The organism is Vibrio sp. Isolate32 (genome assembly GCF_022397955.1).
Taxonomy (GTDB): Bacteria; Pseudomonadota; Gammaproteobacteria; order Enterobacterales; family Vibrionaceae; genus Vibrio.
Genome location: NZ_JAKEUQ010000003.1, coordinates 230,686 through 345,730, shown reverse-complemented (window position 1 = coordinate 345,730; position 115,045 = coordinate 230,686). Strand labels below are relative to the sequence as shown.

Annotated in this window: 114 protein-coding genes and 14 pseudogenes (1 of these 128 cut by a window edge); 93 read left to right on the top strand and 35 right to left on the bottom strand. The window is 43.6% G+C overall.

Translation table 11 applies throughout. The features are described from left to right. The first annotated feature begins 265 nt into the window (after positions 1-265). From L1D11_RS04290 to gnd, 5 genes are all read left to right on the top strand, one after another. The gene (locus L1D11_RS04290; protein WP_239833558.1) at positions 266-1,873 is read left to right on the top strand and encodes a sensor histidine kinase; all 1,608 of its coding nucleotides are present in this window, start codon (positions 266-268) and stop codon (positions 1,871-1,873) included. A 69-nt stretch (positions 1,874-1,942) separates the two neighbouring features. Beyond that, positions 1,943-2,638 carry a response regulator gene (locus L1D11_RS04285; protein ID WP_239833552.1) on the top strand — a complete coding sequence of 232 codons (696 nt, stop codon included), beginning with the start codon at positions 1,943-1,945 and terminating at the stop codon, positions 2,636-2,638. Positions 2,639-3,045: 407 nt separating this feature from the next. Next, positions 3,046-4,548 (top strand): glucose-6-phosphate dehydrogenase, encoded by a 1,503-nt coding sequence (gene zwf, locus L1D11_RS04280; RefSeq protein WP_239833551.1) that lies wholly within the window; start codon positions 3,046-3,048, stop codon positions 4,546-4,548. Further along, entirely contained in the window at positions 4,545-5,261 is a 717-nt protein-coding gene (gene pgl, locus L1D11_RS04275; protein ID WP_102423690.1) for a 6-phosphogluconolactonase, read from the top strand. Before zwf ends, pgl begins: the two co-directional genes overlap by 4 nt. 29 nt (positions 5,262-5,290) lie before the next feature. Next, a complete protein-coding gene (gene gnd / locus L1D11_RS04270) occupies positions 5,291-6,739 on the top strand; it encodes a decarboxylating NADP(+)-dependent phosphogluconate dehydrogenase (RefSeq protein WP_239833550.1) in 1,449 nt (482 codons plus the stop codon). Positions 6,740-6,883: 144 nt separating this feature from the next. On the opposite strand, the gene L1D11_RS04265 is transcribed toward gnd, so the two are convergent. Beyond that, positions 6,884-8,032: an HD domain-containing phosphohydrolase gene (locus tag L1D11_RS04265; protein ID WP_239833548.1), complete on the bottom strand. Its 1,149-nt coding sequence runs from the start codon at positions 8,030-8,032 to the stop codon at positions 6,884-6,886. A gap of 401 nt (positions 8,033-8,433) precedes the next feature. On the opposite strand from L1D11_RS04265, the gene L1D11_RS04260 reads away from it, so the two are divergent. Next, a complete protein-coding gene (locus L1D11_RS04260) occupies positions 8,434-8,847 on the top strand; it encodes a VF530 family DNA-binding protein (RefSeq protein WP_239833547.1) in 414 nt (137 codons plus the stop codon). Between the two features lie 632 nt (positions 8,848-9,479). Here the strand turns inward: L1D11_RS04260 and L1D11_RS04250 are convergent. The 6 genes and pseudogenes from L1D11_RS04250 to L1D11_RS04225 all read right to left on the bottom strand — a co-directional run bounded on the left by L1D11_RS04250 (position 9,480) and on the right by L1D11_RS04225 (position 15,725). Further along, positions 9,480-10,238: a sulfite exporter TauE/SafE family protein gene (locus L1D11_RS04250; protein WP_239833546.1), complete on the bottom strand. Its 759-nt coding sequence runs from the start codon at positions 10,236-10,238 to the stop codon at positions 9,480-9,482. Between the two features lie 191 nt (positions 10,239-10,429). After that, positions 10,430-11,950, bottom strand: a complete 1,521-nt coding sequence (locus L1D11_RS04245; RefSeq protein ID WP_239833545.1) for a tripartite tricarboxylate transporter permease — start codon at positions 11,948-11,950, stop codon at positions 10,430-10,432. A 10-nt stretch (positions 11,951-11,960) separates the two neighbouring features. Next, complete coding sequence (locus L1D11_RS04240) at positions 11,961-12,461, bottom strand: tripartite tricarboxylate transporter TctB family protein (protein ID WP_239833544.1); 501 nt, start codon at positions 12,459-12,461, stop codon at positions 11,961-11,963. Between the two features lie 241 nt (positions 12,462-12,702). Beyond that, the gene (locus L1D11_RS04235) at positions 12,703-13,674 is read right to left on the bottom strand and encodes a tripartite tricarboxylate transporter substrate binding protein (protein WP_239833543.1); all 972 of its coding nucleotides are present in this window, start codon (positions 13,672-13,674) and stop codon (positions 12,703-12,705) included. Positions 13,675-13,979: 305 nt separating this feature from the next. After that, positions 13,980-14,258 (bottom strand): annotated as a pseudogene (locus tag L1D11_RS04230) (ATP-binding protein); the annotation flags it as partial. Between the two features lie 207 nt (positions 14,259-14,465). After that, a complete protein-coding gene (locus tag L1D11_RS04225) occupies positions 14,466-15,725 on the bottom strand; it encodes an adenylosuccinate synthase (RefSeq protein WP_239833542.1) in 1,260 nt (419 codons plus the stop codon). A 119-nt stretch (positions 15,726-15,844) separates the two neighbouring features. On the opposite strand from L1D11_RS04225, the gene L1D11_RS04220 reads away from it, so the two are divergent. From L1D11_RS04220 to L1D11_RS04205, 4 genes and pseudogenes are all read left to right on the top strand, one after another. Then, a complete protein-coding gene (locus tag L1D11_RS04220) occupies positions 15,845-16,774 on the top strand; it encodes a LysR family transcriptional regulator (RefSeq protein WP_239834738.1) in 930 nt (309 codons plus the stop codon). Between the two features lie 507 nt (positions 16,775-17,281). After that, complete coding sequence (locus L1D11_RS04215; RefSeq protein ID WP_239834737.1) at positions 17,282-19,012, top strand: methyl-accepting chemotaxis protein; 1,731 nt, start codon at positions 17,282-17,284, stop codon at positions 19,010-19,012. Between the two features lie 261 nt (positions 19,013-19,273). Further along, positions 19,274-20,269, top strand: a complete 996-nt coding sequence (locus L1D11_RS04210) for a DHH family phosphoesterase (RefSeq protein WP_239834736.1) — start codon at positions 19,274-19,276, stop codon at positions 20,267-20,269. Between the two features lie 413 nt (positions 20,270-20,682). Continuing rightward, positions 20,683-21,153, top strand: a pseudogene (locus tag L1D11_RS04205) (TonB-dependent receptor); the annotation flags it as partial. Positions 21,154-21,276: 123 nt separating this feature from the next. Here L1D11_RS04205 and L1D11_RS04200 read toward each other — a convergent pair. From L1D11_RS04200 to L1D11_RS04190, 3 genes are all read right to left on the bottom strand, one after another. Further along, complete coding sequence (locus L1D11_RS04200; protein ID WP_239862045.1) at positions 21,277-22,020, bottom strand: class I SAM-dependent methyltransferase; 744 nt, start codon at positions 22,018-22,020, stop codon at positions 21,277-21,279. A 151-nt stretch (positions 22,021-22,171) separates the two neighbouring features. After that, on the bottom strand, positions 22,172-22,753 hold the full coding sequence (locus L1D11_RS04195; RefSeq protein ID WP_239862042.1) for a GGDEF domain-containing protein: 582 nt from the start codon (positions 22,751-22,753) through the stop codon (positions 22,172-22,174). Next, positions 22,717-23,472, bottom strand: coding sequence for a PAS domain-containing protein (locus L1D11_RS04190; RefSeq protein WP_239862040.1), 756 nt, complete (start codon positions 23,470-23,472; stop codon positions 22,717-22,719). Before L1D11_RS04190 ends, L1D11_RS04195 begins: the two co-directional genes overlap by 37 nt. Before the next feature lie 187 nt (positions 23,473-23,659). On the opposite strand from L1D11_RS04190, the gene L1D11_RS04185 reads away from it, so the two are divergent. After that, entirely contained in the window at positions 23,660-24,118 is a 459-nt protein-coding gene (locus L1D11_RS04185) for a GNAT family N-acetyltransferase (RefSeq protein ID WP_239862038.1), read from the top strand. Positions 24,119-24,328: 210 nt separating this feature from the next. On the opposite strand, the gene L1D11_RS04180 is transcribed toward L1D11_RS04185, so the two are convergent. Beyond that, positions 24,329-26,047 (bottom strand): S8 family peptidase, encoded by a 1,719-nt coding sequence (locus tag L1D11_RS04180; protein ID WP_239862036.1) that lies wholly within the window; start codon positions 26,045-26,047, stop codon positions 24,329-24,331. Positions 26,048-26,477: 430 nt separating this feature from the next. Between L1D11_RS04180 and L1D11_RS04175 the strand changes: the two genes are divergently transcribed. The 5 genes and pseudogenes from L1D11_RS04175 to L1D11_RS04155 form a co-directional block, all read left to right on the top strand. Continuing rightward, positions 26,478-27,074, top strand: a complete 597-nt coding sequence (locus L1D11_RS04175) for a LysE/ArgO family amino acid transporter (protein WP_239834618.1) — start codon at positions 26,478-26,480, stop codon at positions 27,072-27,074. Positions 27,075-27,184: 110 nt separating this feature from the next. Next, positions 27,185-27,782 (top strand): annotated as a pseudogene (locus L1D11_RS04170) (glutathione S-transferase family protein). Between the two features lie 287 nt (positions 27,783-28,069). Further along, positions 28,070-29,323, top strand: coding sequence for an exonuclease subunit SbcD (sbcD, locus tag L1D11_RS04165; protein ID WP_239862035.1), 1,254 nt, complete (start codon positions 28,070-28,072; stop codon positions 29,321-29,323). Between the two features lie 5 nt (positions 29,324-29,328). After that, positions 29,329-33,045 (top strand): AAA family ATPase, encoded by a 3,717-nt coding sequence (locus tag L1D11_RS04160; protein WP_239862033.1) that lies wholly within the window; start codon positions 29,329-29,331, stop codon positions 33,043-33,045. Positions 33,046-33,064: 19 nt separating this feature from the next. Continuing rightward, positions 33,065-33,915 (top strand): annotated as a pseudogene (locus L1D11_RS04155) (IS3 family transposase); the annotation flags it as partial. A 120-nt stretch (positions 33,916-34,035) separates the two neighbouring features. On the opposite strand, the pseudogene L1D11_RS04150 reads toward L1D11_RS04155, so the two are convergent. Further along, positions 34,036-34,266: pseudogene (locus L1D11_RS04150) on the bottom strand (IS110 family transposase); the annotation flags it as partial. Between the two features lie 143 nt (positions 34,267-34,409). Between L1D11_RS04150 and L1D11_RS04145 the strand changes: the two are divergent. The 6 genes and pseudogenes from L1D11_RS04145 (at position 34,410) to L1D11_RS04120 (ending at position 40,173) form a co-directional block, all read left to right on the top strand. Further along, a complete protein-coding gene (locus L1D11_RS04145; protein WP_239862030.1) occupies positions 34,410-35,648 on the top strand; it encodes an ISAs1 family transposase in 1,239 nt (412 codons plus the stop codon). Further along, complete coding sequence (locus tag L1D11_RS04140) at positions 35,638-36,363, top strand: IS630 family transposase (RefSeq protein ID WP_345772746.1); 726 nt, start codon at positions 35,638-35,640, stop codon at positions 36,361-36,363. Before L1D11_RS04145 ends, L1D11_RS04140 begins: the two co-directional genes overlap by 11 nt. A gap of 406 nt (positions 36,364-36,769) precedes the next feature. Next, a complete protein-coding gene (locus L1D11_RS04135; protein ID WP_239834310.1) occupies positions 36,770-37,183 on the top strand; it encodes a nuclear transport factor 2 family protein in 414 nt (137 codons plus the stop codon). Positions 37,184-37,397: 214 nt separating this feature from the next. Then, positions 37,398-37,998 (top strand): annotated as a pseudogene (locus L1D11_RS04130) (IS5 family transposase); the annotation flags it as partial. Then, positions 37,991-38,818: pseudogene (locus L1D11_RS04125) on the top strand (IS5 family transposase); the annotation flags it as partial. The pseudogenes L1D11_RS04130 and L1D11_RS04125, both read left to right, overlap by 8 nt. A 326-nt stretch (positions 38,819-39,144) precedes the next feature. Further along, positions 39,145-40,173, top strand: a pseudogene (locus L1D11_RS04120) (IS630 family transposase). A gap of 160 nt (positions 40,174-40,333) precedes the next feature. Here L1D11_RS04120 and L1D11_RS04115 read toward each other — a convergent pair. The 4 genes from L1D11_RS04115 to L1D11_RS04100 form a co-directional block, all read right to left on the bottom strand. Next, positions 40,334-41,074 (bottom strand): SDR family oxidoreductase, encoded by a 741-nt coding sequence (locus L1D11_RS04115; RefSeq protein ID WP_239834309.1) that lies wholly within the window; start codon positions 41,072-41,074, stop codon positions 40,334-40,336. After that, on the bottom strand, positions 41,074-42,633 hold the full coding sequence (locus L1D11_RS04110; RefSeq protein ID WP_239834308.1) for a cryptochrome/photolyase family protein: 1,560 nt from the start codon (positions 42,631-42,633) through the stop codon (positions 41,074-41,076). Before L1D11_RS04110 ends, L1D11_RS04115 begins: the two co-directional genes overlap by 1 nt. Continuing rightward, positions 42,630-43,988: a DASH family cryptochrome gene (locus L1D11_RS04105; protein WP_239834307.1), complete on the bottom strand. Its 1,359-nt coding sequence runs from the start codon at positions 43,986-43,988 to the stop codon at positions 42,630-42,632. The genes L1D11_RS04110 and L1D11_RS04105 overlap by 4 nt, the downstream gene beginning before the upstream one ends. Before the next feature lie 204 nt (positions 43,989-44,192). Continuing rightward, positions 44,193-44,615 (bottom strand): universal stress protein, encoded by a 423-nt coding sequence (locus L1D11_RS04100; RefSeq protein ID WP_105025005.1) that lies wholly within the window; start codon positions 44,613-44,615, stop codon positions 44,193-44,195. Between the two features lie 235 nt (positions 44,616-44,850). On the opposite strand from L1D11_RS04100, the gene L1D11_RS04095 reads away from it, so the two are divergent. From L1D11_RS04095 to L1D11_RS04035, 13 genes are all read left to right on the top strand, one after another. Beyond that, positions 44,851-45,993, top strand: coding sequence for a PcfJ domain-containing protein (locus L1D11_RS04095; protein ID WP_239834306.1), 1,143 nt, complete (start codon positions 44,851-44,853; stop codon positions 45,991-45,993). A 26-nt stretch (positions 45,994-46,019) separates the two neighbouring features. Further along, on the top strand, positions 46,020-46,157 hold the full coding sequence (locus L1D11_RS04090) for a hypothetical protein (RefSeq protein WP_239834305.1): 138 nt from the start codon (positions 46,020-46,022) through the stop codon (positions 46,155-46,157). A gap of 76 nt (positions 46,158-46,233) precedes the next feature. Beyond that, entirely contained in the window at positions 46,234-46,701 is a 468-nt protein-coding gene (locus tag L1D11_RS04085) for a GNAT family N-acetyltransferase (protein ID WP_239834304.1), read from the top strand. 192 nt (positions 46,702-46,893) lie between these two features. Then, the gene (locus L1D11_RS04080; protein WP_239834303.1) at positions 46,894-47,148 is read left to right on the top strand and encodes a DUF3297 family protein; all 255 of its coding nucleotides are present in this window, start codon (positions 46,894-46,896) and stop codon (positions 47,146-47,148) included. 440 nt (positions 47,149-47,588) lie between these two features. Then, positions 47,589-48,962: a glycerol-3-phosphate transporter gene (glpT, locus tag L1D11_RS04075; RefSeq protein WP_239832479.1), complete on the top strand. Its 1,374-nt coding sequence runs from the start codon at positions 47,589-47,591 to the stop codon at positions 48,960-48,962. Positions 48,963-49,040: 78 nt separating this feature from the next. After that, complete coding sequence (glpQ, locus tag L1D11_RS04070) at positions 49,041-50,096, top strand: glycerophosphodiester phosphodiesterase (RefSeq protein WP_239832480.1); 1,056 nt, start codon at positions 49,041-49,043, stop codon at positions 50,094-50,096. A gap of 225 nt (positions 50,097-50,321) precedes the next feature. Next, positions 50,322-50,786 (top strand): ASCH domain-containing protein, encoded by a 465-nt coding sequence (locus L1D11_RS04065; RefSeq protein ID WP_239832481.1) that lies wholly within the window; start codon positions 50,322-50,324, stop codon positions 50,784-50,786. Between the two features lie 97 nt (positions 50,787-50,883). Beyond that, positions 50,884-51,828, top strand: a complete 945-nt coding sequence (locus L1D11_RS04060; protein WP_239832482.1) for a D-2-hydroxyacid dehydrogenase family protein — start codon at positions 50,884-50,886, stop codon at positions 51,826-51,828. A 39-nt stretch (positions 51,829-51,867) separates the two neighbouring features. Beyond that, complete coding sequence (locus tag L1D11_RS04055; RefSeq protein ID WP_239832483.1) at positions 51,868-52,368, top strand: GNAT family N-acetyltransferase; 501 nt, start codon at positions 51,868-51,870, stop codon at positions 52,366-52,368. 42 nt (positions 52,369-52,410) lie between these two features. Continuing rightward, positions 52,411-52,932: an HAD family hydrolase gene (locus tag L1D11_RS04050; protein WP_239832484.1), complete on the top strand. Its 522-nt coding sequence runs from the start codon at positions 52,411-52,413 to the stop codon at positions 52,930-52,932. Beyond that, positions 52,925-53,527, top strand: a complete 603-nt coding sequence (locus L1D11_RS04045) for a class I SAM-dependent methyltransferase (RefSeq protein ID WP_239832485.1) — start codon at positions 52,925-52,927, stop codon at positions 53,525-53,527. Before L1D11_RS04050 ends, L1D11_RS04045 begins: the two co-directional genes overlap by 8 nt. Before the next feature lie 108 nt (positions 53,528-53,635). Beyond that, positions 53,636-54,016 carry an STAS/SEC14 domain-containing protein gene (locus L1D11_RS04040; RefSeq protein ID WP_239832486.1) on the top strand — a complete coding sequence of 127 codons (381 nt, stop codon included), beginning with the start codon at positions 53,636-53,638 and terminating at the stop codon, positions 54,014-54,016. A 202-nt stretch (positions 54,017-54,218) separates the two neighbouring features. Next, positions 54,219-54,620, top strand: coding sequence for an NUDIX domain-containing protein (locus tag L1D11_RS04035; protein WP_239832487.1), 402 nt, complete (start codon positions 54,219-54,221; stop codon positions 54,618-54,620). 30 nt (positions 54,621-54,650) lie between these two features. Here L1D11_RS04035 and L1D11_RS04030 read toward each other — a convergent pair whose 3' ends face one another. Then, positions 54,651-55,052 (bottom strand): YkgJ family cysteine cluster protein, encoded by a 402-nt coding sequence (locus L1D11_RS04030; RefSeq protein ID WP_239832488.1) that lies wholly within the window; start codon positions 55,050-55,052, stop codon positions 54,651-54,653. A 182-nt stretch (positions 55,053-55,234) separates the two neighbouring features. On the opposite strand from L1D11_RS04030, the gene L1D11_RS04025 reads away from it, so the two are divergent. From L1D11_RS04025 to L1D11_RS03975, 11 genes are all read left to right on the top strand, one after another. After that, positions 55,235-55,396: a hypothetical protein gene (locus L1D11_RS04025; protein ID WP_008224207.1), complete on the top strand. Its 162-nt coding sequence runs from the start codon at positions 55,235-55,237 to the stop codon at positions 55,394-55,396. Further along, positions 55,378-56,085 carry a pseudouridine synthase gene (locus L1D11_RS04020; protein ID WP_239832489.1) on the top strand — a complete coding sequence of 236 codons (708 nt, stop codon included), beginning with the start codon at positions 55,378-55,380 and terminating at the stop codon, positions 56,083-56,085. Before L1D11_RS04025 ends, L1D11_RS04020 begins: the two co-directional genes overlap by 19 nt. A 75-nt stretch (positions 56,086-56,160) precedes the next feature. Further along, positions 56,161-56,541 carry a VOC family protein gene (locus tag L1D11_RS04015; protein WP_239832490.1) on the top strand — a complete coding sequence of 127 codons (381 nt, stop codon included), beginning with the start codon at positions 56,161-56,163 and terminating at the stop codon, positions 56,539-56,541. An 88-nt stretch (positions 56,542-56,629) separates the two neighbouring features. After that, on the top strand, positions 56,630-57,238 hold the full coding sequence (locus L1D11_RS04010) for a sugar O-acetyltransferase (protein ID WP_239832491.1): 609 nt from the start codon (positions 56,630-56,632) through the stop codon (positions 57,236-57,238). A 220-nt stretch (positions 57,239-57,458) separates the two neighbouring features. Continuing rightward, complete coding sequence (locus tag L1D11_RS04005; RefSeq protein WP_239832533.1) at positions 57,459-57,887, top strand: GNAT family N-acetyltransferase; 429 nt, start codon at positions 57,459-57,461, stop codon at positions 57,885-57,887. 130 nt (positions 57,888-58,017) lie between these two features. Next, entirely contained in the window at positions 58,018-58,896 is an 879-nt protein-coding gene (locus L1D11_RS04000; RefSeq protein ID WP_239832492.1) for a transglutaminase-like domain-containing protein, read from the top strand. Between the two features lie 459 nt (positions 58,897-59,355). Next, positions 59,356-60,123, top strand: coding sequence for an alpha/beta fold hydrolase (locus L1D11_RS03995; protein ID WP_239832493.1), 768 nt, complete (start codon positions 59,356-59,358; stop codon positions 60,121-60,123). Positions 60,124-60,290: 167 nt separating this feature from the next. Then, positions 60,291-60,848, top strand: a complete 558-nt coding sequence (locus tag L1D11_RS03990; protein ID WP_239832494.1) for a DUF6817 domain-containing protein — start codon at positions 60,291-60,293, stop codon at positions 60,846-60,848. Continuing rightward, on the top strand, positions 60,845-61,309 hold the full coding sequence (locus tag L1D11_RS03985; protein ID WP_008217680.1) for a cupin domain-containing protein: 465 nt from the start codon (positions 60,845-60,847) through the stop codon (positions 61,307-61,309). Before L1D11_RS03990 ends, L1D11_RS03985 begins: the two co-directional genes overlap by 4 nt. A gap of 29 nt (positions 61,310-61,338) precedes the next feature. Further along, positions 61,339-61,848: a GNAT family N-acetyltransferase gene (locus tag L1D11_RS03980; protein ID WP_239832495.1), complete on the top strand. Its 510-nt coding sequence runs from the start codon at positions 61,339-61,341 to the stop codon at positions 61,846-61,848. Positions 61,849-61,851: 3 nt separating this feature from the next. Beyond that, positions 61,852-62,241 (top strand): GFA family protein, encoded by a 390-nt coding sequence (locus L1D11_RS03975; RefSeq protein WP_275665909.1) that lies wholly within the window; start codon positions 61,852-61,854, stop codon positions 62,239-62,241. 316 nt (positions 62,242-62,557) lie between these two features. Here the strand turns inward: L1D11_RS03975 and L1D11_RS03970 are convergent. Both L1D11_RS03970 and L1D11_RS03965 read right to left on the bottom strand, forming a co-directional pair. Beyond that, positions 62,558-63,039: pseudogene (locus tag L1D11_RS03970) on the bottom strand (transposase); the annotation flags it as partial. Between the two features lie 213 nt (positions 63,040-63,252). Beyond that, a pseudogene (locus tag L1D11_RS03965) lies at positions 63,253-63,516 on the bottom strand (site-specific integrase); the annotation flags it as partial. Positions 63,517-63,834: 318 nt separating this feature from the next. Between L1D11_RS03965 and L1D11_RS22595 the strand changes: the two are divergent. From L1D11_RS22595 to L1D11_RS03840, 25 genes and pseudogenes are all read left to right on the top strand, one after another. Next, a complete protein-coding gene (locus L1D11_RS22595; protein ID WP_275665906.1) occupies positions 63,835-63,969 on the top strand; it encodes a hypothetical protein in 135 nt (44 codons plus the stop codon). 78 nt (positions 63,970-64,047) lie between these two features. Next, on the top strand, positions 64,048-64,461 hold the full coding sequence (locus L1D11_RS03955) for a GFA family protein (protein WP_239832497.1): 414 nt from the start codon (positions 64,048-64,050) through the stop codon (positions 64,459-64,461). A gap of 2 nt (positions 64,462-64,463) precedes the next feature. After that, entirely contained in the window at positions 64,464-65,081 is a 618-nt protein-coding gene (locus tag L1D11_RS03950; protein ID WP_239832498.1) for an RraA family protein, read from the top strand. 80 nt (positions 65,082-65,161) lie between these two features. Continuing rightward, positions 65,162-65,650 (top strand): GNAT family N-acetyltransferase, encoded by a 489-nt coding sequence (locus L1D11_RS03945; protein WP_239832499.1) that lies wholly within the window; start codon positions 65,162-65,164, stop codon positions 65,648-65,650. A gap of 142 nt (positions 65,651-65,792) precedes the next feature. Next, entirely contained in the window at positions 65,793-66,620 is an 828-nt protein-coding gene (locus L1D11_RS03940) for an NAD-dependent epimerase/dehydratase family protein (protein ID WP_239832500.1), read from the top strand. A 117-nt stretch (positions 66,621-66,737) separates the two neighbouring features. Further along, positions 66,738-67,036, top strand: a pseudogene (locus L1D11_RS03935) (NUDIX domain-containing protein); the annotation flags it as partial. 55 nt (positions 67,037-67,091) lie between these two features. Then, complete coding sequence (locus L1D11_RS03930; protein ID WP_239862028.1) at positions 67,092-67,544, top strand: NUDIX pyrophosphatase; 453 nt, start codon at positions 67,092-67,094, stop codon at positions 67,542-67,544. A 73-nt stretch (positions 67,545-67,617) separates the two neighbouring features. Next, positions 67,618-68,025, top strand: a pseudogene (locus tag L1D11_RS03925) (VOC family protein). A 32-nt stretch (positions 68,026-68,057) separates the two neighbouring features. Then, positions 68,058-68,474, top strand: a complete 417-nt coding sequence (locus L1D11_RS03920; RefSeq protein ID WP_239832502.1) for a GNAT family N-acetyltransferase — start codon at positions 68,058-68,060, stop codon at positions 68,472-68,474. A gap of 45 nt (positions 68,475-68,519) precedes the next feature. Further along, positions 68,520-68,954, top strand: a complete 435-nt coding sequence (locus tag L1D11_RS03915; protein ID WP_239832503.1) for a GNAT family N-acetyltransferase — start codon at positions 68,520-68,522, stop codon at positions 68,952-68,954. Between the two features lie 63 nt (positions 68,955-69,017). Beyond that, positions 69,018-69,353 carry a 5-carboxymethyl-2-hydroxymuconate isomerase gene (locus L1D11_RS03910; RefSeq protein WP_239832504.1) on the top strand — a complete coding sequence of 112 codons (336 nt, stop codon included), beginning with the start codon at positions 69,018-69,020 and terminating at the stop codon, positions 69,351-69,353. Positions 69,354-69,424: 71 nt separating this feature from the next. Further along, positions 69,425-69,781, top strand: a complete 357-nt coding sequence (locus tag L1D11_RS03905; protein WP_239832505.1) for a hypothetical protein — start codon at positions 69,425-69,427, stop codon at positions 69,779-69,781. Positions 69,782-69,902: 121 nt separating this feature from the next. Then, positions 69,903-70,442: a GNAT family N-acetyltransferase gene (locus tag L1D11_RS03900; protein ID WP_239832506.1), complete on the top strand. Its 540-nt coding sequence runs from the start codon at positions 69,903-69,905 to the stop codon at positions 70,440-70,442. Positions 70,443-70,469: 27 nt separating this feature from the next. Then, a complete protein-coding gene (locus tag L1D11_RS03895; protein WP_239832507.1) occupies positions 70,470-70,862 on the top strand; it encodes a glyoxalase/bleomycin resistance/dioxygenase family protein in 393 nt (130 codons plus the stop codon). A 10-nt stretch (positions 70,863-70,872) separates the two neighbouring features. Further along, entirely contained in the window at positions 70,873-71,343 is a 471-nt protein-coding gene (locus tag L1D11_RS03890) for a GNAT family N-acetyltransferase (RefSeq protein WP_239832508.1), read from the top strand. 47 nt (positions 71,344-71,390) lie between these two features. Further along, on the top strand, positions 71,391-71,807 hold the full coding sequence (locus tag L1D11_RS03885) for a VOC family protein (protein WP_239832509.1): 417 nt from the start codon (positions 71,391-71,393) through the stop codon (positions 71,805-71,807). Positions 71,808-71,849: 42 nt separating this feature from the next. After that, positions 71,850-72,272, top strand: coding sequence for a GNAT family N-acetyltransferase (locus L1D11_RS03880; protein ID WP_102426055.1), 423 nt, complete (start codon positions 71,850-71,852; stop codon positions 72,270-72,272). Between the two features lie 54 nt (positions 72,273-72,326). Continuing rightward, positions 72,327-72,908 carry an HD domain-containing protein gene (locus L1D11_RS03875; protein ID WP_239832511.1) on the top strand — a complete coding sequence of 194 codons (582 nt, stop codon included), beginning with the start codon at positions 72,327-72,329 and terminating at the stop codon, positions 72,906-72,908. A gap of 168 nt (positions 72,909-73,076) precedes the next feature. Continuing rightward, on the top strand, positions 73,077-73,490 hold the full coding sequence (locus L1D11_RS03870) for a GNAT family N-acetyltransferase (protein WP_239832512.1): 414 nt from the start codon (positions 73,077-73,079) through the stop codon (positions 73,488-73,490). Positions 73,491-73,557: 67 nt separating this feature from the next. Continuing rightward, positions 73,558-73,950, top strand: coding sequence for a hypothetical protein (locus L1D11_RS03865; RefSeq protein ID WP_239832513.1), 393 nt, complete (start codon positions 73,558-73,560; stop codon positions 73,948-73,950). 162 nt (positions 73,951-74,112) lie between these two features. Further along, positions 74,113-74,370 carry a hypothetical protein gene (locus tag L1D11_RS03860; RefSeq protein ID WP_239832514.1) on the top strand — a complete coding sequence of 86 codons (258 nt, stop codon included), beginning with the start codon at positions 74,113-74,115 and terminating at the stop codon, positions 74,368-74,370. Positions 74,371-74,474: 104 nt separating this feature from the next. After that, positions 74,475-75,479: a S66 peptidase family protein gene (locus L1D11_RS03855; RefSeq protein WP_239832515.1), complete on the top strand. Its 1,005-nt coding sequence runs from the start codon at positions 74,475-74,477 to the stop codon at positions 75,477-75,479. A gap of 41 nt (positions 75,480-75,520) precedes the next feature. After that, on the top strand, positions 75,521-76,042 hold the full coding sequence (locus L1D11_RS03850; protein ID WP_105057113.1) for a GNAT family N-acetyltransferase: 522 nt from the start codon (positions 75,521-75,523) through the stop codon (positions 76,040-76,042). Between the two features lie 61 nt (positions 76,043-76,103). After that, positions 76,104-76,460 (top strand): annotated as a pseudogene (locus L1D11_RS03845) (adenylate kinase); the annotation flags it as partial. A gap of 127 nt (positions 76,461-76,587) precedes the next feature. After that, positions 76,588-76,812 carry a hypothetical protein gene (locus tag L1D11_RS03840; protein ID WP_239832516.1) on the top strand — a complete coding sequence of 75 codons (225 nt, stop codon included), beginning with the start codon at positions 76,588-76,590 and terminating at the stop codon, positions 76,810-76,812. Between the two features lie 88 nt (positions 76,813-76,900). Here the strand turns inward: L1D11_RS03840 and L1D11_RS03835 are convergent, their stop codons facing one another. Then, positions 76,901-77,233: a PBPRA1643 family SWIM/SEC-C metal-binding motif protein gene (locus L1D11_RS03835; protein ID WP_239832519.1), complete on the bottom strand. Its 333-nt coding sequence runs from the start codon at positions 77,231-77,233 to the stop codon at positions 76,901-76,903. A gap of 336 nt (positions 77,234-77,569) precedes the next feature. Here L1D11_RS03835 and L1D11_RS03830 point away from each other — a divergent pair, with 336 nt between their 5' ends. The 5 genes from L1D11_RS03830 (at position 77,570) to L1D11_RS03810 (ending at position 80,717) form a co-directional block, all read left to right on the top strand. Then, the gene (locus L1D11_RS03830; protein ID WP_239832522.1) at positions 77,570-77,965 is read left to right on the top strand and encodes a nuclear transport factor 2 family protein; all 396 of its coding nucleotides are present in this window, start codon (positions 77,570-77,572) and stop codon (positions 77,963-77,965) included. An 86-nt stretch (positions 77,966-78,051) separates the two neighbouring features. After that, on the top strand, positions 78,052-78,783 hold the full coding sequence (locus L1D11_RS03825) for an SDR family oxidoreductase (protein WP_239832524.1): 732 nt from the start codon (positions 78,052-78,054) through the stop codon (positions 78,781-78,783). 94 nt (positions 78,784-78,877) lie between these two features. Beyond that, positions 78,878-79,504, top strand: a complete 627-nt coding sequence (catB, locus tag L1D11_RS03820; protein ID WP_239832526.1) for a type B chloramphenicol O-acetyltransferase — start codon at positions 78,878-78,880, stop codon at positions 79,502-79,504. Between the two features lie 469 nt (positions 79,505-79,973). Continuing rightward, positions 79,974-80,207, top strand: a complete 234-nt coding sequence (locus L1D11_RS03815) for a hypothetical protein (protein ID WP_239832527.1) — start codon at positions 79,974-79,976, stop codon at positions 80,205-80,207. A gap of 60 nt (positions 80,208-80,267) precedes the next feature. Beyond that, positions 80,268-80,717, top strand: coding sequence for a GyrI-like domain-containing protein (locus tag L1D11_RS03810; RefSeq protein ID WP_048664986.1), 450 nt, complete (start codon positions 80,268-80,270; stop codon positions 80,715-80,717). Positions 80,718-80,886: 169 nt separating this feature from the next. On the opposite strand, the gene L1D11_RS03805 is transcribed toward L1D11_RS03810, so the two are convergent. Further along, positions 80,887-81,549 (bottom strand): glutathione S-transferase, encoded by a 663-nt coding sequence (locus L1D11_RS03805; RefSeq protein ID WP_239832528.1) that lies wholly within the window; start codon positions 81,547-81,549, stop codon positions 80,887-80,889. 104 nt (positions 81,550-81,653) lie between these two features. Between L1D11_RS03805 and L1D11_RS03800 the strand changes: the two genes are divergently transcribed. Beyond that, complete coding sequence (locus L1D11_RS03800) at positions 81,654-83,909, top strand: peptidase U32 family protein (RefSeq protein WP_239832529.1); 2,256 nt, start codon at positions 81,654-81,656, stop codon at positions 83,907-83,909. A 163-nt stretch (positions 83,910-84,072) separates the two neighbouring features. Here the strand turns inward: L1D11_RS03800 and L1D11_RS03795 are convergent, their stop codons facing one another. Further along, on the bottom strand, positions 84,073-84,537 hold the full coding sequence (locus L1D11_RS03795; protein WP_239832530.1) for an acyl-CoA thioesterase: 465 nt from the start codon (positions 84,535-84,537) through the stop codon (positions 84,073-84,075). 126 nt (positions 84,538-84,663) lie between these two features. Continuing rightward, positions 84,664-86,502, bottom strand: coding sequence for an ABC transporter ATP-binding protein/permease (locus tag L1D11_RS03790; RefSeq protein WP_239832531.1), 1,839 nt, complete (start codon positions 86,500-86,502; stop codon positions 84,664-84,666). Between the two features lie 517 nt (positions 86,503-87,019). On the opposite strand from L1D11_RS03790, the gene artP reads away from it, so the two are divergent. The 5 genes from artP to L1D11_RS03765 all read left to right on the top strand — a co-directional run bounded on the left by artP (position 87,020) and on the right by L1D11_RS03765 (position 90,807). Further along, positions 87,020-87,748, top strand: a complete 729-nt coding sequence (gene artP / locus L1D11_RS03785) for an arginine ABC transporter ATP-binding protein ArtP (protein WP_345772747.1) — start codon at positions 87,020-87,022, stop codon at positions 87,746-87,748. A gap of 120 nt (positions 87,749-87,868) precedes the next feature. Further along, on the top strand, positions 87,869-88,600 hold the full coding sequence (locus tag L1D11_RS03780; RefSeq protein ID WP_239833281.1) for a lysine/arginine/ornithine ABC transporter substrate-binding protein: 732 nt from the start codon (positions 87,869-87,871) through the stop codon (positions 88,598-88,600). 3 nt (positions 88,601-88,603) lie between these two features. Continuing rightward, positions 88,604-89,290, top strand: a complete 687-nt coding sequence (artQ, locus tag L1D11_RS03775; RefSeq protein WP_239833282.1) for an arginine ABC transporter permease ArtQ — start codon at positions 88,604-88,606, stop codon at positions 89,288-89,290. Next, a complete protein-coding gene (artM, locus tag L1D11_RS03770; RefSeq protein WP_239833283.1) occupies positions 89,287-89,955 on the top strand; it encodes an arginine ABC transporter permease ArtM in 669 nt (222 codons plus the stop codon). Before artQ ends, artM begins: the two co-directional genes overlap by 4 nt. A 321-nt stretch (positions 89,956-90,276) precedes the next feature. Beyond that, on the top strand, positions 90,277-90,807 hold the full coding sequence (locus L1D11_RS03765; RefSeq protein ID WP_239833303.1) for a GNAT family N-acetyltransferase: 531 nt from the start codon (positions 90,277-90,279) through the stop codon (positions 90,805-90,807). A gap of 440 nt (positions 90,808-91,247) precedes the next feature. Here L1D11_RS03765 and L1D11_RS03760 read toward each other — a convergent pair. Further along, positions 91,248-91,529 (bottom strand): annotated as a pseudogene (locus L1D11_RS03760) (transposase); the annotation flags it as partial. Between the two features lie 673 nt (positions 91,530-92,202). Between L1D11_RS03760 and L1D11_RS03755 the strand changes: the two are divergent. The 7 genes from L1D11_RS03755 to L1D11_RS03725 all read left to right on the top strand — a co-directional run bounded on the left by L1D11_RS03755 (position 92,203) and on the right by L1D11_RS03725 (position 101,441). Further along, positions 92,203-92,922, top strand: coding sequence for a GntR family transcriptional regulator (locus L1D11_RS03755; protein WP_239833285.1), 720 nt, complete (start codon positions 92,203-92,205; stop codon positions 92,920-92,922). A 37-nt stretch (positions 92,923-92,959) separates the two neighbouring features. Continuing rightward, entirely contained in the window at positions 92,960-93,856 is an 897-nt protein-coding gene (gene prpB, locus L1D11_RS03750; RefSeq protein WP_239833286.1) for a methylisocitrate lyase, read from the top strand. 159 nt (positions 93,857-94,015) lie between these two features. Then, positions 94,016-95,218, top strand: a complete 1,203-nt coding sequence (gene prpC, locus L1D11_RS03745) for a 2-methylcitrate synthase (RefSeq protein WP_239833287.1) — start codon at positions 94,016-94,018, stop codon at positions 95,216-95,218. A 78-nt stretch (positions 95,219-95,296) separates the two neighbouring features. After that, entirely contained in the window at positions 95,297-97,951 is a 2,655-nt protein-coding gene (gene acnD / locus L1D11_RS03740) for a Fe/S-dependent 2-methylisocitrate dehydratase AcnD (RefSeq protein ID WP_239833288.1), read from the top strand. Positions 97,952-97,960: 9 nt separating this feature from the next. Further along, positions 97,961-99,133 carry a 2-methylaconitate cis-trans isomerase PrpF gene (gene prpF / locus L1D11_RS03735; RefSeq protein WP_239833289.1) on the top strand — a complete coding sequence of 391 codons (1,173 nt, stop codon included), beginning with the start codon at positions 97,961-97,963 and terminating at the stop codon, positions 99,131-99,133. A 332-nt stretch (positions 99,134-99,465) separates the two neighbouring features. After that, positions 99,466-99,945: a GNAT family N-acetyltransferase gene (locus L1D11_RS03730; RefSeq protein ID WP_239833290.1), complete on the top strand. Its 480-nt coding sequence runs from the start codon at positions 99,466-99,468 to the stop codon at positions 99,943-99,945. Positions 99,946-100,028: 83 nt separating this feature from the next. Next, entirely contained in the window at positions 100,029-101,441 is a 1,413-nt protein-coding gene (locus L1D11_RS03725; RefSeq protein ID WP_239833291.1) for a phosphatase PAP2 family protein, read from the top strand. A 72-nt stretch (positions 101,442-101,513) separates the two neighbouring features. On the opposite strand, the gene L1D11_RS03720 is transcribed toward L1D11_RS03725, so the two are convergent. Then, entirely contained in the window at positions 101,514-102,323 is an 810-nt protein-coding gene (locus tag L1D11_RS03720) for a Cof-type HAD-IIB family hydrolase (protein WP_239833292.1), read from the bottom strand. A gap of 184 nt (positions 102,324-102,507) precedes the next feature. Between L1D11_RS03720 and queE the strand changes: the two genes are divergently transcribed. Together queE and queC are read left to right on the top strand one after the other, a co-directional pair. After that, complete coding sequence (gene queE, locus L1D11_RS03715) at positions 102,508-103,176, top strand: 7-carboxy-7-deazaguanine synthase QueE (RefSeq protein WP_345772748.1); 669 nt, start codon at positions 102,508-102,510, stop codon at positions 103,174-103,176. A 63-nt stretch (positions 103,177-103,239) separates the two neighbouring features. Beyond that, complete coding sequence (gene queC / locus L1D11_RS03710) at positions 103,240-103,935, top strand: 7-cyano-7-deazaguanine synthase QueC (RefSeq protein ID WP_239833294.1); 696 nt, start codon at positions 103,240-103,242, stop codon at positions 103,933-103,935. A 329-nt stretch (positions 103,936-104,264) separates the two neighbouring features. On the opposite strand, the gene L1D11_RS03705 is transcribed toward queC, so the two are convergent. Beyond that, a complete protein-coding gene (locus L1D11_RS03705) occupies positions 104,265-104,615 on the bottom strand; it encodes a DUF2750 domain-containing protein (protein WP_239833295.1) in 351 nt (116 codons plus the stop codon). 563 nt (positions 104,616-105,178) lie between these two features. Here L1D11_RS03705 and L1D11_RS03700 point away from each other — a divergent pair. Continuing rightward, entirely contained in the window at positions 105,179-105,457 is a 279-nt protein-coding gene (locus L1D11_RS03700; RefSeq protein ID WP_239833296.1) for a hypothetical protein, read from the top strand. 101 nt (positions 105,458-105,558) lie between these two features. On the opposite strand, the gene L1D11_RS03695 is transcribed toward L1D11_RS03700, so the two are convergent. From L1D11_RS03695 to L1D11_RS03665, 7 genes are all read right to left on the bottom strand, one after another. Then, the gene (locus L1D11_RS03695) at positions 105,559-106,752 is read right to left on the bottom strand and encodes a class I SAM-dependent methyltransferase (protein ID WP_239862026.1); all 1,194 of its coding nucleotides are present in this window, start codon (positions 106,750-106,752) and stop codon (positions 105,559-105,561) included. Positions 106,753-106,918: 166 nt separating this feature from the next. Further along, positions 106,919-107,248, bottom strand: coding sequence for a TusE/DsrC/DsvC family sulfur relay protein (locus L1D11_RS03690; protein WP_008223499.1), 330 nt, complete (start codon positions 107,246-107,248; stop codon positions 106,919-106,921). Between the two features lie 160 nt (positions 107,249-107,408). Then, positions 107,409-108,074: a Bax inhibitor-1/YccA family protein gene (locus tag L1D11_RS03685; protein WP_137027020.1), complete on the bottom strand. Its 666-nt coding sequence runs from the start codon at positions 108,072-108,074 to the stop codon at positions 107,409-107,411. 279 nt (positions 108,075-108,353) lie between these two features. Further along, positions 108,354-109,118, bottom strand: a complete 765-nt coding sequence (locus tag L1D11_RS03680) for an amino acid ABC transporter ATP-binding protein (RefSeq protein WP_004742336.1) — start codon at positions 109,116-109,118, stop codon at positions 108,354-108,356. Positions 109,119-109,140: 22 nt separating this feature from the next. After that, a complete protein-coding gene (locus L1D11_RS03675) occupies positions 109,141-110,238 on the bottom strand; it encodes an amino acid ABC transporter permease (protein ID WP_239833298.1) in 1,098 nt (365 codons plus the stop codon). A gap of 1 nt (position 110,239) precedes the next feature. After that, complete coding sequence (locus L1D11_RS03670) at positions 110,240-111,445, bottom strand: amino acid ABC transporter permease (protein ID WP_239833299.1); 1,206 nt, start codon at positions 111,443-111,445, stop codon at positions 110,240-110,242. 148 nt (positions 111,446-111,593) lie between these two features. Next, complete coding sequence (locus tag L1D11_RS03665; protein WP_239833300.1) at positions 111,594-112,622, bottom strand: amino acid ABC transporter substrate-binding protein; 1,029 nt, start codon at positions 112,620-112,622, stop codon at positions 111,594-111,596. A gap of 480 nt (positions 112,623-113,102) precedes the next feature. Here L1D11_RS03665 and L1D11_RS03660 point away from each other — a divergent pair, with 480 nt between their 5' ends. After that, positions 113,103-114,044 (top strand): bifunctional precorrin-2 dehydrogenase/sirohydrochlorin ferrochelatase, encoded by a 942-nt coding sequence (locus L1D11_RS03660; protein WP_239833301.1) that lies wholly within the window; start codon positions 113,103-113,105, stop codon positions 114,042-114,044. Between the two features lie 149 nt (positions 114,045-114,193). On the opposite strand, the gene L1D11_RS03655 is transcribed toward L1D11_RS03660, so the two are convergent. Next, complete coding sequence (locus L1D11_RS03655) at positions 114,194-114,676, bottom strand: YajQ family cyclic di-GMP-binding protein (protein WP_004733632.1); 483 nt, start codon at positions 114,674-114,676, stop codon at positions 114,194-114,196. 12 nt (positions 114,677-114,688) lie between these two features. Beyond that, positions 114,689-115,045, bottom strand: the 3' end of a protein-coding gene (locus L1D11_RS03650; RefSeq protein ID WP_239833302.1) for a 3-deoxy-7-phosphoheptulonate synthase. 702 nt of this gene lie beyond the right edge of the window; the window shows 357 of its 1,059 coding nt (coding positions 703-1,059); its start codon lies beyond the right edge, outside the window — the gene reads right to left on this strand; the stop codon is at positions 114,689-114,691.

Genomic DNA, 115,045 nt, shown 5'->3' with positions numbered 1-115,045 from the left:
AGCTTAGTGATCTAGCTCAATATTTATTCGAATATTTGGGTCTTTTAGATGCTCCATTATAAAAGCGAGGGATTCGAATGGGTGAAGAACATAAAGGAATATCAATTAATAATCCGCTCAACTATTTAGTTGAGTAACAGTCACAAATTCGCATAAGTAGAAAGGTCATCTGATTAACTTGGTGTTAACATTGTTGGTCTAACACTAGGGGCGGTGGTATATGAAATGGAGCAGTATCAGCTTCCGTAAAAGGTTACTGATTATCATGACGGTCACTGGCCTCGTTCAGCTTTTGATACTTGCAGCGGCTGGTTTTTATTACATCAAACAATCTCAAGAACAAGAAATGGGTTTGAAAGCGTTAGGTATTGCTGAATTTCTATCTGAATCGCCACTTGTAGCCAGCCTTATTCAAGAAAAAAGAACGGTGGACCCTAATGGCGATCCATACGTTTTGTCTGAAGAAACCCAAGTTAAATTTCGTAACCTTACCCAGCTCATTGGCGCGGCGTTTATTGTTGTGGGAGATGATAAAGGTATCCGCCTGATTCACCCTTATGACGATAGGCTCGGTAAACCAATGCGTGGTGGTGATAACCAAAAAGCATTGGTATTGGGGGAGTCTTATGTTTCGACAGCCAAAGGATCGCTTGGTTTGTCAGTTCGTGGTAAATCAGCGGTTAAAGACCAGCAAGGTACAGTGGTTGGAGTGGTCTCGGTTGGTTACTTATTGGATTCTTTGCAAGATCGAATCGAACCTTACTTAGCCTTTTTGATTGTGATGGCGTTGCTGGTGGTTGCGGTCAATGCGTTGATTTCGAGTTATGTATCTCGTCGTTTTCAGCGCTCTATCTTGGGCTTTGAGCCCGAAGAGATAGGCCGACTTTATGTCGAGTTAGACGTGACCATGAGTACCGTGAAAGAGGGTATTCTTAGTATCGATAAGAATGGCATTTTGCGTTCAATTAATAAGAGTGCCTGCGATATTTTATCGATAGACAGGGATAAAGCACTCAACCAACAGCGCCTTTCTGATGTATTGGCAGGAAGTGATTTAGAACAGCTGTTATCAACGGGTGACACCGACCATGACGTCGAGTTGTATTTAAACAATAAGCGAATTATAGCCAACCGAAGCCCAATTATAGTGGCGGGCAAAGTGGTTGGGGCCGTATCCAGTTTCCGACTGCGAGATGAAATCAACGATTTAACAGACCAGCTCTCGCAAACCAAAGAGTATGCAGATCTACTGCGCTCACAAACTCACGAGCATCAAAACAAGCTCAATACCATCAGTGGCTTGATTCATATGGGGGAGTTGGATTCAGTACAGCAACTGATTGGCCAAGAAACGGCACACTATCAAAGCTTGATCAAATTCTTACGTGAAACCGTTAAAGACCCGCTCATCGCAGGCATGCTCCTTGGGAAAACGGAGCGCGCACGAGAAATTGGTTTAGAACTTAAAGTCGAAGAAGATTCGAGGCTTGAGGCACTGCCTAGCTGGCTAAACGCGGATGATGTTGTCACAATTCTTGGCAACCTAATTGATAACGCATTTGATGCCACTATGACGGCTATTAAGCAAGAGGGTCAAATCGCCCCAGCGCGTCGGGTTATTGAAGTTTCAATCAGTGATTTTGGTAATGAAATTATCGTAGAAGTAGAAGACAAAGGATGTGGTTTGCCGAAATACTTGGCGACGAAAGTACTTACTGAAAAGGGCGTATCGAGCAAAGCGAAGCAGAATCGCGGTGTTGGTTTGTATCTGATAAAGCAATTGGTAGACCGATATCAAGGGCAGCTTGAAATGTTCGATAACCACGATTTTGGCACGCGAATGACCGTTTATCTGCCAAAAGAAGAACAATAATAATTAAGCACGAAGCGATCTTGTGAAGATCATCGTGACGGAAAAATTATGGTTAAAGGAAGAGCATAAATGAATGCAATCACCAGAGTCATGGTCATTGAAGATGATATTGCGATTGCAGAGCTTCACTATCGCTACTTGGAGCTGATGGGAGGTTTTGATGTTGTGGGAATAGCGACCACACAATCTGAAGCGTTAATGCAACTCGATATATTGAAACCTGACTTAATGCTACTGGATGTTTACCTGCCAGATGGCAGTGGGCTTGATATTCTTAATCACGTAAGAGGCAGTAATCAAGAGTGCGATGTAATCTTAATTACTGCAGCTCGAGACGTTGATACTTTGCAGGTGGCAATGCGCGGCGGCGTTGTCGACTACTTACTGAAGCCAGTGATGTTTCCTCGCTTGGAAGCGGCGCTGAAAAAGTATCAATCACAACAACAAGAGTTCGAAAGCGTGTCTGATCTAAACCAAGGCTTGGTGGATAAGATGCTACAAGCCAATGCTAAAACAGACTCAGCGAAAGTTTCAATATTACCGAAAGGCATTGATGGCGTAACGTTGGATAAGATCAGAGCCATTTTTCAACAAGCTAATGCCGTTAATATTACCGCTGATGAAGCCGGTGAACGAATTGGTGCTAGCCGAACCACCGCTAGACGCTATTTAGAATTTTTGATTACCACTGGCGAGTTAGTCGCGGACTTAAATTACGGTACCGTAGGTCGCCCAGAGCGCTGCTACAACAAATCGCAAAGATAAACGCGATGCTATCAATCAATATAAAGCCAGTTGAATAAACTGGTTTTACCTTTCTCCCGATTTCCTCTTACTCATTTCACCGACCTGATACTATTCTTTTTAACTAAAATGTTTGAGAATGCTGATTTGCTTCTATAACGGGCTTTATGAGCAGAATGGTTGGCTAGAATTTGTTCGAAATGAGTCAATATTTAATCGATTGCTTTCACAGTGGTTGATGTAAACCAAATAGTCATAGACAATACCGTCCCGAATAGAGGTGACAGCTTTCATCCTCGTTTACCAAACGCATTCTCAAATTTAATAGGCGCTTACTATTGATGTAATAGTTAAGACCTATTATCTATTTTCGTATCTCGCTGATACCTTTGGCGAATACTAAAAACCTTGTTTTTATAGGAAAGATGATGGTAATACCTGAAAACAGCAGCATCGTTATTTTTGGTGCGTCGGGAGATCTAACTTACCGTAAGTTAATTCCTGCTTTGTACCACCTGTATGCTAGCAATCAACTACCAGAATCCTTTGCGATTCTTGGAGTGAGCCGTACTGAGTACAGCGATGAGTCTTACCGCGAGAAGCTGAAGAAGTCTCTTCAGGAAATGGAACAAACTGAACCAGAGACGCTGAATGCATTTATTGAACATTTGCATTACCAAGCGATCAACACTTCAGATGTAGACGATTACGCTCGTTTAGCACAACGTCTAGACAAACTTGAGCAAGACTGCCAATTCGAAAACCACAACACTTTGTTCTACTTGGCAACGCCGCCAAGCTTGTACGGTGTTATCCCAGCAAACCTTGCTGCGCATGGCCTTAACGATGAAACGAATGGCTGGCGCCGTCTGATCATCGAGAAGCCATTTGGTTACGATTTAGCTTCTGCTCAAGCGTTAGATGAAGAGATCCATCATCACTTCCAAGAACACCAGATCTACCGTATCGACCACTACTTAGGTAAAGAGACGGTACAAAACCTTCTAGTGCTTCGTTTCTCAAACGCGATGTTTGAACCACTGTGGAACCGTAACTTTATTGATTACGTTGAAATCACAGGTGCAGAATTCCTTGGCGTTGAAGAACGTGGCGGCTACTACGATGGTTCTGGCGCAGTTCGTGACATGTTCCAGAACCACCTGCTACAAGTATTAGCAATGGTTGGTATGGAACCACCAGCTCAAATTAACGCTGACTCTATTCGTGACGAAGTGGTTAAAGTACTTCAGTGCCTGAAACCTCTTGAAGAAGAAGACCTACGTAAAGACTTGGTTCTTGGTCAATACACAGCGTCTGACGTTCGCGGTCAGCATTTACTTGGTTACCGTGAAGAGCCGGGCGTAGCGGATGACTCTCGTACTGAAACTTACATTGGTCTGAAAGCTCATATCAATAACTGGCGTTGGAATGGGGTTCCATTCTACGTGCGTACTGGTAAACGCTTACCAACACGCGTAACGGAAATCGTGATTCACTTTAAGAACACGCCGCACCCAGTATTTGGTCAAGATGCACCAGAAAATAAACTGATCATCCGTATCCAACCGGACGAAGGTATTCAGATGAGCTTTGGTTTGAAAGAGCCGGGCGCAGGCTTCAAAGCAAAAGAAGTGAAAATGAACTTCTCTTACTCTGATTTGCCAGAAACTCAAATGCTAACGGCTTACGAGCGTCTTCTTCTTGATGCACTAAACGGTGATGCGACTCTGTTTGCACGTACCGATGCGGTAGAAGCATGTTGGAAGTACGTTCAACCAATCTTAGACTTTAAACAAGATCCTCAAGCACTGTTTGGCTATGCTTGTGGTACTTGGGGCCCACAGGAAGCGGATGAACTTCTGCAACGTGATGGCCGCGCATGGCGTTTCCCATGCAAAAACTTAACAGACACGGATTACTGCGAACTATGATCAACCACAAGATCTTTGAAACGCCAGAGCTAGTTGTTGAGAACCTAGCAAACGAAATGAAAGCGTACAGCGAGCAGGGTAAACCTGTTCACATTTCACTGTCTGGTGGTAGTACACCTAAAATGCTTTTCAAACTATTGGCTCAAGCGCCATACGCAGAAGGCATTCAATGGAATAACCTTCACTTCTGGTGGGGTGATGAGCGCTGTGTTGCACCGGATGATGCAGAAAGCAACTACGGTGAAGCAAACGCACTTTTATTCTCTCAAGTAAATCTTCCTGCTGAGAACATCCACCGCATCCGTGGTGAAGATGAGCCGAAAGCAGAAGCAGAACGTTTTGCTAAAGAGATGGCTGATGTGATTCCTTGTGAAAACGGCACACCTGTTTTCGATTGGATTCTGCTAGGTGTTGGCGCAGATGGCCACACGGCTTCACTATTCCCGGGCGCAACAAACTACCAAGATGAGAACCTGTCTGTACTGGCTTCTCACCCTGAGTCTGGTCAAATCCGTGTTTCTAAAACTGCGAAAGTTTTAGAAGCAGCAAAACGAATCAGCTACCTAGTACTGGGTGCAGGTAAAGTTGAGATCGTTAAAGAAATTCATACTACTCCTGCTTCAGAGTTGCCTTACCCGGCAGCGAAAATCCAGTCTAAAACTGGCGAAACAGAGTGGTTCCTAGATTCAAATGCAGCAAGTGCTATCGCATAAGTGCGACTAGCCGCAAGGAGATATAAATAATGAAAGGTGATATCGGTGTAATTGGCCTAGCAGTAATGGGTCAGAACCTTATCCTAAACATGAACGACCACGGCTTCAAAGTTGTGGCTCACAACCGTACTGCTGCGAAAGTAGACGAGTTTCTAGAAGGTCCAGCTAAAGGTACTAACATTGTCGGTGCTTACTCTCTAGAAGAGCTAGTTGAGAAACTAGAAACGCCACGTAAAGTGATGCTTATGGTTCGTGCTGGTGACGTTGTAGACACGTTCATCGACAACCTAATCCCACTTCTAGACGAAGGCGACATCATCATTGATGGTGGTAACACTAACTACCCAGACACTAACCGTCGCGTAGCGCACTGTCGTGAAAAAGGCATCCACTTCATCGGTACTGGTGTATCTGGTGGTGAAGAAGGTGCTCGTTTCGGTCCTTCAATCATGCCAGGCGGCGCAGCTGAAGCTTGGGAAGCGGTTAAGCCAATCTTCCAAGGTATCTCTGCAAAAACTGACGCTGGTGAGCCTTGTTGTGACTGGGTTGGTAACGATGGTGCTGGTCACTTCGTTAAGATGGTACACAACGGTATCGAATACGGTGACATGCAGCTTATCACTGAAGCATACCAGTTCATGAAAGATGGCCTAGGTATGTCTGCTGACGAGATGCAAGCTGTATTTGCTGATTGGAACAAGACTGAGCTAGACAGCTACCTAGTTGAAATCACTGCTGACATCCTTGGTTACAAAGATGAAGACGGTGAAGCGCTAGTTGAGAAGATCCTAGACACTGCAGGTCAAAAAGGTACTGGTAAGTGGACAGGTATTAACGCACTAGACCTAGGTATTCCTCTAACGCTTATCTCTGAGTCTGTATTCTCTCGTTGCCTATCTGCACTGAAAGATCAACGTGTTGAAGCTGAAACTCTATTCGGCAAGACAATTACTCCAGTTGAAGGTGACAAGCAAGAGTGGGTTGATGCACTACGTCAAGCTCTACTAGCTTCTAAGATCATCTCTTACGCTCAAGGCTTCATGCTAATGCGCGAAGCATCTAACGAGAACGGTTGGGACCTAAACTACGGTAACGTAGCACTAATGTGGCGTGGTGGTTGTATCATCCGTTCTGCATTCCTAAGTAATATCCGCGATGCGTACGAAGCAAACCCAGACATCGCGTTCCTAGGTTCTGATGAGTACTTCAAAAACATCCTACAAAGCAGCCTAGCGGCATGGCGTAAAGTAGCAGCGAAATCTCTAGAGTCTGGTATCCCAATGCCATGTACGATTTCTGCGCTATCTTTCCTAGACGGTTACACAACTGCACGTCTACCAGCTAACCTGCTTCAAGCTCAACGTGACTACTTCGGTGCTCACACTTACGAGCGTACTGACCGTCCACGTGGTGAGTTCTTCCACACAAACTGGACTGGTACAGGCGGCGATACTGCTTCTACAACTTACGACGTATAATCGTAGTGAGAAGCTGTTAAGAGCTCCGAGGCTTTTAAACGTAAAAGCTAGAAATCAAAAGGATGCCTATTGGCATCCTTTTTTGTTGGCTGTGGTTTCGTTAAAGCTTGATATTAGATTGGGATCTTGCAGCAGAAGTTCGAACTAAGCTGTCATGGCTTGCGGTTGAATATCGTCGTTATATTGCTTTCTAATTGACAGGAAGTAGTCGAGGTTCTGTTTCAGCGCTTTGACACACTGTGGGTCAAATATCGAGCCGTTGTGTATCTCTATGTATTCCATCACTTCATTTAATGTCCATGCCCGTTTATAGGCTCTTTTACTCATCAGCGCATCAAAAACATCTGCTAAGGTCACTATTCTGGCTTCCAACGGTATGGCTTGGCCTCTTAATGCATCGGGTAGGCCTGAACCGTCAAACCTTTCATGGTGATGACGAACGATATTCTTGATGAACTGGATTTCTTTCGAACACATTGAGCTGTGGTGAGATAGCGCAACCACATCATTAATCATGTCTTCCCCATATAACGTATGGTTGTTCATTATCGCTCTCTCCTCATCGGAGAAACGCTCGGTACTGAACAATACATTATCCGGAATTCGGTATTTCCCTATATCGTGAAAGGGCGCATATAAGCGAATACGATGGATGAACTGGTGGGTAATTTCTTTGTTTGTATTTGATAGGGTTCGAGCTAATTGTTCACTGTATTTGCCCATCCGAATCAGATGCTCTTTGGTTTCCGGATCGCGAGCGTGCCCCATATTCAGTGTAATTACTAAGGAAGATTGAAAGTGACGTTGCCGCTCAAACAGTTGAATGAACAAGCTTGAGATGACTTGAGTGAGATAAGCCACATCGCATTGTATTGACGGCTCAGAAAAGAACCCAATCGATGAGGCGTTAACGAATACAAACCCAAGATTATGTTCTTGATAGTGAATAGGGGTTGTGTAACTGCTCTGATGGCCGAGCTTTAATAAATGGCAAGTTTGCACTGTTGGTGGAGTCAAACTGAGATCATGAATGATGCGCGTATCGAGAGATTCTGCTAATCGCGACAACGCTGATTCTGGTTTTATTTCTAGATCAATATAACGATGCTCTGCTTCTTTACTTAGGGCATCTGACACAAAATAATTCGATGCTCTATTGTCACTGCATAATATGACCGAGAGCCGCGATAATGAGGTGTAATGTTCACGAGCTAGCCGGAAAAGGTCATCAACGATGGCGATAATGTCCTTATCCTGCGCGGCTACTCTATTGATTTGGGAGTGGTCAAACATGTTGCAAGCCAACCTTTATTTATACTTATATCATTGTTTAGTAGGGGGTATTTTTATTTTTCGACGTTCCTCTAACCATAGCACCGCGTGCGGATAAAAGACAATAACAATAAAGAAATAAAGGTTATTTCAGTTTGTTCTCATCAGTTTTGTTAACTAGCACTTTTGTTTGTATAGGTCCAAACAGGAGCTAGCCCAAATGTTGAATGTCACAGCGTTTAATGAACGTTTTAAAATTAAATGAAAAGATAAATAGGATAACCAACACGCTTTATGCCATCATAACGAAATAAATAAGGGCAATGGACATAATGCCTAAGTGATTAAGCAAGAAGCGGTCAGTGATGATGGCGTTCTAGCATATATTCAAGGCGTTGATCTGCCTTGAAAAAGGTAATGTTATGACTGAAGAAGAAAGAATCGAACTGCAACGAAACAACCCACTGCATGGCTTGAAGCTTGAAACCATGGTCACTGAATTGGTGGACCATTATGGTTGGGAAATTTTAGATGCGGCAATGCGTATGAACTGCTTTAACACTAAGCCAACTATCGCAAGCGCTGTTAAATACCTTAAGAAGACTGAGTGGGCTCGTGAAAAGGTCGAAAACTTCTACCTTTACCGTTTCAAGCGCATGCCTAAAGCGTCGGACATTGAATACCAAATGCCTCCGCGTTCACGTACATTTCGCCACGGGTTAGAGCCTCGTGAGCCTATGGAGCTAACAGTCGAGTCGATTCAAGCTTCACAAGCGAAAGCGGCTTCTGCATTTAAAGCTCGTCGCGGCGGCAACGGTCGTAACTTTCGTCGATAAAAATAGGCTCGATAAAATTGAGCGCCGATAAACTAGGGCGTCGATAGAGCTGGGTATCTTTAAATAAAGACGCGGTTTTAGATAAGGTGTTACCACTAAAAGGCGCCTCTAAAAACGATCCTTACGGCAAATAAAACGATGAACAAAAAATACAAAAGGAGCCTAAGCGCTCCTTTTTTCGTGTACTTAGCTTATTGCTGTTAAGTCTTAAGCTTCGCGATTTCTCTTTTGGTTCTTCCAAAGATCGGCGACATAAACGATAGCGCTGACCAGTAAGAAGAGCGCTGACACAGAAAACAAAGCGGGCATTTTTAGGATCCACGCGAATGTGGCAGCAAGAAAAGCGACAAAGCAAATGAGTCGACTTGATGACATGACCGAGTTTAATGTTCATAACACCTCCTAATAAAGTCTCATTTTCGACAGGAGAATTATCCCATTTAGTGTGAATAAAAGGCTAAAAAACAGTCTAAATTGTTATCAAATTTACTAATTGAACGACTGCTTTCTCATATTTCGGGGTGGTTGTTTTATAATCAATAAAATAGCCGAGTGGTGGGTTAGAGGTGAAATTTTATCGGTGGTACTGATTGTTATTAGCCTCAATGATGTTGTGCTTAAGTGGCACCAATTTAACTATCATAAAAGAAGTAGGCAGTGATTAAAAAACTCGCAATGATCACTGTGTTTCGAACGTACTGTTTTGGAATGCGGCGAGAGATCTTCGCTGAGTAATAGCCTCCAACCAATGTCCCCATTAAAACCGCCATGCCAGATGGCCAATCAATCGACCCATTGACGATAAAAAACACAATTGCCGCAAGCGAGGCACAAGCTGAAACCAGCAGTTTGATCCCATTCATTACATTGATATTGGTGTAACCAGCAAGAGCCAAATAGCTTAATGTCACTATGCCTAATCCTGCGTTGAAATAGCCGCCGTAGATACACACAACGAGTAGTAATAGTGCTGAAAAAAAAGCCCCAGCGCTGGTGGCGTGTTTGTGTTTTTCTGTGGCGCGCTTAAGCCATTTGTTTAGTGTTCCGCCAAAAGTGAAAAGCAACGCTGCAAAAAGCAGTAACCAAGGTACGGACTGAGTAAATAAAGCTTCGGGCGTGTGTAATAACAAGAAAGCACCAATACCACCACCTAGTACGCACAAAGTAATGGTCAGTTTTAGTTTCTTGGTACCCGATTGAATCTCATGACGCAGTGCATAAGCGCCACTGATGTAGCCTGCACATGATGCAAAGGTATTGGTCGCGTTTGCGGCTATTGGTGGGACACCAGCAAATAATAAGGCAGGGAAGGTGATAAAGCTTCCGCCTCCTGCAATAGAGTTAAGCACACCGCCAATCACGCCTGAGAGAAATAGAACCAACCAATCCATAGTTTTGAGTCCAATGCGTTAAATGACTGGTTACCTTACTTTATTTTGTTAAGAATATCAGAGCTGAGCGTGTTGAAGGTGTTAGTTTGTGAGTTTGCTACCATCTTTTACTGCTGGTTCGTATTGAAAGTCCAAATGAAAAAAGGAGCCAATGGCTCCTTTCGTTGAGATTTAATTGATTTGGTAGAACTTTAAACTTCCACTGGTTTTACTCTAAAGCTCTTGAATAGTTTCACTAGAATCGGGCTAGATAGAACCAATACCGCAAGGATAGTGAATGTCATCGTGATTGGGCGCTCCCACAAGAAGCTGAGTTCACCATCGCTGATCATCAGCGCACGTCTTAGATTCTCTTCCATCAAACCACCTAAGATAAAGCCAAGCAGTAGCGGCGCGAGAGGAAAGTTAGCCAACCTCAACGCAATGGCAGCCATCGCAATAATCAACATTACAAATACATCCATGGTGTTGAAAGAGACTAAGTAAACACCTGTGATTGAGAAGAACAAAATCATTGGTAGTAATACAGTTCTCGGTACAGCCAGCAGTTTAGAGATGTACGGGATAAGCGGTAGGTTCAAGATAACCAGTACGATGTTACCAAAGTACATAGAGATGATTACCGACCAGAATACATCTGGATGCTCGACAAACAGACGAGGACCAGGCTGAATACCGTAAGCAATTAATGCGCCAAGCATGATAGCGGTGGTGCCAGAGCCCGGGATACCCAGCGTTAGAAGTGGAACGAATGAACCACTTGATGCTGCGTTGTTTGCCGATTCTGGAGCAACAAGACCACGAATACTGCCTTTACCAAACTGTTTCTGTTTATCTTTCGGCGCAAGGCTACGCTCCATGCCGTAACTCAAGAAGGCCGCGATGGTCGCGCCAGCACCCGGAAGTACGCCAGTAAAGAAGCCAAGAATCGAAGAACGAATCGAAACCGGAGCCACTTCTTTGATCTCTTCTTTGGTCACTTTCATGCTGCCGATATCAGACATCTTTTGGCTTTCTTCAGCGCTGGTGTCTTTTTCTGGCTTAAGAATACCCATTAAGGTTTCGCCCAGTGCGAAGGTTGCCATCGCTAACAATAAGAAGCTGAAGCCATCCATTAAGTCCGTTAGGCCGAATGTGAAACGTTCAACACCAACACCTTTGTCGATACCGACAGTTGACAGCATCAAGCCTAAAATAGTCATCATCCACGCTTTGATAACCTGACCAGGGCCTGCAAACGCTGCTACAGCAGATAGACCTAATAGCATCAGTGCAAAGTAGTCTGAAGACTGGAAGCTCAGTGACACGCTTGCTAGCGCCGGAGCCGCGATCAATAACATGATTGCTGAAAGTGTACCGCCAGTGAAAGAAGAGTAAGCGGCGAGAGCAAGTGCTTTACCTGCTTGGCCTTTTTGTGCCATCGGGTAGCCGTCGAATGCGGTTACTACCGTTGAAGAACAACCCGGAGCATTGATTAAGATTGATGACGTTGAGCCACCAAAAACCGCGCCGTAGTAGACACCAGCCATTAAGATTAGGCCAGATGAAGGATCTAGGCCGTATGTAATAGGGATCATCAATGCGATTGCTGAAATTGGACCTAACCCCGGTAACATACCGATGAAGGTACCAACGAAGCAGCCCACAATTACCATCATGATGTTCATTGGCATCACCGCGGTCGAAAGTCCTTGTAAAATTCCGTCTAACATAATGTTATCCCTACCAAAGAGTGAAGATTAGACCAGGCTCTAGGTAGATATCTAAGCCTTGAGTTAATAAAAGAAAGAACGCGATAACGAAAGGAAACGACGCACCAAATAAGACTGCTTTGCGGCGCTCTCCCAGTAGGTAAAAGCCAGCAAGCAAGAAGAAACTTGTTGCTAAAACGAAGCCTAGGTATGTCAGTCCAACGCCGTAAAACGCCATTAGCACTAAGAAACCAATCAGTAGTTTCCAGTTCAAAGGCGCGGTTTCACACTTAAGCTTTTTGTCTGGTTGGCCAGTAACAAGCAAAATCAGTGAAAGGCCGATGCCAATGAAAGTCAGTAGGGCAGGCAATGTTCTCGCGGTAAAGGGTTCGTACTCATCACCGGGAAATAGCGGAATTAGGGTAGTTTGGTAGCCGTAGCACAAGCACGCTAGCATGAAGATCATTGCGCCGAGACGATCACTCGACAGCAGAGATTCTTTACTAAAAAATTTGGTTGGTAAGTCCGACATATCCAACTCCATTTGGGGGGTATAGAAAGTAAAAAAGCCGTATATGAGTGAGTTAATGAGTAATGTCTGGGATCACTAACCGAAGGTAAGCGAATTACAGTGCTGCTTTAGCCACTTGCGTGTACAACGAATTGGCAAGCTTTGGTAATACGTTACGAATAAACAAAGGAGTTTTAGTAAACTCATGTACGGCGAAACAAGGAAAGAGTAAGAGGATACAAAGACCCTCTCTGATCGTTGGTTACTTCAAGAAACCAAGCTCACGCATTAGGTCGCCCATTTGTTTTTCTTGGTCTTCTAGAAAGGTGTAAAAATCTTTGTCAGCTTTGTAGTTGTCAATCCAACCGTTACGGTCACGAACCACTTGCCACTCATCGGTCTTGTACATTTTTCCAAGCGCTACATTCCACTGGTCGACTTTCGCTTGGCTTGTGCCCGGAGCCGCGAAGAAACCACGCCAGTTAGCAAATACTGTCTCGTTGCCGTACTCAGTCAGTGTTGGGATGTTAGGCGCTGCGTCTAAACGTTTTGGAGCCGTTACAGCAAGCACTTTCACTTGGCCAGATTTGGACATCTCTAGTACTTCACCAAGACCAGTTGAAAGCAGTTGTGTTTCGCCAGAAAGCAATGCCGCCATCGCTTTACCGCCCGCATCGTAGGCAATATAACGCACTTTTTTCGCATCAAAGCCTTCGCCTTTGAACGCTGCTGCGACAACAAGGTGATCCATGCTGCCTCGTGCAGAGCCGCCAGCAACTTTTACTTTACGTGGGTTGCTCTCGAACTCTTTTACTACGTCCTCCCATGTGTTGTACTTAGAATCAGCAGACGTAACGATCGCACCATAGTCAGCAATGGTTGCAGCAACTGGTGTTAGGTCGCGGAAAGATTGAGGGAAGATACCCGTTAGTGAGCGAACAACGATAGGCGTTGAATTCACCATTAGTGTGTCTTCTTGGCGTTGAGCTGTTTCGATTAAGTGAGCAATCGCTTTACCGCCACCGCCACCAGATAGGTTTTGGAAAGAGACATTTTCTACGATGTCTGATTTCACCAATACATCACCCGTACCACGAGCTGTCATATCCCAACCGCCACCAGCGCCGCCAGGGATTAGGAAGTGGATTTTCTCTACGTCAGCAGCAAAAGTGTTGAAAGAAAAGGTTGCTGCGATAATAGAAGCTGCAAGAGTAGGTTTCAGTGCCTTGAACATGGTTCACGTTCCTTATGTAGGGGATCTCTTCAATGGAGAGAAACTTATGTTTTATTTCCAGCTACTAAACAGATGAGTAGAACATCGCTTAGTAGATGAAGTTAAAGTTAACGGTATGTTAATGAGGTGTCTGTAATGCGGCGATATTGAGAATAAAGAACATTGGATTAATATTGTTCATAAAGTTCAAAGCTACGTGTTGTATACAGGAAAAAATAGAGCCACTGGAGCTGAGCTACAATATTATAGAGTGGTTGAGCCATAAGCTTGAGCAAACTGATTGACAGCTTAGTGGTTTGCTTTTACGTCATACCGATACCGATACCGATACCGATACCGATACCGATACCGATACCGCTGTAAGTGATGACAAAGTTCAATTTGATATCATCGCTTTGTCTTTCTGCTACTGAGAACGAGATCTTTACTTCACCTTTTTCGGTGAATTTGGCGGCATTGTTACTCAGGTTAATCAATATTTGCCCAAGCCTTAAAGGGTCGCCAATAAGGTTGGTTAGCACATCTCTATCCAGTTGAATGAGCGGCTCTTTGCTTCGTTCTGAATCTCGTAGCCCAACTAGGTTAACCTGAGCTCGGGATAAAAATTGAAGTGAACTAAAAGCTGGTTCGGCGATCAGATCTTTCGACAAAGAGAGAACAACCGAAAAGGAACGAGTTATGCATATTACGTTGTTCTCCTATCAGCTGAGAAAGCTAGATTCCGGTTATTGTTTCAGGCAACAAGAAGCCCACTGGATGTGGGCTTTGATGTAGTGTTGTCGTCTTTTAAACTAGCCTCGAATGATCATTTGTTCGCGCTCAGGACCTACCGATACCATGACAATTGGCACGCCCATCAACTCTTCGATACGAGTTACGTAATCTTGTGCTGCTTGAGGAAGGCTTTCAAACGTGCGGCAACCCGTGATGTCTTCATCCCAACCTGCCATATCTTCATATACAGGCTTTAGCTCGGCCGTTTGTGGCCAAATCGGGTTCTCAGTGTGTTCACCGGAATAAGCCGTACAAATCTTAAGTTCAGATAAGCCAGACAGGCAATCAATCTTAGTCAGTGCGATTTCAGTCGCGGCTTGCAGGTCAACGCCATTACGAGTTGCCACTGCATCAAAGTAACCCATATCACGTGGGCGACCCGTAGTTGCGCCGTACTCGTTAGAACTTTCGCGGAAGCTGTCTTGCTCTTCCATTGCTGTAACGAGCGTGCCAGTACCCACAGATGAGCTGAAAGATTTAGCAACAGCAATTACACGCTCAGGGCGAAGGGCAGGTAAGCCACTACCGATACCCGCGTAGGCTGCGGTTACATTCGAAGACGTTGTCCAAGGGTACTCACCGTAGACAAGGTCACGGCCTGCACCAAGTTGAGCTTCAAATAGTAGGTTCGCGTCTTGTGATTGCAGTGCTTTAAGCGGCTCAGTGACGTTGCAAATGAACGGGCGCCAAGCTTTTGTCACTTCAAGTAGCCATTCTGTCATTTCAGAAGCAGTCTGAGAGAAGTCACATTGAGGGTAGAGCGCTTTAAGCTGAGGCATCTTCCAGTCAAGTAGGAATTGAATACGCTGCTCTAAAATCTCAGGTTGATTCAGCCAACCCACAAGAATACCTTTTTTCATTACTCGATCGCCGTACGCTGGTGCAATACCTTGGCGTGTTGAACCGTAAGCGCCATCGCCCAAACGCTCTTCTTCAAGCGTATCTTCAAGAGCGTGTAAAGGGAGGCAAAGTGTCGCACGATCTGAGATCGCCATTTTCACTTTGATGCCAGCGGCTTGTACTTCTGCAATCTCTTCAGTTAGCGCAGCAGGGCTTATTACCATGCCAGGGCCAAGAACCGCCGTACAATCAGAATTAAAAATACCACTAGGTAATTGGTGCAGTTTGAATGTACCGAAGTCATTAACCACAGTATGACCTGCATTGTTTCCGCCTTGAAAACGAATGCTAGCAGAGGCTTGGTCTGCTAAAAAATCGACGATGCGGCCTTTGCCTTCATCACCCCAGTTTGCGCCCACAACAACGATAGATGGCATAATTTTTCTCCTAACTGATTGAGAAATCATGTTAGGCCCTTAAGATGGATAAGAGAAATTAATTACCTTTATTACCTTGATAAGAATTTCATATATTATATAGAAAACATGGGAGGGATATGATGCTCGATATTAATTTGTTGAAGACGTTTGTGACGCTTGCGGAGTACAAACATTTTGGGAAAGCGGCCAATGCGCTTCATATGACACAGCCCAATGTGAGTTTGCACCTGAAACAATTAGAACAACAAACACGCATAAAGTTGATAGAGAGAAGCCCTTTTCAATTGACTCAAGCAGGTGAACGGCTATTGGAAACAAGCCATAGAACGCTGCTCGAACTGCAGATTTGTCAGGCCGATCTCAACGCCATTAATGACCTAAAAATGGGGACGTTAACCATTGCCGTTAGTGACATCATTTCTCGATTCTTGCTAATTCGCCCATTCCAGAAGTTCAAAGCGCAGTATCCTGGTATTGACCTTACTTTGTTGAATACCACATCATATCAGGCATCGAGTTTAGTCAAGAACGCTCAGGCGGATCTTGGTTTTGTGATTGCGAAAGAGCAACACAACGAGTCACTCTATTTTACTAAGCTTCAAGAGCTTTCATGGTGTGCGTTAGGCGATGGGTTTGATTCTCAAGGATTAGATAGAAAGATAAAAAATGAGGTTAAAGGCGCAGAAGATGATTCTGAACTCACCTTAATTTTACTTGGCCACGATACAAGAACGCGTGACTTCATTGATGAAGGTTTGCCGAGCCTTAATCTACCTAGTTATAGGGTGATGGAAGTAGGGAGTGTCGATGCTCAAATCGATTGGGCAGAAGCTGGTTTTGGTATGGCTATCGTTCCTGAATTTGCGGTATCAACCAAGCATCATCTAAATTCAAAAGTGACACCATTAACGAATTTTTCTAGTACTAGCCTTGGCTATGTTGTTCGGCAGAACCAAGTCTTGTCGAAAGCGAGCAAGCAGTTATTAGGTTGGGTAAATGACGAGATTACTTTGTTGCAACGCAAAGATGATAAGACCGCTGAGTGAAGAGGGTGTAAAGATAACCTCACCACAGAATGTGGTTAAAAACCAAGGCAAAATATCCAATATTGCTCTTCGCTCTTGCTCGTTTGATGAGCCAAAAAGTGTCATTTATGACCCTACGGTCAATTATAATCCAAAGTTTTTTAATTTAAAGTCTTACATAGCTATGCGTTACTGGGTTTCACACCCTGTCAAATAGCCGCCTCTCACTTTTATCAATCAACTGATGTACATATATTCAATTTGTGTTATTGATTCTTTTATCTCTAGTGAAAAGAGTCATTCTCTGGTTGAATACCATTGAGCATGTCATTACTGGTGGGCTAAACAGTCCCTAGGTTTAGTGCTCATTACTGATACAAAACCATAACAATAACCAGATCGCACGAGTTGTATATCCATGAATCGATGGGATCAATTAGATACTCATAGTTAATTTAGTAAAGACGAGCCACGTATATGAATATAAAGCAAAAGCTCTATTCCCTGGGGATATTCTCCATCTTCGGCATGATTTCACTGCTGTTTACCACATCACAATTTGCAGAAACCACAGCTCAAATGGGTGAAGCCAAACAAGTTACCAAAGAGCTTCAAGTACGCTTGCTCAGCCTGCGCCGTAACGAGAAAGATTTCTTACTGCGTAGCGATATGAAATATCTCGACAAGTTCGACGTAGACTACAACAAATTCTTAGCGGCTGAATCAGAATTAGAAGCAGTGTTAAGTGACTTAGATTTAGCCAACAGCAACAGCACACGCTTACGTGAAGACATTGAAACCTACCACACAAGCTTTGTTAACTTAGTAAAAGCGAGTGAAGTCTATGGGTTAGCGCGAGACAAAGGCTTGCTAGGCGAGTTTCATGTTTTGCTCGATAACATCAGCGCGACAGCCAGTGCTGAACAAAAAATCGAGCTTTACCTGTTCAATGACTTAATTGAGAAGGGAGAGTTTGACCCCAGTGTTCTTTCTATAACTTCGAATATGAGTAGCTCAGCTGCTTTGATAGATGTTGCTCGTCAAGTGGTTGAACAGAAGCAAACGATAGGTTTAAAGTATAATGAAGGTCTGCTAGGTGAGGCGCGTTCAGGCTCACACATTATCGAGGCTCAGTTTAAAGAGTTTTCGGCCGCTCTAGCCCGAAAAACACAGCAAGAGATGGACAAACTGTCGCTGATCAACAACATCCTTTGTGTCACAATACTAGTGTCGATCATTCTGTTTAGCTGGTTAATCGTCCGTTCTATTATTGGTAAAATTGAGTCACTACTTTCGGTTATCCGCAATATCGTTAATTCAAACGATGTGTCAATACGTTCACACCTGGAAGGTAAAGACGAACTGAGCACGCTAGGCCAATACTTCAACCAATTGCTTGATCAGCTTGAAGGCTTGATTTCTGCCTCTCAATCTAAGTCTCTACAACTGACTCAAAGTACTTCTAACATGCATGATGGGCTTGAATCGGTGATCAAACAGTTTGAAGTTCAAGCTAATCATACTTCAACCATGACAACATCAGTACAAGAGATGGTGCTCACAATTGGCGAGATCTCAGAAAGCACATCCGTTGCGGCTGAAGGGGTTCATCAAGCTAAAATGAACGCCGATAAAGGCCGTGAAGTGGTGGTCGACACTATCAACAACATTACTCAGTTGTCTGAACGTTTATCAAGTAGCCAAGATTCAATCAGTTCACTGAACCATCATGTGGATCAAATTGGTGATGCGGTAAACATCATCCAAGGTATTGCAGAACAAACCAACTTATTAGCACTGAATGCAGCCATTGAGGCAGCTCGTGCCGGTGAACAAGGTCGTGGCTTTGCGGTTGTTGCCGATGAAGTCCGTGCATTAGCGAGTCGCACACACCAATCAACGACTGAAATAACCAGTGTTGTAACGGCAATTCAGAGCCAAATGAATTCCTCGATGATAGAAATTGGTGAGTGTAACCAACAAGGTCAACTGACACTAAAAGATTCGGAAGATCTCGATGCTAGCCTAAAGCTCATTTTAAACGATATGGAAGGTATTCAACGCAACTCTGAACGTATCGCTTCCGCTATTGAAGAGCAGGGTGCGGTAATGGCACAAGTGAGTGATTCAATCACAGAGCTTAATACCATTTCTAACGATAACAACGTGTCAGCACAGCACTGTATGGTTGAAGTCAATAAAGTCGCAGAGCAAGCAAGTGACATGGACAAAGCAGTCGCACAGTTTAAGACATCTTAGAAGCAACCTAGTTGCATTAAAAGAAGTGCAGCCAAATAACTCAAGCGAAAGGCGCGGATTATCTGCGCCTTTTTGTATGTTAGAGGTCTGGACAAATACGAAGATAGAGGATTAAGAATAAGGCATTCCAAATTGGACTTAAGTATCTATGAAATAGGGTTAAAATAATCATCGTCTATTAAGCTTAGTTATACTTTCACGATACAATCTGTACGCATTGCTTTATCGTGAATGGTTGAATCTCACGGGAAGAGGAACAAAATGCATTACGACGTATTCAACGGAGATGCAGATGGCATCATCGCATTGCTTCAACTGCGCCTACATGAGCCTAAAGAGAGCACTTTAATCACGGGGGTGAAACGTGATATCAAGTTGGTCTCGCAGGTTGCTGTCCAGCTAGCGGAACAGAATCCCCAAAGTGATGTTACGTCAGTGACTGTTTTAGACGTGTCGATGGAGAAAAACCTACCCGCATTACAATCACTGCTTGCAGATGAGGTTAATGTCTTTTACTGCGATCATCATCGTACAGGGGACATCCCCAAGTCTGAGTTCCTGAAGATTCTCATTAATACAGCGCCGGAATGTTGCACAAGTCTTTTGATCAACCAAAAACTCAAGGGAGCATATGTAGCGTGGGCAATAGCAGCTGCGTTTGGTGATAATTTAAAAGCGGTGGCAGCTCGACTAGCGCTAACAAATGGATTTGGCCAACCTCAAATTGACTTTTTGGAAGAACTAGGCACGCTAATCAACTATAACGGCTATGGCGCGTCACTGAGTGATCTGCACTTTTCACCGACTGAGCTTTACCAAGCGCTCTATCAATACCCTAACCCATTCGATCTCTTGGATGATAAAGATTCCGTGTTTTATCAACTTCGCGCCGCTTATAAAACCGACAACCAACAATTATCAAACCTGATTCCGATCTATGAGAGTGACGTCGCGCGTGTGTTTGAATTGCCTGCAGAGACTTGGGCAAGACGAATCAGTGGTGTGTTTAGTAATGAGATCGTGAATCAAGATCCAGCTCGAGCACAAGCGGTGTTAACGAAAAACGCTAATGGTCAGTCTTACACTGTGAGCCTAAGAGCGCCTTTATCGAACAGAGTTGGGGCAGATGAAATTTGTTCGAGTTTTGATACTGGGGGTGGAAGGAAAGCCGCTGCCGGAATCAATTCGCTTAAAGAAGTAGATAAGCTTCGTCTTATTGAACGAATAGAGAGCTATTATTCAGGCCATTCGAAATAATAGCGATGTTATATTTTTGTGATTTATTAGTGTGGAAGTTTATATGTAGCGTTTAATTGGGCTCGTACGTCCAATTAAGCCATTTGCAGGTTTTGGTGAGATCACTCGAAAAATAAAAAAGTATTAAATATCATAGCCTTTATAATTTTTTATTCAGTTCAATTAACGATATTACTTCCGTATATACTTCTTAATTTTACTCGTGAATTAACGGTGTTTAATATATTTATGTGCTCAATGAAAACTGCTGGAAATGGGCTTATTTCGCATTTTAATTTGAATGAAAAGTCAAAATCATATTGATTCTAATATTCAATCTGTGACTTAAAATCACAAGTTAAATCAAAGGTTGTTGTTTCCTATAAATTCCATTACTTCTCTATAAATATTCATGATTAAAATGAATTGGTTTATGTGAAAACCCTGACGGTACACCAACGGGAGATTTAGGCGCGAAAACGTACCAAAACGTGTCTGAAGCTATCATTCAAGGTGTTGAGCTTGGCGGTATGTACCAAATCTCCGACGAATGGGCAGTTTCTGGTAGCTACACTTACCTAGATACAGAAGACAAGTCGACAGGTGAAGAGCTGCTAGAGCGTTACAAGCATTCAGGCTTTGTGAAGCTTAACTGAAACCCAACTTACGATCTAAGTACCTTCTTGAGTGCGCGTTACCGTGGTGAGCGTCAGATTGACGGCGACCTAACGCAAGACGCTAACACAACATTGAACATCGGTACAGTTTACAATGTGAATGATTCAGTGCGACGACGAGCAGGTATCTCAAATCTAACAGATGAGTCAGTATCGGAAGAGTTAGAGTACATTGGTTATGTTGAAGAACCACGTACTTACTACGTAGGTATGACGACTGATTTCTAACCAATCTGATTTGATTTGATAAGTAAATCCCTTTAAAGCAAAGAACCCACATGACGTAGCGTTGTGTGGGTTCTTTTGATTTAGGTGTTATTTCGTGAAAGCGAACACCGTAAGAGAAGTGAACTAGCTTTTCACACACGCAATGAGAGCATTACCTGAGTGCATATCCCAAGGTAAAAGCTTGTCATAGTCATGTTCAAAGATATGAACCTCAAAGTAGGGTTTCAATATCTCAATCAACTCTTTAAATGAGAACGCCACCATAGGGTGTTCATCATTCCACACCTGAGTCTGACCAGCCGTAGTCTTCTCGATACTGAGCTTCAATGCCTGCTTGTGGCCTTCACCCGAGTAATACCAGCCTGAGCGGAAGGTAAAATCGTCCTGTTTTTGATTAGTAGTATGACGAACAAACAGATCATTGCTGATCTTATCTTTGTCGACCACGTTAAAGCAGAAGACGCCGCCTTGATTTAGGGCTTTGTGAACGCTTGCGATGCACTCTTTTAATTTCTCGATACCATCGTTGTAGTGGATCGAATACAAAAAACAAGTAATGAGGTCGAACGGTTGTGACACTTCGAAATTACTCATGTTCTGTACAGAAAAGTTAGCTTCAGGACAGCGAACTTGAGCAATGTCTAGCATGGGTTGGTTCAGGTCAAGTCCGTTACTTTGATAGCCATAATCGATAAAGTGACGAACATGCGGACCAGTACCACATCCAAGGTCTAGGTGAGTTTTTCCTTCATTTCCAAAAATCTGATGTAGCCTACGAACGCAGTGACTTTGCGCTTGGTAGTCAATATCAACACACATTAAATCATAGTAACCAGATAGGTCGGTATAGAGCGCGTTGGCGGACATGTTTGCCTGCAGCATTTGCTGAAAAAATTGGGGTGGCGCATAGTAAACTAGAACTTGAAAATAACAAGAAAATCTTAATTAAATTTGTCTATTTTTACTGTCTAGATTCTTCGGGTAATAGTGGAAGTCTGAAGTGGGGCGTTCTAGATGATTAGCTAGGCTCTACACAAGCGCCTTCAGGGTTGTTAGCTTTTGCTTGATAAAGCGCTTCATCCGTGACTCTGATGAGTGTGTTGAGGGAGCGAGTGGTACGAACGACACAGCTGTCGGTAATACCAATACTGACGCTTGTTTTGAATTTTTTCCGGTTAAAACCGATAAACTGATGGTTTCGAAATTCTTCACAGATACGTTCACCTACAACTCTTGCCTGAGAATCAGCAGTAGACAGTGCGGTTGCGTGATATGTAACAGATTTTGGAAAGAACACGATAAATTCTCCACCACCCCAACGGCCAACAACACCATTTAGAGCTTTGCCGTGTTTCTTGATGATCGTTGCGAGTGTCCGAATGACAGTGTCACCGACGCTATGTCCAAATTGGTCGTTCACGTTTTTGAAGTCATCAATATCGAGAAGCAAGCAAGACATATTAGCTTGATTGTTAGTCGGTTTTTTTAGCCAGTCATAAACCGCCTGACGAGTTAATACCTGCGTAAGGTCATCGTGAAGTGCGCGATGAATGAGCTCTTTTTCTAGTGCGACTTTACTAGTGACATCTTCGACCACCACTTGAATTGCTTTTTCACCTTCCCAATAGATGATGTTGTCGTAAATATTGAAGTATTTTTTGCTTCCATCAAGGCAACGGTTTTCGACCACTGAACTAAAACTCGGCGTGTGACCGGCCTAATGCTCTGGCTACGTTTTAGCGCGCTGACTTGATTGTCGGGCGGGATGATTGAGATAACAGAGTCCATAGCCAGCACTTGATCTATCGATTCAGCTCCCTGCATTTCGACCCAAGCCTGGTTAACCATTAGTGGTTTGAAGTTCTGATGAATGAGCACACCTTGTTTCGAACTCTTCAGTAGAGTGCGATACATGTGGTCTTTCTCCTGATGTTTACGTTCTGATGCAACTACAGATGTGATATCGATGATCATGACTCGAAGAGCAGGGCGGTCATTGAGCTTAATAACGTGCGCTAGGCTAAATAGGGATAGAGTACGCCCATTGATAGGTACGTCCTTATACAGTTTGCCTTTCTGAAGCTGGCCTTTAATGGCTGTGAGGTAACGTTCACGAAGAGCGCCATGGTAACTCTCTGGTACCATGGAATAAACGAAATCGACATTCTTTAATAGCGACTCTCGGTCATCGTAACCAAATAGGGTCGCGATATTATCGTCGACATCAATGACCTGATGATCCTGGAGGGTAATGTAGCCTTGGGCAGAATCGAAGTTCTGGCAAGGTAAGGCTGTCGTTAAGTCTAGTTGGATACTCATATCGGTCTGATCAATTAATCTCTACCGTAAAATGGTGCTTTGCATTAATTTGGGTATATCGCTGATAGACACGGTAAATGCAGCGAGACTCTACATGCAAAGTATGATATTCATCATTTAACTACACTAGCGTAATTTTACTGAATGGAAAACGGATTAAAATTTTATTAAGGATAATTAAAGCGTTATGAAAATAAAAATTGATGATTTGTCAGGCGGAGAGGTAATTCGGCTATTAGAAGAGCACTTAGCTGACATGTATGCAACGTCGCCACCAGAAAGCGTGCATGCACTCGATCTTGATGCTTTGAAATCACCAGAGATTACGTTTTTCAGTGCATGGAAAGACAGTCAATTATTGGGTTGCGTGGCTATTAAAGAGTTGGATTCCCAACATGCTGAGCTTAAGTCGATGCGAACTTCTCAGTTTGCTCGCAATACTGGAGTGGCGAGTCAACTCTTGCAGCATGTTCTAGATACAGCTTCTAACCGGCAATATCAAAGAATCAGCTTGGAAACAGGTTCTGAGGAGTACTTCAAGCCCGCGCGTAATTTGTACGAGAAGTTTGGCTTTGGATACTGTGAACCTTTTGCGGATTACGAATTAGATCCTTACAGCCAGTTCATGAGTATCGAATTGCGCTAGACGCAGTCTAGTTGAAACACAAGATAAAAGAGATTCCCTATCACGTTCGTTCCTCACTGTAGGGAATGACAAATACAACACCCTTACTATTTCTTGTCGTCATTCCAGAATCGAGGGACGAGGTATCTGGAATCTCCTTTGCTGCAATAAAAAACAAAAAGGTTGCTCTGAGCAACCTTTTTTCTAAATGAATCAATAGATAGGATAGCTTTAGCGTGTTTCTAACTCTGTGAATATCGCTTCAGCGTCAACCACGCTTCCGGAAATCGATAGGGTGTTGAAAGGCACTAAATCTGTCGGGCTAGAAGGCTTTTTAACAAGCAATTCTGGATAGACTTTTGATTCGTTCATTAATAGCGATTTAAGCTCTTTCACTGATAGGTCTGGGTAACGAGACCATACTAATGCCGCTATACCCGAAACCACAGGTGCTGCCATGCTAGTGCCACTTTTCGAACCGTAAGTGTTGCCTGGTGTGGTTGATAAGATGCGATATCCAGGAGCAAATACATCGACTGATTCTTGACCAAAGTTACTGAAGCTTGCGACTAAGCTTTGGTCTGCGTATTTTGCAGAGGCACCTACATCTAACCATGTTGAGATAGGTTTTGAACGGTAGTGCTTAGCATAGCGGTTTGGAAAGCTTGGTTTGATGTCGTTGTCGTTGCGGCTGTTGCCCGCAGAGTGAACAATCAGCACACCTTTACGAGCGGCATATCGGAATGCATGGTCAACGATGTACTTACGAGGTGAGTAGCTTTTACCAAAACTCATGTTAATGATCTTTGCGCCATTATCGACAGCGTAACGAACCGCGTTGGCAATGTCTTTGTCTCGCTCATCCCCATTTGGCACCATGCGTACCGCCATAATCTGAGCATGGTCTGCAACACCATCAATACCAATAAAGTTGCCGCGCTCTGCTGCGATGATACCTGCTACGTGAGTGCCGTGAGAGCCAACAGGCCCCTTAACATCGTTGTTACCGTAACCTTTTTCCCAAGGGTTATTGATGTCATCTAGGACAATGTCGCGACGAGTATCGAGCTCAAGATTTAAATGAAAGTCTAAAGAGTCTTGATAGCGGCTACGACGAGACTCCAGGTATTCAAATGAATACCAAGATTCAAATAGGTTAAGAAGACCTTGCGCAGCTGCAACAACGCTAGCGTTTTCGTTATCTAATAGCGTTTTTAAACCATTAGTCGAAAAGTCTTTCTGATCAACGTATTGAAGAATCTCTGCTTTGTATTCGTTGGCTTGGTCAATCGCGGTAGTGACACGATTTAACGCATCTTGGTCGTCTTTTAACGAGGAGAGATAGTCGGATTCTACGCTCTCATAGTACTTACGCTTTTTGCGCGGAATCCAATGCCCATTTTCCTTAAGTTTCAGGTACTTCTTGTATTCTCGTGTGACCTCTAATGTATCTTGATCAACGTTGATCCCTAAAGAGTTTCCGAGAAAGTTCCATCCGTGAATATCATCGATGTAGCCATTGCCGTCATCATCAATACCGTTGTTAGGGATCTCGCCTTTGTTCGTCCAAAGTTTGTTTTTAAGGTCTTCATGTTCCACATCAACACCCGAATCAAGCACAGCCACGATCACTGGCTCTGGCTTTAGCGGTGGCAAAAGGTAGTCATATACCACGTCAGAACCTACGCCTTGAAGCCTTGTGTAGCTCGCAGATAGATTGAACCAATCGCCGCGCTGTGAATCAGCAGAGCTCATCATTCTCATTGAGAACAAGGATGGTTGAATGGTTTGCTTAGAGTAATCTTCAACAATCGTACCTTTTACGTCTTGTATGAAAGGCGAATTGACGATCTGAGGTGAAACACCATCGTCTTTAATTGTTGAAGCGGTGGCGTGTGCAGAAGCGATGATAGCTAAAGTAAGAGTTGTAAGTCTGTATCCGTATTTCATCTGTGTTGCGTCCTTATAGTTATGTGACTAACTGGCTTGTCCAAAAGCACATAAAGCCAGTAGATAGAGCGGGAAAAGCTCGTTCAAAAAACGGTCAAAAGGTAATATGCAATTAGATTTCTATCATTCGCTTGGTCAATGAAATGGTATTGAGATCTCACTGTGATCGATTTTTAAGGTTCAAAGTTTGAGCTAAATTCTATTAATAAAAGCAATATTTATAAAATGAGATGAATGGCTAAATTGCTTAAAAATCAATTGATTATTTTGTTATTTAGTAAGCTAAATCCTAGATGATTAAGTCAGAAAGGCGGCGATTATGACTCAATGCGTTACCTCTCGGCTATTGGGCTACTTGTTAACAAGATTCATAAATTGGATAATATTTACACGAACGACTTTAGCCATTATCTAGAAATAACCACTTATCATGACGACTTATTTTGCTGGTTTCTCCCTCGGACTTTCGCTGATCCTTGCGATAGGTTCTCAAAATGCTTTTGTACTCAAGCAAGGCCTAAAGAACCAACATGTTTTGGTCATTTGTACGGTGTGTGCTGTCTCTGATGCGTTGCTGATTAGTTTTGGCGTCACAGGCTTTGGAGCTATTGTTAAGCAGTTTCCTCAAATCGAACAGATTGCTCGTTATGGTGGGGCAATGTTTTTGGGCGTGTATTCATTTTTAAGTCTCCGCTCGGCATTCACTGTAAATCATGCGCTAGAAGCGAATGCGCAAGCCAATGATTCACTAATCAAAGCCGTAGCCATGTGCTTAGCTTTTACTTGGTTAAACCCACACGTCTATCTGGACACCGTGGTGTTATTAGGCTCCATTTCTACTCAATATCAACCTAATCAGATGTCATTTGGAGCCGGAGCGGTATCGGCTTCTTTTGTGTTCTTCTTTTCTCTTGGCTTTGGCGCGCGTTTTTTAGCTCCAATGTTTAAGAACCCACGAGCTTGGAAGGTATTGGAATTTTTCGTGGGTGTGATAATGGCATCTATAGCAATATCTTTAATCGTTTAAGTGGCTATATTTCATAACTTCCAAAATAATGGAATTAGCTTTCGTCTTTTGTTGATGAGGCTCGTCTTAGGGATGTAAATACAAATTAATGACCTGATACGGAGTCGACAATGATTAAACTGATTAGCTTTAAAAACTGCCCATTTTGTTCAACGTGTAATGGGGGCTCTAGTCATGAAAAAAGTGCCGTTTGAAATCGAATACATTTAGCTTAACAACAAGCCACAATGGTTTTTGGATATCTCCCCAAATGGACAAGTGCCTGTGCTAGTGACTGAAGATGACATCGTATTATTTGAATCTGATGCGATTGTTGAATACCTTGACGACAAATACGCACCTATTGAAGAGTTAACAGCTGAGCAAAAAGCGTTGGACCACACTTGGTCTTATCAAGCGAGCAAATATTACATGCCACAATGCGGAACGATGGGAAGTAAAGACAAAGATACCTATGATACGCGTTTGGCAAATCTTCAAAAAGCGTTTCTTAAAGCTGAAAATAAATTAGGCGATACTCAATTCTTTAAAGGTAATTACATTTCAAATGTCGATATTGCTTGGCTACCACTATTACACCGCGCATCGGTGATCAAAGAACGTTCAGGTTTTGATATGTTAGAAGGTTTTCCTAAAGTGCAAGCGTGGCAGATCGCTCTGATTAAGTCGGGCTTAACGGAGAAAACGGTACCTCAAGACTTTGTGTAGAAGTTTAGTGGTTTCTATTTAACGAATACCTATTTGGCAAGCCTTGCTGAAGCTCATTAATATTGAATTCATTATTTTAATTATATTTTAATGGTGTTTCGTTCTGAATAATTTGAAAGGATAAAAATGTTGATACGAAAGCCGCTCTGATTATGAGCGGCTTTTTGGTAGCTAAAACTTGTGACACGTTCAAGCGTAAAATTAGTTGCTTTTCACAAGCTTATAAAAGGGAATTGTATGAGCGATTTTGGTAGATTATAGATATTACCGACTTCCAGTGAGCAGCAATGAAGATTCTTCACACGTCCGATTGGCACCTTGGCCAAAACTTCTACAATAAAAGCCGTAAGAATGAACATGAACGTTTCTTACAATGGTTACTTGAGCAAGTTACTGAACATGACATCGATGCGATCATCGTTGCTGGTGACATTTTCGATACCAGTACGCCACCAAGTTACGCTCGTGAGATGTATAACAAGTTTGTCGTCGATTCGAACAAGCTCGGCTGCCAATTGGTACTGCTAGGCGGAAACCACGATTCCGTTTCGGTTCTGAAAGAGACCCAACAGCTGCTCAAATACATGGGTGCAGACGTCATCCCAAATACCAACGAAGATCATGCGACTCAGGTTGTTGAACTCAAGGGTAAAACGGGCGATGTAGAAGCGCTTGTGTGTGCCATTCCATTTATTCGTCCTCGCGATGTGTTGACCAGTCAAGCTGGTGTATCTGGCGTAGAGCGTCAAAAACAGCTTGGCGATGCAATCAAGCAGCACTACCAAAGTATTTATGAGGCGGCAGTTGCTAAGCGTGCTACCTATGAAAACCATGAGCACATGCCAATCATCGCTACGGGACACCTTACTGCAATGGGCGTGCAACAGTCAGATTCTGTACGTGATATTTACGTTGGTAACCTAGATGGCTTTGCTGCGGATGGTTTCCCAGATGCTGACTACATTGCTCTTGGTCATATTCACCGCCCACAAGTGGTGGCTAAGCGTGAATACATTCGTTATTCCGGTTCTCCAATCCCACTGAGCTTTGATGAGCTTAAATCCCAGAAGCAGGTGTGCGTGGTTGAGTTTTCTGAAGGCGAACGAACCATTTCTCAATTAGCCGTTCCAACTTTCCAGCCGTTAGCCGAAATTAAAGGCGACTTGAGCGAGATAGAGTCTCAACTGAATCAATATATTGGTTTGGATGGCGAACAAAGCGTGTGGTTGTCGATAGAGGTTCAGGCTCAAGATTACCTATCTGATCTACAAGAACGTATGCGTGCATTGACTGAAGGCTTGAATGTGGAAGTACTTCAACTGCGCCGTGCAAGAGAGCGTCGCAACCAAGCGTTGGAGCAAGAATCAGCAGAAACTCTGTCTGAGCTGAGCCCAATGGACGTGTTTACCAAGCGTATTGCCTTAGAAGAGTTCGAAACTGAATCTGAAAAAGCCCGCTTAGAGCGAATGACGGTGAAGTTTAAGCAAGTCATGGTCGAAGTGTCTGAAAGCGCTCAAGCAACAAACAAAGTAGAAGAGTAACGAGTATGAAGATTTTAAGCCTAGAATTTGAAAACCTGAACTCTTTGAAAGGGCGTTGGAAGCTCGATTTCACCCAATCACCGTTTGCAGAAAATGGTCTGTTTGCAATCACGGGCCCAACAGGTGCGGGTAAAACGACTATTCTGGATGCAATTTGTTTAGCGCTATTCCACCGCACGCCTCGTTTGAAAAGCATAGCGAAGGGCAATAACGAGTTGATGACTCGCGGTACCGGTGAGTGTTTCGCTGAGCTTGAATTTGAAGTGCAGGGTAAAACTTACCGTTCCAACTTTCACCAGAAGCGAGCTCGCGGCAAGCACGATGGCGCACTGCAGACGCCAACATGTGAATTTGCAGATGCAGACACTGATAAAGTCTTAGAAACCATGCTAACCAAGAAGACCAAGTTGGTTGAGCAGGTGACAGGTCTCGACTTCTCTCGCTTTACTAAGTCGATCATGCTTTCTCAAGGCGAATTTGCTGCCTTCTTAAATGCCAACGCGAATGATCGTGCCGAATTGTTGGAAGAACTTACTGGTACTGAAGTTTATAGCCTGATTTCAGAGCGTATTTACGATCACTTCAAATCGAGTGAAGAGTCGCTTAATCACCTGAAGGCAAAAGCTGAAGGTGTGAGTTTACTGTCCGATGAGCAGATTCAAGGGCTGACAACAGAGCGTGACACATTAGAAACTGAACAGAAACGTTTAGCAGAACAGCTAAAAGAGTGGCAAGCTCACCTCAGCTGGTGGAAAGACGTGACCAAAGCGCAGCATACTGTTGCGACCAGTGAACAAGACCTAAAAACAGCGCAAAGCGATTTAGAGCAAAACCAACCATCCTTGACGCGTTTGGCAAATAGCGAGCCGGCTGAGAAATTGCGACCGCTGCACAAAGACCTAAAACGCTGTGAACATGAGCTCAATCTTACGCAAGTTAACCTAGATAACAGTACTAAGTTGCTCACAGTGCGCGAGGCCGAGAAGTTAGACGCCCACACTAAGCTGACTCAAAGTAGCGAAGCGGTTGAAAAAGTGAAAGTCGAGCAACAGGATCAAGAAAAGATCATTGAGCAAGTCCGCCCATTGGACAACCAAATATCGGTACTTAAAGACAAGAAAGCCTCTGCGGTTAACGCCGTGAATACGTTGAATGAACAACACGCACAGCAACGTAATCAACAGCTTATGTTGGTGCAACAGATTGACGAGTTGAAACAGCAAGAAAAGCTGAGCGCTGACTATCTAGAGGCGCATCAGTCGGACCAACACCTCGAAAAGCACCTAGGTCAGTGGCAAGCCAAAGTTGAGCAAGTGCGTACGTTAGAATCTCAGCATTCACAACAACTTAACTTAGCGAAGCAAATCTATACGGCGCTAGAAGCTCAACAATCTGTGATTAAAAACGCACAGCAAACCAAAGCATCGCAAGATCAAGCTCTAGCTGAATTGGTGCTGGCCGAAAACTCTACCAAGCAGCAATGGGAAGCTCTACACGCTAAAACCAGTGAAACAGCATTACTTTCCCAAAAAGAGTTGTTGGAGCTTTGGAATCGCAACACCCACTCGTTGTTTGAAATCAATCGTGGCTTTTTAAACGCACAGCAACAGCTCGCTGTTAAGACACAAGCCAATCAAACTAACGTTCAGAAGGCTGACAAACTATCGAAAGAGCGTGAAGTACTGGTTGAACGATATAAAGAGAAAGAGACATCACTTGAGCGCTTAACCTTGTTAATCGCGCAAGAGGGAGAGCTAGCTAAGTACCGTGCGAAGTTAGAGTCTGGTTCTGAATGTCCGCTGTGTGGTTCTACTGAACATACGGTTGAGCAGTCGCAAGATATTGCGAACTTGATTGCTCAGCAAGAGCGAGAAAAACATGAGTTAGCGGTCATTAAGAAAGATGGTCAAGAGCATCGTCAACAGTTGGATTCTCTTGCTCCTATGATCACAGCACTAAGTGATGATATTCAACGTGCACAAGCGGATATCCAGCAAGCTCAACTTAATTGGCAATCTGTAATAGGTAAGCTTCAACAGAGTTTGTCTGACTTTCCAGCTGTGACCCTGGAGTTAACATCGCTTTCTGTGGCTGACTTGGGGAGTGAACTTGCAGTGACGACTTTTGTTGAGCAATGCGAGCTTCATTTAAATCAAACCCAGAACCAGCTGAAAGTCTTAGTGGATGCAAAAAACAGCTATGCCGAGGCCGAGAAACAACGTTTATCAGCTAGCGTTATGGCTAATAAAGCGCAAGCTAATCTTGTGTTAGCGGAGGAGCGTCTCAACGACCTCAATAAGCAAAACCAAGCTGCGAATGAACAAGCAGGTCAAACCGCGCAAGCCAAAGAGCAACAATGGCACTCACTCAAAGAGAGTATTGTTGAAACCTCTGTCGAAGCTCCTGAGCTTGAGCACATTGATGCTTGGTTTGCTGAAAAACTGCAAGCCTCAAACACATGGCTGCAAACCAAACAGCAACAGGCTGAGCTAGAAAAGCGTTTGATTACCCAATGTGCTGAGCAAAAAACACTGGATGACAAACTAAACAGTGTGCAAAAAGAGCTGGATGCGCTAAGCAAAGAAAGCGAATTGCTAACAGCCGAGTTAGCTCGTATTAGCGGTGAAAGAGCACAGTTGTTTGGTGAGCAAGACATTCAAGTCGCAAGCCAAAGCATCAAGCAAAAGGTAACAGATGCAGTTGCAGCGTTTGACGCGGCTCAGTTGGTACTTAATCGCTGTGAATTGGAACATCGAACCGAACAAACGAAACATACCGGTTTTTCTGATGAATTAACCACGAAGCAAACAAGCCACACGCAAGCGACCAATGCTTGGGTTGAAGCTTTGAAAGCGAGCCCATTTCAAGAGGAAGTTGATTTTGAAGCGGCACTGCTCGATGAGGAGGTGTGCACTCAATTACAAAACCTTAAGAAGTCTCTGGATGAAGCAGTTGTCAGTGCACAAGCAAGGTTGAATACGGCAAAAGCAGCGCAAGTGGAGCTACAAAACCACGAAAATGCGCAAACATGGCAAGAACAAGATCAACAGCAAGTGGAGCAGGCGACAGCTGATTGCCAAGAAGCTCAGCAAAGCCATGCGAGCAAAATTGGCGCAATTTCTGCCAACCTTGAAACTGATCGTCAGAACCGAAGTAACCAGCAGGATTTGTTTAAGCAGATCTCTGAACAACAAGTTGAGTTCGATGATATCTCTAGCTTAAACTCGCTGATTGGCTCTAAGAATGGCGATAAGTTCCGTAAGTTTGCACAAGGCCTAACACTGGAAAACTTGGTGTACCTGGCAAACAAGCAATTACAGCGTTTGCATGGTCGCTATGAATTAAAACGCAAAGCCGACGATGGCTTAGAGCTACAGGTACTCGACACCTGGCAGGGCGACGTAATGCGCGATACCAAAACTCTATCTGGTGGCGAAAGCTTCCTGGTGAGTTTGGCGTTGGCATTGGCGTTGTCTGATCTTGTGAGTTACAAAACAAGTATTGATTCTCTTTTCTTGGATGAAGGCTTTGGCACGCTTGATAGTGACACGCTAGACATGGCATTGAACGCACTCGATAACTTGAATGCATCAGGCAAAATGATTGGTGTCATTAGCCACGTTGAAGCTTTGAAAGAGCGTGTGCCTATGCAATTGAAAGTGACGAAACACGCAGGCCTTGGCATCAGTGAGATGGAAAAACAGTACAAAGTGGTTGCTTAACCTCTTCGAGATTGGTCGGTTGCTCGAACACCTTCTTTGCTTCAGTGTTGTCCGCATGGTTAAGGTGTTCAAGGTTTCTCGAAGTGGGTTTTATTATTGGATTAAGCATCGCCAAAAGGCTATTCAACGCGAAGCAACTTGCCAAGAGTTTGATGCAAAGGTCAAAGATGCTTTTGATAACAGTAAGGGGCGAGATGGTTCAAGGCGCATCCAGAAAGAGCTGGCTGAGAGCGGTGATATCCATAATGTTAAAACCATTGCAGCCAGAATGAAGCGTCAGGATTTAACGCCAAAAGCGGCACGCAAGTTTAAGTGCACAACGGACAGCAAGCATAAGATGCCTGTAGATCCGAACTTGCTAGCTCAGGACTTCAGTGCAACGGCCCCGAATCAGAAATGGGCGGGAGATATCACGTATCTTGCCATAAGCGAAGGCAGGCTGTATTTGGCTGTCATCATTGATCTTTACTCACGACAAGTAATCGGTTGGTCGATGGATACGAGGGTGACGGCAACACCGGCCTGCGATGCATTATCATGGGTCTGTTCCGTCGAGGCTTCCCAGAGGAAGTGATTGTTCATAGTGACCGTGGTAGCCAGTATTGCTCGAAAGATTATCGAGACCTCATAACTGCTTATAATCTAAAACAAAGTATGAGCAGGAAAGGAAACTGCTGGGACACTGCTTGTGTTGAGAGCTTCTTCCATTCGATGAAAGTGGAAGCGATTCAATGCGAACCGATAATGACCAGAGATGAGATGCGCCAAACGGTCTTCGAGTACATAGAGGTTGATTATAATTGGACGAGAAGGCACAGTGCTCTTGGGTATCTAAGCCCAGTTAACTTTGAACAGCAAAATGTCGCTTAATGAAGTGTCCAGTCTGGCTGGACACTTCATTAAGCATACTCGTTGCTGTTTTGGGCATAAGGTCTTCAATCTGGTGGTCTAACCGTTTTGTCATCTTTCATTTTCATATGCAAACTTGATTTATACTCTGATTTCAAACACTTTGTGGGTCGTCATAACCGACCAAGCTATCCTTGCAAGTTTGTTTGCCAAGGCGACTACAGCGACATTAAAGGGTTTGCGTCGTTTTAAATCTATTAACCATGCACCAAAGTATTTCTCTGCACTGGTATCTCGCCATAATATTGCTCTAGCAGCGTGAACAAACAGCTCGCGAAGCTCTTTGTTTCCTCGCTTAGATATCCCAAGCACCGCATCATTTTCGACGACCTATATAACAACTGGTGATTTTGGTGACTCAGTCCAAGCTGGGGTGATGGGCAGGGCGGGATCGCACTTTGTTAACAAATATGATCTAATAACGCCAAATCCATAATTACACAGCCCCTTTCGCTTTGAACTTAATCGAACACCTATCAGTCATCCGAGATACTCGATCAGATATTAATCAGAAGCATGACCTTATAGACGTTATGTTCCTTGTGATTAGCGCCATCGCATCTGGGTACGAAGGGTGGCAAGATATTGAATTGTTTGGGAAAGATAAACTAGATTGGTTGAGGAAATACAGACCATTCGAACATGGCATTCCACGTGGACATACAATAGCCCGTATTTTGCGTTCAGTTGTTGCAGAATCTTTGCTAGAGGCATTAGCCCTCTGGATTAACGAACAACGCACGAGTCAAAACAAGCCGATTATCGCATTCGATGGAAAAGTGCTTCGTGGCTCATACCGAAATGACAAAAAAACAGCGTTACAATTGGTCACTGCCTACGGTACTGAACGTGGTCTTGTACTGAGTCAAAATCTGACTGAGAACAAGAATGGCGAGATCAACGTTGTACGGCAAATGCTTGATGTTATAAATGTAAAGGGTAGTGTTGTTACAGTTGATGCACTGTATTGTCAGCGTGAAACACTAGAAAAAATCAAAGAAAAACAAGCGCATGTTGTTGTTCAGGTTAAGAATAATCAGCCTAAACTTAGAGCGGCTGTTGTGGCGCAGTTCAAAGCAGTTTTTGATGCTGGTAAAGAGAAAATAGTCACCGAGGTCAAAGAGAAACAACATGGTCGTAGTGAAGAGCGATACGTGTTTCAGCTAAAGGCTAAATTACCCGACGAATTAGCGAAGAAATGGGCGACGATAAGAAGCATCAAAGCAGTAGAACGCCATCGAGTGATCAACGGAAAAGGCACTGTAGATACCTCTTACTACATTAGTTCTTTGTCGCCGAACCACAAGCTTTTGGGCCATTATATTCGCCAGCATTGGCGGATTGAGAGCAGTCAACATTATGTTTTAGATGTTGTTTTCAAAGAAGATAGCTCTCGAATTACTTTAGATGGTGCCGTTGAAAACATTGCATTGTTTAGACGTTTTGTGATGAATATGCTCAAGCAATGCGAATGGCGGATTGAGAGCAGTCAACATTATGTTTTAGATGTTGTTTTCAAAGAAGATAGCTCTCGAATTACTTTAGATGGTGCCGTTGAAAACATTGCATTGTTTAGACGTTTTGTGATGAATATGCTCAAGCAATGCGAATGTGGTGCGCCGAGTCAAAAAGTGAAGCTGAAGAAAGCGGGTTGGAACGATGATTATAGGGCAAGAGTTTTCTTTGGGTTATAAATCCATCAAAGTATGCTCCCGCCCTGACCTTCACTCTGAGAAGTTAAAGCCCCAAAATGGTGGTAGCCAAAGTCGACTATCTGCGACTCAGACGACGGAACTCGTCGAACACTTGAATAAGAAAACCTATTTTCACACGCGGCAAATCGTTATTTATGTCGAGGCAGCGTTTAATGTTCGCTACACCGTTGCAGGCATGAATAAGTGGTTACATCACCAGGGTTTCTCATACAAGAAACCCAAAGGAGTGCCGCACAAGTTAAAGCCAGAAGAGCAGTTGGCCTTTATAGGGTATTACAACAATATATTAAAGCCTAAAGATGCACCAGTGCTTTTCATAGATGCCGTTCATCCGACTCAATCAACAAAAATTAGTTATGGTTGGATCCGTAGAGGTCAGGATAAACTCATCGAAACAACGGGAAGTCGTTCGCGCTTGAATCTTATCGGGGCTTTATCTCTTGATGATATCATCGCCACGGTCATTGACACGTATGACACCATAGATAGCGAGAGCATCATTCGCTTCTTCTGGAAGCTCAAGAAAGCACATGATCCGCTAGAACAAACTGTTCATATCGTCCTCGATGGTGCTGCTTATCATCGGTCAGAAATGGTAAGAAATGCTGCAAAAGTTCTGAATATCGAGCTTCATTACTCCCCCATACAGCCCAAACTTAAATCCAATAGAGCGGCTTTGGAAAGTGATGAATGAGCATGTGAGGAATAACACTTACTTCCCCTCAAAAGTGGCATTCACATCTGCGATTAAAGAGTTTTTCAATGTGACTTTACCAAAGGTTGCAGGCTCACTCACATCCAGAATTACGGATAATTTTCAGTTACTGGAACCCTGCACCTTCAAGTTGAACGGATATAGCAAACTTGTGTATTTACCATAATAGGAATAATGAAAACTTATTTTTAAGTTTTTATACTTTAAACTTTTAATCAGTTATTGAAAAATGAGCTCGTATTTTATTTTGGGGGTTTAAATGAAAAAAATAACCTTGAGCTTTAACTTAACCTGTTCATTACGGGAATAGAGCGCATAAACGGTTTTTTCCGTGTTTAAGATATACTTTTGGTCTGTACATATATTCACTATAGGAGTGCTGGTCATGAATAAAAAAGCAGTAACCCAACAGCAAAAAATCCAACTTTTCAACGACGCCATGCAGTATGTTTTGGCAAAACACGACGTTTCCAGAGTGGCTGATTATTTTACAGACGATGCGGTCATAATAATTAATGACAGGCGCCTTGCGGGCCACCAACAAATTTGCGAACGATTACAATGGATTAAAGAGCATACCAGTCATGTTGAGGTTTCCATACAGCGTGTTTTTTTTGATGGTGACCGAGGCTTCGACCACCATACATCCAGAGTAACGTCCCATGACGGTAATTCAGCCCTCTTTAAAATATTTGGGTATATAGAAATGCGCGATAATAAAATTTCACTGTATGAAGATGTGACCATCCAGGTTGAAGGTGAAAATGCGTTGCACTTAGCGACATCAGTTAAGCAATAACTCATATCCAGGGGTTCTGCGCCGGAACCCCAGAAAATTCCGTAACGAAAGCTCAATGCCATTAGATTTGCATTACGTTGAATAAATAACGGATTATGTGACAGGTTTTAGAAGCTTTGATGCGTAATTCAATGGAACTAAATCCAGAACCTACGATCTGATCAGCTACGTTCACTCCTTATCGTAGTTCTATGCCTAAACCTCGTTACAAAATTCTATGCCGCTGAGAGCGCTGCAAGGATTTATCGACTCGATATTTAGGTTAGCCCATGTACCGTTAAGTTGTCCGCATTACACTTGTATCAGCCGTAGAGCCAAGCAAGTTGAGGTCTCATAAGACTAAAACGAGAGGAGTGATACAGCACTTAGCCATTGATGCGACAAGCCTTAAAGTTTATGGCGAAGGAGAATGGAAAGTCAAAAAACACGGGACAGATGGCAAGCGTAGAGTCTGGCGAAAGCTGCATATTGCCATCGATACAAGCACTCATGAAATTATTGCAGCCGAGCTAAGTTTATCGACGGTTACGGATGGGGAAGTTCTCCCTAACTTACTGAAACAAACACGTCGAAGTATCCTTGAGGTATCTGGTGATGGGGCTTATGACACGAGAGCGTGTCACGCTGCTATTAAGATTAAGGGAACCATTGCGCTTATTCCTCCAAGAGAAGGGGCAGCCTTCTGGGACCGGGGTCACCCTAGAAACCTCGCCGTGGGTTGTCAGAAGTTATACGGCTCAAATAAGTATTGGAAAAAGCGGTATGGATACCACAAACGTTCACTCTCAGAAACCGCGATGTATCGAGTTAAACAGTTCAGCCGTAGATGCATGGCGATGCAAAACCCATCATGGTAAGCGTGGGAGAGGCTTTCAGTACTCTGATACAGCGATTGAAACCGCCTTGATGATTAAGGGCATCTTCTCTCTCCCTTTACGTGCTCTTGAAGGCTTTATCGACTCTATCTTTGAGCTATTAGATGTTCCACTAACGTCCCCTGACTACACCTGTATCAGTAAACGCTCGAAGACAGTTCAGGTCAAATATCGCAATAAATCGAGAGGGGCTATTCGCCATATAGCCATTGATTCTACTGGCCTCAAAGTCTTTGGTGAGGGTGAGTGGAAAGTGAAAAAGCATGGTGCAGAAAAACGTAGGACATGGCGTAAACTGCACTTAGCTGTAGATGTGGATACTCACGAAGCGATTAGTGCGGAAGTCAGTCTTGTAAATGTAGGCGATAGTGAAGTGTTACCGACGTTACTCAACCCACTACGTAGAAAGGTCGCTGCCGTATCCGCCGATGGAGCATATGACACAAAAAATTGCTACGAGACTCTGAAAAATAAAGGCTGTACTCCGTTAATACCGCCTCGAAAGAATGCAGCTCTTTGGGAAGACGGTCATCCCAGAAACAAAGCGGTAGTGGCTCTGAGAGATGGAACAATATCGGAATGGAAAACAGAGTCTGGTTATAACTATCGTTCAATATCTGAGACTGCTATGTCCCGATATAAAGGACTAACAAGCGGTAAATTGAGCTTGAGATGTTACAACGCTCAAGTGGGCGAAATCATGGCGAATGTCAAAGCGATTAACAAAGTCATAGGACTAGGTATGCCCGTTAGAAGCTAACGGCTAGCTACATATGGTGTCGTTGATCTTCAAGCTGATTTGATCAACAACGCCCTCAAGCATTGTAGCTAAATGCTTGAGCTATAATTTTTAAGCTGTAAAACTGATAGGTGAAATGAAGTTTCGTATCGAGCTATGGTTAGAACACCGTAAACGAAAAGATCTTTCTCTGGAGGTATTGCGGTGACAGACTCAAGTACAAAAAAATGAAATACACCTCTTTCACAAGCGTAAGAACACGACGATATTCTTGAAACAAGGGTATATATACCCGTGATCATTGAAGATGCTTGATTTTACAGAAAATCAGGATCATGCTACACACCATGAAAATAATATTGACTCCTCAACAGAAACAACAACTCGAAGAGAAACACGATTCAACTCGTGATGGTCGAGTGCGCGACTGCATCAAAGCGGTTTTACTTGCGTCTGAAGGTTGGAGTCAGGTGATGATTTCTCAAGCTCTTCGTATTCACGAATCGACCGTTTCTCGTCATCTCAGTGATTATGTTCTTTCTGAAAAACTTAAGCCTGAAAATGGTGGCAGCCAAAGCCGACTTTCTGCTGGGCAAACCATGCAACTTATCGAGCATCTGGCAGAGAAAACGTATTTTTACACCCACCAAATTGTCGCTTATGTACAAGCTGAGTTTGGTATCCGTTATACCGTGGCAGGAATGAACAAGTGGCTACATCATCATGGCTTTTCCTATAACAAGCCGAAAGGTGTGCCGCATAAGTTTGATCCAGAGATGCAGCAAGCCTTTATCGAACATTACAACGAGACGCTAAGAAACAGCGAAGACCCTGTGTTATTCATGGATGCCGTTCATCCTACGCAGTCAACAAAACTTAGTTATGGCTAGATACGAAAAGGCCAAGACAAAGTGATTTAGACAACAGGCAGTCGAACTGGTCTTAATATTATCGGTGCGTTACCACTTCAAAATATTGGCGCAACCGTGACAGACTCGTATGACACGATAAACCGCGAGAGCATCGTTCGCTTCTTCTGGAAGCTCAAGAAGGAGCATTACCCGTTGGAGCAAAAAGTACACCTAATACTTGATGGTACCGACTATCATCAGTCAGAAATGGTAAGAAATGCGGCAAAAGTACTCAATATCGAGCTTCATTACTTACTGACTTACAGTCCAAATTTAAATCCAATAGAGCGGTTATGGAAAGTGATGAATGAGTATACGAGGAACAATATCTACTTCTCCTCGAAGGTTGAATTTACAACATCTATTAATGAATTTTTCAATGTGACGCTGCCAAACGTTGCAGGCTCACTGGTATCCAGAATTACGGATAAATTTCAAATTTTGAAACCTGCATCTTCAAGCTGAGCGGGTATACACATATAAAAAAGAATAAGCAAGTTAACCTATTGATATAGTTAACTTACTTACTCGTTAACTCACTTCTTATATGGTTTTAACTAGAAAGAGCTACAGCTCTGTTGGGTTTTCTTTTTTAGCATTAATGAAAGACGGTCACTTGTATTAACTACCAAGGTAACTGTTCCCCGTTGTATGCGTAGAAATGACCGCTTTGCTCTGGTGTGGCGGTGCGAATAATGTCGACGAGTTGATGTGCCACGTAAGCCGAATCAAATAGCTTGCCTTCCGGTACATTTGCTTGAAAGGGTTTCGACAACGCAGTATCAGTCGTCCCTGGGTGCAGCGCTAATATGGTGCCTTTCTTAATGGTGCGACCCCATTCAATCGACATGGTTTTAATGAACATATTGAGTGCCGCTTTTGATGATCGATAGCTATACCAACCGCCTAAGCGATTGTCTGAAATACTGCCAACCTTGGCAGACACCACCGCAAACTTAGGATTATCGCTTGCTTTTAGAAGTGGGGTGAAATGCTTAGCGAACAACAAGCTCGGAAGGGTATTCACAGACATGTTTTTGAGGAAAAACTCTGGGTCAATGGACGACAGGTTCTTTTCAGGCCCCAGTTCTGGCGTATGTAACATCCCAACGCAGTTAATCAGCCAATCGAGTTGATCAAATTGAGCTCGTAATTCGACGATATCGGACTCTTGAGTCACGTCAACCTGGTGCCAAGTCAGGCGTTTGTCATCAACCTCAGGCTTTTGGGAATGGTAAGTTGCAGCGACATGAATATCGAGAAAATCAAAGCGAGACAGCTCAGAGAGTAGGTGTTTAACCACGGCGAGGCCAATACCGCCACTACCTCCAATAACCAATATGTGTAATCTGAGTTGCTCCACCATTATAAGTTCTCCAAATTCATCAGTCGTTGTTCTGCGGTATACAGTATCGCTTGTTGTTCTTGTTCATCCATGTTGTCCCAAGAACGATAAAGCATACCCATGCGAGGGTTTTGGTTTAAGGCGTCGCGGTGTTTGTTCATAAAGCGCCAATACAAACTGTTAAACGGACATGAGGATTCACCACTTCGCTCTTTAATGTGATAATGACAGCCTTTGCAGTAGTCACTCATGCGATTTATGTATGAACCGCTGGCAGAGTATGGTTTGGTTCCTACGATCCCGCCATCCGCAAACAGTGCCATACCTCGTGTATTTGGCATTTCAACCCATTCAATCGCATCAACGTAAATGCCGAGGTACCAGCTGTCGACTTGGTCTGGCGCAATACCTGTGATTAAGCAAAAGTTGCCCGTTACCATGAGCCTTTGAATATGGTGGGCATAAGCATACTCTAACGATTGATCAATCGCGTGTTTCATGCAATTCATCTTAGTTTGGCCATCCCAAAAGTAATGCGGTAATGCTCGGTCTGCTGAGTAGTGGTTCTTGGTAGCGTAAGCTGGCATGTTCGCCCAATAGACCGCGCGTATGTACTCACGCCAGCCCAATATTTGACGGATGAACCCTTCAACCTGTGCAATATCTATAGTGGGTGCACCTTGCTTAGAAGAAGCGTGATAAGCCGAAAGAGCTGCATCAATAACTTCGCTAGGGCTAAGAAGCTTAGTGTTTAACGAGAAAGAGAGTCGGCTGTGATACAAGCTCCATTTTGAGTTGTGTTCCACTGTCATTGCATCTTGAAAGTGGCCAAACAGTGGCAAACAAACTTGGCAGAAGTGAGCGAGTAAAGACAAACTTTGTGCACGATTCACCGGCCAAAGTAGTTGGTCACCAACTTGTCCTATGGTCGCAACTTGATGTCGCTCAATACGCTCGAGGATGGATGAGATGTTGTTGGCGAACATCAAGGGTTGTGGCAGGTTTTCGATGTCCTGTTTCTTGAGTTTTTTACGGTTGTTGGCATCATAGTTCCATTTACCGCCAACTGGTTTTCCATCGTCTAAGAGAATATCGAAACGCTTTCTCATTCGGCGATAGAAATGCTCCATCATGATATGTTTGTCTTTCGGAAACTGTTCTTCGATTTCGGCAAAAGGAAACATGAAGTGCTCGGAGTCAAAGCACCCTTTAACAGTATTAGGTAATTTGAGCTTGTTGAGCTGTTCTAATAGACGGTATTCGTCTGGTCTTTGGTATTCAAATTTCTCGGCGTCAAACTCGTTTGTGTAGTGCTGAAGTAAGGCGTCGAGATCTTTAAACTGTGCCGTATCATCCAAGGTTAAATGCAATACTTGGTGCCCACGTTGTGTTAGCTCTTCAGCGAAATAACCCAAAGCAGAGAAGAACGCCGCCACTTTTTGGATGTGCGAGGCAACATAATCGGTTTCCTGCTTTAGTTCGGCGATGATGTAGATCACCTCATCACTGGTATGATCAAACCAAGAGTGCTCAATGTTGAGCTGGTCGCCTAAAATTAGGCGTACAGTTTTGTATTTCATATTACGTCCTGATATCGAGTTGACGCTGAAGCCTCGTCTTCCCGGTGCCATTTGTTGATAAATGTGTGTTCCGGGTCATACATCTCTGTCTGCTTAACGAGATCGAAATGGCGGGATTTAGATTGTGATTGATGGGCTGCACTTTGTTTGTTGGCGTTCTGGGGTGCCTGTGGATTCAACGCTCCGGCGATATAAGCCCAATTCCCCCAATTCGATGCCACATCGTAATCGATGAGTTGGCTTTCGAAATAAGCAGCACCGTGGCGCCAATCAATATCTAGCTCATGAATCAAGCAGCTCGCGACCAGCTGTCTGCCTCTGTTAGACATATAACCCGTTGCATTAAGCTGGCGCATGCAGGCGTCAACAATGGGGTAGTTGGTGTTGCCGCTTTTCCATTTAGCGAAGCTTGATCCCGCAGTGGTACCGAGCAATTGTTCATCGGAGAGATCATTAGATCCCGGACCAAACAGCGACGTCCCCAGCGTTAAACACTTCCAGTAGAAATATTCACGCCACAACAACTCAAAGTAAATCCAGTAGGTAGAGTCGTTCACGTCACGATGCGCTTCGAATTGCTTTAAGTGGCGATAAATGGTTTTTGGCGAAACACACCCTAATGCTAGCCATGGCGAAAACTTTGTTGAGTGCTCTATGCCATCCAATGCGTTTCGCGTCTGTTTGTAGGTGACGGCGTAGTCATGTGAAAAGTAGTTTTCTAAGTGGGTTAACCCTGCGGCTACGCCGCCTACATAGTCGCCTTTTTCTGAGTCATCTAACTCAAGTATCGGCTTTCTATAACAGTCAGTAGCGGTTTGTGGCGCTGGTGGCAGGTACGTTATTACACTCTCTTCTGTCTCAATCTCTAAACGTTCAACTTGAAGACGGAACTTGGTGAACGAACGAGGCAGCTTGGTAAGTTCGAAGGGGAATAAATCACTCTCAAATAGCGTGGTGTTATGCTGCTGAGAGATGAGCAAATCAGGGCACTGCGTTAGCGTATCCTTTATCCACTGTCGTTCGTCATGGGCACAATGCGAATTGGCAAAAAAGTGTGTCACTTGCTGAGATTTGACAAGTTGAACTAAGTTCTCACTTGTATTTTGGTCCAGCACAAAAAGGCGTTGTCCAAGTCGTGACAAGCTCGAGGCTAAATCATCAATAGACTGCTTAATGAAAAGGTGACGATGCGCCCCGTTTTCCTGTTCTTGTGAAAGTCGGACTGAATAGGTAGAAAGCTTTGGTTCAGTTGCAACACACAGTAGCTCATCGACGATCTGCGACGCCTGATAAAGTAGTGTGTTGTCGTTGATTCTTAAGTCATTTGTAAAAAGATAGAGACCAATCTTTTTCATGCTTACACTCGTGAATTGTTAATTATTAGACGCTTACGAGTTGATACGCTAACAAGATCACAAATGATCTAGGGAAATAGGTAGTGCTTAGCCTGAGGAAAAGGGGCGATCACAAGAGGGTATTCAGCCAACTGGATTATGCCAACCAATAATACCGATAGAGGTTGGCAATGCTGAACGTTTTAACCGTTTAACAGAAAGCTGCTACTCCATCGGAACCACCAAGATATCAATCGGAGAGGTATCGATTATCTGTTTAGAGTGGGAAATAAGCTTATGCCAAAAATCATGGTGATGGCCGCACATCAATAGGTCAACGTTGTTTTCTGAGATAGTATTCTTGAGCTTATCGTTCAGATCGCCCGTACCAACAAAAATATGCTTAATAGGGTGCTTTGCGTAAGCCTCGAACTCTTTCAAGTGGTTAACGGCATCTTGGTTGATGGGCAAATCCCCGTCGTTTGCTTGAATATCAACCAGCTCAGGGTAGATTTCTCCATGCGTACCATCGATGTAGACAAACGAAATACCCGCATCGAGTTTATCTGCGAAGAAAGTCGCTCTATCAATCAGTACTTTGGTGTCGTCAGACAGTTCAACCGCGACTAGAATATGTCGATATTCCATAATTTAAGCCTTTTGTTGTGGGTTATGTAACAAGCATAGTTTTTGTTGGCGCAAATGATATCGAAGAGGTCTCATATTAGGGAGAATCGTCATTCAAAGAGCTTATAAAGGCTATCTTGTATATAGCGCGTTGATTGATAAGAAATTTACAAAAGGTTGATATAGTGGATGAAGCGTTAGCTTATGCTGTTAGATAGGCTTGAAAGTTCAATGCGCCACCAATGAAGAGGCATCAATGACAGCATTACTCACCATTCCCACCCGAACACTTGGCTTTGATTACGATATCGAGATTCGTGATTGGTCACAAAAATTGGTTGGCTTCCATGTGTTTGAAGACGGACGACGTCCACTCGATGGTGGTATTGGGTTAAGCCTTAATCTCATAGAGCAATTTGATGTTAAAGGGCGGTGGTTAGAAACTCTGCCAGCACGCTACCGTGAAATCACAGATAACTTTCCAGAGTATCAGTACCAAATGCTATGGTTGGCGGCTAACACCTATGAAGCGGCGCAACTGTTGGAATTACGGCCAGTGATCTTGGCACTGATTTGCATGAAATACAGTGTTGATAACCAGAAGGCTTTGAAACTGAGCCGTTTAGGGCAAAAGAAGATCCTGGCTAAGCTTGGTTTAGACAGTAGTAAAGCGACGCTAAAATTTATTGATAAGCTTGAGTTGCACTACAACGTTGGTGATGAACTCGACCATATCGTGCGAATTCTAGAGCCGCTGCAAAGACGAGTTCTTAAGTTTAAGCACTACTCGAAGGTTGGCTACACGGCACTGCGTTTGGATCAGGTACACCCATTTTTAACCGGCAGTCGATTGGGTATTGCAATGGTTGAAGAGGGGCGGCTCAATTCTCCGTCGAAGATGGCCATGTTCCAAGATGCAATATTGTTGGGACAGGATTTAGAAATTGATGATCCTTTACGCTCAATAACCAGTCAGAACTCGTTCGCAATGTTCGAACAACTCCACGACCGTTGGACTGAGCAGCGTCAATTGCGACGTTTAGAAGGCAGTCGCCCTATGGACATGGATATCCCGTATCCGGTCCCTTTGCTTGGGAATGAAAACATTCACCCAATTACGGATTACTTTGATCTTGAGAAAGAGGGCATCGAACAAAAGCACTGCATTGGCGTGTATCATAATCGCATTATGAGTGACCGCTATGTGGTGTTTCGAATGATGAAGCCTCAGCGCCTAACCATAGGTTTACGTCGCGTTCCAAGTAAAGCGTTTCCGTTCGAGGTTGACCAAATCTGCGGTAAAAGAAACGCGCCACCGACAGAGGCAGCTCGCCAAGTGATTCACGATTGGTTGGAAGAGAGCAACCAAACGTACTCCAACCAACATTGGTTAAAGTAGATTGGGTAAAGTAGAAGGGAATCTATATGTATCAACAAGGCGATTTGTGCCCACACTGTGGTTTGATTATTGCGATGCCAACGGACTTACAAGCCGAGTGCTTAGGTTGTGGAGAAGAGATTAATCAAGACGTAGACTATTATCATTACGAGGAAGAAGAGTAGCGTAACACCGTTTTTATAGAGTAGTTCAATTCATTGGCTCTCATTTCTATCGTTTGTATTTAAAAAGGAAGTTTAAATGCAAAAATTCGTTTTTAGACAATGTGTCCAGCACTCTCCACATTGGCAAGAGCTCGAACGCCTTTTTCAAAGTGAATGGGCGGACTTTGAGTTTAAATCGGCCTATCCAGAACACTCAGCCCCAACCAATGCTCATCTGCCGCCAGCTATCGTGGTTATTCGTGAAAATGTTGTCATCGGTGGTTTAGCATATTCCCATTTTCAAGAACCTCATCAAGTAAGGGATGTTGTTTGGATTAATGCTGTTTATGTTGATGAAAAATGGCGAGGCCAAGGCATCGCGAGTGAATTGATTAAGCGAGCGGTTGAACAAATGCCTGGCTTCTACCGGTCGAAAGCCAAGGAAGACTCTGCGTCTAACCTTTATGCCTATACCAATATACCGTCTTTGTACCTTTCTCTCGGTTGGTCGAGCGTCGATATCGAGAGCGACCCAGACCATCATGTGATGTGCGTTTCTTTTTGAGTGAAAGTATCGCTTACGATGTTAAAAGTGTTTAGCTTTATGTAAGAAGTGGGGCAATTATCGCCAATAAATCAAACAACTAGACGCTGATTAAAGCTATCAATACGATTTATTACGGCAGTTGTTGAGCACAAAGTCTGTATTGACTAGAATGACGCACTTTTTTTATTTACGTACATACAGGTAATGAACATGAGCGATACTAATTCAAGACCAGCTTTACCAGATCATCTTGCAGGTAACCCACGCAGCCCACACCACATGGCTGAGTGTTTCGAATACCCAATTGGCATTCGCCTAAATGGTAAAGAGCGTACTGATGTTGAAGAATACTGCATCAGCGAAGGTTGGGTTAAGATCCCTTCTCCAAAAGCACTAGATCGTTTTGGTCAGCCAATGCTTATTACTCTTAAAGGCACTGTAGAAGCTTACTACATCGAAGAGTAATAGATAGCCGTAGATGCTACATACGGAATATTGTTTATAGAAGGGTTTAGATAAGTCTAGGCCCTTTATTTTATCTTAAAACTTGAAACACATACCTTTTTCCAGAAAAAACTCCCCATTACACGCAAAACAGTCATGAACAATATGCAGCAAGAACAACAATGCGATGTATTGTGTTTGTTTTATGTTCGATTGCTCATTTTTGTATAATACTTGTTCGGCTATACGTTGATTAAATAATATTCTGATGGTCAAAAATATGAAACATCGCCTAATTAAATGAAACTAATTTGCTGCATTTAAAAAAAATCATTGTTAATAGATATATCCATCACAGAAATTATTCCTGAAGCACATACAATCCCTCCTGTTTTCGAATGAGCGTAAATTTTTTCGTTCGAGCATTTTATTCTTCCTTCGCCCAATAATATGAGGTTCCTATGTTTGGAATATTCAAACCTATGGCGCATATCGATCGCTTGTCATCAGATAAGATCGATAGCACTTACACACGATTACGATGGCAACTGTTCATCGGTATTTTTGTTGGCTATGCGGGTTACTACCTAGTCCGTAAAAACTTCAGTTTGGCAATGCCTTACTTGATTGAACAGGGTTTCAGCCGTGGTGAGCTAGGGGTGGCATTAGCAGCCGTATCTATTGCCTATGGTTTATCTAAATTCTTAATGGGTAGCGTTTCTGACCGTTCTAACCCTCGTTATTTCCTCAGTGGTGGCTTGTTAATGTCGGCACTGGTTATGTTCTGCTTTGGTTTCATGCCTTGGGCAACCGGCAGCATCACAGCAATGTTTATTCTTCTATTCTTGAACGGTTGGTTCCAAGGTATGGGCTGGCCAGCGTGTGGACGAACCATGGTGCACTGGTGGTCACGTAAAGAGCGTGGCGAAATCGTGTCTGTATGGAACGTTGCTCACAACGTGGGTGGTGGCTTGATTGGTCCAATGTTCCTATTGGGTCTGTGGGCTTTCAACGATGATTGGCGAACCGCTTTTTATGTTCCTGCATTTTTTGCCACTCTCGTTGCTATTTTTATTTGGTTCACAGTAAGAGATACGCCTCAATCTTGTGGTCTACCGCCAATTGAAGAGCACAAAAACGATTACCCAGATGATTACGACAAATCTCACGAAACTGAGATGACAGCGAAAGAGATCTTCTTTAAGTACGTATTCAATAACAAACTGCTGTGGTCTATCGCGATTGCAAACGCGTTCGTTTACCTAATTCGTTATGGCGTACTGGACTGGGCTCCTGTTTACCTAAAAGAAGCGAAAGACTTCTCTGTAGATAAATCTTCTTGGGCTTACTTCTTGTATGAGTGGGCTGGTATTCCTGGCACGCTATTGTGTGGTTGGATCTCAGATAAGCTATTTAAAGGTCGCCGTGCTCCAGCAGGTATCTTGTTCATGGTACTGGTTACTATCGCCGTTCTAGTTTACTGGTTTAACCCGGCAGGCAACCCGACCATTGATATGCTGGCACTGATTGCGATTGGTTTCCTAATCTACGGTCCGGTAATGCTAATTGGTCTATACGCACTTGAACTTGCACCTAAGAAAGCAGCGGGGACTGCGGCTGGCCTAACAGGTCTATTCGGTTACTTAGGCGGTGCGGTTGCAGCAAACGCCGTACTTGGCTTCATGGTTGACCATTACGGATGGGATGGTGGTTTCACTATCTTGGTGGGGGCTTGTGTTGCTTCAATCATCTGTCTTCTATACGCGTTTGTCGGTGAGCGTAAGCACCATAAACAAAAAGATCTCGAACGAGAGAAAGAAGCGCTAGCTCAGTAGTATATTTACTGAATCACATCTACTAATGACAACAGAGGCAGGTATATTCTGCTTCTGTTTTATCAAGGGGAAACAATAATGAAAATAACGTCGCTGTCTCTGACCTTCTTAGCTCTAAGCTTGTCTGCAAATGCATTCGCCGATCCTTTAGTGATTGCTCATCGCGGCGCTTCTGGTTATTTACCCGAACACACATTACCCGCCAAAGCACTCGCTTACGCAATGAAACCCAACTACATCGAACAAGATGTCGTGATGACCAAAGACGACCAATTGGTGGTTTTGCATGATCATTATCTAGATCGAGTTACCGATGTCGCGGATCGCTTTCCAACACGCGCGCGTGCAGATGGGCGCTACTACGCGATTGATTTTACGCTTGCTGAGATCAAATCATTAAAAGTGACTGAAGGTTTCAATCTTGATGAGCAAGGTAACAAAGTCGCAGGTTACCCAACACGCTTCCCAATGTGGCAGTCTGATTTCCGAGTACCAACGTTTGCAGAAGAAATCGAAATGATCCAAGGTTTGAATAAGACCCTTGGTTATGACGTTGGTATCTACCCAGAAATCAAAGCACCTTGGTTCCACCTTCATGAAGGAAAAGACATTTCTAAAGCAGTACTGTCTACCTTGCATCAATATGGTTACTTATCTAAAGATGATAAGGTTTACCTACAGTGTTTCGATGCGAACGAACTAAAACGTATAAACGACGAACTTATGCCTGCGATGGAAATGGACCTCAAGCTGGTTCAGCTGATGGCTTACACGGACTGGAATGAAACCATGACTTACAAAGGCGACGTAGCGACGCCTTATAGTTATGATTGGATGTTCGAGAAAGGCGGTATGGAAAAAGTGGCGACTTATGCTGACGGTATTGGTCCTTGGAAACCTATGCTGGTGGACGATGCATCAACCAAAGGCAACATCATCATTAAGCCATTGATGAAGTCAGCGAAAGACGCAGGCTTAGATGTTCACCCATATACATTCCGCGCTGATCCAGGCCGAATTCCAGGTTATGTCGATAACTTCGATGGGATGTTGGATGTGTTTTATAACCAAGTGAAAGTCGACGGTGTGTTTACCGACTTCCCAGATAAAGCGGTAGCCTTCTTAAACCGCTAATTGGTTAATCCACAATAAATTACAAAGAGTTAAAAGCACTGCCTGAAGGTGTTTTTAGCTCTTTTTTTGATCTAACAATCCTGCATTAAATCTACTCTGTTAGCACACACTTTAATCGTTACTTGGTTTACACCATTTACACTCCTTGATAGGTTACTCGCAATACAGTCAGTTCCTCAATATCTAGCGTTTCTGGCTGAAATAAATATTGAAAATGGACACATTATGGAAGAAAGAAGCAAAGCTTATCTGGACAGCTATCTCAATACACTGTCGGCTGAAGTTGCCAAACAATACACCTCATTCAGTGCAGACTATTTCTGTGCGGATGAATACAACGCTAATCTATGCGCGCAGCTCATACTGAAAGGTGAAAAACAAGCCTCGTGCAGCATGGAATACTGGTACAGCCATGAAGGCGAAACCATGCCCGTTGTTGGACATTTACAGGTGGTCACTGATTGGAACGGTGATCCTGTCTGTATTGTTGAACTTACATCGGTTTCATTGTGCCCATATAACCAGGTGACGGCTGAGTTTGCTGCCGCTGAAGGCGAGGGGGATAAAACGTTGGCATGGTGGCGAGAAGCGCACTGGAACTTTTTCTCTCGTGAATGTGAAGAGTTAAAGATCACACCAAGCGAAGGCATGATGCTGGTGCTTGAGCGTTTCAAAGTCGTCCATCAATAATTGGTTTAAATTATACAAAGTGTCACAAGTTGAATGAATCTTAACCCTTGGCACTTAACGCTCAAAAATAGCAAAGCAATAGAACAAGGAGTGTGCAGTGAAAATTGCGATATTGGATGATTATCAAAATGCAGTAAAAAGCCTCGAGTGTTACCGAAAGTTGGAAGAGCATGACGTAACCGTATTCACCGAGACCTATCCAGAAAATGAACTAGTGTTGAAGCTGTACGACTTTGAGGCGCTTGTGCTCATCCGCGAGCGTACCGAAATCACTGAGTCGCTGCTATCTAAACTGCCAAACCTAAGAGTGATTAGCCAAACCGGAAAAGTCAGTAATCACATCGATCCACAACTGTGTGAGCGTTTCGGTGTAAAAGTGTTAGAAGGACGAGGTTCACCTGTCGCGCCCTCTGAGCTCTGTTGGGGATTGATTATGGCGGCATCTCGTCACATTCCTACTTACGCTTCAAACCTTAAACGTAACCAATGGCAAAGTTCAGGCGTACTCGGTTTAGGCAGAACGCTAAGGGGGCTAAAGCTTGGTATTTGGGGTTATGGAAAAATCGGGCGCTTCATCGCGCAATACGCCAAAGCGTTCGGAATGGAAGTTATGGTGTGGGGTAGCCAGAACTCGCGAGACCAAGCACAAGCCGATGGATTCGAGGTGGCAGCAACTAAACAGGAATTTTTCGAGCGTGTTGACGTACTCTCATTACACCTCCGTTTAAACAGTGTCACTAAAGGCTGTGTTACTGCAGATGATCTTGGCTTAATGAAACCTGACTCGCTATTCGTGAATATCAGCCGTGCGGAGTTAGTCGAGCCTAATGCGTTATTTAATGAACTCACCAAGGTACCAAGCAAACGAGCAGCAATTGATGTGTTTGATATTGAACCTGCGACGCCGAATAACGAACCTCTGTTATCTCTACCAAACGTGACTGCAACGCCGCATTTGGGCTACGTTGAACAAAATAGTTACGAACTCTACTTTGATATCGCTTTTGATAACATTCTGGCCTATCAAAAAGTTGGCATATAGAGCTAGAATCTGCCCAAACAAAAAAAAGGTAGAGAAAGTATGAACTTAACAGTCAGACAAGTCGTAGTAAGCGATGCTCAAGGCATAATTGAGGTATTGAATCCAATTATCACTGAAGCGCGTTACACTATCTTGGATAAGACGTTTACGGTCGAAGAAGAAAAGGCATTTATTGACTCGTTTCCAGAGCGAGGTGTATTCAGTGTTGCTGTCAATGAAACGACTGGTGACCTGCTTGGTTTTCAAAACGTAGAGCCGTTTGCCTCATATACGAAAGCCTTTGACCACTTGGGTATTATTGGGACTTATGTTGACGCAAACAGCCGTGGGCAAGGCGTTGCAAAACAGTTATTTGAACATACATTCGAAGTCGCAAAAGTCAAAGGCTATGAAAAGCTTTTTGCTTATGTTAGAGCGGACAATGAACGAGCATTGGCGGCTTACCTCAAACAAGGCTTTGAAACTGTCGGGATTGCAAAGAAACACGCCAAGATAGGTGAGCAGTACTTTGACGAGATTCTTATCGAGAAATTCTTATAAGTACTGTAAAACATTTGGAACATCATCGATGCGGGAGGCATGATGAACAAAGGTACAAAATCAACGGCTGCAACCAAGCTGACCAAAACAGTCTTATTTGATTGGGGCAACACCTTAATGATCGACTTCCCAGACGCGCAAGGGAAAATGTGTGACTGGGAAACCGTAAAAGGAGTGAGTGGAGCACAAGCTTTACTCGCTGAGATGTCCAAGCATCACAACATCTACATCGCTACTAATGCGGCCGACTCAAGCAAAACTGACATCATCCGCGCGTTTGAGCGAGTTGGCCTGTCGAAATACATTGATGGTTACTTCTGTAAGGCGAGTATTGGCTTATCTAAATACGAACCGGGCTTCTATCCTGCGATCATCTCGCAACTCGGGATAAAGCCACAAGAGATCACCATGATTGGCGATACCCTAGAAAAAGATATCTACCCAGCGCTAGAAGCTGGCTTACAGGCTGTTTGGCTCAACACAGAAGGCGATATTGCAGATACAATCTTACCTATTGTTGAGGTTCAAAACCTAATCGGACTACTGGAGTTATGCAATGGATGATCATTCAGAGATTTGGCGTCAGTATTATCAAAAAGCCTTAGATAAACCTCATTCAAAAAGAACCGAATTCGCTATGAAGCTGAACGAGTCAGGCTTAAATGTCGCGATTGACTGCGGATGTGGTACAGGAAGTGACATTGCGTTTTTAGAGCAGCAAGGCCACCAAGTTTATGGCTTCGACGTTAATCCTGACGCAATATCGATATGTCGAGACAGGTTTGCTCAAAAGGCGTTGGTCGAGGTGTCTCAAAGCACATTTGAAGATTATGACTACCCAAGAGCCGGACTTGTCATTGCCAATTCAAGCCTATTTTTTGCAGATCCGAATCAGTTCGATCAGACGTGGCAGCGAATCACCGATAGCATTGAAATCGGTGGTGTATTCGCGGGCGATTTCATGGGGGTAGACGACAGTTGGGCTTATGGTTACCGAACGTCCACAACGCCTCTCACAAAAGCAAAAGTGCTGAGTTTATTCGATGCGTTTGAAGTTACCCGTTTTCACGAGCGAGACGAACAAGCGCTTACGTCATTAGGCAAGATGAAGCATTGGCATACTTACTCTGTTGTGGCGATTAAGCGACGTTCAACCTAGTAACGTTAAACTAAAATTTTCTGTGCGTTCATTTTGAAAGCAACCTCTCATTTGTTGTCTAATTAATACTCTAGGCTAAGCCTATATTTCTAACAGAAGGGCTAGGTTATGAGTATCGAACGTCATGGAATATCGGTTGGAATTGAGCGTGTTAGAGGCGAAACCATCATCGTGTCCAAAGCGAAAGGCAAATTAACGCACGACGACTATCAAGCAATGATACCGATCTTAAAAACCACCATAAAAGAGATCGATTCATCAGCATTAAAGATGATGGTCGATATCTCAACGCTGACGGGGTGGGAATTGCGTGCCGCATGGGATGATTTCAAACTCGGTTTAGAGCTCAACTCCAAGATAGACAAGATCGCTATTTGTGGTGATAAAAGTTGGCAAGAACTGGCATCAAAAGTGGGAAGCTGGTTTGTGTCTGGGGACATCAAATCATTCGAAGATCACGGCTCTGCCATTGAGTGGCTTGTTGATTAGTTTCATCACATCTTATTTCAAATGACAGCCAGCGGTAAGCGTTCACCTTTAACGAACCGCGTTGAAGGCTGTCATTCATCGACTTCCAATATCATTTATTAAGTAATTCAATAGAATATCCTGAGTGCCGCAGGTAACATACCGCCCATGCGATATCGTCGCTTTAATTAGAATAATAAGCACAATAACAAGGTCTATTAACATGAATAAGGTAATTGATAAGCTCGCTTGGATATTTATTCAAGATGGCAAGCTGCTGATGGTAAGATCAAAAGGCAAAGAACTGTTTTACTTACCGGGCGGAAAACGCGAAGCGGTTGAAAGTGATGAGCAAGCATTGCTTCGTGAAATCAAAGAAGAGATTTCAGTCGATTTAGTAGCGGATTCAATCAAATACGTTGAGACGTTTACTGGCCAAGCTGATGGCAAAGCGGAAGGCGTCTCTGTGCAACTAACTTGTTACGCTGCTGACTACACGGGCGAACTATCACCAGACGCTGAGATCGAAGAACTTAAGTTTGTCGATGGCAATGACAGAGAAGTATGTTCATTGGCGGCACTGGTCGCGCTAGATTGGTTAGAAGAGAATCAGTACTTGTCGTAACGACGAGTTCAGCTCCCCCACAGATCACAATTATGAAAAGCTTGAAGGGCGACTTCCTTTCATTAAAAGGTCGAGTTTTCTTTGAGCCTTTTTCGTATCTTCCAGATCCACCACCTCAATCATCTCACACTCATCCCTGACCATCTCATTGATTAGGCTAGGGTAATGTCGGCAATCCTCTGGGCGGTCTAAGTAAATACTGCAGGTGTATTTGGCTTGAGCGTTCGTGTTTTTGTTCGGGACAAGTTCGAGAAACGGGCAACGAGCTAAACGTTCACCGGATTGAGGATCGAACCAAATCTCACCACCGCGAACATATTCAAAGATGTCCGGGTTGAACAGTTCCCACAAATCAATCTCTTTTTGAGTGGCGGCGAGGTCGCCATCTCCATATTTGATGCAGCATTTTCCGCATTGATTACAATCTTTCATTCTTGGCTTCTTCGTTGGCTGACACTTTTAATGTTACCACTGATACGCGTGGCACGTTGATTTTGTTGTCCAGAGCTTAGAAATAGCGCGAGGCGCAAACAACCATTGGCAAAGTGAACCGACGCACCACCATAAACAGTGATACAATTTGGCTTCATAAGTGATTAATACAAAGGCTCCAAATGAGAACGATCTACACCACTGAAGGCGACATTAACGCAAAGAAACAGAAAGACGCTTATCCAAAACTGGCGTTATGTGAAAACTGTGTGCGCGACTATGTGGTGATTGAACAAGGAGAGCGCACTTACAAGCCTTGTGCTAAATGTGGTGCCGACGATTAATGCGCCTTGATAAATACCTTTGTAAAAGCAAAGACCTCACTAAGTCACAAGCCATTGAAAGCATTCATCATGGTGAGGTTAGTGTAAACAGTGAAGTCGTGCTCGATGAATCTACTCAAGTACACGAAAGTAACACCATCTTGCTGAATGGTGACGCATTAACGCTACGCGCGTTTCGTTATATCTTGATGCACAAGCCAGCAGGCACCATCTGTTCCAATATCGACGAAGTGTATCCATCTCTTTTCAATTATTTAGAGTTAGATAAAGCGTCTGAACTGCACATCGCAGGGCGTTTAGATGCTGATACCACAGGATTAGTGTTAATCACCGATGATGGTCGTTGGTCTTTCAACATCACATTGCCCACGAAGTCGTGTAAAAAGGTGTATCGCGTGACATTGTCACGCGATGTTAAAGACGATGTCGCTGATAAGTTCAAAGCAGGGGTTCCGCTGCAAGGTGAGAAGAACCTTACTCGCCCGGCAGAACTAGAAGTAATTAGCCCAAAAGAAGTGCTCTTAACCATCACCGAGGGTAAGTTTCATCAAGTTAAGCGAATGTTTGCTGCTGTTGGTAACCGAGTGGTTGGGCTACATAGAGAACAAATAGGCAATGTCCGTTTAGATGTTGAAGAAGGCCACTGGCGTTACCTCACTGAAGATGAAGTTAACTCCTTCGGCCAGTAACCTAAAACAAACTTAAGCATAATGCACAAAGCTCAGCGATACTTCTGGGCTTCAAAACAGAAGGAATTGTTTGTCATGGGAAACCTCAAAGTCACTGAAATAAAATCGTTTGTGCCCGCAAAAGATTTCGACCTATCTAAGCGATTTTATCAAGCTCTGGGGGTTGAGCTCATGTCTGAGTTCCATGATATCGCTTATTTTCGTCACGGTGATTATGCATTCCTTTTACAAGATTTTTATGAATCTGCGCACTGTCACAATTACATGATGCACTTGCTCGTAGAGGACGTAAAAAGTTGGTATCAGCACGTACAAAACTCTAATGTAATGGCGGAATTTGAAGTAACCGTTACCGAGGTTGTTGAGCAACCTTGGGGAATGCTTGAGTTTTGTATCACTGACCCAAGTGGCGTGTTATGGCGCGTTGCCGAGAACATAAGGCCGCGTAACTCTTAACTTGTTTTGAGACCAATGAAACGCTTCAAATTATCCATATGTCGCTTTATTTATGCCGTTCTTCGGTAATTATCAAATAGGTTCAAACATGGATATAAAGGCAAAAATGCACAGCCAAGACGTTTATTACTGTAATGACGTTGCTCTGGTCGCAGAGCAAACGCAATGTTTAGAAGTGCTGTACGATTTCAACCACACTCGCCCGAGTGAAGGTAAAAAACGCCAACAAATCATGAAGCAACTGTTCGCAGAAGTCGGCGAGGGTTGTTACATAGAGCCGCCATTGCATGCTAACTGGGGGCGTCACACTCACTTAGGTAACAATGTATACGTAAACTTCAACCTAACGCTTGTTGACGACACTGACGTATTCATTGGTGATAACGTAATGATTGCACCTAACGTAACCATCGCGACAGGCACACATCCCATCAGCCCAGAACTCAGGCTCAAAGCCGCCCAGTTCAATGTTCCTGTACGTATCTGCAACAACGTATGGCTTGGCGCACACACGGTTGTGTTACCGGGCGTTACCATAGGTGAAAACTCGGTAATTGGCGCTGGCAGCATAGTCACGAAAGACATCCCAGCCAATGTGGTTGCTGTTGGTAACCCTTGCAAAGTAGTGAGAGAAATCAACGAGCGCGACCGAGAGTACTACCATAAAGACTGCCGTATTCCAGAAGAGCTGAAGTAAGCTATCTTGACCAGATTCTTTATGTTGGGCGTTTGGTCATACTAGACAGAAAGATTCCGTACTTTCTATAACGCCAACTCTAGCTGTGATATAAGTCACTGTTATATTTTGGCTAGATTGCATATGAAGTGTGAACGGTAGAAACTAGACAGAAGAATTCTGCATTTGAATACAGAATTCTTCTGTTTAATAGAGCTGTTGCCTCAAGGAGGAAAAAATGGTGCAGGGATACAAAATCAGCACAGATAAATCGTATCTCGACTTGGAGGTGATATACGGTTTTATATCAGAGAGTTACTGGGCGTGTGGGATACCAAAGCATATCCTAGAAAAAGCAATTTCAAATTCCTTTTGTTTTGGTGTTTATGACAATCATGATTCTCAAGTAGGCTTCGCTCGCTTGATAACAGATAAAGCTACGTTTGCTTACCTTGCTGATGTATTCGTATTGGAGAATCACCGAGGAAGAGGTTTGAGTAAGTGGCTACTAGAAAACATAGTGTCTCACCGGGATCTTCAAGGTTTAAGGCGTATGGTATTAGCAACAAGAGATGCTCACGGTTTGTACGCACAATACGGTTTCCAACCAATTGAAAATCCAGAGATACTAATGCAGATTTGGCACCCAGATGTTTACCGTGAGTCATAGGCTTGGCAATTTTAGTTTGGATCGGGTTACGTGTTTACCATGTTCAATTTGGGTGTTGTTGTTGCGTGCCTCACATCATAACTAGGCGCCATATGTATTAGCGCGTATTTCTAAAAAGGCTTAAAAACAGATGGTTATCAACGACTATATAGAAAATACGGAGTTTACAGAGCTCCCTAATGGCCTGTTAGATATCAGTAAAATATCTGATGATATAGAGGGTATATGTAAGTTTGTTCAAGGGAATCTTATTCACTCGTATTGGTTAGAGCACTACGGTGTTGAGGCTGAACCGTTAAACAAGCTGACAGAAATGCAGACTCGGTATGCTAAAGATCTAGTCTCTTTAGCAATGTCGAAATCAGGCGAACCTTCTCACGTGTTCAAGAAACCTGGGCATAGAGTTATCAGTATTTGTAGAGACTTCTCACTACTGGTTTGCTCTATTTTGAGGTCAAAAGGAGTACCAGCTCGGCTAAGGAGTGGGTTTGCGACTTATTTAGCTCAAAACCATTTTGAAGATCACTGGGTGTGCGAGTTTTGGGACAAAGAGAAAGGATGGTTAGCCGTGGATGCTCAGTTAGACGACGTTCACCGCCAAGTCTTGCAGTTTGAATTTGATCCGTGTGATGTACCATCATCAAACTTTATCGTAGCAGGTAAGGCTTGGAAGTTATGTCGCGAAAACGTGGAGTCGGCTGACAATTTTGGTTTTCGAGATTTTAAAGGCTTAGCGTTTATCAAAGGGAGCCTAATTCGTGACTTATATGCATTATCAAAATTTGAAATGCATACGTGGGATACAGGGTGGGGGATACTGCCTAAATTCATAAGCCCTATTTCTGGAGAGCATGAATTAACTCTGCTCGATGAACTTGCCGATGTTAGTTGTTCTTCGGATAGCGCCAAAGCTCTTAAGTTAGTTGAGTTGTGCAATGAAATAAAGCTTCCAAGTGATTGGGATTGCTCTAAGTTTCCGACTTTAACGGAGCTCTATGCTTCACTTTAGCAATTGGATGCGTAAAACAAGAAAGTAGAAGTGGAGAGGTGGTAAGCACGGTTGTTTTCTATGCTGGTCCTGGCGGTGAAGACATCAAGCTTTTGGAATTGCTGAGTTCATAATCAAATGTCTAAGTCGACATTTACTTTTTGATTGCGTTATTAGGGCATGTTGATCTTTTGAGCTGATTTTTGCAGCAAACACTGCTCGAAGGGTTCGAGCTGGGCGCCCCCGCAAAAAGCGTTTTACTCTTTGTTGAGGGAGGTTTGCTTAGAATGACTAGGCTACTTCTCCCTCGCCGCGATTAAAACGCTTTTGACTAGGTGTCCCCATCCGAACGAAATTTAACCACGAAAGGTCAACGCACCCTAGACTCGAGCACAGTTTACTGGTGGTTAGTCAAGCTCGTATTAAAAACCTGACGGTTCATGATATTCGTATACGAAGATGTAAAATACAAGGGGAATTATGGAAGGTGTTTTAGTCGAAAAAGTTGATTTAGGTGAGATTGTACACTTGCTTTATTCCAATAAAGAGTGGGTGAAAAGCCCTTTAGTCATCATCTGTCATGGTTGGAACAATGATAAATATGAAGGTTCTAATCTCGTGTTAAATTTGGCTCTTCAGGGGTATTCAGTCATCTGTTTTGATTCAGATAGCCACGGTGAGAGGAATGATGGCAATGCTCAGAGCATGGATAGCCACTCGCGTTTTATTAAAAGGGTGACACAGGTTATCAAGCAGAACGCAAACGACATTGATACACTCATTAAACATTATCAAGAAGATATTCGGATTGACCCATCAAGAATAGCCCTTGTCGGCATTTCAATGGGGGCAATGTCTACATTCTATTCGCTGACTCAAAATAACCAGATTAAAGCTGCGGTGCCTATTCTTGGTTCTCCTGATTTCGTCGGTTTGGAGATGTTCGCCTTAGAAGCGGGTTCGGCGAGTAAGGTTCTTAGTGATGATGAGAAGCGAGCTATTCAGTACATGGCCGAGATCGATCCATATCTTCATCTTGTAAACAATGAAAGTAGGGCCATGTTGCTCATCAATGGTAGGAAAGATGACTGGGTTCCTTCCAATTTCGCTGAAAAATTTTATAAAAGCGTGAGGAGTAAATACGGTAACGCGAATACTGAAATTGAGTTCTATTTAGCTGATGAATCTCATTATTTTCCAAATGATATGCGTGACCATACGATAAGATGGTTAAATAAACATCTGTAATCTACCACGTATATCTGTAACGAAAAGATAGCTATGACGACAAGATAGCTAACAACTAACGCCATTCTGATTCATAAGGCTTGGTGCTTCTGTTTGGGGTGAAGGGTTCAGTTGAATGTTACAGAGGCGTATTTTATCCCTTGTGACCTAAAAGGAAATTGAAGTTTATGGATAAGTTTGGAATGCTTCAGGAACTTGGTGCAGGAGACTTTCAGCACCTAAACGGTTCGTTGGAAGCACACCTAAAAGGAACTGAAAAAGTTCTGATGGACTGGGGCAGTAGCGAATTACTGCAAATCGCAGGTCTATTCCATGCAGCTTATGGAACCGCAGGGTTCGATGAACATATGGTGTCATTAAGCCAGAGACAGGAAATAGCTCGAATTATTGGCAGTGATGAAGAAGCTTTAGTTTATCTGTATTGCTCGTGTGACCGAGACTATGTGTTTCCACAATTCGGCAAAGTACTAGAAATCCAATTTAAAGACCGATTTACCGATTCAATATTCAAACTTGAGGGGGCCAGGTTAAAGGCATTTTGTGAGTTGACTGTTGCGAATGAGCTTGAGCTTGTTTATAGCAACCAAAAATTCAAGCACACTTACGGCACCGAGTTATTCGAACTGTTTAATCGCATGGATAGTTTCCTAAGCCTCGAGGCTAGAAAAGCTTATCAATCTGCGTTGTCGAGCTTTGCATCACATCCCACTCTAGGAAAAATATGACGAAAGTAAAAGATACTGCAAGCTTAATAGGTGACACTTTTAACCCGTTTCCAGAGCCATACAAATCAATTCTGGGGGACTCTGAATGCAAGGGGCTGGGAGACCTATTTGGCTTAACCCAGTTTGGAGTGAACCTAGAGATACTTGAACCCAATGCGCAATCAGCTTTAAGGCATTGGCACACAAAATCCGACGAGTTCCTATATTTGCTTGAAGGTGAGCTGTGCTTAATCATGGACGGCGGTGAGCAAGTTATGAAGCGAGGAATGTGCGTTGGTTTTCCCGGTGGTGTCGAGAATGGGCATCATTTAGTAAACCGAAGTGACAAACAGGCAAAGTTTATTGTTATAGGTAGCCGCGTAGCAGGTGATAAAGCTCATTACCCGGACGACGATTTTAAGTGGGTAGAAGCAAGTTCTGGTAATTGGGTGGCATGCAGAAAGGACGGCACGCGCTATTAGCCTTTTTCATATTAGATAGGAAGGGAGTTTTGACATTCACAAGACAATTCGAATGCTTAGACCTTACATTTAGGCCAGTGGTCGTTGATGACGCTGTTTACTTGCTCAAATCTGTAGGTTCAGATTTGTTCCCTAAGTCGCTTCCTTTAGCAGACATCAAAACGCTCAAACAAGCACGAGAGTGGTGTTTAGAGCGTACTTTAGATTGGGAAGAGGGTAAGTGCTATGTTTGGAGTTGTCGTCATTTAAACGACTCCCAAGTTATTGGTCAGGTCACGCTACTACCTCTGGAAAATTGTCTTGCGTTAGCTTATTGGGTTAGCCCCAAATGTTGGGGTAAAGGCATTGCTACGCAAATGTGCAAAGCACTATTATCACAGGTACAGAGTTCCGGTTATCAAGGTGAAATTTGGGCTGGTGTTCACTCTTGGAATCACAAAAGCGCTTCGGTGTTGAAGAAGTTGGGCTTTCAAGAGATAACCTCTAGTAACGCAAATACTGTGGAGTACCGTTTAGCAATGGCTGAATATCAAGTTTAAGAGCTGTCAGGCGTATTATCACTTATTTATCAATGTTGCTGTTCATTGTGTCGCCAAGTGTCGGGTTCTTCATCAAACTCAGCTTTGATTATAAAAGAGTCACACTTTAAATGGTGTACGGGTGAGCATCAAATTAGTTCCTTCACTACTCATTCGGGCTTTAAATCGGAGTTTTGTTCTCAGTGCGGTAGCCCTGCACCCAACATTAGCTCTAGCGGTGACTCTTATTGGGTTCCAGCTGGTTTGTTGTGTGAGGCGGTACATACAAAAGTTGCCGCCCATGTTTATATTGGTTCTCACGCTAATTGGGACGTAGGTTTTATTAACGATGGAATTCCCCAATTTGAAACAATGCCAAGTGAACAAGATTGGTTAGCGCTAAGCAGGAAATAACTTCATAAAGGGATTTAATGACTGTTAAACAGTTTCATTAGAAGTGGATTCATCAAGCGGACTCTCTTCTTTTGTTCTACAAAGTCGTCCGAACTTAACCACCATGGTACCTACATCATCACCCATCTTATGAGTGTTCTTACCCAATAATGTGCATCACTACTCAGTTCAATATCCAGCTGCATGAGTCGTGCTTTGTATCTGCCCTATGAACCCACGGGGCGAGCTGTCAGTGTTTGAAGTTCCAAGGTAGCAGTGCATCAATATTTGGCTCTGCTTTCGCCAGTTCCTGCATGCGCTTGACTATGTAGTCTTACAAGGTAATATTTTTCACGTTAGTCAGCGCGGCTCCTGGTGAGTCCGCGCCCGAGCAGTACAGTCACATGTAACACTGCTTATTTTCTTTGAGGACATTGAGTGGCGTTTCATCCGCCTGAACCACCACTTGTTGAAGTAGGTGCTCTTTCAAGGCTGCATACAGCGGGGCGAACTTCTTACTGACTTGGATAATCCATCTCGCCATGGTGGTTCGTGAGAGTTCGATACCCGACTGGGTAAACAATGACTCTGGCGGTAAAGTGGCATCGCGTATTGATATTTGCCTAGGATGATGTTGGCCAACAAGCTTTCTGTGGCAAAGCTTTTAGGGATGATGCTTTGTGGCGCTGGCTTTTGAACGATGCGGCTGTTGTCTTCTGTTTTCTCGCAACGGCCGCAAGCATATTTAGGACGAACATATTCCAACACTTTAAGTACCAATGGCCAGAACTCCAGCTTTTCACTGCGGTCTTCACGTATGTGAGCGCGTATCGTTTGGCTTTCGATGTCGTGAACCGTGAGGTTGAGTTCTTCACCAAGACGCAACCCCATGCTGTGCAGAGTAAGAAAAAACACCTGATAACGTGCCTGTCGAGTGTAAGTAATCAGAGAGCTGACTTGCTGTGGTGTCAGTATGTCGGGCAGTCGTTTCACTTGTGGCGGCTTGACGATATTGAGCCATTCCCACTGTTTATCGAGCGTATAGCGACAGAAGAACTGTAAGCCGTTACGGTCGAGTTTAATGGTGCTCCACGAGTGAGTTTGAATAAGAGACGCGAAGAACTGTTTGAGGTCGGCCGTGGTTAATGTCTCAGGGACCCGATCGAAATGAGCGGTGATCCGACGAACTGCACGAGAATAGGCATCAATGGTCGCAGGTCGTTTACCTTGCAGCTTAAGGTTGGTAAGGTGTTGTTCATAAAGTCTGTTGTAGCATTCTAACTCGTTGGAATTCATAAGTTACTTCTGTCAACGACCATTAGGGTGATGGTGTTACAAGAGTATGGCTTTTGCTGTCTTTACTCTGCCGCGCAGAGGCTTCGTTCAACAAAGTATTTAAGAGTGATTCGCAACGCGTGGCATTTTTACTATGCGTTGCGTGTTTTAGGTGGCCTCGGTATTGCGTTGCTCACCAGTTAAACGATGTTATGTCTCTGCAATTGTTCTAGAGTTAAATTAACTATCCATATCTAGTCTGAATAGTTTGTTTAGGTTCACGGTGCCTTTCTTAACTATTTGGTAGAGTGACATTTCAATGAGCATGGAGGTTTTATAATGGGAACTGTAATCGGTTTGGTGATTCTAGTTGCGATAGATTGCTATCTTGTCCGTAAAACAGGGCTTCATATTCATAAATGGATCTCTAAACAGTATGCAGCGTATCTGTCGGAGAAGGGAAACAAAAAATAGCCTTTTCTTATTAAGTCATCGGTAGAAAAGGCGTTATCTGCTATTCATTTTACACACATTGCAACGATTGGAGGATTTATGAATGGTAAAGGAAAGTGCCTATGTGGTTCGGTTGAGTTGGAAGTGGAGTACGCCAGCAATGAATTGGGCGCTTGTCATTGTAGCATGTGTAGAAATTGGTCTGGCGGTCCGATGTTAGTCATTGATTGCGCTGATTCAGTTAAAATCTCAGGTGAATCAAATGTAGTGAGATATCAGTCGTCCGATTGGGCTGAGAGGGGGTTCTGCGGTAAATGTGGTACTCACTTGTTTTACTTTTTGGTGCCAAATAATCAGTACCACCTTCCTGTCGGTTTATTGATGTCTGGGGATGACTACAAGTTAACTCATCAGATATTCATCGATGAAAAGCCCGAATACTATGAATTTAAGAATGAAACACAAAATATGACTGGTGCAGAAGTATTTTCTCACTTTGAAAGTGGAGAGTAAATATGAAGCCAGATTTTTCTAAACTAGCGACAACCGAGTACGGAAACATACTAAGTAACGATCACTTTATTAACTTTAGTATTGGTCCTCTTTGGCAGGGAATGCCGCGAATTTGTGGAGAAGCGTTTACTGTCCAGTTAACGTCTGGTGATAATTTAATGCTTCATTCAGCCATATACGAAGCACCAGAAGGTTCCATCATTGTAGTGGATGGAGTTGATAGCGAATATGCAGTAGCTGGTGGTAATGTCTGCGCAGTCGCTAAGAGTCGAGGTATCAAAGGTTTTATTATTGATGGTGTCATTCGAGATTTGAGTGAAATTTCAGATATGAAGTTTCCAGTTTTTGCGAAAGGTGTTCATCCAGTACCGGGAAAGAAAGAGGTTTATTCTGAATTGGGCGCTCCAATCACTTGCGGGGGAGCAAAGGTCTCTACGGGAGATATCATTGTTGCTGATGTAGAAGGTATTGTCGTTATTCCTAAATCAAAGAAAGACGAAGTGTTTTTAATGGCTTCAAAGAAAGCAAGTAAAGAGGTGTCATTAACGCTCGCTGAGTGGAAAGCAAATCACAGGGCTAAAATAGCCCAAGCAATAACGTCCGCGAAACAAAAAACTTAATTGGTGCAGAAATCCGATTTGTAACGCGTGGCATTTTTCATCAATTAACAGGCGTTAGGCGACAACGAATAAATTCATCCATGGAGAAGAGAGTGATCGTACGGACTGCGACGAAAGAAGACTCAAGTGTATTGTTAGAGTTTATTGCACAAAAAGCTGACTTTGACCAAAGTATGAAAGGGTTTAGCGGTGAAATCTCGACAACTATAGAGAAAATCGAACGTACACTATTTGGTGATTACGCATTTGCCCATGCTTTAATATTGGAACGGAATAGTGAGCCTTTTGGCTTCGCATTGTATCACTATCGATATTCATCCTTCAGTGGAGAGCCATCAATCTGGCTTGACGACCTATTGGTTACAGGGAATCAAAGATCAAAAGGGTATGGCCGTGAACTTATGTTGGCTTTAAAGTCACAAGCGGAGTCATCACTCGCCTCTCACATCTCATGGACGGCAAGTCCGAACAATAAGAAAGCGCATGATTTCTACAAAAGGTTGGGTGCAGAGGTTGAGCGAATGGATGGCCAAAGACCTTATTTCCGTTGGGTAATGGGCGTTTCGTGAAAAAATCAAAAGAGAACTATGAAAATAACGACGCTTGGTTGATAACTCTCGACTGGATAACAGGAAAGACTTAGCCGTTGAGTGTGATGTTCTGGCTTAGAAGTAAATCTAGAGCTTCATGTATGCAAGGTTCAGGGAAAGAATGAAAGTATTAATTGCAGGGGCTAGTGGATACATTGGTCGTCACGTTACATCGCTATTCGCAAAAAGTGGATTTGAAGTTTTTACATACGGTAGAGACAAAATCATCACTCCTCTTAGAGTAGGGTTGATAGAAGACAGAGCTGATTTTGAAGGCTTCTTTGAGGTGGTTGTGAATTGTGCGCGTCCACATTGGTCACAATTCTCAGCACATGAAATTGCCGATGTGGAGCAGAAGTTGCTCTCTGAGTTAGACCGACTTGCCGCTAAAGGCGCAACAAAGATACATACATCAGGTGTTTGGCTCTTTGGCAATGCCTCTAGCGCTGATTTGAAACAGTTTAGACTGAAACCCTTGGATGCCGTTAGATTAGACGTAGAAGCGATACATAGCGCTATTAGAAACAGGTGGCACATCGTTTACTGTCCTAGTTTGGTTTATGGCGGTGAGAATTGTCAGCTAAAACGAATTGTAGAATCTTTCGCTAGCCAAACGATTCAAGTAGCTATGCCGTCTATAGGCTTTAACCAATATATTCATGTCTACGACATTGCGAAGTTCTATTTATTATTGTCGGAAGGTCGAACGCTAGAAAAGCAGCATTTTATCGCAGAGACTCAAGGCTATAGCCCTGTAGAGTTTGCTCAACTCTTACTGGCTGCAAAAGCTGTAACAAAAGTGAGAAAGATCAGTTGGGAAGAGTTTGAATCAGAAAATGGTTCTATGGCCGTTGGTATTGAACAACTGAATCTAAAACTACCAATTAGTTCTTCGTTTGAGCCTATCGAGTTGGTTGAAGACTACATAAAACGAAGTATCCAAACGTGATTCTCAACATTTGGTATTTAACTCGGCTTGGCGTCAGTGGTAAGTTTGAACGCAATCTCAGCATTGTTAGTCACTTAGCTGTGCGTTTGTCACTTTGTAAGAATTAAGGAGTTTTAAGTGAGCCAGGAAGTAAGAGTAGGTGTCGCTGTGGTTATTCTACGTGAAGGGCGAGTGCTACTTGGAGAACGAATTGGTTCTCACAGGGCTCATACGTGGGCAACGCCGGGCGGACACCTTGAATGGGGGAAAGCATTGAAGAGTGTGCCAAGCGTGAAACTCTTAAAGAGACTGGCTTAGTTGTTGGTGCATTTGAGAAGCTGTCTTTCACCAATGATATTTTTGAGAAAGACAACAAGCATTACATAACGCTGTTTGTTGTTGCTTCTGACGTTAGCGGTGAACCAGAGGTGACTGAGCCGGCCATCCTTGGCAAGTTAGCGCAGTAAAACGTGAACGATTGGAGAGAAAGTCATGAGAGCACCTTTTCAAGTTTTAATTTTTCCCTATCAAATAGTTGACATGAAACCTCGATTTTTAATCGCACGCAGAAGTGACAATGGTGTTTGGCAGGCAATCTCGGGTGGTGGCGAAGATGATGAATCATTACTTGAGGCAGCAAAACGAGAGCTATTTGAGGAGACTCAACTAGTCGGTTGTAGCTGGCAGTTGCTCGATTCAATGTGCATGCTTCCGAAAGTCTTTTATGCTGGGAATCACAATTGGACTGAGCATCCATTCGTCATTCCTGAGCATTCCTTCTCAGTTAAAGTCACAGAAGATCCTGAACTATCAAGTGAACACACAGATTACCGTTGGTGTAATTACCGAGAAGCCAGTGAACTTCTAACATATGATTCAAACAGAAACGCGCTTTGGGAGATCAGCGAAAGGCTTTACAAAGCAAGCTTAAAGTACACAGATTAGTTAACTCGATATTAGAGTAGAAATCCTGATTGGATTCTTACTAATCTCTCGCTATTTAGAGAATAGGTAATTCATGACATTACGAGTAGTTCCAGAGCTTTATTGTTTCGATATTAATGTGAGCAAATCCTTTTTTGTGTATGTGTTAGGGTTTGATGTGAAATACGAGCGCCCAGATGAGGAGTTTGCTTATCTAACGCTTGATGGTGTTGATGTGATGCTTGAAGGGATTGCGGGCAAAAGTTGAAAATGGCTTTCGGGCGATCTGGAATATCCTTTAGGGCGTGGGGTTAACTTTCAATGGGAAGTTATCGATATCGAACCTCTATATCAGAGAGTTAACGAAAGCGCTGCTGATTCTATTTACTTAGCGTCAGAGTCAAAGTCTTATCAATGTGGTGATTCCATCGCGACTCAGAAGCAGTTCATCGTTCAAACTCCAGACGGTTACCTTTTTAGGTTTTGCCAAGATATTAGTTAACACATAAGCCGTTAATCAAGGAGAGGAAGTCAATGGAATACCAATTATATATCGATCCTTCCAATGACGATATTAAAGAAATTCGCTCCGGCCTAATCAAATACAATACGCCATTTCTTGAGGGCATACCTAAATTACAAGTGGGTTATTACGCCATGGAAGGGGATGTTAAGGTTGGTGGTGTTATTGCGGATCTTTGGGGAAACTGGCTATTGATCAAATTTCTTTGGGTCGATGACTCAATGAGAGGCAAGCAGGTCGGCAGCCAGTTGCTGCAACGATTAGAAGAGTACGCACAGTCCCAAGGCTGTACGTCATCATTGGTCGACACGTTAAGCTTTCAAGCGAAACCTTTTTATGAGAAGCATGGCTACCAATGCCAAATGGTGCTTGAGAATTACCCTTTAGACTCATCATTAGCGTTTCTCACCAAGTCGCTAACAGAGTAATCATATAAGCCAAGGACGAACACAAACAGGCATAAGGAAAGTGAAGTGATTAAAATTCGAGAGATGTGCATCGCCGATTATGATTCTGTGATAGAGCTATGGTGCCAAACCGAAGGCATGAGTATTCGCGATGCAGATTCAAAACAGAGCATTGCAATCTATCTAGAGCGCAACCCTGGCTTGAGCTTCGTTGCAGAGTCTAAACAAGGAGTTGTTGGTGCGGTTTTAGTTGGGACGGATGGCCGTCGCGGCTATTTGCAGCATCTAGCGGTAAGTACTGGATTTAGAGGACAAAATCTAGGTTGCCAACTAGTAACTGAAGCGGTTAACGCATTGGCTGGAGTAGGTGTCCCCAAGACACATTTATTCGTGTATAACGATAATATTAACGCTCAAAAATTCTATGAAAAGTTAGGCTGGTTTCCACGTGATGAAGTGCGGATGTACTCGTTTAATAGCTCGGGTAACAGTAATGCCTAACGGTTCTATTTTGTCAGCAAAAGTAGCACATAGCTAAAACTAGGTTAACCTAAGGAGCAAGATTTGCCTCATTGTATTATTGAACACTCGTCGACGATTAACGCCGAGCAACTGAACAGTAAAGTGTTTCTAGGAGCGCTTAACTCAGAGTTATTCGAAGCAGACGGGCGAGACATCAAAGTTCGAAGTATTGCTTATGAGAACTACCAAACGGGTGCTGAAAAAGAAGACTTTATCCATGTGACTGTGCGTATATTGTCTGGCCGAAGTGACACAGACAAAGCCATGCTTTCTGAGACAGTGATGACGCAATTGCTGTCTTTGTCCCTCAGCAGAGCATCGATCACCGTTGAGGTGGTAGATATGGACAGAAATAGTTATGCAAAGGTCATTGTCTAACAGGCCGGAAGTCGCATTTTATACGCTGATTTTTGTATCTTCATTCCAACTCGCTACAGGAATATTGGGAAATGTTGTTTATCCATAAATCTCAACCTTTGGTTCATGGCCCAGAACTATGCTCTGAGCTGGCCGACTTTTTAACTGACAATAAGAGTAAATTTGAGGACAAACTGGTTCCAGACCTGTCGTACATCGATGATATGGCACATGTGGTCAACGGAATCAAAATCAAAAGCGTGCAACATGTGAATCATAACCAGTATCGTCTTGAATATGCGTTCGACTGGGAGCTCTTCCTTGGGTGTTCAGATAGAAATGAAACGGGCGTTGAAAATGGGCGTGTTCTGTTTATCTTGGAAGACGATAATAATCTGAATTTTGAATTTCCAGATATGAGCTCTCGCGATACCTGTGACGAGTTTTAACTGACACGTGGGCATTGCTTTGAATTGATGTTGATTCTTTAGGCTTGGCATTAACGATGCTCGATGAGTAACGCGATAAAACATTTCTGCCATTTGAGGCGAAGTTGGAATAGGAGTAGTAATGAAAATAGTAGAAGCACAACACTCTGATTTAGAGAGTTTGTTCGTATATCTGGATACACAGTTGTCAGAAATCGCATTAGAAGAGACACCGCTATTCCAACCAGTCTCAAAGTCAGAGTGTAAAATGTCGGAAGCACATAAAGCTCGCTTTTCTGATGGGTTTAAGTTTGAGTTTGGAGAGAATGGCTGGCGAAAAATTTGGTTAGCTAAAGATTCGAATGGTGCTATCCGCGGCCATATCGATTTGCGCCATCATAATGGTAATTACTGTTCTCACCGGGTATTGCTTGGCATGGGGGTCGACAGCAGTGTGAGGAAGCAAGGCTTAGGCTCCAAGCTAATGGATGTGGTGACTCAATATTGCCGAGAAAACGAAGCGATTGATTGGCTAGACCTTAATGTGTTGTCAAACAACGTTCCGGCTAAAAATCTTTATTTGAGAACAGGGTTTACGATTGTTGGCGAAATGGAAGACTACTATCGAATTGATGGTCAGTCGGTGTCTGAACTAACAATGACCTTGGAAACTCAAGGGTGACAGGCCCACGTCAATCAGGAGGCTAACTTGAGTAGACCGATAGCAATTCTCATTCATGTTCCAAACATCAAGCAGGGACTGAGTTGGTATCAAGCCGCCTTTCCAGAGTCTGTCGCCAACTATCATCCGTCTTCTGACTTTACGACTCTAGATATCGATGGTTTTTCTATTGAGATTGTGCAAGCGGATGAGAAAGTTGGCTCTGGCAAAAAGGGGACAGTCCTTTATTGGTCTACAGAGGATTTTGACAAGTCACTTTTGCATTTTCAGTTAATTGGAGCTCAGTTATACAGAGGTCCAATGGAGATCGAGGGCGGATTAACGATGTGCCAAGTCGAGGACCCTTTTGGAAATCTGATTGGTTTACGCGGCATTCGTAAAAATATCGCTTGTAATGAGACACGACTAGATAGCGAATAGAGGAATAACAATGATCACTATCCAAAGGCTTAATGATGCTCATATTGAGCAAGTTAACGAAATTCAGCTCGCAGATGAGCAGGTTAAATTCGCAGGAACAGCCGCGGACTTTCTATTAGACGGCAGCGAGACCACGCATCTACATATTATCAAAGATGGCAGTGAGGTGGTGGGCTTCTTTAAGCTTGATGTTGCTTACCCGGCTGGCTACAAATTTTGCCCTGAAGGTAGTATTGGCTTAAGGGCGTTTGCGCTTGACAAAAACCAACAAGGCAAGGGGCTAGGGACGGGCGCGGTGAAAGCTTTATTTCCTTATCTAGCAGCTAATTATGAAGGGTATGATTGGATTTACTTAACGGTTAATTGTAAAAACCCCGCAGCTTATAACTGCTATGTTAAAGGTGGTTTTGAAGATACCAATGAACAGTACCTAGGCGGCGCTGCTGGCCCACAGTTCATTATGCGTAGGCGAATTGCTTAGTTAAATGAAACGAGTTTATATTGAGCTAAAACCCAACAAGGTATGTTATGGAACAGGACATTGTCCATATTGCACTTGTCGTAAAAGACTACGATGAAGCCCTAGACTTCTACGTGAACAAACTCAAGTTTGAGCTTATCGAAGATACCTACTTACCAGAAGAAGATAAGCGTTGGGTTGTTATTGCTCCACCTAATTCACACGGTGTGAGCTTATTATTAGCGAGAGCCTCCAAGCCCGAGCAATTGGATTTTATCGGCAACCAAGCTGGTGGCCGTGTGTTCCTCTTCTTAAATACCGATGATTTTTGGCGTGACTATGAACGCATGGTGTCTCTGGGAATCAAATTCGTTCGAGAGCCGAAAGAGCAAGCCTACGGAACAGTGGCGGTATTCGAAGACCTTTATGGAAACCTATGGGATCTTCTGCAATTAAACCCAGACCACCCAATGGCAAATCGATAAACCTGAATCTTACAAGCCAACACCAAATAGCACCGGAGCAACATGGACATAACCAAAATTTCAGCGGATAACGTGCTGCCCATTCGTCACCAAGTACTCTGGCCAAACAAACCAATGTCGTTTTGTGCGGTAGAAGGCGATGAGCATGCCTCGCATTATGGTGCTTATATTGATAACCAATTAGTTTGTGTTGCGTCTGTTTACGTTCAAGGGAAGCAAGCCAGGCTACGTAAGTTCGCTACATTGCCAGAATACCAAGGGCAGGGTGTTGGCTCTAAGGTGATCGCGCACATCATCAAAGATCTACAAGCGGATAAAGTGAGTTATTTTTGGTGTGATGCTCGCACAACCGCTTTGGGTTTCTATCAAAGGTTTGAGATGCAGGTTGAAGGCGTTGAATTCCAAAAATCAGGAGTCTCTTACTACAAGATGTCGGTTCGGTGGGGGGAAAGACGTTCACTGTAACCCTGTGCATCAGTCGTATATCTAAAACATCAATTCAAGTTAAGGAAGCGTATCGTGGAAGAAATCAAAGGCATTTTGCAATTCATGGCTGAAGTGGAAAAGTTGAAGGATGTTCATAGACAAACGAAGCCAGTTGGCCTGGATCGCTATGAAAACTCCGCTGAGCATAGCTGGCATGTCTGTTTGAGTGCTCTGATGTTGAAAGACTACGCGAATGAAGAGATCGATATAACCCGAGTGATGAAGATGCTGCTTATACACGATCTCGGTGAAATCGATGCGGGTGACACGATCATCTACGCCAGTGAAACGGAAGAAAACAAACTTAAAGAGAGAAATTGTGTTGAGCGTTTGCTTGAGTCATTGCCGAGCCATCTAAGATCCGAATATTTGGAGTTATGGCTAGAATTTGAAGCGGGTGAGTCACCGGAAGCGAGATTCGGTAAAGCGATTGATAGAGTGCCCCCTTTACTTCATAACATCCATGGCGGCGGTCATAGCTGGAAGAAGCACAATATATCTAAAGATAAGGTACTGACATTTAACGGTGAACGCATTTCTAAAGGCAGCAAGGCACTGTGGAGTGAACTCGAAGTTCAACTTGAAGCGGCCGCCGAACAAGGGTTATTGAAGTAAATTTAAATCCAGATTGCCAAGGGTGATGGAAAAGGAATGACATCATCCACACCTTTTAGGCGCTGATATGCCCTTTAGATTGTGACATTCTCATCAAAATATCGAGGTACTGTTTATTTATACAGTTGCCGTGTGTATTCTCACAGCTCATTAAAAGGAGTAGTAAGAATGGCGTTCAATTACGAAGAAAAAGTCCCAAATCCAGCCGAGTTTTGTGAGATGCGAGTGAAAGCAAAATTATCACCGAAGTCACTGAAGGCAGCCACAATCGCTTTACCAAATAGTTTATACGGCATTTCTATTCGAGATGGTGACCAACTCATTGCGATGGGGCGTGTTGTCGGTGATGGTGCATGTAATTTTGAAGTGGTTGATGTCGCTGTCGATCCAATCTATCAAGGGCAGGGCTTGGGCAGAAAAGTGATGGAATACATCGATAATTACCTATCTTCTGTTGCACTGGAAGGGTCGTATGTTTCCATGATTGCTGATGAACCGGTGTTTTATGAGAAACTCGGTTATAAGCTTGTATCTCCTTCTAGCCAAGGCATGACAAAGAAGTTTCCACCCAAGCGTATGTAATAAAAGCTTGTGGCTCTAGCATGATGTTATGCAAAGAGCCTCAAGTTTAAAAGGAACACATCAATTAATGAAAAATAGAATCTTGGCGCTATCGCTGCTTGGCCTATCAAGCAGTGTATTCGCTGACAGTGAATTACCAAGCAGTAGTTATGAAATGACCGTTACAGTGGTAGAGCAATCCCTAAAGCGCGACTTTCCATCGGTTAAGTTTGATTACTTTGGCCAGACGCTTACCACGAGCGTTGATGAGTGTTCGTATACTGGAACGCTCTCTGAAGGTGATGAAAACACGATTCTTCTATCGGCCACGATGTCATGCACTTATGAAAGTGGATCAAGCTACAGTGAGATGCCAGACTTCGTGCTCAAGTATGAGGGCGGTGAAGCGAGTATGAGCTTTGGTGATGGCGAGAGTGACGTGTGGACATATTCCGTCAAAGTTAAGAAGCTCGATTTATAGTTAACCTTCTTTAGCAAGTTGACACATTAGCCATGGCACTACCTTCGCCCTGTGCTGCGTAAGTACATGCTATGAGACGTCGATCAATATAATAAGTTAGATAATCCAACGTTAGCTTGTTACTATGCAATCAACTTTATAAATGCACATTGGTTTATATAAATGATTGATAGTAAATACATTAAGCACCCATATTACTGTGAAAACTGTAACTCAATGACTCCACACCTTGCTATGAGCAGCTCTGTTGAGGAGCAAAAGGAGCAAGCGGAATCAGAAGCAAGACAGTGGAAAATAGGGATGTTAGTGGAGTATATCGTAAACCTGTTCTTTAAAGACGACAAAGACACGCCTGGCTTTTTCATAGACCAAAAATATCAATATCAGTGTGAGAAGTGCGGCACCAAGTCATGGCATTGATATTATTGGATTTGGTTTCATTCGATACCTAACTTTTAGTATCTAAAACCTCATCTAAAAAGGCTCATGATGCCGTTTCCTTTTTGTTATGGAGGACAAAGGAAGTGATTTACCCAAAGGCTTTAAACATCGGTGACAAAATTGGTTTTTTCTCACCGTCTTCCCCTGCGACAGTGTTCGCTCCCAATCGGTTTGCTCGCGCTAAAAATTACTTGGAATCGAAAGGTTTCACCTTAGTTGAAGGTTCATTGACGGGAAAGTCTGATGGCTACCGTTCTGGCTCTATTCAAGCAAGAGCCGAAGAGCTAAACCAACTAATTCGAGATCCTGAAGTACGCTGCATTATGTCTACCATTGGCGGCAACAATAGCAACTCGTTATTACCGTATATCGACTATGAGTCACTCAAAAAGGATCCCAAGATCATTATCGGTTATTCAGACGTAACCGCATTGCTACTGGCGATTTATACCCAAACTGGGTTAGTAACGTTTTACGGCCCGGCACTTGTTGCCTCATTTGGTGAGTTTCCGCCGCTGGTTGATCAAACGTTCCAATCATTTAGTGAGTTGTTGTGCGAGAGTACAAGTCAACATCAATACACCATGCCCCAGGTATGGACGGATATCAAACATGATTGGGAAACTCAGAACTGCGCGAAACCAGCCTACAACAATGAATGGAAGTTTAGCGGCAAAGGAAAAGTCAGTGACCGAGTGATTGGTGGTAACTTGAGTACGATGGCTGGGATATGGGGTAGCCAATATATGCCCGAAATTCTTGATGGCGATATTCTCCTTATCGAGGACTCATTGAAGGGGATTGAGACCGTAGAGCGCTCTTTTGCACATCTATTGGCTTGCGGGGTATTTGATAAGGTGGGTGCTATCATCTTAGGTAAGCATGAGTTGTTCGATGATAAGGGAACCGGACGAACACCACTCGATGTGCTTCTTGAAGTGTTAAACGGTAAAAACGTCCCGATACTGTATGGATTTGATAGCTGCCACACTCATCCAATGTTAGTCACGCCACTTGGCGTTCAAGGGAGTATCGACTTTGATAATCAGACCTTTGAACTGCGGGGACCTTGGGTTACTAACTTCTAGTCTCATCGTGTCTCGGGAATCCATTTGGAGCAAGGAAGTGCATGGAAATCATATCTGAAATTGAAGTAAGTAAAGAGCAGCATCAAGCGATTACGACACTCAGGAACAGTGCATTCCCAGAGCATCAGGTTCAACGCTCATACTACAAACAACTCCCTCATATGCGCGCTCTGAAACACCATGAAGGACAGTTGGTTGGTTATCTTGGCCTTGATTATCGAATGATCAACGTTGGCGGTCATGCTTTTAAAGTTCTAGGTGTTATTGATTTTTGTATCGCCGAGGACGTTCGAGGTAAAGGTCTTGGTTCAACAATGCTTTCTGAACTCGATGCTTATGCAAAGGAGAGGGATGTTGATTTCATTATCTTAATCTCCGAGTTACACAGCTTTTATTCATCGCACGGTTACAACCGAGTCGTTGCCGACCATTCTTGGCTAAGGCTCAATGAGCATCTAAGTTATGGCATCGCGGTCGAGGAAGTTGACGACCTGTATGTCAAATCGATCAGCGGTGTCAGTTGGCCATCTGGGAACGTCGATTGGTTAGGGTACATGTATTAGGACGCGGTCATAGCACGCGCAAGAAAGATGCTTCTCTCTGCAAACTCAGTTTATAAACCTGTCTATACTGAGTTCCGACAGCTGGAGCATCGATGGCTTTGGCCCGCTAGACTCGTTTAACAAGCGTTTAGACGCGGCAGATACATTGGTTTATATCGACCTTCCTTATCCGCTGAGCTATTGGTTCGAGACCAAACGTTTGCTGAAAGGTTTATTTGTTAAACCAGAAGGTTGGCATGATGGAAGCTCAGTGATCAAAGGAACGATACAAAGCTACAAGATGCTCAAGCTCAGCCCGACATTTTGGAATGACGACTTTAGGACGCGCATAGAACTACGTTCGGAAGAGCAAGAGGTTCACATCATCAGAAGCGTGAGCGAATTAAACAGCTTTGTGCGTAAGCTAATAACTGATTGACCGACTTTTTGATGGTCGCGATATTTGTTATATGTATCTTTGATTCTATAAAATAACTTGAGATTAATTGAAGCTATGTCATATTCATATCTCTTAAGTCTCTGTTATCAATAGGATTGTATATATAATGTACGGAAGTGAACAAACGCGAGCATTTTGTTGTAACTGTAAAGCGCTAACATTGCACAAATACACTTTGTTCAGTAGCCAAGTACAAAAAGCACCGCAAGATGAGAAGAAACCAGGCTTGCTGACGCAAATCTTGTCTGGTTTTATTTCTAATGGTGCTACGGGAGATTACAAATGCTCTCGATGCGGCACCTACCTAGAGACGCCGGACCATCTAGATTGATGAAGGGTTTGGACAAATAAAAACGGGAAGATCTCAGCGATCTTCCCGTTGTATTTGGGTTTGTTATTGGCAATTCAATCCAGAAGCTTTAAGCGCAGCACTTCTTATATTTCTTACCGCTACCGCAAGAGCATGGGTCGTTGCGGTTAGGTGTCTTTTCAAACGTCATCGTTTTTGGCTTGTTTAGGAATGTATCAAGCTCGATGGTGTTTTCTTCTTGTTGCGCGTCTACTGTGATTTCTACAACGAACTCTTGCTCTGCAGCCAGTGAATCGATCTCGGTTTTGCGAGTTTCGTTTTGAACCGTTACTTTGATTGGTGCTTCTTCAGTACCCGCTTTTACATCGCGGTTTACGTTGTAGCCTGCAAGGACGTGGTTTTGTCTTGTTTCGATACGGCCTTTGAAAAATAGTTTCGACATGGGGTACTCATTAAGAAATAGGGTTGTGGCGCTCATGTTCATGTTGATAGCGCATGGAGCGGGGGATTATACGCATATATTCCAATTGATAAAGCGGAGAACCAGACATAGACACTAATCTCTTTTATCCCTAGTGCGCAAAGAGGTAAAGACGTAAAGGTGCGTTAATGTGAACGGCTCGCGATCAAAAATATAGGCACTTAGATTCGAGGCATGGTCAAAAGTATGCGGCCTGACAAGATTTGAATATTATCTTTAACTAGATGTTTGCTGTTACCGCGCTCTACCGTTAACGTCCTTTAAATCATAACGATAGACTAAATAAAGGACTAGGTAATGACCCCAAAAGAGGTAGTACTAGGTTTTTGGGATGCCATGCGTACCAATGATTTTGCAAAAGCGAGCGAATGGTTGGCGGAGGATTTCCAAGGTTATTGGCCACAGTCATCGGAGCTAACCGTTGGGCGAGATAACTTCACAGCGATCAACTCTGAATACCCAGCAAATGATGTGTGGAAATTCACGCTCAACTCAATTGTATGTGAGGGTGATACTGTTGTTACCGATGTATCGGTGACTGACAGTGTTCTTAATGACCGCGTGATTACCTTTCATACTGTGGTTGACGGCTTGATTCAAAAGCAAACCGAGTTTTGGCCAGATGGCTTTGCTCCGCAAGAATGGCGTTCACAATGGGTTCAGTTAGTAAGCCCTGAATCACTGAATTACTAACATCAAATGCCACAACACGAGCTAACAGTAGCGTACGTGCTAAGCAACAACCAGATAAACAAAAAGTCAGTAATTAAGGAGAGTCCATGAACAAGATCGTAATTGTTACCGGCGGGAGCCGAGGTATTGGTGCTGCAACATCTAAGCTATTAGCAAAACAAGGCTATGCGGTTTGTGTCAATTTCATCCAAAATGAAACGAGAGCCGAAGCGCTAGTTAACGAAATTAGAGAACAAGGCGGCACAGCTATCAGTGTACGTGCGGATGTATCGGTTGAATCAGACGTTAAATCCTTGTTTGAAATTGCACGTAACAAACTCGGGCCAGTGACTCACTTGGTTAACAATGCAGGCATCTTGTTTACTCAATCTGCATTAGAAGATATTGAACTGGATCGCTTTGAAAACGTGATGAAGTCAAATGTGTCGAGCTGCTTCCTTTGCAGCAAAGCTTTTATCAAGCAAGCGGATGGTGCTGGCTCTATTGTGAATGTATCGTCTGCAGCTTCACGTACCGGAGCGCCATTTGAATATGTAGATTATGCGGCTTCGAAAGGTGCAATGGACTCCCTTACTAAAGGCTTATCTCTTGAACTGGCGTCAAGAAACATCCGTGTCAATGGTGTAAGACCTGGCTGTATCTATACTGAAATGCATGCCGATGGCGGCGAGCCGGGTAGAGTAGATAGGTTAGCTTCACAATTACCTTTGCAACGAGGCGGTACGCCAGAAGAAGTCGCAAACTCTATCGCTTGGTTGCTGTCAGATGAAGCTTCTTATGTGACAGGGTCATTTATTGATATTGCTGGTGGCCGTTAAGATACGTAAGGCTTTTACGCAAAAATAGAAATTAGTTAGAATCATAACGCAATAAATAGTACCCAACTAAAAGAATGAAACTAAGAGTACAAATATGAATAACTATTTTGAAAGCCCATTCGTGGGTAAATCACTTAAAGAACACGTAACCAACCCAAATATCATCGTGGGTGAGCACAGTTACTATTCCGGCTACTATCACAACCATAGTTTTGATGATTGTGCGCGCTACCTGCTTCCTGACAGAACTGACATCGACAAGTTGATCATCGGTAGCTACTGCTCGATTGGTTCTGGTGCCGTGTTTATGATGGCAGGCAATCAAGGTCACCAAAACCAGTGGGTGAGTACATTCCCATTTTTCTACCAAGATGATGAAAAATTTGAAGGAGCGATCGACGGCTTCGAACGTTCTGGAGATACCGTGATTGGTAATGATGTCTGGGTTGGCACAGAGGCGATGATCATGAGTGGCGTAAAGGTTGGCGACGGTGCCATTATCGCCAGCCGCGCAGTTGTAACCAAAGACGTTGAGCCATACTCAATTGTCGGTTCTAATCCCGCTCGTCATATCCGCTATCGTTTTAGCGAAACTGAAATTACACAGTTGCTAGAAATGAAATGGTGGGAATGGAATGAAGAGCAGATCAAAGGTGCAATGTCCTTGATGTGCTCTTCTGATATCGATGGCTTGTACCAGTATTGGAAGACCTTTGCTTAATATCTTCTGCCTGGTAAATTGAATCGTGATTTAGCTAGATACCGGCTCCAACTTGAAAGTAGAGTGCGGTATCTTCTTCGCTAAACAAGGAGACCATCTTTAATATTAGCCCCACATGATGCCTTGTGCGTAGATAACAAGCTTCTAGATCGATCAAAGTACAAACCAAATAAGATTACTGTGACTTACATAAGTGAATGATCATAAGTTACTTGCGTCACACAACATCTCGCATTAGCGTAATGAATGAGTGGGAGGTGTTATGATTATTTGCGGTGATTGCGTTTATATTAAGATTGTGCATATGCACGGGTCCCAGTTACACCCACGTTGCACTCTGGTTAATAGCTCGAAGATACTCAACGTAACCAAGAACGACTCGTTGTGTTGGCCAGAATTATCGAATTACAAGTGTGTTTGAAAGCCCTCATTTTAAGCAAATATCTTTCAAAACGTCATAGGGTGACATATGAGTAATTCAATAGAGCAAGGCTACTGCACATCTTGTCGTGAACGTACGCAACATGTTGTTGTTTTGGTGAGAAAGGAAAGTGCATTTGCAGGCAAGCCAAACCAAAAGCGACATGAATTTATCGCAGGCGTAATTAAAGGGTGGCTTTTGGGGCCTTTTATCGCCTCTATGGATGAGTTTTCTCGTCATGTTGTGTGTGAAAAGTGCGGACACAAAGAGATTCAAGATTAGAATTCGATTCAACGCGTACTGAACCTTCTGGTTTAAGAAAATGGCTTAGGAAATAGAAGAATGAAAGAACAAATATTAGAAGCGGTAAAAGCATATGGTTTCTCGGTAAGAACCAACAATACCGATGAGGTTGATCCGGCTAAGGCGCAAATTGGGCAATTGTGGCAAGGCTTTTTCGAACAAGCTTTTCCTAAGCTGACCCCAGACTCAAAGGTCTACGGCGTTTACACCAACTACGAGTCAGATTTTACGGGCGAGTTTGATGTTATCGCGTGTACCAATGCGCTTACCGATAATAGTTTAGATAATCTAGTTGAAACCAATATCGAAGCAGGCAAGTACTTAACGTTTTCTGCTGAGGGTGAATTACCGCAAGCTGTGATCGACCTATGGGGTGAAGTGTGGGCGTATTTCAACGCAGCAGACTGCCCACATGTTCGAGCTTACACAACAGATTTCGAATTCTACAAAGGTGAAACTGAAGTCGAAATTTCGATTGCGATTAAGTGATTGGTTTAAAATGAACAAAAGGCTTAGCTTAGACTGTGGTCGCTAGTTAAGAGACAGTAGTTACCGGTAAAGAGACAACGGAAACCCAGTTAAGCCTTTGAATATCTGCTCATTTACAGTGTCACGTACTTACCTTGATTACTACGCTTTCTCTATCCTTGAATTACCATTATCCACCAAAAAGACAATCGTGCTTGGTTTCATTCCACAAAGGGTATTGCTTCATTACTTGGGTGTAGAGCTTACTTTCGAGATGCGCTCTTAACCAACGTCCTACGTTTTGATATTCCGATTTCACAAACCACTTCTTTTCGACTCGCACAAACTGGCTGACAAAAGGCATCACCGCAAAATCGGCCAAGCTTGGGGTTTCTCCAAAAAAGTAGGGCTGATCGGTGAGTCGCGCTTCCAGCTGACTAATGAAGGTTTCGCAGGCTTGTCGGCGTTGTTCAACATCGATGTTTCGGTAACGAACCGATGCACGATACTTTTCTAAATAGCTAATAAATTCTTCATCGTTGGTTTTAATGAGTTGTTGCACTTGTTCGCTAAGTATTGGCTCACTTGAACGAAGAAGATCTTGAGGATCGTTCTGTTGAAGCGCCCACATCATCACATCTAAGCTCTGCTCAATAACTTTTCCATCGGATAACACTAATACTGGAACCGTACCTTTTGGCGAACTGGCCAATAGTTCACTAGGCTTGTCTTTGGTGACGATTTCTCTGAGTAGTACTTGTTGTTTAGATAAGGCGATGCCCATTCTCCCACGCATTGCGTAAGGACAGCGACGCAGAGAGTACAGGACGGGTAAAGCTGAAGGATTAGGCATTGTTGAGGTCATTGAGTTTGAAAAGTGTTGTACGGTGGTAAACAGATCGTGATGTGGGTAGAATACGCGGCTTAAAAATTATAAGTAAGTGAGCGACTTCAAAAATGAGCAGAAAAATTGAGTTATTAGCCCCTGGTGGCGATGTAGAAGCGATCAAAGCAGCCATCGTAGCCGGAGCCAATGCAGTTTATTGCGGTTTAGACACTTTCAACGCTCGTAATAGAGCTTCTAACCTATCGTTAGATGAGTTGAACGGGGTAATCCGCCTTGCTCATGAATACGGTTGTGAGATCTTTCTAACGCTTAACGTTGTGCTGCTAGAGCATGAAACGAAGAGCATCACTAAGCTATTAAACCAGCTGGTGAACACCAAGGTAGACGGCATCATTGTCCAAGATTTGGGCTTGTTTAACCTAGTGAAGAAGCACTTCCCATCGTTAGATGTTCACGCTTCAACTCAGCTAACGACACACAACGAAGGTCAGATTAAGTTCCTGTCTAAGATTGGCGCATCGCGCGTTAACTTGTCTCGTGAGTTGAACCTGCCTGAAATTAAAATGCTGACTGAAGTCGCGCACGACCATGATGTACTGACAGAAGTATTCGTACATGGCGCACTGTGTATCGCGTTTTCGGGCCAATGTTACTCAAGCTCAGTAAGTGTCGGTAACTCAGGCAACCGTGGCCGTTGTAGCCAAGCATGTCGTGATGAATATGAAATCACCAATGCGGGCAACCGTTTCCCACTGAACCTAAAAGATAACTCTGCGTATTACGATTTGCCTGAATTGGTAGACGCAAAGGTAGACTCGCTCAAAGTCGAAGGCCGTATTAAAGGCGCACACTACGTTTACACCGTGATAGATACGTGGCGTAAGCAGATCGATAGCTTTGTACAAGAGGGTTTGTTGCTTGAAGACGATTCTAACCTACACAAAGTATTCAACCGTGAATTCACCAACTCTTTCCTTAAGGGCAACCTAACGAAAGACATGTTCATCGATAACCCTCGTGATAACAGCATCAACTATGCGGTTGAACAGGCGAAAGAGAAGAACAACGAAATCTCAGTGGTTCAGATTCAAGAAGCGACAGTACAGCTGCATGAAGCGAAAGATGTACTTGGCGACGAGATGCGTGACAAGATTAAGTTCCTTGATATCCGCAAGACGCCAGTTGCTATGTCTTTCAGCGCAAAAGTAGGTCAGCCATTTACGGTGACAGTGAAGACAGAAAAAGAGAACTTCACCCTGCAATCTAAGTCGCTGCTTACTGCTACAGATGAGAAAGCGATTACTCAAGAGCTACTTGAGAAGCGATTCAAAAACGTGAAGAGTGCGGTTCACACCCTAGATAGCCAAGATTTCAGCGAAGTGGACTCTGGACTAGTGATTCCGTTGAAAGAAATTTCTGACATTAAAGACGAAATCGACTTCATTCTAAACGGTTCTGTTGAAGTGATTAAGCACGTTGAAGTGCCAGCACTGCCACAGCACCCTAAAGTGAACGAAAAGCCGACGATGTCGATGCTTATCGCTGACGTTGCAGACTTGCACCTATGTGATGTGACGGACGCGGACGTTTACTTCAAGCTCCCAGAAAGCTTTAAGAAGCGTTGTAACAAGTACATTGATATCTTAGCGGCAAACCCACGTTTGATTCCGTGGTTCCCAGCAGTATTGATCGGTAAGGACTACGACGAAGCCGTTCGTATTCTTGAAGTCGTTAAGCCAGCTCGCATCGTGACTAACAACACGGGTATCGCATACAAGGGTTACGAGATGGGAATCGAGTGGGTTGCTGGTCCATTCATGAACACGACAAACTCTCACGCACTAGTGACGCTTAAAGAAGAACTAAACTGTGCGGGCGCGTTCATTTCAAATGAGATCAACAAAGGTCAGATTCGTCATATTCGCCGCCCTGAGAACTTCAAACTGTTCTACAGCATTTACCACCCAATCTTGATGATGACGAGCCGCCAATGTTTCTTCCAAAGAACAGTAGGCTGTAACAAACCAAGCATCGAAGCGGGTTGTATGTTGAAGTGTGAGAAAGCCACCACGATTACTAACGTGAAAGGTATCTCGTTCGCGGTTGATAAGCAGAAGGGTGGCTACCCAAGCATTTACAACCACGAGCAGTTCCTAAACCATGACGCTGTAACGGATTTCTCTGGCCTGTTTGACGAATTCTTCATTGACCTAACCAACATCGGCGCGGGTTCAAAAGAAGTTCAAGACAAGGTAGAGCTGATAAAGCACTTCGAAGGTCTAATCAACGGCGTTGAAGGCTCACAGCAAAACCTAGAGCAACTTGTCGAGATCCGTACTAATGCTCAATACGTCCAAGGTCTATAGGGTCTAGGAGCTTGATGGTTTACGGCTTATAGGGGGGAAGGTTTATAGCCCTCAATATCTATAGCCCAAGCTTATAAGGTCAAAAGACTAAACAAAAAGCCACTCAATCGAGTGGCTTTTTTGACGTCTGAGGTTTCTAGTTTGTATTGAATTAACGAACCATTTATTCCTGTGCTGCTTCTTGTTTGAAGCATGGGCTTTTAAGCGTGTTCATGCGTTCAATTTCATTGGTCAAACGCAGTGACAGCAGCGCTTTTTGGTTCGATGCAAAGTCGAACATCACGATAGTCGCGGTACCAACAGTAGTCAGCTTTTGCTGCGCTTTACTGACGATCGCATATTCCATGGTAAAGCGGTCGTCTTGGATATCGGTGACTCGTGAACCCACCATCAGAGTATCAGGGTAGGTGACAGGTCGAAAATATTTACAATAAGTGTCGCCGAGAACAGGGCCAACCTTGGTGATTGCCATCTCTTCCATCAACTCTACGTGCTTAAAGAAATCTAAGCGAGCGGTTTCGAAGTAGCGAAAATATACAGCGTTGTTGACGTGATTGAGTGCGTCCATTTCTCCCCAAGCCACTGGGATTTCTGTTACTAACGGGTAGTCAGATAATAATGCTTCCATGCGAACTCTCTTATTGTTATTTATCCTTCATTGGAATAAAAACCCTACCGCTAATTTAACAAAACTGCAACACGTGTGATTTAAGTTTTTGAAGCTAGAAATCACACGTTGTCAGAGACTTGGCTGTTAGCTACTAGCTGGTTCGTCACTCAGGTGTTTGAATTGGAGTTCAACCAAGCGTTGGTATAGTTCGCAGCTATTGATGAGCGACTGGTGGTTGCCGATGTCTACAAGCTGTCCTTGATCGAGTACTGCAATTTGGTCTGCGTGTTTGATTGTCGATAAACGGTGGGCGATGATGATCGTCGTTCTGCCACGCATTAATTCTTCCAATGCTTGCTGAACATGATGCTCACTTTCGCTGTCTAGAGCGCTTGTTGCTTCATCCAATAGTAAAATGTTTGGATCTTTCAAGATGGCACGCGCGATGGCAATACGCTGACGTTGGCCACCAGACAGCCTTACGCCTCGTTCCCCAAGGAAACTATGATAACCATCAGGTAGGTTCTGGATGAACTCGTGTGCGTGTGCTTTTTTCGCCGCTTCAATCACTTGCTCATCGGTCGCTTCTGGGTTGCCGTAGCGAATGTTATGGAACACATCGTTACTGAACAGAGCGGGTTGTTGAGGAACAAGCGCCATCTGCTTTCTTAGTTCGTTCGGGTCAAACTGATTCAGTTCAACACCGCCTAGCGTTACTTTGCCCACTTGCGGGTCGTAGAAACGTTGCAGCAGTTCGAACAGGGTAGTTTTACCTGCACCAGATGGGCCAACTAACGCTAATACTTTACCTTCGTGCGCGGTTAACGACAGGTTGCTTGTTGCTGGTTGATCCGGTCTAGACGGGTAACAGAAGGTCACATCATCAAAAGCGACTTCAGGCGTTAGGTTATCAAGCGATTTTGGATTCTCGACAGGGGCAACGATGTGGCTTTCCACTTGTAGAATCTCAATTAAACGCTCCGTAGCACCTGCTGCGCGTTGCAGTTCACCCATCACTTCAGAAATTGTACCTAAAGATGAAGCAACCATAATCGCGTAGAAGACAAATGCAGCCAGATCGCCGGCGGACATGGTGCCATTGATGACATCAGTACCACCCACCCAAAGCATGCCTGCAATCGCACTGAATACGATAACAATCACGCCAGAGATCAGAATAGCGCGCTGTTTTACGCGTTGACGGCCAATTTCATAAGCCTTTTCTACTTCAAGCGCGAACGATGCTTTCTCTTGAGCTTCTCGGCTGTAGCTCTGCACGGTTTTGATGTGCTCAATCGCTTCGCCCGCATAAGAGCCAACGTCTGACATCGAATCTTGGCTTTTACGTGATAGCGCTCTTACGCGACGCCCGTAAACCAAAATTGGAATCAAGATAAACGGCACCGATGCCAGCACGATAAGCGTGAGTTTAATGTTGGTGGCAAACAGCATGATGATTGCACCAAGGCACATCAGCGCGCTGCGCATCGCCATCGAGAACGAAGAGCCGATGATACTCTGAAGTAGGGTGGTGTCTGTTGTGATGCGCGACATGATGTCGCCACTGCCATTGGTTTCAAAGTAGCTCGGATGGAGTGTTACCACATGATTGAAGACGGATAGGCGGATATCTGCACTTACACGTTCGCCAACGGAAGACACCAAATAGAAGCGGAAGAAGGTACCAATAGAAATCAATACCACCACAACCATGATGAATTGGATTGCGCTACCTAAGTCTGATAACGATTGTTGGCTAAAACCCTGGTCAATAAGAAGGCGAATACCGTGTCCCACTGAAAGGGTTAAGCTTGCCGTGAAGATCAAAGCGATCAACGCTGCTATCACACGACCTTTATATGGCTGAATAAATTTAACCAGCTCAAGCAAAATGCTGAGGCTTTTCTTCTCTGGTTTTGATTCTGGATTCTGTTGAGTCTGTCGCTGAGTCGCCTCAAGCGTAGACGAGACATCGTTTTGCATATGATTGCCTTAGTGTTTGTCGCTTTAAGAATAGATGACTGGTTACTTGTAATACGTCTTGTTCGCTGGCAAGTGCTAGTTATTGAGAATAGATGCCATTAAAGCATTTATTGGAGCGTCACGCTTCCTAGGAAACTCAATTTTCAATAACTCGTGTGCATTCAATACGTACGTGGAAAGCTAAACAAAAGGAAAATTAAGCACACTTATTCGCTGCTGTCAGAGTAATAATAGGGTGGTTATCCCTAATTTTTATTCAGGTGTATAGGTTCAATTAAGAGTCTACTACCTTCGCTGATTAAGTGAGTTTGGATCTATAAAAACGTTTGCTTTTTGGTGTCATATTCGAGTTTTCAATAGCTTGGATGAAAAAGAGGTAGGAGCAGTTAATAAGGCTGTTTTTTGTGCAATACTTGTTACAAAAATTCAACAAGTTAAATTTTTATACATTTTTCTTGCATAAAAGTTCATTTTAAATAGAATAACCAACAAATGACAATTAATGCAGTATTTTGGCATGAGTATTCAAGTAAAGAGCATCAATAAATCATACGGCGATATCCAAGTTCTTCACGACATCAGTTTTAACTGTGAGAGTGGCGAAACCTTGGTACTGCTTGGCCCAAGCGGTGCTGGTAAGAGTTCCCTACTGCGTGTTTTGAACCTACTAGAAATCGCAGACGATGGCGAACTGAACATTGCTAACGAGCAATTTGATTTCTCAAGCCAGATCCAAGAGAAGCAGGGGCTTAAGCTACGTCGTAAAGTCGGCATGGTGTTCCAACAATACAACTTGTGGCCACACATGACGGTAATGGAAAACTTGATTGAAGCACCAGCTAAGGTTGCAGGCCTAGATAAGCAAGAAGCGATTAAACAGGCGCAAACGGTATTGAAAACCTTACAGCTTGCAGACAAAGCAGACGCTTGGCCGTTACAACTATCAGGTGGTCAGCAACAACGAGTCGCCATTGCTCGTGCTCTTATGATGAAGCCAGATGTATTGTTGTTCGATGAACCTACAGCGGCGCTTGACCCAGAGATCACCAACCAAGTTGTTAGCATCATTAAAGAGCTAAGTGGCACCGGAATTACTCAGGTGGTAGTGACTCACGAAGTTGACTTCGCCAAGAAGATTGCGAGCCACGTTCTTTACCTTGAGAAGGGTTACATCGTGGAACACGGCACCAACGACGCATTTATTAACCCGCAGACTCCAGAGTTTGCTGAGTATTTGACTCATTAAGTAAGTCAGTTATTAAAAGAAAGTTGACTCACTAGATTTAGCTAAACACAACATCAATTAAAACAATCAAATTATAAGAATGGCCACAGGCCGCTATTACACAGTATTCGGAGTAACAAAATGAAAAAGATTCTACTAGCTTCACTTATCGGCCTTGCTTCTTTTAACGCAGCAGCACAAGATGAAATCAAATTCGCAATGGAAGCAACTTACGCACCATTCGAATACATGGACGAGAACAATCAAATTCAAGGTTTTGATGTAGACCTAGCAAACGCACTTTGTGAAGAGATGAAAGCGACATGTACTTTCCACAACCAAGCATTCGATAGCTTGATCCCTGCACTTAAATTCAAACGTTACGATGCCGCTATTTCGGCAATGGACATCACTGAAGCGCGTCTTAAACAAGTGAACTTCTCTAACGCTTACTACGACAACTCAGCAGCTTTCATCTCTATTGAAGGCAAAGTAGCAGACCAAGCAGCACTAGAAGGTAAGCGTGTTGGTGTTCAAAACGGTTCAACTCACCAAAGCTTCCTACTTGAGCAAATGGCAGGTGTTACAGCCGTACCTTACTCAAGCTACCAAGATGCGTTCATCGACATGAAAAACGGTCGTATCGATTCAGTATTTGGTGACACAGCGGTAGTCGCTGAATGGTTCAAAAAGCAAGACAACCTAACGTACGTTGGCGACCAAGTAACAAACCAAGAGTACTTCGGTAACGGCTTTGGTATCGCAGTAAACAAGAGCAACCAAGAACTTGTAGACCAGCTTAACGTTGCACTTGCAGCAGTGAAAGCGAACGGCGAATACGACAAGATCTTCAACAAGTACTTCGGTAAGTAATTTATGGAATTAACGGGTTACTCTTTAGGGCTCGTCGAAGCAAGCTGGATGACAGTTCAGCTTGCGTTCGTAAGCCTATTGGTTGGATTGGTTCTAGCAGTTTTGTTTGCAGGCGGAGAAATGTCTCGTCGTATTGCAATCAAATGGCCGACAACCGCGTTCGTGACAATCGTACGTGGTTTACCAGAAATCTTGGTGGTTTTGTTTATCTACTTTGGCTCAACACAAGTGCTCTTCATGATCACTGGTGACTTTGTTGAAGTTAGCCCGTTCTTATCTGGTGTTGTTGCGTTGTCACTTATTTTCGCTTCATACGCTTCACAAACTATTCGTGGTGCATTGAAAGCGGTAGGTAAAGGGCAGAGAGAAGCGGCGAGTGCGTTGGGTATTCCACAATCGCACGCATTCTTCAGAGTCGTATTGCCACAAGCAGTAAGACACGCGCTACCAGGTTTAACCAACCAATGGTTAGTGTTATTGAAAGACACAGCACTGGTTTCATTAATTGGCGTAACAGATTTGCTGAAACAAGCACAACTAACATCAGCGGCAACGCACGAAGCATTTACTTGGTACGCGACAGCAGCAGCAATCTATTTGGTCATCACTTTAATTACACAAAGATTGGTAAAAGTGATTGATGGTAAGTTTTCTATTCAAGGTTTGGGTAACAAAGGGGCAATGGCATGAATCAACAATACCTCTCTCAAATGCTTGAAGGCTTAGTGACCAGTCTTCAACTCACAGGTGCGTCATTGCTTGTTGGTTGTATCTTGTCATTGCTGATGACGGTAACGCTAATCCTAAGAATACCGGCGATTCACTGGTTAACTCGTGGCATCATTACGCTGTTTACCGGCACACCATTGTTGGTTCAGATCTTTTTGGTGTATTACGGCCCGGGTCAATTCGATTGGATTCGTGAAAGCTTCCTATGGGCATGGCTTAGCCAACCTTGGTTCTGCGCAATGTTAGCACTAGCATTGAACACCGCAGCATACAGCACGCTACTGTTCAGAGGTGCATTCAACGCGATTCCAGCAGGGCAGTGGGAAGCATGTCGTGCACTAGGTATGGATAAAATCGCAACACTTAAAGTGTTACTGCCATACGCGTTACGCCGCGCCGTTCCAGCTTACTCAAACGAAGTGATTCTAGTATTCAAAGGCACTTCACTAGCAAGCACCATCACCATCATGGATTTGATGGGCTACGCTCAGCGTATTAACGGCCAAACCTACGACACACTAACTGTGTTCGGTATTGCTGGCGCATTCTACCTAGCAGTCAACGGCATTTTAACGCTAATCTTCCGCCAAGTAGAAAAGAAAGCCCTTGCATTCGAAGCGGCGTAAGTTAGCCACTTAAAAGTTAAATCAACGTATAAAGCCTGCTATTTATGTCCGCATAGATGGCAGGTTTTTTTGTGCTTTCAACATGGTCAGGAGAGCTGTGAGTACATTCAGTGCCAGAGGGTTTTCGCTAGATTCATACTATATGGAAATATTCTATATTTTGTTATTCGATGCGCCTATCTATGTTTTAAGTCACTGAAATCATGAAATTAATCGTGCTAGAGTGCCATGAATATGAAACTAGATAGAATCATTCTGTATTTAAATGCAGAATTTTTCTGTCTAATAACTGTTATAAGCCTTAATTGGATATTGGTAAATATGGAAACAGATAGACTTAAACTACTACCTCCTTCAATGGAGTCTCAACCTCTGATGCTTGAAGCTATACTGGAAAGCCAAGATGAACTTGGTGTCTACCTTCCTTGGGTTCCATATGCGCTAACAGAAGCTGAATCAATTGAAAACACGCAACAAGCCATCAATAACTTTGAGAATTTTGAAGGTGAGTTACGTTATTCAATCATAGAAAAAAGTACAGGGCGCTTTCTCGGTGCAATAGGGTTAATTATTCGCGATAAATCAGTACCGTTTTATGAAATTGGTTATTGGATGCGTAGTTCAAGTGTTGGAAATGGCTTCATTTCTGAAGCAGTGAAAGCAATAGAGTCATACGCGTTTAATGAGCTAAACGCTAACCGAGTTGAAATCAAAGCTGCAGAACAGAATTTGAAAAGTCGAATGGTAGCAGAGCGAGGCGGGTATGCTTTTGAAGGTGTTTTACGTAACGACCGAAGATTGCCGTCTGGTGAATTGAGTGGCACGGCAGTTTATTCAAAAACAGGCATATAACAAATAAGGATTAAGGTGTTGCGCAGCCAACACTAAATCCCGAGTGTTGAACAAGCCCGAAGCCACTTTATTAAGTAAATTGTACGATTGAACTTGAAGGGCACATCGCTTTGAGGCTTTTCTCAAGGCGAGCGAGGTCAAGATAAGGTTGCGATAGCAATCTTATCAACCCGTTAGCTGTTTTCCGTTTCTTTCGTCGTTACATCTCCTTTGATTTCGTCAATGCCATTCTCCTTATTATCGGTNAGCCACTTTATTAAGTAAATTGTACGATTGAACTTGAAGGGCACATCGCTTTGAGGCTTTTCTCAAGGCGAGCGAGGTCAAGATAAGGTTGCGATAGCAATCTTATCAACCCGTTAGCTGTTTTCCGTTTCTTTCGTCGTTACATCTCCTTTGATTTCGTCAATGCCATTCTCCTTATTATCGGTGCCTTTCGGCTACGTGGGTCGGCTGACTCCAACACACGCCATGTCATGCTGACAGCAAGGGCATACCCGCATCGCTTTTGTCCTTATCGGTGCGGTGAGTGGCGGCATGATATAGAGCAGGTTCAACAGCAGCAGTTGAATACGAACTCTTAAGGCGTGTGCCTGACCACGTAAAAATCCGTAATCTCGAACTCGTTGTAGCCCTTTGGGGAGCACGTGCTGCAAGATGAGCAGCAAGAACTCAAGGATGGGTAAGGTTCGAGTTTGCCATGCTTTGGTCTGACTCTCTTTTGTATTGGGTAAGTTCCGTCGTAAACCAAATCTCAACCAGTAAGTTTTCTTGGCTATCAGATAGATTAAAATCGAAGTCTGCTTTGTCATCATTCAAAGGGACGGACATTACTTTACTAGAATAATGGGCCGAGAAGCTCTCAGAACTTTGCTTTTCAAATTCGTTGTAAAGGCTGAGATGAGCTCGACGTGATGAAAAGTTTATAATATCAACGTTCTGTGTCCCCTTTTTGATTTCGTTGATATCAAAAAATACCTAGAAGTTACTCGTGAGATTGCTTGATTAAAGGTTGGTTTGTTCGAACGGGTATATGAATGAAAGGCGAACATGAGTGTGCCTTTTTTATCTGTTTATTGGTGAGCTGGTGGATAAACACAAATGGGATCTGCGTTTGACAAGTTTAGCTGTAAGTTGTCGACATATTGGTTACGAGTGATTTTAGAGTAGGTAAGAGTTTAGTGGGTCTTTTCCTGATCAAGTTAATAAATAACAGCTAGTTAGGTTGTATTTAGTGTCCTTTTTAGTAAGTTTTTATCGTTTGTAGAAAATACTACCTTATTCTGAATTGTAGACAATTGGCTTGATTGTCGACAATTTGATCGTGTATTTTATGTTCATGTTGTTAAATTGTTGACAGTTTTAGTTCGACAATGAGAAGTGAGCAGAGTGAATATGAATACTGCGATAAAAGATCTTACCTTGAGTTCCAACACAAAAACGCGTGTTGGTGACAAAGAAAATACCAAGTCAGAAAGCCTGACGGAATACTTGGTTGAAGCGATAGTTAACGGTGATTTAGCACCGGGCAGCAAGATCTCTGAACCCGAGTTAGCTAAACTCTTCGAAGTTAGCAGAGGCCCTTTACGTGAAGCGATTATGCGCGTCGAAGGGTTAGGGCTGATTGAGCGGATTCCTCATGTTGGCGCACGAGTGATTACCTTTTCTGCTGACAAGCTACTTGAGCTTTACGCGGTTCGCGAGGCTCTAGAAGGCATGGCTGCAAGGCTAGCAGCAAGACACATCACACAAGAAGAGCTTATCGGGCTTGAAGGATTATTGTCGACACATTCCAAACATATCGATGAGGTCGAGGGTTCTTCCTACTTTCATCAACACGGCGATTTCGATTTCCATTATCGAATCATTAAAGCCAGCCGCAACAGCAAACTTATTTCTCTACTGTGTGATGAGCTTTACCACTTGTTACGCATGTATCGCTATCAATCGCCACGTGCACAGTCTCGACCAAAAGAGGCGCTTGATGAACATAAATATATCCTACAAGCAATTCGCAACCGTGATGAAGAGCTAGCAGAAATGCTGATGCGTCGACACATATCCGGTAGTCGTCTCCTTATCGAACAACAAATTCAATCCAAAGGTGTGGATTAAAAACTTACAAAATCAACATTAAACAGGGAGCGTCATTATGAAGTTATCAGCAGGAGCGAAGTTCCGCCAAGCTGTGCAAGACAATGATCCACTGCAGATCGTCGGCACGGTAAATCCGTATTGCGCGATGATGGCAAAGAACTTGGGTCATCAGGCTATCTACTTGTCTGGTGGGGGTATCGCCAATGCGTCTTACGGCTTACCTGATCTGGGTATTACCACATTGAATGATGTGTTGGTGGATGTGGAACGCATTACCAACGCATGTGATTTACCTTTGCTGGTGGATATTGATACGGGATTTGGTGGGGCGTTTAATATTGCACGAACCATTCGAGCGATGGAAAAAGCAGGCGCTGCTGCCATTCATATGGAAGACCAAGTGGCTCAGAAGCGATGTGGTCACCGACCAAACAAAGCGATTGTTAGCCAACAGGAAATGGTCGATCGAGTAAAAGCGGCAACCGATGCAAGAACCGATGAGAGCTTTGTGATCATGGCTCGAACCGATGCTCTGGCAGTAGAAGGCATAGACAGTGCGATTGAACGTACGATTGCGTGTGTTGAAGCGGGTGCGGACATGATCTTCCCTGAAGCGATGAATCAGCTCGACCAATACGTTAAGTTCTCTGAAGCGTTCAAATCAGCAACAGGTAAGGATGTGCCAATCTTGGCCAATATCACCGAATTTGGACAAACCCCACTCTACAACTGCAAAGAGCTGGCGCAATCTCATGTCGACATGGTGCTTTATCCACTCAGTGCATTCCGCGCAATGAACAAAGCGGCGGAGAATGTTTATAAGCACTTGCTAGTTGAAGGTAATCAGGAAGCACTGTTGGATTCAATGCAAACTCGTAAAGAGCTCTATGAACACCTGAATTACCACGACTACGAGAACAAGCTTGATCAATTGTTTTCGAGTGAAGAATAAAACCAGTTTCAAATATTAAAACATCAACTTAATCCAATAACGTGAATGGTTAGTCAGCCATATCGGGTCCGTGAAATCGAGTTAGATAGTCGTGGTCATCGAATACAAATAGTCAGCACCAGAGAGTGCAGGGCGGCTAACCCAGAGAAGGAGTTCATCATGTCTGTATCTTTGAGTGATCAAGCAACTGTCGATAATGCTTCAACAGTAAACCAACAAGAGAGTACCAAACCGTCTAGCGCACCAGCGATTGGTGGTGCAGGCCTGCGAGGACAAAGCGCTGGGTCTACTGCGCTGTGTACGGTAGGAAAATCAGGAACGGGTTTAACTTATCGTGGCTATGATATTACCGACCTTGCCAATCATGCTCAATTTGAAGAAGTGGCTCACCTGCTATTAAGAGGCCATTTACCAAGTGAAAAAGAGCTAGACGATTACAAAACATTGCTGGTTGGTTTACGCGGCTTGCCTCAACCTTTGAAAGCAGCATTAGAGCTTATCCCAGCAGACGCTCACCCTATGGATGTGATGAGAACGGGTTGTTCAATGTTGGGCAACTTAGAGCAAGAATCAGACTTCTCTGAGCAGCTATCGGCAACAGAACGTATGCTGGCACTTTTCCCTGCCATTATCTGTTATTGGTATCGCTTCAGTCACGATGGTGTGCGAATTGATACACAGGATCAAAGCGAAGCATGTCTGGGTGGCTACTTCTTGAAGATGCTGACGGACAAAGCTCCGAGTGAACTGCATAAGAAGGTGATGCACTGTTCGCTCACGCTTTACGCAGAGCATGAATTTAATGCTTCTACCTTTGCAGCTCGTGTTTGTGCGTCAACGCTGTCGGATATTCATTCGTGTGTCACAGCAGCGATTGGCACACTAAGAGGCCCGTTGCATGGCGGCGCGAATGAAGCGGCGATGGAAATGATCCAAGATTGGAAAACCGCCGACGAAGCTGAAGCGAACATAATGAAGATGCTTGCTAACAAAGACAAAATCATGGGCTTCGGTCATGCCATTTATCGTGAGAGCGACCCACGCAACGCGCTGATTAAACGTTGGTCCAAAGAGCTGGCTCAAGAAGTGGGAGACGAACAGCTTTACGCGGTATCTGAACGTGTTGAAGCGGTCATGAAGCGTGAGAAAGGCTTGTTCTGTAATGCGGACTTCTTCCATGCTTCTGCCTATCACTTCATGGATATCCCTACCAAACTATTTACGCCTATTTTTGTGATGAGTCGCCTTACCGGTTGGACGGCGCATGTGTTCGAGCAAAGAGAAAACAACCGCATCATTCGTCCAAGTGCAGACTACACCGGGCCAGAGCATCAAGACTGGCTACCTATTCATTTACGTTAATCCTTTTGTCTCAAGGCGACTTATATATCGAGTTGTCCTTGAGAGCCAATGAATAGAATTTTAGATAATGGTGTATGTATGTCTGATGTAAAAATTGAGAAAAACCAGAGCCTTGATCAAAATATAGGCGTTGAAAATAGCCAATACAGAAAGGTTCTACCCGGGACTGGCTTAGAATATTTCGATGCCCGTGAAGCGGTAGACGCGATATCTCCGGGCAGCTATAGAACCTTGCCTTATACGTCGAGAGTATTGGCGGAGCAATTGGTAAGACGCTGTGAACCAGCAGCTCTAGAAGATAGCTTAAAACAGATCATTGAGCGTAAGAGCGACTTAGATTTTCCTTGGTATCCCGCGCGTGTCGTGTGTCATGACATTCTGGGTCAAACCGCTTTAGTTGATTTAGCGGGCTTAAGAGATGCGATTGCTGACCAAGGTGGGGATCCGGCCAAAGTAAACCCAGTGGTCGAAACTCAACTGATTGTGGACCACTCTTTAGCTGTGGAGCATGCTGGGTTTGATAGCCAAGCGTTTGATAAAAACCGCGCAATTGAAGAGCGTCGCAACGAAGACCGTTTTCATTTTATTGAATGGTGTAAAACGGCGTTTAAAAACGTGAGTGTGATTCCTGCGGGTAACGGAATTATGCACCAGATTAACCTGGAGAAAATGTCTCCGGTCATTCAATCTAAACAAGGTATCGCGTTCCCAGATACCTGTGTTGGCACCGACAGCCATACCCCTCATGTTGATGCGCTGGGCGTTATTGCGATTGGTGTCGGTGGATTGGAAGCCGAGACAGTGATGCTAGGTCGCCCTTCGATGATGCGTTTGCCAGATATCGTGGGCATTAAACTTACCGGTCAGCGACAAGAAGGCATTACAGCAACCGATATTGTGCTCGCAATTACTGAGTTTCTTCGCAATGAAAGGGTGGTTTCAAGCTACTTGGAATTTTTCGGTGAAGGCGCTCGTGCACTGACTATTGGTGACCGTGCGACTATCTCAAACATGACGCCTGAATACGGTGCGACGGCAGGTATGTTCTACATTGATGAGCAGACCATTCAATACCTTAAATTGACAGGTCGTGATCCTGAGCAGGTTGAGTTAGTCGAACTTTACGCAAAGCAAACCGGACTGTGGGCGGATGACCTAGATTCCGCTCAATATGAGCGTGTACTCGATTTTGATTTGTCGAAAGTTGAGCGAAATCTCGCAGGGCCTTCGAACCCTCATCGCCGCTTACAAACCAGTGAACTTGCCCAGCAAGGTATCAGCCAAGCTGCTTGGAAAGCGCAACACGCTGAACAATATAGCGAAGAGCAAATGCCAGATGGCGCAGTAATTATCGCAGCGATTACCTCTTGCACCAATACCAGTAATCCAAGAAACGTGGTAGCGGCGGGATTAGTAGCCAAAAAAGCGAATCAACTTGGTTTGGTTCGTAAGCCATGGGTGAAAACGTCATTTGCTCCAGGATCTAAAGTCGCCAAGCTCTATTTAGAGTCAGCAGGTTTACTCCCTGAACTGGAACAGTTAGGTTTCGGCATTGTCGGCTATGCGTGTACGACTTGTAACGGTATGAGTGGAGCGTTGGATCCTCAAGTTCAACAAGAGATCATTGAGCGCGACCTCTATTCCACTGCGGTGTTATCAGGAAACCGAAACTTTGATGGTCGAATCCATCCCTATGCCAAACAAGCTTTTCTAGCGTCACCGCCACTGGTGGTTGCTTATGCGTTAGCTGGCACGATCCGTTTTGATATCGAGAAAGACAGCCTCGGTGCAGACAGCAAGGGTAACCCTATTTATTTAAGTGACTTGTGGCCAAGTGATGCGGAGATCGATGCGGTTGTTGGCGAGCATGTAAAACCACAACAATTCCAACAAATTTACGTGAAAATGTTCCAGCCAGACGATGAGCAGCTAAGCAGTGAGCCGCTTTACGATTGGCGACCTAAGAGCACTTATATTCGCAGACCGCCTTATTGGGAAGGTGCACTCGCAGGTGAACGAAGCCTTTCTGGTATGAGACCTCTAGCCATTTTAGGTGACAATATCACCACCGATCATCTGTCACCATCAAATGCGATTCTTGCTTCAAGTGCGGCAGGTGAATATCTCGCCAAAATGGAAGTACCAGAAGAGGACTTTAACTCGTACGCGACTCATCGAGGTGATCATTTAACCGCACAAAGAGCGACCTTTGCCAATCCGAAACTGTTCAACGAAATGGTCAAAGAGTCTGGTGCCGTGGTCCAAGGTTCATTAGCACGAGTTGAGCCCGAAGGACAGGTTACCCGTATGTGGGAAGCGATCGAAACCTACATGAACCGCAAACAACCTTTGATTGTTGTTGCCGGCGCAGACTATGGGCAAGGTTCATCACGCGACTGGGCGGCTAAAGGCGTCAGATTAGCGGGTGTTGAAGTGATTGTTGCTGAAGGCTTTGAGCGAATCCACAGAACTAACTTAGTGGGTATGGGCGTTTTGCCTTTGCAATTCAAAGAGGGAACAGATCGCAACACCTTACAACTCGATGGCACTGAGCTTTACGATGTGTATGGTGAAATTGAAGCGTGTTCAGATTTGGCGTTGGTAATCACCCTTAAAAGCGGTGAAAAACTTGATGTGCCAGTGACCTGTAGGTTGGATACGGCAGACGAAGTAAGTGTGTATAGCGCTGGTGGCGTATTACAACGCTTTGCCAAAGATTTTCTCGCGCAATAGGAGCCTGTGATGAACATTAAACAGATAAAAGTCCCGGCAACTTATATGCGTGGAGGGACCAGCAAAGGTGTTTTCTTCTGCTTGAATGACTTACCGGAAGCGGTGCAAGTTGCGGGGCCTGCGAGAGACGAGTTTCTTCTGCGTGTTATTGGCAGTCCAGATCTTTATGGTAAGCACACTGATGGTATGGGTGGTGCGACGTCCAGCACCAGCAAAACCGTCATCGTGTCGAACAGTGGTAAAGCTGGTCACGATGTTGATTATCTATTTGGGCAGGTAGCTATTGATAAGCCATTTGTCGATTGGAGCGGTAACTGCGGTAACTTGTCTGCGGCAATTGGTCCGTTCGCTATTCACAGTGGTTTGGTTGATCCCAGTCGTATTCCAGAAAATGGTGTGCTCGAAGTGCGAGTATGGCAAATGAACATAGAGAAAACCATTATTGTTCATGTGCCTATCGTGGATGGTGAAGTCCAAGAATTGGGAGATTTTGAGCTCGATGGTGTAACTTTCCCCGCCGCTGAAATTCAGGTCGATTTTCTGGACCCGGCAGATGGGAGTGGGTCGATGTTTCCGACGGGAAATGTGGTTGATTTCTTAGATGTTCCAGAGCTAGGTTGCATCAAGGCGACTTATATTAATGCGGGAATACCGACCATTTTTATTGATGCTGAGTCGGTTGGCTATAAAGGGACGGAGCTTCAATCAGATTTCAACACTGATCCAAAAGCCTTAGAAATGTTTGAGTCTATCCGAGCGCATGGCGCAGTTGCGATGGGGCTTATTGATTCGCTAGAACAAGCGGAATCACGCCAGCACACCCCAAAGGTTGCCGTTGTGGCCAAGCCTCAAGCTTATCAAGCTTCAAGTGGTAAGTCAGTTGCTGTCGCTGATACTGACCTGCTGGTCCGTGCTTTGTCTATGGGGCAGCTGCATCATGCCATGATGGGCACAGCTGCGGTTGCGATTGCCTCAGCTGCAAGTGTGCCGGGTACTCTAGTGAACTTAGCGGCGGGAGGAGGCTCTCGTAACTTTGTGACTTTTGGTCATCCATCAGGAACGTTAAAGGTGGGTGCTAAAGCGATGCAGACTGAGAATGGATGGAAGATAGAGAGGGCGATCATGAGTCGTAGCGCCCGAGTGATCATGGAAGGTGCCATTCGTGTGCCTTTTTCTAAATAAAGCGATGCTGCGGCTGTCTCAAGAACCAAGAGATGATGTACCCCCAGTAATAAATCGTCTGACTTTTTTTTTTGGGGGGGGGTAACGTTGTGCGCGTGCAATGGTCTAAAGTTGGTGGAACTGACATTGCTCAGGGGCGTAGGAAGGGGGAAGTACAACCTTCCTGCTCCAATAGGTTTACAACACCCTGAATTAACCACCATAATATGGTCATTTTCGTATCCAAAACATCCGCTCTAAACCACGAATTATTTCAATCACTTGTATAGATATCAATGGCAAGTAAACTAGACTCAATTTAGATATTAACTCGTTTGAGAACCGTACTCGCCATGAATGTCACCCTAAGGGCCGCAAAGCACACCGATCTAGAGCAACTTAATGAGTTGATGTTTGATCTTCACCACCATCATCATATAGCCTGCCCTGAGCACTTTAAAACAGCAGAAGAGATCGAGCAGGAAAAGAGTATTGCAAGGTACTTAGATGATCCGGAGTGCCTAGTGTATGTGGCGCTCAAAGGCGAGCTAATTGTCGGGTTTATTTCAGGACACTTTTGTGAACTTATCTCTTCAGTGAGCAAGCCGGTTCAAATGGGTAGTGTTGATGAGCTTTTTGTTCTTCCTGAATACCGTAAAGCAGACGTGGCGCAGCTGTTGTTTCAACGTATGGAATCAACTTTTGATGACTATGGTGTCACGCAAGTGTTCGTCGAGGTTTGGGATTTTAATTCTCCTGCCAAGGGCTTCTATCAAAAAATGGGGTTCACACCTCACATTCAATGGATGAGAAAGGCTTTGCACAAAACATAGACAGCGATTTTGTGTACGTTTGATTACAATAGCTCAACTGCGATAGCAGTCTCAATTTCTTCTATTATTTTTAGGTAAATTCGTTGGTTATTCGATATCTATTGGTTTTTATTCTTTCTCTGCTGAGTACTACTTCCGTTTGGGCGAATAACATCTTGCCTGATCATATTGCGGGCGCATTGTGTGTAGTACGCGCTGATAACCAAATTGTGTTGGTTGATGAGTTGATCACGGGGCAATTGTCTCTACCGGGAGGCACCGTTGTTTCTGGTGAAGACCCCGCTATTGCAGCGCAGCGGGAAACTTGGGAAGAAGCAGGGCTATCCGTAACGGTTGGTGATGTACTCGGTTACACCGACAGTGCCGTTATTTATGATTGCATCTCTGATTCTGAAGTCATCAGCTATCAAGCTCGAAATGAGTTGGGCGGCTTTGAGCTTCCTATTTGGTTCGCTCCTCATTATGGAGTGGAAGTGAGTAGGGCGATGTTACTTCCTCCGACAGCATTGCCAACAAATCAATATCGTTATCCAGAGCAGTGGTCTGACATTAATGAGTTGTTTCTTTCGGCGACAAATCAGCCTGTGACTTATGTAACGGAGCTGGTGGGTGCAGCGCCAAAAGTACATCAAGTTGAATTAGGTTGGATTGTTTCGCTGCAAAACATGTTCGATAACCTACCTAGTATCTTTTCTAATACGGTTTTATTGACCGATTTACTCGCAAAACCATGGGCTTTTATTGTGATCTTGCCATTAATCGCTTGGCATTTTGGTCGCAACTTTGCATTGAAGTTCGGTTTCACTTTGATATCGGTGACACTGCTGACTTTGATAGCGCATCAAGGGTTTGGCTTCCCACGCCCACACGCTTATCTTCCAACATTGAAGCTAGTTATGAGCAGTGGTTACAGTTTTCCAAGTTTGTTGGCAGCGCTATGGGTGAGTTTGACTTTGTTGGTGTTGTGGAAGTTGGAACATATCTTTGAACAGAAATCGATACTGATAGTACTTGCTGGGCTACTTTGGATTATGCTTTTCAAAGCTTATACAGGCAGTACGTTTTTCAGTGATGTTTTGATGGGCGGTTTGTTGGGCGCCTTAACGACTTGGCATATAGTGAGACTTGATAGTAAACCCGATGTTGATATTAGTGTGCTATTGAGCTCCAAAGGTGTGTGGTGGGGCTTATGCCTGCTATCAATCGTACTTACGGTTATCTGGCCATTGCCAACCTTCTCATTCTGGGTCGCTATTTTAATGACCATTGCTTGCTTAGTGACGTTAACGGATTCGAAACCTTTGGTCGGTCAATTCTCATTTAAGATTGTGCTTGGCGTTATGGTGATGTTGTTAGTGGGAAATCTGTTGATTAGCTGGGCTGGGAGCTTTGTTTCATTTAGTGGTATCGCTTCATTTGTCGTCGATACGCTGCGTTTCCCTATCTTGATTTTGCTTGGCGTTGTGGCGTTTCGTTTGCCTTGGGCAAGAAAATAGCGAATGACTTGTTAAATAAAAAGGCTGTGCACTGCACAGCCTTTTTCGTCTCAATGATTTGGCATCTAATCGTTAAGAGTTGAAGATGAACTTTTCAATCGCGACCGCTACACCATGGTCGTCGTTGCTTGCAGTGATATAATCAGCGATTTTCTTGGTTTCTTCCATCGCGTTATCCATTGCAATGCCAAGGCCCGCGTATTCCAACATATGGTGGTCATTTTCAGCGTCGCCCATACAGATTACTTCTTCGGCTGTAATGCCTAGGTGCTTGGCAATGGCTTCAATACCGACACCTTTGTTTGAGTTAGGATTTAGGAACTCTAAGAAGAAAGGTGCACTCTGCACAATCGTAAACTGATTCTTAAGTTCTTGAGGTAATTTACTGATGATGTCTGTCAGTTTCGTTGGCTCAGCAACAATCATGGTTTTAATGATTTCGTGGTCGTCTTCCAACTGAGAAAAATCGAACTCGGTAATCTCTAAGCCGTTAATGCGCGCTTCAATGCCGGTGTATTCGTTATTCTCAGGTGTAATTAAACCATGAACTTTGCTGAATGCATGGACATAGCCACCAAGCTGCTTGGCAAGTGCTGCGATTTCTTTTGCCGCTTTACCATTACTGATCTCGCTATGAATGATCTCTTTTGTTGATACATTCTGAACCATAGAGCCATTGTAGAAGAGTACAAAGTCATCTTTGCCGTTAATTGAAAGCTCGTCGAGTTTGCTTTGCATGCCTTCTAAAGGGCGGCCAGAAGCCAGAACGACCTTCACACCTGCAGCTCGAGCTTTGGCAATTGCGTCTTTGTTCTCTTGAGAAATTACTTTGTCACTGTTGAGCAGCGTACCGTCCATATCAAGAGCGATCAGTTTGTACATGTTGTTCCTTACTAAAAATAAAAAGCTAACGAAATCTAATGGGCGAAAGGATAAGGGAACTTGAAACGCTAGGCTAGGGCTTTGATCAAGTGATTTATCAGTACTCATTTGTTTGACCAAAAGAGGCAAGTGCTTTATGGTCTGCGGTTGATTAATTTCATCAAATGATTGAGCTGAGGGAAAGTTGTACAAGATTAACGAAATGTTTGAAACCATCCAGGGTGAGGGCGTGTTTACCGGCGTTCCTGCTGTTTTTGTTCGTTTGCAAATTTGTCCTGTAGGCTGTTCTTGGTGTGATACCAAACAGACATGGGAAGCTTTGCCAGAAGACGAGACTAGCCTTGGTGAGATCATGGTTAAGACAGAGGATTCACCGACTTGGTCTTCTATTGATGCTCAAGGAATCGTGAATGAATACATTAAACAAGGCTACACTGCTAAACACATTGTGATTACAGGTGGTGAGCCATGTATTTATGATCTTGTCCCTCTTACTGAAGTATTTGAGAAACACGGCTGTCGCTGCCAAATTGAGACTAGCGGTACATCTGAAGTCAAAGCGACACCTGACACTTGGGTTACGGTGTCACCTAAGGTAGCAATGAAAGCGAAGCTGGAAATCTTAGACAGCACTTTACAGCGTGCTAACGAGATTAAGCACCCAGTAGGAACAAGTAAGGATATCGAGCAACTTGATGGTTTACTGGAACGAGCAGAAGTATCTGACGATACTGTGATTGCTCTACAACCAATTAGCCAAAAAGATCGTGCGACGAAGCTTTGTATTGATACCTGCATTGAGCGCAATTGGCGCTTATCAATTCAAACTCATAAGTACTTGAGCATCGCATAGTTTGTGACTTTGCAGAGTGCTTACCCGTTGTAGAAAGCTCGTCAGTTTTAGGTAGGAATGGATATGAAAAAAGCAGTTGTAGTATTTAGTGGTGGTCAAGACTCAACCACGTGTCTAGTTCAAGCATTAAAAGAGTATGATGAAGTTCATGCGATTACGTTTGACTATGGTCAGCGTCATAAACTCGAGATTGAAGTCGCTGAATCATTAGCTAAAGAGTTAGGCGTGAAAGCGCACAAAGTTATGGATGTGACTCTATTAAATGAGCTAGCTATCAGCTCTTTAACTCGTGACGATATTCCTGTTTCTCATGAACTGCAAGAGAACGGTTTGCCAAACTCGTTTGTCCCAGGTCGTAACATTCTTTTCTTAACGCTTGCTGGTATCTACGCATATCAAATTGGCGCAGAAACGGTGATTACTGGTGTATGCGAGACTGACTTTTCTGGTTACCCTGATTGTCGCAATGACTTTGTAAAAGCGATGAACTCTGCGTTAGTACAAGGTATGGACAAGCAGCTGGATATTAAAACGCCACTAATGTGGTTAAACAAGGCTGAAACCTGGGCCTTAGCCGATCAATACTCAGCACTTGAGCTTGTGCGTAATAAAACCCTGACTTGTTATAACGGTATCATTGGGTCAGGCTGTAGCGAATGCCCGGCATGTGAGCTGAGAAAAGTTGGCCTCAACGACTACCTAGGTGATCGTGAATCTATTATGGCTGAACTGGTTCGTAAGCAGGCCGAGAATAAATAATCTCAGGTAGCTCAATGGGCTCGTTATACGCATCAATAATGCAGTTTCGGCCGTTACTTTTCGCCTGATGTGTCAGGAAAGAGCTCTTCAGTTATTGTTCATATTTGGCTGTAAGAATAAAAGCTAATGAAAAGTAGTAAGGTAACAAAACCAAGTGAATCACAGGAAACTATTCATTAGATAAAGAACGGCATTCCATTGCTTGTTTGATATTGCTTCAAATTTTGAGTGGTGTGGGTACGGTATTATTATGCGAGGTGAGTCTCTAATATCATTGATATTTATCAGTAGGATATCGGTCGCACGATTCGTGCGACCGATATTGGAAATTAGATGTATAATTTCGCTAGGTCAGAAGGCTCAAGTTCTTTACCGTCTAACGTTGTATTCCAGTTAGTTCCAACAAGAACGCCATCTTCAGCTAGAGTCAGTAACCAATCTTCAACAAAAATATCTAGTGGAATCTCTAACACTTCGAAGTCAGCCCACTCTTCAACGTTGTGAGTCTGAGCATCTTCTTTTGAAGACCAAAAAGGCATTACTTCGCTGTTTTCGAATTCACTTGAGTCACATGCTAGCCAACCTTCTTCATTACGAAGGCCCCATACCAGTTTAGTTTCTTGTGTTTCAGAAACGAAAAGTTCTAGATTTGCTTGAGTATCCGCTGTTAGTTTGCTCATGGATTAATTCTCTATGTTGATAACGTGGCAAGATTAACATTATAGCCGGCTTAGGTATATGCTATTCAAGGAATTATCACCATACTGAAACACTAACTTAAGATAAAGTTTCAGTATGGTGAAAGTAGGGTAGATCCTACTTCTTTATTCTGTGGTTCCAGAAAACCAGGGTTTACCCGTGGATAAATGCAATATTAGTCCTCGATCCACATTGTTTATTGAACGAAGTATAATGCAGTTCGGGTAACTAAGTACCCCGTTCATGCTCGGGGTATCTAAATCTGACGGTGTGTCAAATACTTATGTTTCTGATTAGGACTATGAAAGCGAATTTGATATATTAATTTTGGATGTTAACGCTAATTCAGAGGTCATAACTCTCGAAGATGTCCTTCCTGATGACTATTCGGTGCGAGACCCTAGTTATGATGGTCAAGTGCTTGTAGATTTGTCAGGCTATATTCGATCTACGTTAACAAATGAAAATATAGCGTATATTGGTAAGTACATAGGCAAGATATTCTTCTCCGACCTTAATAATACGAATACACAAAAGCAAGCAAATGTTTGAAGTATTGTCCCTGTTATCAGCGGTTGAATTTATAGGCATCGGAAGCTGCCTTGATAACTTAGTTCTTACTAAATATGACTCAGATGGTGCAGTCAATACGAATATTCAAGTCGATAATTCACTCAAAGTTGTTCTTGGTAAAGAAGTGAGTTTGTTGCAAGGTGAAGACCAAATTGATGCTTTAGCTGGTGATAACATCATGCTCAGAGGCTTAGTCCAATTTGACGGTATTTCAGGGCAAGGCGCCACAGCGATACCCGTGTATGCCTGAGTAATTTCGTCAATCAGTTATTCGTCAACTTACCAGACTAAAATAACAAAAAGGGCCTAAAGGCCCTTTTAATACGTCTGCTTTGCTATAAAAGCTAGATTCTAAAGCACTTTACAAGCAAAGCCTTTTAGGTAAAAACCTTCAGGATAGGCAGTGTCCGTTAGGTGGTCGGCGGCTTGCTCGAAGCGTTCGACAAACTTAACGGTTCTGTCTGCATCAATCGCTGCGTCTGCAATTATCTTTTGGAATAGGTCAGTACCCATCAAACCTGAGCAGGAGTAGGTGAGTAGCGTGCCACCCGGTTTAAGGATCTGCATTGCTAGCATGTTAACATCTTTATAGCCGTTTGCACCTGATGTTAGGTTGTTCTTACTTGAAACAAACTTTGGTGGGTCCATGATCACAACATCAAACTTAGTACCTTGGTCACGGTACTCACGCAGTAGTTTGAAAACGTCGGCATTAAGGAACACGGCACGCTTTTTCGAGATATCAAACTCGTTTAGTTCAGCGTTGAATTTAGCGGTGTCCAAAGCGAGTTGAGATACGTCTGCGTTGATAACACGCTTCGCGTCACCTTTAAGTGCGTAAAGGCCAAAACCGCCAGTGTATGAGAAACAGTTAAGGACATCTTTGCCTTTTACGTATTTCATTGACTCTTTACGGCTGTCGCGCTGGTCCATGTAGAAGCCTGTTTTGTGGCCTTCCATGATATTTACGCTAATCTTAACGCCATTCTCTTCAATCACGATAGACTTTGGTGGCTCTTCACCGTGAAGAACGCCAACCACTTGTTCTAAGCCTTCTTTCTTACGAACCGCCACGTCCGAACGCTCATAGATGTTGCAGTCTGGGAAGCATTCGATTAGAGCTTCTACCAATACGCTTTTGTTGAATTCAGCACCTGCGCTGAGAAGTTGACAAACTAAGTAGTCTTGATACTTATCGATGGTGATACCTGGTAAGCCGTCTGATTCCGCTGCGGTCAAGCGGTAACCTGTTAAGCCACCACGTTCGATGATGTCTTCACGTAATGATTGTGCATCTTGAATTCGTTTAACGAAAAACGCTTTATTGATTTCTTCTTTTTCAAATGTCCAAACACGTGCTCGAATTTGAGAAGACGGTGAGTAAGCAGCCTTCGCTAACCACTGACCATTTTGAGCATATACGTCTACAGTTTCACCTTGTTTTGGTTCGCCTTCGACCTTATCGATACCGCGTGAAAATACCCAAGGGTGTTTACGGCGTAGTGATTTATCTCGGCCTTTAGCTAGATGAATTGAAGGAGTCATAAATTACTCTGTTTGTTGAATTTGAAGGAGGGGTATTGTCGGGTAAGTACAGGAGAAAAGCAAATAAGAAAGGGCTGCAGAAGCAGCCCTAGTAATGATTAATAAATAGTTATGGCACTACAGTATTTACATTTTTACCTTGGGAGCAACCTAAAGCTGCTTCGCTCTACAAGCATTTTGCTGGTTTAGGTAAACCGGCGAGTTTGGTTGCTTGTTTTGCAGGGCCTTTTTTGAATAACTTGAAAAGGTACTTACTGTTGCCTTTTTCTGGACCGTGGGCTTTTTCCATCGCTTTAACAAGCATGCGAACCGCAGGGGAAGTGTTGAACTCTTCGTAAAAGCTCCTTACAAAATGCACAACTTCTAGGTGTGCTTCTGTAAGCTCAATGGCTTCGTCTTGTGCAAGAATTTCAATCATACCTTCTTCCCATTGTGTATAATCCAATAGGTAGCCTTGAGCGTCAGTTTCGATTTGCTTGCCGTTATATTCAAACATGTTTAGTCCGGAATCCAATTAACTATTTGGATAGGGTACATGACCAAGTTTACCTTTCTCAATAGATATCGTAGCGATCTTGATAAATATTGACCCTACAGATACAAAAAAGCCCAAGAGATGGGCTCTTGGGCTAGATATTCTTCAATTAGGCGAGTAATTAGTCGTCGCTGCCCATGATGCCTAGGATGCTTAGTAGGCTGATGAAGATGTTGTAGATAGATACGTATAGGCTAACTGTCGCTGAGATGTAGTTAGTTTCACCACCACGTATGATGTTTTGCGTTGTTAGCAAAATAACACCAGTCGAGAATAGGATGAACATACCACTCATTGCTAGTGACAGGAGCGGCATTTGTAGGAAGATATTTGCAACCATACCTACAAGTAACACGACGAAACCAGCTAGTAGCATACCGTTAAGGAACGACAGGTCACGCTTAGTTGTTAGTGCGTAAGCCGATGCCCCCATGAATGCTAATGCCGTGCCGCCTAGAGCAGTTAGGATAACATCACCCATACCTGCGCCAACGTACATGTTTAAGATTGGACCGATGGTGTAGCCTAGGAAACCTGTAAACAGGAACGTAAAGACTAGACCCATGCTGTTGTCACGGTTCTTCTCTGTTAGGAAAAGTAGGCCGTAGAAGCCAACAAGCATGATAATAAGACCCGGGCGAGGAAGGTTCATCGCCATAGATACGCCTGCTACAACAGCAGACCAAAGTAGTGTCATAGACAGTAGTGCGTAGGTGTTACGCAACACTTTATTGGTTTGCAGAGCACTTTCTTGAGATGCTGTGCGTGAAAACATAGGGCTGTTCATAATCTTCCTCGTAAGGTGACTTCAATAGTTATTAGTACATTTATGGGGCTGAAAGTTCGAAAAATCAAGTCTTACAGTCCACTTGTATACTTAAAATAATAATCAAAATCGCTGGTTAAGTATTTCTGAAGGTGTAACAAAGTATGTCTTAAAGTGCATCAAAGATTCGATGTTCGATTTTATAGCATTGTGCCACTGTTTATCATCTTGAAAGCTAATTATAATTCTAAAAACAAAGAGGCGACCTAAGCCACCTCTGTAGTTATACATCATAACACGTTAGTGGTGTAATATTTGGCTTAAGAAGTTCTGCGTTCTGTCTGATTGGGGGTTTTCAAAGAAGTCGACAGGGTTGTTTTCTTCTATGATTTCACCAGCATCCATGAAGATAACGCGATCCGCGACCTCTTTAGCAAAGCCCATCTCGTGCGTTACACAAAGCATCGTCATTCCTTCTTCTGCTAGCTCAACCATTACGTCTAATACTTCACGAACCATTTCTGGATCGAGCGCTGATGTTGGTTCATCAAACAGCATGACTTGTGGGTTCATACATAGAGAACGTGCAATCGCTACACGCTGTTGCTGACCACCAGAAAGCTGACCTGGGAACTTATCTGCTTGCTCTGGGATCTTTACGCGCTCAAGGTACTTCATTGCAATCGCTTCAGCTTCTTCTTTCGGCATCTTTTTTACCCAGATAGGGGCTAAGGTACAGTTCTCTAGTACCGTAAGGTGCGGAAATAGATTGAAGTGCTGGAAACACATGCCAACGTCACGACGAACTGCTTCGATGTTTTTTAGATCTTCAGTCAGCTCATTGCCAGAAACAAAGATGTGTCCCTTCTGATGCTCTTCCAGTCTATTGATACAGCGAATCATAGTCGACTTACCTGAGCCTGAAGGGCCACAGATAACGATTTTCTCGCCTTTTTTAACTTCTAAGTTGATGTTCTTAAGAACGTGGAACTCACCGTACCACTTGTTCATGTCTTTAAGTTCAATCATCAACTCTTGCGATTCTGGGTTTAGTTGTTGCGTCATAATACGTCCTTGATCTTATTAACTATCGTTTGTGACCGGTGTGAAGTCTGTTTTCTAGCCATATCGAGTATCTCGACATGCCAAAACAGAACACCCAGAACACTAACGCGACAAATACATAACTTTCTGTAGCGAAACCTAACCACTCAGGGTCGGTGTTCGCTGCTTGACCAATACCCAGTACATCGAACATACCGATGATAAGTACCAGACTGGTATCTTTAAACAAGCCAATGAATGTGTTTACGATTGATGGGATTGTGATTTTCAGCGCTTGAGGAAGAATAATCAGCCCCATCTTTTTCCAATAGGTTAAGCCCAGTGCGTCAGCGGCTTCGTATTGACCTTTAGGAATAGCTTGCAGACCACCACGAATTACCTCGGCCATATAAGCGGCACTAAATAGAACCACACCTACTAGCGCACGGAACAATTTATCGGTCTCAGAACCCGCAGTAAGGAATAGTGGCAGCATTACAGATGCCATGAACAGCACCGTAATTAGCGGAACACCACGCCAAATTTCGATGTACACCGTACAAATACTGCGAATAATTGGCATCTCAGAGCGACGGCCAAGTGCCAGTGCGACGCCAATCGGCAGTGAAACAACGATACCCACTAATGCAATGATAAGTGTAACGAGCAGGCCACCCCATTTGTGTGTATCAACAACTGCCAATCCAAACACACCGCCGTATAGCAAGCCAGCAATGATGAATGGGTAGATGTTTACGAAGAATAGCCAAATCCATGTGCGTTTCGGTGTTTTCTCGTAGGCTAATAGCGCTACAAAGATAGCCAATGTTGCGTAGAAAAGGCGTGGGCGCCACAGTTCAGCCTCAGGGTAGAAGCCATACATGAACTGGTTCCAACGAACGCTGATGAACACCCAGCAAGCCCCTTCGCTAGTACACGCGTCACGAGTTGTTCCGACCCAGTCTGCATTTAGGAAAGCCCAGTCGAACGTTGTCCAAAGTAGTGAAAAAGCGATGTAACCTAGAACAACGGTAACGATACTATTTATAGGCCCATTAAAGAGATTCTTTCTTAACCAACCGACTACACCAACGGTATTCGCTGGAGGTGGAAGGTCCGGTTGAAATTGATGTGTGCTCATATTATCTCTCCACCAATGCTACTTTACGGTTATAGATATTCATTAACGCAGAGGTCAATAAGCTTAGCGTTAGGTATACACCCATGGTCATGGCAATGATTTCGATAGCTTGACCTGTTTGGTTGAGAGTTGTACCTGCGAACACAGAAACTAAGTCAGGGTAGCCAATAGCCATTGCTAACGAAGAGTTCTTAGTGAGGTTTAAGTATTGGCTAGTTAGCGGTGGAATAATGATTCGCAGCGCTTGAGGAATAATAACCAGCTTTAACGTGCGAGCTCGAGGAAGACCTAGAGACATCGCAGCTTCGGTTTGGCCGTGGCTAACCGCATTAATACCAGAACGAACGATCTCTGCGATGAAAGATGCCGTATAGATGCTTAGTGCTAATACAAGAGCGGCTAATTCAGGGATGATACTTATGCCACCTCTAAAGTTAAAGCCTTTCAGTTCTGGGTATTCAGCTGAAAGAGGCATGCCAAGGACAAAGTAGACAACTAGAGGTAGACAGACGATCAAGCTCAATGCGATTCGAAACATAGGGGTTTGTTGGCCAGTAAGTTTCTGTTTGTTGTTAGCCCAAATATTAATGATGATAGTGGCGATGACGCCAATAATTAACGCGGCGAGAACGAAGCTGCTTCCTTGTTCAAGAACAGGAGCCGGCAAGTAAAGACCACGCACGTTTAGGAAAATAGCTTCGCCCAAACTGAGACTCTGTCTTGCAGATGGGAGAGATTGAAGAACCGCGAAATACCAAAAGAAGATTTGAAGTAGTAGTGGGATATTTCGGAAGATTTCAATGTATATCGCTGCAAAACGGCTCACTAGCCAGTTAGTTGACAGTCGAGCGACGCCCATAGTGAAACCAAGTACAGTCGCTAGAATAATGCCTAGTACTGATACCAAAGCGGTGTTTAATAAGCCGATAACGAAAGTTCGACCATATGAGAAGGTTTCGTCGTACTCGACGAGGGTAAGGCCGATACCAAAACCCGCCTCTTGACTTAAAAAGTCAAAACCAGTGGCGATGCCTCGGGCCTCTAGGTTGGTAAGGGCATTGTTTACGATTGCATAGAAGAAGGCGCCAAGTGCTCCGATGGCGATTATCTGGAAAATAACAGATCGAAAAGTCGGGTTGTATAACAGGTTAGCACTTTTAGCTTCGGGCTTTTCCTGGGAAGGAGTAAGAGTGTTGTTAGGTTTCATACTGCAATAACCTCAAATCCATTTAATATTTAGGGCGGAAAAACCGCCCTAAATCGTGTTACTCAATTATTCATTCTTCGGGTTGTTGCTATCGCGCTAAAAAAGCTTGATAGTAACGTTTACGAACAAGTGATCACGTCGTGTGCTATTAACGGATTGGTGGAGCGTACATAAAGCCGCCCGCATTCCATAATGCATTTACACCACGATCGATTTGAAGTGGAGAACCTGTACCAACAGTACGCTCGAAACTCTCACCGTAGTTACCAACTTGCTTGATTACTTGGTAACCCCAGTCGTCACGGATGCCAAGGCCTTTACCTTTAGGACCGTCTACACCAAGAATACGCTTGATGTTTGGATCTTTTGACTTAAGCATTTCGTCAGCATTTTTAGAAGAGATGCCGTATTCTTCCGCATTAACCATTGCTGAAAGTGTCCACTTAGCAACGTTGAACCATTTGTCATCATCTTGACGTACAACTGGGCCAAGAGGCTCTTTAGAGATGATTTCAGGAAGTACTTGTGCAGATTTTGGATCAGCTAGGTTTAAGCGAAGTGCGTATAGACCAGATTGGTCGGTAGTTAGCACATCACAACGACCTGCGTCGAAACCTTTAGATGTTTGTGCTGCAGTATCAAATACCACTGGCTTGTAAGACATGCCGTTATTACGGAAGTAATCGGCTAGGTTTAGCTCAGTCGTTGTACCTGATTGGACACATACAGAAGCGCCATCAAGTTCTAGAGCGCTGGTTAGGCCAAGATCTTTCTTAACCATGAAGCCTTGACCATCGTAGTAGTTAACGCCTACGAAGTTCAGACCTAGAGCCGTGTCACGATGCAGTGTCCATGTTGTGTTACGAGACAGTACGTCGATTTCGCCAGATTGAAGCGCAGTGAAACGCTCTTTTGCTGTTAGAGGTACATACTTAACTTTAGTCTTGTCACCGAGTACAGCCGCTGCAAGAGCTTGACAATACTCAACATCGATTCCTTCCCATTCACCTTTTGAGTTTGGGTTAGAGAACCCTGGAAGACCTGTACTTACACCACAAGTTAAGAAGCCTTGAGATGTGACTTTGTCCAGAGTGCTTTCTTCCGCTGATGCTGATGTTGCCACCATCGCAGTTGATGCAGCTACTACTGAAGCAAGAAGTGTTAGTTTATTTGTCATTTGTATCCTTCCTTGTTAACCAGGTGACACCTGATACTCGTGCTCGTTTGAGTGTCTCTTATGTGTTGCGTTTTCTATGACCTTGTTGCTCAAATTACAAGAGTTGCATTTTGCAAATGAATCTGTGTGCGATTTAAGCAACTGTTTATAAGGTTAGGAAAGGATCCGCAGTTTCACAAATGTATAATTTAAAAAGAATTTTGAATGAAATCACAAATCCGAACACAATTAGAATGACCAAATGTTAACTGAATGTAAATGGTGCAACGGTTCACACTGTTGGTGCAACGAGATTTAGAGTTTTATATTGATAATCGACTAGATAAATATTCTGAATGAATGTCACGGTTGTGGAGCATTAACCTTAAATAAGATTGAAATTTGGTCAATAACTATTTTTATTGCACTTCGGTAGTTATGAATATTCTCCAAATTTGGTAGCATGGCTGAATAGTTATTGAAGTAGTCTCAAGGAAGAACATGCGTTATTTCCCAATGTTTTTGGATGTAGAAAATAAGCCAATCTTAGTGGTTGGTGGAGGTGAGGTTGCTTGCCGTAAAGTCGATAGCTTGCTACGCGCTGGTGCCAATGTGACTTTGGTGTCTCCCAAGGTAGCACCTTACTTAAAGCAGCTTGTCGATGAAGGCCAACTTCACTGGGTACAAAACTTTTACTCGTCGCAAATTATTTCGAAAAATTACCTTCAGGTATGGGCGACAACAGACAATCCAAGCCTAAATCACCAAGTATATAATGATGCAAAAAAAATGGGTATTCTTGTCAATGTGGTCGATGATTTGCCATACTGCGACTTCATTACACCTTCAATGATAAATCGTGGAAGAATCCAAATTGCGATCTCTAGTGGTGGTGCATCCCCTGTTTTGGTGAGAAATATTAGAGAAAAACTCGAAACGGTATTGCCACAAAATATAGGCTTGATAGCAAACTTCGGTGCATCAAAACGCAATTCGATCAAAGAGTCATTCCCAACCGTCGACGAGCGTCGTAAGTTTTGGGAGCGTTTCTTGTCATCCAGTTTTATTGAGCTGGTGACTGACAGAGAGCAGTTGGAGTTTTACTACCAGCAAGCGCTAACGGAAGGCATTAATAGTGAAGGACAGGTGACTTGGATTGAATTCGAGCATGACGTTGAGTTGCTGTCTATGAAGGCTTTACGTTTGATGCAGGAGGCAGAACTCGTACTTTCACCGAGCGATTGTCCATTCGAATTTGTCGACCTGTGCCGCCGAGACGCAGAAAGAGAGAGCTATGCTAACAGCGGAGAGCTATCAACCAAGCTTGAGCAGGCAAGATCTGAGAAATTGCGAGTGTGTGTGTTTATTCCACCAGCAAGCGTAGAGTTTAATTTGTTGGCCGGCAAAGACCTAAAATTGTCAGCGGCCAAAGTACTTAGTTGAGTTGGCTGATTACCAACTAGGAACTTCGATTTAAACTGTCCTGATAAATATAAAGCCACTTCCTATAAAGAAGTGGCTTTCTGCTTTCCAAACATGACATTGTGATGATGAATGAGCAACCGAAATAAGCGATCGCTCACACTCAAAAATTAGTCGCGGAAGTTGTCAAACTGGAATGGTTGACCAAGTTCACCGCTGCGAACTAGAGCCATAACAGCTTGTAGATCATCGCGTTTCTTACCTGTTACACGAACTTTGTCGCCTTGGATAGAAGCTTGAACTTTAACTTTGTTGTCTTTGATTAGCTTAACAATTTTCTTAGCTACATCAGTTTCAATGCCTTGCTTAAAGATAACCGTTTGGTGCCAAGTGCGACCTGTTTGGTCTGCCGCTTTTGCTTCCATCGCGTTAGGATCAACATTACGCTTTGTTAGGTTGCTACGAAGGATATCGCGCATTTGCTTCAGTTGAAAATCGTCTTGAGCAGTCAATTTTACTGATTCATCTTTGTAATCAAAGCTTGCTTCAACGCCGCGGAAATCGAAACGAGTCGATAGTTCACGGTTTGCGTTGTCTACCGCGTTACGCAGTTCTACTGCTTCTACTTCAGAGATAATGTCAAATGATGGCATTGTGTTATTTCCTTAAGCTAAGTTTCTATCTTTAATTGCTGTTGCAAGCATGTCTAACATTGTCGCGGTATCTTCCCAGCTTAGACATGGATCGGTAATCGACTTGCCGTATTCCAGGTTGTTGATATCCGTCATTGGCTGGTTACCTTCTTTTATGAAGCTTTCCGCCATGATGCCTGCAATTTGATTTTTGTTAGATTTGATCTGTTCACAGATGTCTTTTGCAACGTCTAACTGTTTGCGGTGTTGCTTTTCACAGTTAGCATGGCTGAAATCTACGACTAAACGTTGAGGTAGGTCGAACTCAGCAAGTTGCTTACATGCGTTATCAACAGATTCTGCATCAAAGTTTGGACCTTTATCACCACC

Coding starts and splice junctions, on each gene's coding strand:
- L1D11_RS04290 (WP_239833558.1), top strand. CDS start 266: ATGACGGTCACTGGCCTCGTTCAGCTTTTGATACTTGCAGCGGCTGGT.
- L1D11_RS04285 (WP_239833552.1), top strand. CDS start 1,943: ATGAATGCAATCACCAGAGTCATGGTCATTGAAGATGATATTGCGATT.
- zwf (WP_239833551.1), top strand. CDS start 3,046: ATGGTAATACCTGAAAACAGCAGCATCGTTATTTTTGGTGCGTCGGGA.
- pgl (WP_102423690.1), top strand. CDS start 4,545: ATGATCAACCACAAGATCTTTGAAACGCCAGAGCTAGTTGTTGAGAAC.
- gnd (WP_239833550.1), top strand. CDS start 5,291: ATGAAAGGTGATATCGGTGTAATTGGCCTAGCAGTAATGGGTCAGAAC.
- L1D11_RS04265 (WP_239833548.1), bottom strand. CDS start 8,032: ATGTTTGACCACTCCCAAATCAATAGAGTAGCCGCGCAGGATAAGGAC.
- L1D11_RS04260 (WP_239833547.1), top strand. CDS start 8,434: ATGACTGAAGAAGAAAGAATCGAACTGCAACGAAACAACCCACTGCAT.
- L1D11_RS04250 (WP_239833546.1), bottom strand. CDS start 10,238: ATGGATTGGTTGGTTCTATTTCTCTCAGGCGTGATTGGCGGTGTGCTT.
- L1D11_RS04245 (WP_239833545.1), bottom strand. CDS start 11,950: ATGTTAGACGGAATTTTACAAGGACTTTCGACCGCGGTGATGCCAATG.
- L1D11_RS04240 (WP_239833544.1), bottom strand. CDS start 12,461: ATGTCGGACTTACCAACCAAATTTTTTAGTAAAGAATCTCTGCTGTCG.
- L1D11_RS04235 (WP_239833543.1), bottom strand. CDS start 13,674: ATGTTCAAGGCACTGAAACCTACTCTTGCAGCTTCTATTATCGCAGCA.
- L1D11_RS04225 (WP_239833542.1), bottom strand. CDS start 15,725: ATGCCATCTATCGTTGTTGTGGGCGCAAACTGGGGTGATGAAGGCAAA.
- L1D11_RS04220 (WP_239834738.1), top strand. CDS start 15,845: ATGATGCTCGATATTAATTTGTTGAAGACGTTTGTGACGCTTGCGGAG.
- L1D11_RS04215 (WP_239834737.1), top strand. CDS start 17,282: ATGATTTCACTGCTGTTTACCACATCACAATTTGCAGAAACCACAGCT.
- L1D11_RS04210 (WP_239834736.1), top strand. CDS start 19,274: ATGCATTACGACGTATTCAACGGAGATGCAGATGGCATCATCGCATTG.
- L1D11_RS04200 (WP_239862045.1), bottom strand. CDS start 22,020: ATGTCCGCCAACGCGCTCTATACCGACCTATCTGGTTACTATGATTTA.
- L1D11_RS04190 (WP_239862040.1), bottom strand. CDS start 23,472: ATGAGTATCCAACTAGACTTAACGACAGCCTTACCTTGCCAGAACTTC.
- L1D11_RS04185 (WP_239862038.1), top strand. CDS start 23,660: ATGAAAATAAAAATTGATGATTTGTCAGGCGGAGAGGTAATTCGGCTA.
- L1D11_RS04180 (WP_239862036.1), bottom strand. CDS start 26,047: ATGAAATACGGATACAGACTTACAACTCTTACTTTAGCTATCATCGCT.
- L1D11_RS04175 (WP_239834618.1), top strand. CDS start 26,478: ATGACGACTTATTTTGCTGGTTTCTCCCTCGGACTTTCGCTGATCCTT.
- sbcD (WP_239862035.1), top strand. CDS start 28,070: ATGAAGATTCTTCACACGTCCGATTGGCACCTTGGCCAAAACTTCTAC.
- L1D11_RS04160 (WP_239862033.1), top strand. CDS start 29,329: ATGAAGATTTTAAGCCTAGAATTTGAAAACCTGAACTCTTTGAAAGGG.
- L1D11_RS04135 (WP_239834310.1), top strand. CDS start 36,770: ATGAATAAAAAAGCAGTAACCCAACAGCAAAAAATCCAACTTTTCAAC.
- L1D11_RS04115 (WP_239834309.1), bottom strand. CDS start 41,074: ATGGTGGAGCAACTCAGATTACACATATTGGTTATTGGAGGTAGTGGC.
- L1D11_RS04110 (WP_239834308.1), bottom strand. CDS start 42,633: ATGAAATACAAAACTGTACGCCTAATTTTAGGCGACCAGCTCAACATT.
- L1D11_RS04105 (WP_239834307.1), bottom strand. CDS start 43,988: ATGAAAAAGATTGGTCTCTATCTTTTTACAAATGACTTAAGAATCAAC.
- L1D11_RS04100 (WP_105025005.1), bottom strand. CDS start 44,615: ATGGAATATCGACATATTCTAGTCGCGGTTGAACTGTCTGACGACACC.
- L1D11_RS04095 (WP_239834306.1), top strand. CDS start 44,851: ATGACAGCATTACTCACCATTCCCACCCGAACACTTGGCTTTGATTAC.
- L1D11_RS04090 (WP_239834305.1), top strand. CDS start 46,020: ATGTATCAACAAGGCGATTTGTGCCCACACTGTGGTTTGATTATTGCG.
- L1D11_RS04085 (WP_239834304.1), top strand. CDS start 46,234: ATGCAAAAATTCGTTTTTAGACAATGTGTCCAGCACTCTCCACATTGG.
- L1D11_RS04080 (WP_239834303.1), top strand. CDS start 46,894: ATGAGCGATACTAATTCAAGACCAGCTTTACCAGATCATCTTGCAGGT.
- glpT (WP_239832479.1), top strand. CDS start 47,589: ATGTTTGGAATATTCAAACCTATGGCGCATATCGATCGCTTGTCATCA.
- glpQ (WP_239832480.1), top strand. CDS start 49,041: ATGAAAATAACGTCGCTGTCTCTGACCTTCTTAGCTCTAAGCTTGTCT.
- L1D11_RS04065 (WP_239832481.1), top strand. CDS start 50,322: ATGGAAGAAAGAAGCAAAGCTTATCTGGACAGCTATCTCAATACACTG.
- L1D11_RS04055 (WP_239832483.1), top strand. CDS start 51,868: ATGAACTTAACAGTCAGACAAGTCGTAGTAAGCGATGCTCAAGGCATA.
- L1D11_RS04050 (WP_239832484.1), top strand. CDS start 52,411: ATGAACAAAGGTACAAAATCAACGGCTGCAACCAAGCTGACCAAAACA.
- L1D11_RS04045 (WP_239832485.1), top strand. CDS start 52,925: ATGGATGATCATTCAGAGATTTGGCGTCAGTATTATCAAAAAGCCTTA.
- L1D11_RS04040 (WP_239832486.1), top strand. CDS start 53,636: ATGAGTATCGAACGTCATGGAATATCGGTTGGAATTGAGCGTGTTAGA.
- L1D11_RS04035 (WP_239832487.1), top strand. CDS start 54,219: ATGAATAAGGTAATTGATAAGCTCGCTTGGATATTTATTCAAGATGGC.
- L1D11_RS04030 (WP_239832488.1), bottom strand. CDS start 55,052: ATGAAAGATTGTAATCAATGCGGAAAATGCTGCATCAAATATGGAGAT.
- L1D11_RS04025 (WP_008224207.1), top strand. CDS start 55,235: ATGAGAACGATCTACACCACTGAAGGCGACATTAACGCAAAGAAACAG.
- L1D11_RS04020 (WP_239832489.1), top strand. CDS start 55,378: ATGTGGTGCCGACGATTAATGCGCCTTGATAAATACCTTTGTAAAAGC.
- L1D11_RS04015 (WP_239832490.1), top strand. CDS start 56,161: ATGGGAAACCTCAAAGTCACTGAAATAAAATCGTTTGTGCCCGCAAAA.
- L1D11_RS04010 (WP_239832491.1), top strand. CDS start 56,630: ATGGATATAAAGGCAAAAATGCACAGCCAAGACGTTTATTACTGTAAT.
- L1D11_RS04000 (WP_239832492.1), top strand. CDS start 58,018: ATGGTTATCAACGACTATATAGAAAATACGGAGTTTACAGAGCTCCCT.
- L1D11_RS03995 (WP_239832493.1), top strand. CDS start 59,356: ATGGAAGGTGTTTTAGTCGAAAAAGTTGATTTAGGTGAGATTGTACAC.
- L1D11_RS03990 (WP_239832494.1), top strand. CDS start 60,291: ATGGATAAGTTTGGAATGCTTCAGGAACTTGGTGCAGGAGACTTTCAG.
- L1D11_RS03985 (WP_008217680.1), top strand. CDS start 60,845: ATGACGAAAGTAAAAGATACTGCAAGCTTAATAGGTGACACTTTTAAC.
- L1D11_RS22595 (WP_275665906.1), top strand. CDS start 63,835: ATGGGAACTGTAATCGGTTTGGTGATTCTAGTTGCGATAGATTGCTAT.
- L1D11_RS03955 (WP_239832497.1), top strand. CDS start 64,048: ATGAATGGTAAAGGAAAGTGCCTATGTGGTTCGGTTGAGTTGGAAGTG.
- L1D11_RS03950 (WP_239832498.1), top strand. CDS start 64,464: ATGAAGCCAGATTTTTCTAAACTAGCGACAACCGAGTACGGAAACATA.
- L1D11_RS03945 (WP_239832499.1), top strand. CDS start 65,162: ATGGAGAAGAGAGTGATCGTACGGACTGCGACGAAAGAAGACTCAAGT.
- L1D11_RS03940 (WP_239832500.1), top strand. CDS start 65,793: ATGAAAGTATTAATTGCAGGGGCTAGTGGATACATTGGTCGTCACGTT.
- L1D11_RS03930 (WP_239862028.1), top strand. CDS start 67,092: ATGAGAGCACCTTTTCAAGTTTTAATTTTTCCCTATCAAATAGTTGAC.
- L1D11_RS03920 (WP_239832502.1), top strand. CDS start 68,058: ATGGAATACCAATTATATATCGATCCTTCCAATGACGATATTAAAGAA.
- L1D11_RS03905 (WP_239832505.1), top strand. CDS start 69,425: ATGTTGTTTATCCATAAATCTCAACCTTTGGTTCATGGCCCAGAACTA.
- L1D11_RS03900 (WP_239832506.1), top strand. CDS start 69,903: ATGAAAATAGTAGAAGCACAACACTCTGATTTAGAGAGTTTGTTCGTA.
- L1D11_RS03890 (WP_239832508.1), top strand. CDS start 70,873: ATGATCACTATCCAAAGGCTTAATGATGCTCATATTGAGCAAGTTAAC.
- L1D11_RS03885 (WP_239832509.1), top strand. CDS start 71,391: ATGGAACAGGACATTGTCCATATTGCACTTGTCGTAAAAGACTACGAT.
- L1D11_RS03880 (WP_102426055.1), top strand. CDS start 71,850: ATGGACATAACCAAAATTTCAGCGGATAACGTGCTGCCCATTCGTCAC.
- L1D11_RS03870 (WP_239832512.1), top strand. CDS start 73,077: ATGGCGTTCAATTACGAAGAAAAAGTCCCAAATCCAGCCGAGTTTTGT.
- L1D11_RS03865 (WP_239832513.1), top strand. CDS start 73,558: ATGAAAAATAGAATCTTGGCGCTATCGCTGCTTGGCCTATCAAGCAGT.
- L1D11_RS03860 (WP_239832514.1), top strand. CDS start 74,113: ATGATTGATAGTAAATACATTAAGCACCCATATTACTGTGAAAACTGT.
- L1D11_RS03850 (WP_105057113.1), top strand. CDS start 75,521: ATGGAAATCATATCTGAAATTGAAGTAAGTAAAGAGCAGCATCAAGCG.
- L1D11_RS03840 (WP_239832516.1), top strand. CDS start 76,588: ATGTACGGAAGTGAACAAACGCGAGCATTTTGTTGTAACTGTAAAGCG.
- L1D11_RS03835 (WP_239832519.1), bottom strand. CDS start 77,233: ATGTCGAAACTATTTTTCAAAGGCCGTATCGAAACAAGACAAAACCAC.
- L1D11_RS03830 (WP_239832522.1), top strand. CDS start 77,570: ATGACCCCAAAAGAGGTAGTACTAGGTTTTTGGGATGCCATGCGTACC.
- L1D11_RS03825 (WP_239832524.1), top strand. CDS start 78,052: ATGAACAAGATCGTAATTGTTACCGGCGGGAGCCGAGGTATTGGTGCT.
- catB (WP_239832526.1), top strand. CDS start 78,878: ATGAATAACTATTTTGAAAGCCCATTCGTGGGTAAATCACTTAAAGAA.
- L1D11_RS03815 (WP_239832527.1), top strand. CDS start 79,974: ATGAGTAATTCAATAGAGCAAGGCTACTGCACATCTTGTCGTGAACGT.
- L1D11_RS03810 (WP_048664986.1), top strand. CDS start 80,268: ATGAAAGAACAAATATTAGAAGCGGTAAAAGCATATGGTTTCTCGGTA.
- L1D11_RS03805 (WP_239832528.1), bottom strand. CDS start 81,549: ATGCCTAATCCTTCAGCTTTACCCGTCCTGTACTCTCTGCGTCGCTGT.
- L1D11_RS03800 (WP_239832529.1), top strand. CDS start 81,654: ATGAGCAGAAAAATTGAGTTATTAGCCCCTGGTGGCGATGTAGAAGCG.
- L1D11_RS03795 (WP_239832530.1), bottom strand. CDS start 84,537: ATGGAAGCATTATTATCTGACTACCCGTTAGTAACAGAAATCCCAGTG.
- L1D11_RS03790 (WP_239832531.1), bottom strand. CDS start 86,502: ATGCAAAACGATGTCTCGTCTACGCTTGAGGCGACTCAGCGACAGACT.
- artP (WP_345772747.1), top strand. CDS start 87,020: ATGAGTATTCAAGTAAAGAGCATCAATAAATCATACGGCGATATCCAA.
- L1D11_RS03780 (WP_239833281.1), top strand. CDS start 87,869: ATGAAAAAGATTCTACTAGCTTCACTTATCGGCCTTGCTTCTTTTAAC.
- artQ (WP_239833282.1), top strand. CDS start 88,604: ATGGAATTAACGGGTTACTCTTTAGGGCTCGTCGAAGCAAGCTGGATG.
- artM (WP_239833283.1), top strand. CDS start 89,287: ATGAATCAACAATACCTCTCTCAAATGCTTGAAGGCTTAGTGACCAGT.
- L1D11_RS03765 (WP_239833303.1), top strand. CDS start 90,277: ATGGAAACAGATAGACTTAAACTACTACCTCCTTCAATGGAGTCTCAA.
- L1D11_RS03755 (WP_239833285.1), top strand. CDS start 92,203: ATGAATACTGCGATAAAAGATCTTACCTTGAGTTCCAACACAAAAACG.
- prpB (WP_239833286.1), top strand. CDS start 92,960: ATGAAGTTATCAGCAGGAGCGAAGTTCCGCCAAGCTGTGCAAGACAAT.
- prpC (WP_239833287.1), top strand. CDS start 94,016: ATGTCTGTATCTTTGAGTGATCAAGCAACTGTCGATAATGCTTCAACA.
- acnD (WP_239833288.1), top strand. CDS start 95,297: ATGTCTGATGTAAAAATTGAGAAAAACCAGAGCCTTGATCAAAATATA.
- prpF (WP_239833289.1), top strand. CDS start 97,961: ATGAACATTAAACAGATAAAAGTCCCGGCAACTTATATGCGTGGAGGG.
- L1D11_RS03730 (WP_239833290.1), top strand. CDS start 99,466: ATGAATGTCACCCTAAGGGCCGCAAAGCACACCGATCTAGAGCAACTT.
- L1D11_RS03720 (WP_239833292.1), bottom strand. CDS start 102,323: ATGTACAAACTGATCGCTCTTGATATGGACGGTACGCTGCTCAACAGT.
- queC (WP_239833294.1), top strand. CDS start 103,240: ATGAAAAAAGCAGTTGTAGTATTTAGTGGTGGTCAAGACTCAACCACG.
- L1D11_RS03705 (WP_239833295.1), bottom strand. CDS start 104,615: ATGAGCAAACTAACAGCGGATACTCAAGCAAATCTAGAACTTTTCGTT.
- L1D11_RS03700 (WP_239833296.1), top strand. CDS start 105,179: ATGTTTGAAGTATTGTCCCTGTTATCAGCGGTTGAATTTATAGGCATC.
- L1D11_RS03695 (WP_239862026.1), bottom strand. CDS start 106,752: ATGACTCCTTCAATTCATCTAGCTAAAGGCCGAGATAAATCACTACGC.
- L1D11_RS03690 (WP_008223499.1), bottom strand. CDS start 107,248: ATGTTTGAATATAACGGCAAGCAAATCGAAACTGACGCTCAAGGCTAC.
- L1D11_RS03685 (WP_137027020.1), bottom strand. CDS start 108,074: ATGAACAGCCCTATGTTTTCACGCACAGCATCTCAAGAAAGTGCTCTG.
- L1D11_RS03680 (WP_004742336.1), bottom strand. CDS start 109,118: ATGACGCAACAACTAAACCCAGAATCGCAAGAGTTGATGATTGAACTT.
- L1D11_RS03675 (WP_239833298.1), bottom strand. CDS start 110,238: ATGAGCACACATCAATTTCAACCGGACCTTCCACCTCCAGCGAATACC.
- L1D11_RS03670 (WP_239833299.1), bottom strand. CDS start 111,445: ATGAAACCTAACAACACTCTTACTCCTTCCCAGGAAAAGCCCGAAGCT.
- L1D11_RS03665 (WP_239833300.1), bottom strand. CDS start 112,622: ATGACAAATAAACTAACACTTCTTGCTTCAGTAGTAGCTGCATCAACT.
- L1D11_RS03660 (WP_239833301.1), top strand. CDS start 113,103: ATGCGTTATTTCCCAATGTTTTTGGATGTAGAAAATAAGCCAATCTTA.
- L1D11_RS03655 (WP_004733632.1), bottom strand. CDS start 114,676: ATGCCATCATTTGACATTATCTCTGAAGTAGAAGCAGTAGAACTGCGT.